This window comes from Sphingomonas sp. 35-24ZXX, from assembly GCF_000786215.1.
Lineage (GTDB): Bacteria > Pseudomonadota > Alphaproteobacteria > Sphingomonadales > Sphingomonadaceae > Blastomonas.
On record NZ_JROG01000003.1, the window covers coordinates 169,948 to 283,600 of the forward strand.

Below are 113,653 nucleotides of genomic sequence, written 5' to 3' on the forward strand. Positions count from 1 at the left end.
GCGCCCGCTGACCATCACCACGCCCAAGCCGCTGGTGCGGGTGGCGGGCAAGCCGCTGATCGATCATGTGCTCGATCATCTGGGGGATGCCGGCATGCGCCGGGTGATCGTCAACGTGCATTATCTGGCAGACTCGCTCGAGGCGCATCTCAATGCGCGCGAACATCCGTTCGAGGTGATGATCTCCGACGAGCGCGATCTGCTGCTCGAAACCGGCGGCGGGCTGGTCAAGGCGCTGCCGATGATCGACGAGGACCCGTTCTTCTGCCTGAACAGCGACAATGTGTGGCTGGAAAGCGCACGCTCCTGCTTCGACGAACTGCGCGCCGCGTGGGACGACAGCCGCATGGACGCGCTGCTGCTGGTCGTTCCGCACACCCGCGCCTGTAACTATCAGGGCGTCGGCGATTTCCACCTCGACCAGATGGGCAGGGTCAGCCGCCGCAGGGCGGGTCATGTGGCGCCCTATATCTATACCGGCATCCAGCTGCTCTCGCGTCGCCTGCTGGTTGATCCGCCTGAAGGTGCGTTTTCGACCAATGTGCTGTGGAACCGGGCGATCGAGGCCGACCGTCTGTTCGGCATCGCGCATCTGGGCCAGTGGTTCGATGTCGGTACGCCGGCTGCGATCAAGCCGACGGCCGAGGCGCTGCTGAATGATTGAGCACCGCCAGCCTGCGGTCTATGCCATCGGGGCGCAGCGCGGGTTTGCGGATGTTCTGGCGAGCGGGCTGTTGCGCCGGTTCGGCGCGGACCAGATGGGGCTCGCGCGGGTCACCCTGCTGATCCCCAACCACCGGGCGGGGCGTGCGATCACCGAGGCTCTGGTGCGCCATGCGGCCAATGGCCTGTTGCTGCCACGCATGGCACTGATCGGCGACATCGATCTCGACGAGAGCCTGGGCGCGCTGCTCGATCCTCTGGGTGATGGCGAGCCTGTCCCGCCCGCGATCGATCCGTTGCAGCGGCGTTTCCGTCTGGCCGCGATCATCGCGCGCGAGGGCGCCGGGCGGGCAGGGGCCGATGACCCTGCCGAGGCGCTGCGACTGGCCTGCGAATATGCGCGCGTTCTTGACCAGCTGCAGATCGAGGAAAAGGCGCTCGACGATCTCGACAGCATCGATGTCGAGGCGGACTTGGCCGAACATTGGGTGGCGGCGCGCGATCTGTTCATGCGCGTGGGCCAGGCCTGGGCGCGAGAGCTGGCAGAGGCGGGCAGGATCGACCCTGCCGACCGGCGCAACCGCCTTCTCGACAAGGCCGCGCAACGGTGGCGCGATCACCCTCCTGCCACGCCGGTGATCGCGGCGGGCATCACCACCGCAGCACCTGCGATTGCGCGATTGCTGCGCAGCATTTCCATGCTGCCGCAGGGCATGGTGGTGCTGCCGGGGCTCGACCTGGAGATGGACGAGGCCCTGTGGGAGGCGATCGGCTCGCCGATCACCACGCCGCCCGAACCGGGCGCGCCGCCAACCGAGAAGCCCGCGATCACCCACCCGCAATTTCACCTCAAGCAATTGCTCCACGCAATGACCGTCAGCCGGGCTGAGGTCGAGCCTTGGCAGGCGGAGCCGAAGACCGGGCTGGCCGCCGATCGGGCGCGATTGCTGCGCAGCATTTTTCTCCCCGCGCGGCTCAGCGATCGCTGGGTGACGCTGGAAGCGGCCGACCGGCGCACCAAGGGCATCCGCATCATCGAGGCGGAAAACCCCGATGAAGAGGCACAAGCGATCGCGCTGCTGGTGCGCCAGGCGCTCGACATTCCGGCGCGCCGGGTGGCGATTGTCACGCCCGACCGGACCCTGGCTGCGCGCGCCGTCGCGCACTTGCGCCGTTGGGATATCGAGGCGGACGACAGCGCAGGCGATCCGCTGCCGGTGACGCCGCCGGGCCGTTTCCTGCTGGCGGTTGCACAATGCCTTGCCGATGATTTCGCACCGGTGGCGCTGCTCGACCTGTTCAAGCATCCGCTGGCACAGGCGGGCGAGGGACGCTTGCGTTGGCTCGACGAGGTGCGCGACCTCGACCGGCGGCTGCGCGGGCCGCGGCCTGCACCGGGACTGGCCGGGATCGATTCCGCAATCGGCAACCGGCTGCTCAAGGCGTGGTGGAGTGATGCCAAGGCGCTGCTCGCACCGATTGCCGCATGGCCCCGTGATCCGCAGCCGCTTTCCGTCACAATGGCAGCGATTGCGGCGACCGCAGATGCCCTCAGCGGTCAGGCGGTATGGACGGGTCTTGCCGGACGATGCGCCTCCGATCTCGTACAGCAGCTGCTGGCACGCACGGACGCGCATGATCCGCTGGTCACGCCTGCCCAGGCAGTCAACATCCTCGCCCGGCTGATGCGTGAAAAGGCGGTGCGCCCGCCCTATGGCAAGCACCCGCGGGTCGCGATTTACGGCCTGCTCGAAGCGCGGCTGCAAAGCGCGGATCTGGTGATCTGTGCAGGGCTTAACGAGGGGGTGTGGCCGCAGATCCCCTCGCCCGATCCCTGGCTTGCGCCGATGGTGCGCAATGCGCTCGGCCTGCCGCCGCTGGAACTGCGCGTCGGTCTTGCGGCGCAGGATCTGGCGGGCGCGCTCGCCTCGAGCGAGGTGGTGCTGACGCGCGCCCGGCGCGATGGCAGCGCACCGACCGTGGCGTCGCGCTTCCTGCTGCGGCTGCAGGCGGTGGCGCCAGACCGGCATATGGAGGATACTGCCACGCTGGCGCTGGCCCGCAGGCTCGACCGCCGGTTGCCGCCGGTGCGGATCGAACGGCCCGCACCCCGGCCCACCCGCGAACAGCGCGCCGCGCGCCTGTCGGTCACCGAACTCGATCGGCTGCGCGCTGATCCATTCGCCTTCTACGCCCGGCGAATCCTCGCCTTGCCCTCGCTCGATCCGGTCGATGCCGAACCCAGCGCGGCGTGGCGCGGCATTCTAGTGCACGAGATCCTGGAATTGTGGCACCGCGATGATGCGCTCGATGCTGCCAAGCTCGTCCCGCGCGCCGAGCGGTTTCTGCAAGCCGCCAACGTCCATCCGTTGATCAAGGCCTTGTGGCGGCCCCGTCTGGTCGCCGCGCTCGACTGGATTGCGCAGCAGACGCACGCGGATGCCGCCACGGGCCGTGCAATGATCGATGCCGAACGCAGTGGCACCTTCCTGATCGATGGGGTCGAAATTCGCGGCAAGGCCGACCGGATCGACCGCATGCCCGATGGCAGCCTGGTGATCGTAGACTACAAGACCGGCACCCCGCCCAAGGCGCGGCAGGTCGAGGCCGGCTATGCGCTGCAACTCGGCCTGCTCGGCATGATGGCGGAGCGCGGCGGGTTCGTGGCCGAGGGTGACAGGCCCGCGATCAGCGGCAAGGCCGGCGGGTTCGAATACTGGTCGCTGACGCGCGGCAAGAGCGGCGAATTCGGCTATGTCGAAAGCCCGGTGGGGCGCAAGAACAGCACCCTCACCGCCGAGACGATGCTGCCGACCAGCGAGCACTTTCTGCGTGAGGCGCTGCAGACATGGATATTGGGTGATGCGCCGTTCGAGGCCAAGCTGGTGCCCGATCAGGCGATCTATACCGAATATGACCAGCTGATGCGGCTCGCCGAATGGTATGGTCGTCAGGGGAGCGGACGATGAGCGGCGGCAACCCCGGTCTGCATCCGTTGCACGGCGATCAGGCACTGGCGGTGTCGCCCGCCGATCAGGTGTGGCTCAGCGCTTCTGCCGGCACCGGCAAGACGCAGGTTCTGACCGCGCGCGTGTTCCGCCTGTTGCTGGAGCCCGGGGTCAATCCCGATGCCATCCTGTGCCTCACCTTCACCAAGGCAGGCGCGAGCGAGATGGCCAATCGCATCAATGCGCAGCTCGCGGCCTGGGTGCGAATGAGCGACACGGCTCTGGGGGCTGACCTTGCCAATATCGGTGCGCCGGTGGACGAGCACGCGCTGACCCGGGCCCGCCGCCTGTTCGCGCGTGTGCTCGATGCGCCGCAAGGCGGTCTGCGCATCCAGACGATTCACAGCTTCTGCCAGTCACTGCTCGCGAGCTTCCCCGAAGAGGCGGGGCTGGCCCCCGGTTTCCGTCCGATCGAGGACCGCGACCGGATTCAACTTGCGCGCGATACGCTCGGCGACATGTTGATCGAGGCCGCGCGGCAGGGCGACCGGCGGCTGTCCGACAATCTCGAAGCAATGAGCCTGAGGCTGGGGGCAGAAGCGACCGAGAGCTTTCTGATGCGCTGCGCCGCGCGCCCGGAATCGATGTACGCGCTGGTGGGTGACATCCGCCCTTACATCAACGCGGCGCTGGGCCTGAGCCGCGACGAGGATGGCCATGGGCTCGCCGAGATGTGCAGCGATGCGCTGTTCGACATTCCAAATCTGGAAGCGCTGCAGGACAGCAATGTCCGCTGGAACACCAAGACCGGGCTGGAAGTCGCGGCCAAGATCCAGGCTTGGCTGGACATGGACGATGCCGAGCGGTTGGCCAATCTCGATCTGGTCTGGCTGGCGGTTGCCAAGGGCGATGGCGATCCGCGGAAGTGGGCAAGTTTTTCGGCCAAGATAGACCCTGATTACGCCGAAAAGGCCGAGAGCCTCTACAGCGATCTCCAGGCGCTCAAGGACCATGCCGCGCTGATCGCGTTTTCCGGTGACTATGCCCGCGCGCTTGAGGTCGGCCGTGCCTTTGCGTGGAATTTTGCCGAAGCCAAGCGCCAGGCGGGGCTGCTCGATTTCGACGACCTGATCCGCGCGGCTGCCGATCTGCTGTCCGGGCGAACGATGGCGCAATGGATCGCGTTCAAGCTCGACCAGCGCTTCGACCATGTGCTGGTCGACGAGGCACAGGACACCAACCCCAGCCAATGGAACATCGTCCGCGGCCTGATCGACGACTATTTCAGCGGGCAGGGCAGCAAGGCGGATCGCTATCGCACGCTGTTTACCGTCGGGGACTTCAAGCAGGCGATCTTCGGTTTTCAGGGCACCAGCCCGCAATATTATGCCGCTGCGCGGATTCGTATCGGCCAGCAGGCAATGGATGCGGGCCAGCCATTCCTCGAGCTCAGCCTCGATCGCAGCTTCCGTTCAACCCAGCCGGTGCTCGACATGGTCGATGCGGTGCTGGACCAGTTGGGGCCAGCGAGTCTGGGCATCCTCGACGATGTCCTGCCGCGCCACGAAGGCCGCAAGGGAGCGGGGACCGTCGAACTATGGCGGCCGATCGGCGAAGGGCTGGAGGATCAGGACGAGAGCGGCGAGGGCGAGGATGCCGAGGAGTGGCTGTCGGGTGCGGATCGCCTGTTTGCCGAGCAACTGGCCGAACGGATCGCAGGATGGCTCGATCCGGAATCGCCGCACCGGCTTTGGCTCGATCGACGCGCGGATGGCAGTGCCGGCTGGGCAGGCGCAGGCGACATCATGGTGCTGCTGCGCCGCCGGGGTGATCTCGCGTCACTGATCGTCGCGCGGCTTTATGCGGCGGGCGTGCCCGTCGCGGGGATCGACCGGCTTCGGCTGGGCCAGCCGCTGGCGGTGCAGGATCTGATCGCTGCGATCCGCTTTGTCCTGCAACCGCTCGACGACCTCACCTGTGCCGCCTTGCTTGTCTCGCCTTTGGGTGGCTGGACGCAGGAGGAGCTGCTGCAATACGGCTTCAGGCCGGAAAAGCGCGCGCTCTGGCTGCATCTGCGCGACGTCGCCGAAACCGATGGCGATCTGCGCGCAAAGCTCGATCCGCTGTACGCGCTGCTCGGCATGGCCGATTACGGCACCGCCTATGATTTCCTCGAACAGGTGCTCACCGGCCCCATCCAGGGACGCGCAAGGCTGGTCGCGCGGCTCGGCGAGGAGGCGCTCGATCCGATCGCCGAACTGCTGTCGCTCGCGCAGAAATTCGTCGCCAGCCATGATGGCGGGCTGCAGGCGTTCCTGCACTGGTTCGACGCGGGAGACGAGGAGATCAAGCGCGAGCTGGCAGGCCAGTCCGACATGGTCCGCGTGATGACGGTGCACGGTTCCAAGGGGCTGCAGGCGCCGATCGTGATCCTGGCCGACGCCTGTGTCGATCCGACCCGCAAGGTCGATGCAAGCTTCGACTGGCCGATCGAGATCGTAGGCAGCGATGCTGCGATGACGCTGCCGGTTTACTCGCTGCGCAAGGCCGACCGTATCGGGCCGTTGGCACAGGCGCATGACGTCGCGCGCGCGGCGGACATGCAGGAGCATTGGCGGCTGCTCTATGTCGCGATGACTCGCGCCGCCGAGCGGCTGTATATCGGCGGCACACTGGGCAAGAGGGCCAAGGCACCGCCGGCTGAAAGCTGGTATGCCGCCATCGAGCGCAGCTTCGACGCGCTGGGCTGCGACTGGATCGACGAGGGTGAAGGGCCTTGCCGCAGGTTCGGGGCCGCAGCGGTGCCGCGTCCCAGGGCCGACGTTCCCATTGCGGACATGGCCACGCTGCCCGCGCCGATCCCCGATTGGGCGTTGACCCCGGCAGCGCCCGAGCAGCGCCCGCCGATACCGCTGGCGCCATCCTCGCTGGGCAAGGACGATGTCGCCAGCCCGCCGATTGCGGGCGCTGACATGGCGCGTGCGGCAGAGCGCGGCCTGATCATGCACAGCCTGTTCGAGCGGTTGCCCGCGCTGCCCAGCGAACAGCGCCGCGAGGCGGCGCGTCGCTGGCTCGAACGCCAGCGTGGTATTGCCGATGCAGCCGAAGCCGATGCGATCATCGATCCGGTCTGCACCGTCATTGACCATCCCGACTGGGCGGATGTGTTCCGCAGCGACGCGCTGGCTGAAGCCCCGATCGCGGCCGTCGTGGGCCCCAATGTGGTCTCCGGCACCGTCGATCGTCTGCTTGTCGAGGATACGCGGGTGCTGGTGGTGGATTTCAAGACCGGCCGCCGCCCACCGCGCGCGATCGAGCAGCTGCCAATGGCGCATGTCCGGCAGATGGCGGCCTATGTCGCGGCGCTGCGGCTGATCTTTCCCAGGCGTGCGGTGCGGGCAGGGCTGTTGTATACCGCGACACCGCAACTTTTCTGGCTGCCCGACGAACTGCTGGCAGCGGCAAAGCTGGATTGAATCGGCCCATATGAATAGTTGGGCCATCCCGGCTTGAGCCACACCGCCCCAGCGCTTACATGCAGGGTCAAGTTACGAACGAGGAGTTTTTTCCAATGGCAACCACTGCAATCAGCGACGCAAGCTTCGCTGCCGATGTCCTCAATTCCGACAAGCCCGTTCTGGTCGATTTCTGGGCCGAATGGTGCGGTCCGTGCAAGATGATCGGCCCGGCTCTCGAAGAGATCAGCGACGAGCTGGCCGGCAAGGTCACGATCGCCAAGATCAACATCGACGACAATCCCGATGCCCCCGCCAAGTACGGCGTGCGCGGCATTCCCACGATGATCCTGTTCGACAAGGGTCAGATCGTCGAGACCAAGGTCGGTGCTGCTCCCAAGAGCGCGCTGAAGAGCTGGCTCGAAGGCGCGCTTCCGGCTTGATGCCCTAAACGATGATCGCCGCTGCTGTGTCCCACATTGAGGGGCTGGCGGCGGCGAGCATGCCGGTGCGCCGGTCGCCCGGGCGATAGGGTGAGCCGTCGAGGCGCGCTGCCTTGCCGCCGGCTTCCTGGATGAACAGCACCCCCGCCGCATGATCCCAGGGCAGCGTGCGTTCAAACAACGTCACGTCATTCTGGCCCAGTACCAGCCGGGGATATTGCTCCGCCGCACAGCGCGGAATATCGACCAGGCGGAAACGCCCCTCGGCAGCTTCCGTCAGCGCCGAGCGCCGCGGCTCGGGGATGAACAGCGTCGAGATCGCCGCGACCGGCAAAGGCTCGCCGCTTTCTCGCGCCTGTACGCGCTTTCCGTCGATGAACGCGCCGCCGCCGCGGACCGCATGGCACATCCGCTCGGCCAGCGGATCGTACAGCCAGCCTGCCACCGTTTCGCCGGCCTCGACCAATGCGATGATGATGCCGAACGGCGGGTGGCCGTGCGCGAAATTGTGGGTGCCGTCGATCGGGTCGATGATCCAGGCGGTGCTGTCGTTGACCCGGTCGATCAGCGCGGGGTCAGCGGCCACCGCCTCCTCGCCGACGATACTGGCTTGCGGCAGGATCGCGGCCAGCCCCGCGCTCAGCCGGATCTCGCTTTCCCTGTCGGCAACGGTGACCAGATCGCCGGGCGTTTTCTCGTCGATCTGGTGGCTGGCCAGCGACTGATAATGGTGCAGCACCACTTCGGTGGCGACCGTGCGGATGAGGTCGGAGACCTTGTCGTGAAGAGGATGCGTCATGTCAGGGGTATCATCACATTCTTGGCATAGCCTGGCCGCGTAACCAGACGGTCGTACCAGGCCCGCAGATGCGGATAGTCAGGGCGCGGCATGGCGAGAGTAAACCACGTATGCGCGTAGGTGCCCATCGGAATATCCGCGATGCCGAAGCTGTCGCCGGTAATCCACGGCTGCTGCGCCAGCAGGACCTCGAGCACGGCCATCAACCGGCCTGTTGCTTCCGCCCCGCGCGCGATCACCGCCGGATCGTGAAGGTGTTCCGGCTGGCGCACCAGCATCAGGAAAACGTCGCGCTGCGCATCGGCAAAGGCGAACTGCCAGTCCATCCATTTGTCGGCGGCTGCGCGCAGCTTGAGGTCCTGGGGCCACAGATGCGGCGCATAGCGTGCGGCAAGATAGCGCAGGATCGCGTTCGATTCCCACAGCACCAGCCCCTCGTCCTCGATCGTGGGGATCAGCGCATTGGGGTTGAGCGCCAGATACGCCGCATCCATGCCGAACTTGCCGCCGACGTCGTGGCGCATATAGCCGAGCCCGATCTCATCAGCGAGCCAGACCACCTTCTTGACGTTGTGCGAATTGAGACGCCCCCAGATGGTCAGCATCGCGCTCAGCTCCGGTAGTCGGCGTTGATCGAGATATAGCCATGGGTCAGGTCGCAGGTCCATACCGTCGCGCGGCCATCACCTAGGCCGATATCCGCTTCGACGAGGATGTCCTGACCCTTGAGGTGCGCTGCGACCGGGGCTTCGTCATAGCCTTCGACCACGACGCCCTGGGCTGCGACCTCGACGCCGCCGAAGCGGATCGAGAGCAGGTCGCGCTCGGCGGGCTCGCCGGCCTTGCCGACCGCCATCACGACCCGCCCCCAATTGGCGTCTTCCCCGGCGATCGCCGTCTTCACCAAGGGCGAGTTGGCGATCGACAGTGCGATGCGATGCGCACTGTCGTCCGATGCCGCGCCGGTGACGCGAACCTCGATGAACTTGCTGGCACCCTCGCCATCGCGGACGACCAGATGCGCAAGCTGACGGCACAGATCGGCCAGTGCCGCGGCGAACGCATCCGCGCCTGGGCTGTCCATCGTCTCGAGCCGCGCATGGTCGGCCTGGCCGGTGGCGAAGGCGAGCACGGTGTCGCTGGTCGAGGTGTCGCTGTCGACCGTGATGCAGCTGAAGGTCCGGGTGTTGGCATCGCTCAGCATCTGCTGCAGCAGCCCCGGGGCGACATTGGCATCGGTGAAGATATAGCCGAGCATCGTTGCCATGTCGGGCGCGATCATGCCCGACCCCTTGATCACCCCGACAAGCTGCACTTTGGTTGCGCCGACCATCGCGCTGGTCGTGGCGGCCTTGGCGAAGGTGTCGGTGGTGCCGATCGCATCGGTCAATGCCCGCCAGCTACACGGCTCGGCGGTAAAGGCCGCCTCGAGCCCGGCGCGTGCCTTGTCCTGCGGCAGTGGCACGCCGATCACCCCGGTAGCCGAAACGAACACTTGCTGTGGGCCACAGCCGAGTTGCGTCGATGCGGTGTCGACCAGCATCTGCACCGCAGCGCGGCCCTTGCCGCCGGTAAACGCATTCGCATTGCCGGCGCTGACGATCAGCGCGCGCGCCTGGCCCTGGGGCAGGGCGCTGCGGCACCATTCGACTTCGGGTGACGGGCATTTGCTGGTGGTCGTGACACCAGCAACCGATGTGCCGGCCTTCAGTTCGACGAAGCTCAGGTCGCAGCGATCCCATTCCTTGTAGCGCGCGCGTGCCACGCGCGGCGTCACGCCGGCAATGGCGGGCAGTTCAGGGAAGGGACGAGCAAGCGGGGAAACAGGGTGAGCCATGATGCGATCCAGATCAGGGAAGACTGGATTGGGCCCTAATCGCAAACGGACACAGCGCAAAGGCCTTTGCCCGCGCAAGCGGCAAAAGCGGAGGTGTTTCGATCAATCAAGGAAAGTTGGTGCGGGCGGTGGGACTCGAACCCACACTCCTTGCGGAACCGGATTTTGAGTCCGGCGCGTCTACCATTCCACCACGCCCGCTTGCGAGCGGCAGCCTATAGCGCCTCAGATGTTTCCTGCAAGGCGCAAAAGAACCACCGCTCGCACTGCCGTCAGAGCTTCATGTCGCGGGCAATGGTCTTGGCCGTCGCATCGCCATAAGGCGGCAGAAAGCCTGCCAGCTTGGCGACATCGATCCTGGGCTGGCTGTAGATCGCCTTGGCGTGGCTGAACGTGCGGAAGCCGTCGACCCCATGATACGCGCCCATGCCCGACGGCCCGACACCGCCGAAGGGCAGGTCCTCCATCGCGACATGAAAGATCGTGTCGTTGAGCGTGACGCCGCCCGAAATCGTGCGGTCGGTGACCTTCCTGGCTTCGTCGCCATCCTCACCGAAATAATAGAGCGCGAGCGGGCGATCGCGGCCATTGACGTAGTCAATCGCCTCATCGACGGTCGAATAGGTCTTCACCGGCAGGATCGGGCCGAAGATCTCGTCCTGCATCACCTTCATGTCATCGGTGACATTGCGCAGGATGTGCAGCGGCATCTTGCGGCTGTTGGCCGACTTGAAGTCTTCGCCCGCCGGGTTGACCTCGATCACCTCGGCACCCTTGTCGCGGGCATCGTCGAGATAGCCGCTCAGCCGCTCGTGATGCCGTTCGTTGACCACGGCAGTGTAATCGTCATTGGCTAGCAGCGTCGGATAGAGCGTCGCGGCGGACTGCTTGATGCTGTCGATGATCTCGCGCTCGTCTTCGCGCGGCACATAGAGATAATCAGGCGCGATGCAGATCTGGCCGGCATTCATCATCTTGCCCATGGTGATGCGCTGCGCGGCCTTCGCCTTGTCGGCTCCGCGGCCGACGATCGCCGGCGACTTCCCGCCCAGCTCGAGCGTGATCGGAACGAGGTTCTTGGCCGCTGCGCGCATGATGTGATGGCCGACACTGGTCGCGCCGGTGAACAGCAGGTGGTTGAACGGAAGCTCCGAAAACGCCTGGCCGACCTCGGGCCCGCCGGTGAAGAACGCGACCTCGCTGCTGTCGAAATACTGCGGCCCGAGCGCTGCCAGCAGGTTCGATGTGGCTTCGGTATATTCGCTGTTCTTGATCATCACGCGGTTGCCGGCGGCCAGCGCGCCGATCGCAGGCGTGAGGCACAGCTGGATCGGGAAATTCCAAGGCGCTATGATGCCGACAACACCCAGCGGCTGATATTCGACCCGGGCTCGTGCCCCCAACAGGCCCAGCGGGAACTGGACCGGGCGCTTTTCCGCCTTGGCCCAGCCTTCCATGTGCTTGAGCGTGTGGCGGGCAGTGTTGAGTACACCGACGATGTCGGTCATCTTCGACTGTTCGGCGCTGCGATGGCCGAAATCCTCGCTCATCGCTGCCACCAGCGCGTCGGCATTGTCATGCACCAGCTTCATCAGACGGCGGATACGGTCCTTGCGGACCGACATCGGCACGGGCAGTTCCGCCAGAAAGGCTGATTTCTGCCTGTCCAGAACGTCGTTCAACTGGTCCGCCGTCAGCGGTGCGTCTGTCTTGGTCGCCATGCATCGTCTCCCGATTGTGTTTGTCGCGAGGGGTATCGCAATAGGTTGCGAATTGAAATGGCTTTCGCGCCGCGGCGGAAGCGGCGAGAACTCCGCTTATTTGGGCGGGGTCAGCTTGAGCAGGCGACCCTGCGATCCGCGCGCGCCATCCTCCAGCAGCCAGATCGCTCCATCGGGACCCTGTTCGACCTCGCGAATGCGGCCCTCCATGGTCCAGTTGTCTGCCTTCTCGGCCGTTTCGCCATCCAGCTTCACGCGCACCAGCGCCTGCCCGCTGAGCGCGCCGATGAATGCACTGTTCTTCCACGCGGGGAAGAGTGTGCCGTTGTAGATCATCAGGCTGCTTGGCGAGATCACCGGGGTCCAGAACACCTTGGGCGGCACGAAACCGTCTTCGGGCGAATGATCGGGAATGTCGCGACCGTCATAGTGATCGCCATTCGAGACCTTGGGATAGCCGTAATTGGCTCCGCGCTTGACCAGGTTCAGCTCGTCGCCGCCCTTGGGGCCCATCTCGCTGTTCCACAGATTGCCTGCACTGTCGAAGGCGATGCCCAGCGGATTGCGGTGTCCATAGGACCAGACCTGCGCCTTGATGCGGCCCTGGTCGTACATCGGGTTGTCCGAGGGAATGCCGCCGGTCGGGGTCAGGCGGACGATCTTGCCGAGGTTCTGCTCCAGATCCTGCGCCGGATCGAACTTCTGCCGCTCACCCGAAGAGATGTACATCATACCGTCCGGACCGAAGGCTATGCGGTGACCGTAATGGCCCTTGCCGCTGACCTTGGGCTCCTGCCGCCAGATGACCTGCATGTCCTTGAGGCTGGCTGCACCGTCGCTGGCGGTGACCAGCTTGGCGCGCGCAACCGCGGCCCCGCTTGTGTCGCCTTCGCCCTGCTCGGCAAAGCTCAGATAGACGTAGCCGTCATTGACGAAATCGGGCGACAGCACGACATCGCCCAGCCCACCCTGGCCGCCATAGGCAACTTCGGGCGTTCCGGTGACATCGACCATCGCGGCCTTGCCGTCGGCGCTCAACGTCACGAGCTTGAGCTTGCCCTTCTTTTCGGTCACCAGCGCGCGGCCATCGGGCAGGAAGGTCATCGCCCAGGGCTCGTCGAACTGGGTGACCACGGTGGTTTCGAAGGGCAGGGTATCGACGGGTGAAATTGCGGCAACCGCTTCGGTTTCCTCGCTGCCTGCGACCGCTTCGCCGCTGCTGTTGCACGCTATCAGGGCCAGCGGCAAGGCCGCGCTCAGGGTCAGTCGGTGCATCAGGTTCACTCCATTCTTCATGACTTCGATCATCGCGATCCGGCGGGAGATTGCAAACGATTCGAGTAGAGATCGATCATCGGGGGGCGGGCCTTGCGGTTGCAAGGGCCTTGCGGCAAAGACGCGTCATGACGTCTGTAAGTTCCTCCGCATCGACCGAAATTCACACTCTCGTGGCCGGGGTGGACGAGGCGGGCAGGGGGCCTCTGGCCGGGCCCGTGGTGGCCGCAGCCGTGATCCTGTGTCCCGATGGCATTGCGGGGCTGGCGGACAGCAAGACCTTGAGCTTTGCCAGGCGCGAGCGACTGGAGGCGGAAGTCCGCGCTCGCTGCCGCTTTGGCATCGGCATGGCCAGCGTCGAGGAGATCGATGCGATCAACATCCTTCAGGCGACCATGCTGGCGATGACCCGCGCGGTCGAGGCGCTGGGTCTGGAGCCCGGCGAGGTGCTGGTCGATGGCAACCGGCTGCCGCGCTGGCGCTACCGCGCGCAGGCGATCGTCAAGGGCGATGCGCTGCACCCGTGCATCTCTGCCGCTTCGATCCTCGCCAAGCAGGAGCGCGACCGCATCATGCGCGCGGCGGCGCAAGAGCACCCGCATTACGGCTGGGATCGCAACATGGGCTATGGCACCGCCGAGCACATGGCGGCATTGCGTCAGCATGGCGCAACGGCGCTCCATCGCCGCAGCTTTGCCCCAGTCGCCCAGGCGATGCAGCGTTAACCAAAGTTTTTTTGCAGGCGAGTCCTCGCGGCCACACCACCAGTGGTTGAGTCTCCTTCCGTTAACGAGACTCAACATGTGGATTTGGACTCATTGTGTTCCGCCGATCTGCGCGGCCGTTAACCATTTGAACACCCGGATTCCCTAGGGTTTTGGCCTTGACCGATGGTCGCCGAGGACTCATGCAGGGCCCAGTTCCAAGGGTTAGCGGGGGTGAATATGGTTCAGATCAGCGAGCGGCTGAGGCCGATGGCAAAGACTGCGAAGGTGCCTTCGCGCGCCAAGGTGGTGGCCAAGCCCGACCTGCCGCTTAACCAGATCCTGCGCGGTGACTGCATCGAGGAGATGCGCCGCCTGCCCACCGCGTCGGTCGACATGATTTTCGCCGACCCGCCCTATAACCTGCAGCTGGGCGGCGACCTTTTTCGTCCCGAAGGCGGCCGCGTCGATGCGGTCGACAACGACTGGGACAAGTTCGATACCTTCGCCGTCTATGACCGCTTCACCCGCGAATGGATGGCCGAGGCGCGCCGCATCCTCAAGCCCGATGGCTCGATGTGGGTGATCGGCAGCTATCACAATATCTTCCGCTGCGGCGCGACCCTGCAGGATCTGGGCTTCTGGATTTTGAACGACATCGTCTGGCGCAAGGCCAACCCGATGCCCAATTTCCGCGGCACGCGCTTCACCAACGCGCACGAGACGCTGATCTGGGCCTCGCGCGACGAGAAGTCGAAATACACGTTCAACTATCGTGCGATGAAGACGCTCAACGACGAGCTGCAGATGCGCTCCGACTGGGTGCTGCCGATCTGCGGCGGCCAGGAGCGGCTGAAGCGCGGGGGTACCAAGGCGCACCCGACGCAGAAGCCCGAAGCCTTGCTCTATCGCATCCTGCTGGCCTGCACCAATCCGGGCGATGTCGTGCTCGACCCGTTCTTCGGCACCGGCACCACCGGTGCGGTCGCCAAGCGGCTGGGCCGCAACTGGATCGGCTGCGAGCGTGATCCGATCTATTGCGAGGTCGCAGAAGAGCGCATCGCGGCTGCACTGCCGCTCGATGAATCGGGCTTGAAGACGATGCAGTCGCCCAAGAGCCAGCCGCGCGTCGCCTTCGGCACCTTGGTCGAGACCGGCTATATCGCGGTCGGCACCGTGGTTTACGACAAGGCGCGCAAGCACCGCGCCACGATCCGCGCCGATGGCTCCTTGCTCTCCGATGCGCACACCGGTTCGATCCACAAGGTCGGCGCGCTGTTGCAGAACGCGCCGTCGTGCAACGGCTGGACCTGGTGGCATCTCGAGACCGATGACGGCTTGAAGCCGCTCGACAGTCTGCGCCAGACCTATCTGCTCGCCACCGAACCGTGATGAGCGGCGCGCGCGTCTATGTGCGGCCCGTGGGTCTGGCGGAAAGCCCGCAGACCTTTGACGGCGCGACGATCCGGCTGGGGCACAGCCTCGTCTGGTGCCATTTGTTGGCGCTGGAAAGCTACGACGGCGGCAGGCTGGTCGCACGGAAGATCGTGCCCGTCGATCGCTTTGGCGATGCTTTGAACGCGCTGAGCACCGATCAGGCCGAGCGCGCGCAAGCGCAGTTCGCCAACCTCTCGCGGATGCATGCCTCACTGACGCTGGGAGAGCGCGTGCTGCGCTTCGACCAGCCGCAGGTGATGGGCATCTTGAACGTCACGCCGGACAGCTTTTCCGATGGCGGCAGGTTCACCGATGACCCGGCAGGGGTGCGCGATGCGGGCTTTGCCATGCTGACCGCTGGCGCATCTCTCATCGATATCGGCGGCGAATCCACCCGGCCCGACGCGCCGGTGGTGTGGGAGGGCGACGAAATCGCCCGCGTCGTGCCCGCGATCCAGGCGCTAGCGCACAGCGGCGCGATCCTCTCGGTCGATACCCGCAAGGCCGCCGTCATGGAGGCGGCGCTGGAGGCCGGCGCGCATATCGTCAACGATGTCTCGGCGCTGCTCTATGATAGCCGCGCGCTCGATGTCGTGGTGCGTTCGGGCTGCCCGGTGGTGCTGATGCATGCGCCGTCTCAGGGCGCCAACCCGCATGCGGGGGGCGGCTATGGCCATGTCGTGACGGATGTCTTCGACTGGCTCGAGGCACGCATTGCTGCGGTGGTTGCCGCAGGCGTGGCGCGCGAAAAGGTGATCGTCGATCCCGGGATCGGCTTCGGCAAGTCGCTCGCCGACAACCTCGCGCTGATCAACGCGCTGCCGCTGTTCCACGCGCTCGGCCAGCCGATCCTGTTCGGCGCGAGCCGCAAGCGGATGATCGGTGCGCTCTCCAACGAAGCCCCGGTCGATGCACGGCTCGGCGGGTCGGTCGCGCTGGCGATGAGCGCCATCGCCAGCGGCGCACAGATCGTCCGCGTCCATGACGTCCCCGAAACCGTCCAGGCCGCGCGCGTCTGGCGCGGCCTGCGCGATGCCGCCTTGACGGTGCCGGGGCTGGACTGACAGAGGGCTTGGGCATGACCAGCTTCGTCCTCTCCATCGCCATGCTGACCTCCATCGCGCTCGTCTTCGGCGCGATCGCCCTGTTCCGCCGCGGCCAACGCAAACAGCCGGCGCTGATGCTGGTGCTCGCGGTGGTGATGATCGCGAACGTCGTGATCTGGTCGATCCCGACAAAGAGCGGGCAATCGCTGGTGGAGGCTGAAGCGCCGGAGTGATTCCCAACCACCTCCGCTCATCCCTGAAATAAGTGCATGGCAGGCTCTGAGCCGCGGGCTTTAGCCCGCGAAGTCGAAGGACCCGCGCCCACGCAGGCCGTCTTGCGGGGCCTTGGACAGGCTCAGGCTGAGCGGACATTGGTGGTCCATCACCGAGGTTCGCCACAAAAAAACCCCGGACATCGCTGCCCGGGGCTTCTTCATTCACTTAGCTCACTATCAGCTCACTTCACGTCGAACCGGTCGGCGTTCATCACCTTGACCCAGGCGCTGATGAAGTCCTGCACGAACTTCAGCTCGTTGCCGCGTTCGGCATAGACTTCGGATACCGCGCGCAGCTGCGAGTTGGAGCCGAAGACTAGGTCGGTGCGGGTGGCGTGCCAGCGGGTTTCGCCGGTGGCGCGGTCCCAGCCGATGAACTCCTCGTCGCCGCTCTCGTCGACGGTCTTCCAGGCCGTGCGCATGTCGAGCAGGTTGACGAAGAAGTCGTTGGTCAGCAGGCCCGGACGGTCGGTGAGCACACCCTTGCTGCTGTTGCCGGCATTGGCACCCAGCACGCGCAGCCCCGCCACCAGCACCGCCATTTGCGGGATCGACAGGCCGAGCAGATGAGCGCGGTCGAGCATGATCTCCTCGGTCTTCACCGTCTGCCGCGTGGCGAGATAGTTGCGGAAGGCATCGGCGCGCGGTTCGAGCGGCTCGAAGCTTTCGACATCGGTCTGTTCGGCGCTCGCATCGCCGCGACCACCCAGGAACGGCACCGAGACGTCGAAGCCCGCATCCCGCGCCGCCTTTTCAACCGCCGCGCTGCCTGCCAGCACGATCGCATCGGCTACCGACAGGGGACCACGCAGCTCCTCGATCTTCGCCAGCACCGTCGCCAGTTCCGCGGGATCGTTGACCGCCCAGTCCTTTTGCGGGGCCAGGCGGACACGCGCGCCATTCGCGCCGCCGCGGTGATCGCTGCGGCGATAGGTCGAGGCAGACGCCCAGGCCGCCTTGATCAGCGCCGACATCGGCAGGCCACTCGCCAGGATCGCCGTCTTGAAGGCTTCGACCGCCGCATCCGAGGGCATGGTCCCGGGGGGAACAGGGTCCTGCCAGATCAGGTCTTCGGCAGGGACTTCGGGGCCGAGATAGCGGACCTTGGGCCCCATGTCGCGATGGGTCAGCTTGAACCAGGCGCGGGCAAAGGCATCGTCGAGCGCCGCCTGATCGTCGCGGAAGCGTTCGGAGATCTTGCGATATTCCGGGTCCATCTTCAGCGCCATGTCGGCGGTGGTCATCATCGTGGGCACCTTCTTGGAAGGATCGCGCGCGTCGGGCGCCATGTCTTCCGGGTCGGGGTTGATCGGCTGCCACTGATGCGCACCCGCCGGGCTGCGAACGAGCTCATAGTCATACTTGAACAGCAGGCGGAAATAGTCGCCGCCCCATTGCGTGGGGTTGGGCGTCCATGCGCCTTCGATGCCCGACGTAGTGATGTGGCCGCGCTCGATCTGTTCGGCATCGGTCGCCCAGCCAAAGCCCATCAGCTGCATCGCTTCGGATTCGGGCGCGCCGCTCAGCTGATCGGCGGGGACGGCACCATGCGCCTTGCCGAAGGCGTGGCCGCCTGCGGTCAGCGCGACGGTTTCCTCGTCGTTCATCGCCATGCGCTCGAAGGTCAGGCGCATGTCGCGCGCGGACTGCAGCGGATCGGGCACGCCGCCCGGACCTTCGGGGTTGACGTAGATCAGCCCCATCTGGATCGCGGCGAGCGGGCTTTCGAGCTCCCAGCCCTTGTCGGGCTGGATGCGGGTTTCAGCACCCGTATCGACCCAGGCTTCCTCGGTTCCCCAATAGACATCGCGCTCGGGCTCGAACACGTCGGCGCGGCCGCCGCCAAAACCGAACACCGGGCCGCCCATCGATTCGATCGCGACATTGCCGGTGAGGATGTAAAGATCGGCCCAGCTGATGTGCTTGCCGTACTTCTGCTTGATCGGCCACAACAGGCGACGCGCCTTGTCGAGATTGCCGTTGTCGGGCCAGCTGTTGAGCGGGGCAAAGCGCTGCTGCCCGCTGCTCGATCCGCCGCGGCCATCGGCGGTGCGATAGGTGCCGGCAGAGTGCCACGCCATGCGGATGAAGAACGGGCCGTAGTGCCCATAGTCGGCGGGCCACCAGGGCTGCGAGTCGGTCATCAGCGCGGTGAGGTCTGCCTTCAATGCGGCATAATCGAGCTTCTTGAAACTTTCCGCATAATCGAAATCGGGGCCCATCGGGTCGGGCGAGGTGCCGTTCTGCGTCAGGATGTCGAGCTGCAGCGCATCGGGCCACCAATCGCGGTTGGTGCGTCCCAGCAGTGCGCGGACGCCGCCATCCTTGCCGGAAAACGGGCAGTTGCCGCCCATGCCTGTTGTCTTCATGTCCATGGTTCATCTCTCTCAGACTTCTTCAATGAAGCTAACATAGGATTGTTCCAGGACAGACAGAAACGATCAAAGCCTGTTGTTCTGATCGCTTTTGACGATCAGTTTGTGCGCGTTCGCTTCAAATCATGTGCGTTTTTCGATGACTGGCAGGCGGCCGATGCACCGCATCGGAGACGCAATCCCGCAGCGCGCGCCGAATCACGGGAATTCGGGTTAGGCGGCGGCCTTGGCTTCGACGGCGAGCAGGCGGATCGGTTCGCCCACCGGATCGCCTTCGGCATAGACCGAAATCCGGACCTCGGCGGATAGCAGGGTCAACGCGCGGACCATCCGGTCGGAGCTGAAATCGCGGAACAGGCCTCTGAGCAGCCGGGACAGATCGGGCTGGCTGATTCCGGTGAGTTCTGCCGCCTGCGCCTGGGTCAGGCCGCGACGCTTGATCAGGTCGTGCAGATGCATGGCGAGCCCGGCTTTCAGAGCCATCGCATTGGCATCGGCATCCCCGAGATCGGCGTAGATGTTTCCGGTGCCGCGTTCGGCTTGGATATCGTCCTGGGCGGGCGAAGGCGCGATCTGATCTGACATGGTCAAAGAACCTTTACTGCAGTCGCCATACATGAGGCTTGCCGAGCCTGTCTCTGACCAGCTCGATCTCGTGCCTTGGGGTCTCGACCCCCTTGTGCGACTTCTTCTGAAATACATGAAGCACATAGAGTGCCTCAGGAAAGCGGATCGTGAAGATCACCCGATAGGCGTTGCCGTCATAGTGGATCGCCACTTCCTGGACCGAGATGCCGGGAAACCCCTTCAGCGGTTTGACATCGCTGTGCATCCTGCCGTGCGCTGCCATCGTGAGCGCAAAGCTTGCAATGTCTCTTACGTCATCGGGCAGCTCCTTCATCGGCTTGCGGCACGGGGGGATGATCTCGATCTTCCTGACGGCCCAAGGGGTGGCTTCATATGGTGGTTTTACCATAAACGCGCAAGTCCTAATTTGTCTTTAAAGGGCGTGACGCTCAGAGCGCTTCGGGCTGGCTCTGCGGGTCTTCGCCCTCGGTCTGGCGGAGCGACACCTGCCAGAGGCTGGTCACATGGGCGGGGTCGGAAGGGCCCTTGCGGACCAGCGCCTTGCCAGCGGCATCCGCCTCCAGCCCGACCGCTTCGGCTGCGACAGCGGTGAAGACATAGTCGCTGCCCGGATGATCGCCGTTGGCGATTTCCAGCATGCGCGTGCGGAAGGCGTCGTCGATCAGGATCGTGTCCGGTTCGGCCAGCGGCTCGATCCGCGCCGCGTAGCGCAGCGGCAGCCCCATCGGGATATCGATCAGGTAGTTTTCATTCTCGCGCCTGCGGTTGGCAGTGTGGAACAGGATCGGCCCGGCAGAACCGCCGAAACGGATCGAAATGCTTTTGTCGACGAATTCATTTGCGCTCGAAATGAACTGCATCGCCATGTCGATCAGCCGGAAGGGGTTCTTGTCGACCAGCAGAATCGAATCACCGCCGGAGAGTTCATAGAAATAGATGTGAGTCGCCACCGTCTGGGCCCAGTGCTCCAGTCTTCCGATCAGCAGGGGGTAGTTGTCCGAATCCATGATTTCGCTGAATTTGCAGACATCACCCTTGAGGACGAAAAAAGACTTGAGGGGCTCCGCCCATGGCAGATCGTCGCCGATCATGTTGCGGGCCTCGAAATTGCGATCGTAGCGGCTGCCCGAGCGGTCGAGGATGAACTGATCCAGGCTGGGATGGATCAGGAAGAACTCTTCGGTGGGCGGAATATCCGCGCCATCCTCGAATGTGACCTGAAAGGGCTTGCGGAAGTGCTGGTGCGGCAGGAACTCGCGCAGACGGCGCTTGATGACGCCGAGCAGCCCGATCCTGAACAGCACCGACATCGGCGCGTGATCGAGCAGACCGGCCTTTCGTTCGATCTTCCGGCTGGCAAGATAGTCGGCGTTGATATCGTCGATGTCCTGCGCGGTCAGCGCATTCCTGGGGATCATCCGTGCCAGCGTGTCCATGTCCGGAATCGGGAAGAAGGGCCGCATCTCGCTGAGCAGCGCGTTCACCACGGTCTCGGTCGCGCCGGCGATGGCGTTGTGCAGCTCCAGGTCGTTGCGCTCTTCCGGCCTGATGTTGGCGATCGCCTGACCGATCAGCATCAGATCGCGGGGCCGGTACACCGTGTGGCGCAGGATGAAGTCGAACGTCGCCTGGGGCGATCGCATCACCCGGTGCTTCATCTGGCAGTTCTTCGATCCGACGAACCGGGCCATCGGGTCCTTGGCCCTGGGTTCGACCAGCTCGGCTGCGGGCATCAGTTCGATATTCTTCTCGAAGATCCGTTTATAGTCCTGGTAGTTGTAGATGATCTGCAGCGTCAGACCGTGAATCTTCTGCAGGCGATTGTCGAATTTGCCCATCTCCAGAAAGGCTTCGTGCCGGATCGTGCAGTATACCTTCACATGGCGGCTGGCGTCGTTGAGCTCCAGCGCCGCGCTGACCAGGGTGCATTGCGCCATCGCCCACAGGCGGTTGCTGCCGATGCTGTAGAACGAGGTGCCGAAGCTGTTTTGGTCGTCAGGGTCGATGTCGCCGTGATAGTCCTTGAGCAGCGGCTGGAAATATTCTTCGACATTGTCGATGAACAGATTGATCGGGCGGTTGATGGCGTTGAAATAGGCGCTCAGGGCCCCGGTATTCTGGGTGATCCGCATCTGTTCGCGGGGCGGCCGGTTCATCATGAAAACGAAGAATTCGCAGGTCGACATATACACATTGGGGTTGCACAGCGCATCGTCGAGCAGCTTGTCGCAGCCGATCTCGCCGCGTTTGAGCGGCGTACCCGACGCCATGGCATGGTGCTTGACGCAGGCCGACTGGATGGCGATCCGCCACAGTGTCCGCCAATAGTCGGGGTCGTCGTTGAGCGCATCGACCCTGTCTTCCGACCAGTTGGGAAACTGGTCGCTGGGCTTGTCGATCAGCTGGCCGCCCGCGCCGCGCAGGATCGTGCCGGTGCGTTCCAGCACTTCGGCACATTTGGCCAGCAACAGCAGGGTCTTGCCGAAACCGCGGGGGGCCGAAATGACAAAGAACTCGCCGCGGGTATCGTCGAGAAACCGCTGGATCGCCGTGGTTTCATGAATGAGTTCCTGACGATAAGTCTCGAACTTCATGTCAGCGACAGTATCGGCCTGGAATCGCCATGCTTTATGCTGGGGGCTTGGACTGGACATGGGCACACGCTCCTGTTGAACAGGGGCATCTGCAAATATTGTCATCGAGCCTGCAAATACAGACCTGTCCGAAACGGAGCAGATTGCTGCGCGCATGATTGACGCGCCACCGGATGTGGTGCGCGCCTTGATGATGGTGCTGAAAGTTAAATGGTCGGGGAGAGAGGATTCGAACCTCCGGCCCCTGCCTCCCGAAGACAGTGCTCTACCAGGCTGAGCTACTCCCCGACCCAGACTTCATGGTGCCTTGCGGCGCCTGGGAGGCAGGGGCGTGCCTATAGCCACGGTGTCGGCACCATGCAAGCGGCCTTTTGACCTTTTGTTGCGGGCCCGCTGTGGCAGGCCTTCTGTCGCCATGCTAGGCAGCAGCACATGGACCCGGCATTGCAGAGTCGCGCGCCACAGGCGGCCGCACACGATCACTTCGAAGCGCAGTATCTCGATCTGATGCGTCGGATCTGGACCCATGGGCACGAACGCTCGGACCGCACCGGCGTGGGCACACGCTCGCTGTTCGGGGCGAACATGCGCTTCGATCTGGGTGGCAACGCGATTCCCTTGCTCACCACCAAGCGAGTCTACTGGAAGGCCGCAGCGCGAGAGATGCTGTGGTTCCTCACCGGCGATACCAACATCCGCGCGCTGGTGGCGCAGGGCGTGCATATCTGGACCGATTGGCCGCTCGAAAGCTATCGCCGTGCCACCGGCGATGCCATCGACCGGGATGCGTTCGAGGCGCGAATCGTCGCGGATGCCGATTTCGCGGCGCGCTGGGGTGATCTGGGCCCGGTCTACGGCAAGCAATGGGTCGACTGGCCCGTTTACGAGCCGGTGGGCGAGGGCCTTTTTCGCCAGCGGGACAAGGGGATCAACCAGATTGCCGAACTGGTCGACAGCCTGCGGAACAATCCCGGCTCGCGGCGGCATATCTTCGAGGGCTGGAACGTCGCCGAACTGGACCGGATGGCGCTGCCGCCGTGTCACAAGACCTATCAGTTCTTCGTCGCCGACCGAAAGCTGACCGGGCTGCTCTATCAGCGCTCGTGCGACCTCGCGCTGGGCGTACCGTTCAACATCTTTTCGGCCGCGCTGATCATCCGGATGCTGGCGCAGCAATGCGATCTGGAGCCGGGCGAGCTGATCTGGAATGGCGGGGACGTACACCTTTATTTGAACCACGCCGAGCTTGTCGAAACGCAGCTGGCCCGCACGCCCTCGGGTTCGCCCAAGCTGCATATCCTGCGCCGCCCGGACAGCATTTTCGATTATGCGATCGAGGATTTCGAGGTGCGCGATTATGCCCCGCAAGCCCACATTTCCGCCCCCGTCGCGGTGTGAAGGGCAGCACTATTGACCTATCACGAATCTTGAAATAATATGTCTCGACAGTGCAATTAGTCGAAAGGCCATGAAGAGCCTCACCCGGCGGTTTTGCACGCCTGACCGAGAGGATTTTTGATGGCCGATGGTCCTGCACGATCGAACCTGCAGCCGCTTGCGCTGCACGTTCCAGAGCCGCGCTCGCGGCCCGGCGATCCGGTTGATTTCAGTGATGTCATCGTCCCTGCCGCCGGCAGCCTGGCGCGTCCGGATGAAGCGGTGTCACCGCATGACATGCGCGAACTCGCTTTCGGCCTGGTTCGCGTTCTAGACGACGATCATCAGGCCGTCGGCCCGTGGGATCCGCGCCTTTCCGACGAAACGCTGCTCAAGATCCTGCGCACCATGGCGCTCACCCGCGCGTTCGACGAGCGGTTGTACCGCGCGCAACGTCAGGGCAAGACCAGCTTCTACATGAAGTGCACCGGCGAGGAGGCGACCTCGGTCGCCGCTGCCGCCGCGATGCAGGGCGACGACATGGTCTTCCCCAGCTATCGCCAGCAGGGCATCCTGATGTGGCGCGGCTATCCGCTGACCGAGATGGTCAACCAGATCTATTCGAACCGCGGCGACAAGCTGAAGGGTCGTCAGCTGCCGATCATGTACTCGGTGCCGGAGCTCGGCTTTTTCACCATCTCGGGCAATCTCGCGACGCAATACCCGCAGGCCGTGGGCTGGGCGATGGCGAGCGCGATCAAGGGCGATACCCGCATTGCCAGCTGCTGGTGCGGCGAAGGCTCGACAGCCGAAGGCGACTTCCACAGCGCCATGACCTTTGCCTCGGTCTACAACGCGCCGACGATCCTCAACGTCGTCAACAACCAGTGGGCGATCTCGAGCTTCTCGGGCTTTGCCGGGGCCGAGCGCACCACCTTTGCGGCGCGTGCGATCGGCTATGGCATTGCCGGGATTCGCGTCGACGGCAATGATGCGCTCGCGGTCTACGCCGCGACGCAATGGGCGGCCGAGCGCGCGCGCGCCAACAAGGGGCCGACGCTGATCGAGCATTTCACCTATCGCGCTGAAGGGCACAGCACCTCCGACGATCCTTCCGCTTATCGCAGCGCGCAGGAAAGCAGCGAATGGCCGCTGGGTGATCCGATCCATCGCCTCAAGAGCCATGTCATCGCGCGCGGCATCTGGGACGAGGAGCGGCACGCCGCAATGGACCTGGAACTGGCGGAAATGGTGAAGGCCGCAACCAAGGAGGCCGAAAAGAACGGCGTCCTCGGCCACGGCATGCACCAGCCGTTCGAGACGATGTTCGAGGACGTGTTCGAGGAACTGCCCTGGCATCTGCAGGAGCAGATGGCGCAGGCGCTGGAAGAAAGGGCCGCGAAATGGCCGAAGTGATTGCGCAACCCGCCGCGGACGACGCAGCGGACGACACCGCCACCAAGACGATGAACATGATCGAGGCGATCAACAGCGCCATGGACGTCATGATGGAGCGCGACCCCGATGTCGTCGTGATGGGCGAGGATGTCGGCTATTTCGGCGGCGTCTTCCGCTGCACGGCTGGCTTGCAGAAGAAATACGGCAAGACGCGCGTGTTCGATACGCCGATCAGCGAATGCGGCATCGTCGGTGTCGCGGTGGGCATGGGGGCCTATGGGCTGCGTCCGGTGCCCGAAATCCAGTTTGCCGACTATATCTATCCGGGAATCGATCAGCTGATTTCGGAGGCAGCGCGGCTGCGCTACCGCTCGGCGGGCGAATTCATCGCACCGATCACCGTGCGCTCGCCTTTTGGCGGCGGCATCTTCGGCGGCCAGACGCACAGCCAGAGCCCTGAAAGCCTGTTCACGCATGTCGCAGGACTCAAGACGGTGATCCCCTCGACACCGTATGACGCCAAGGGCCTGCTGATCTCGGCGATCGAGGACAATGACCCGGTCATCTTCTTCGAGCCCAAGCGCATCTATAATGGCCCGTTCAGCGGCTATTACGACCGTCCCGTCGAGCCCTGGTCGAAGCATGCGGCATCCAATGTGCCGACCGGCCATTATCGCATCCCGCTGGGCAAGGCGAATATCGTCCGTGCCGGAGAGGCGCTCACCATCCTGGCCTATGGCACCATGGTGCATGTCGCGCAGGCAGTGGTCGAAGCCAACGGTATCGATGCCGAGGTGATCGACCTGCGTACCTTGCTGCCGCTCGACATCGAGACGATCGAGGCGTCGGTCAAGAAGACCGGGCGCTGCCTGATCGTCCATGAAGCGACCCGCACCAGCGGCTTTGGCGCGGAGCTGTCGGCCCTGGTGCAGGAGCGCTGCTTCTATCATCTCGAAGCCCCGGTCGAGCGCGTCACCGGCTTCGACACGCCCTATCCGCACAGCCTGGAATGGGCGTATTTCCCTGGCCCGATCCGCATCGGACGCGCCATTGCCAAGATCATGAAGGACTGACCCGCCATGGCAACTTTTACCTTCAATCTGCCCGATATCGGCGAGGGCATTGCCGAAGCGGAAATCGTGGCCTGGCACGTCAAGGTCGGTGACCGGATCGAGGAAGATGGCCGTATTGCCGACATGATGACCGACAAGGCAACGGTCGAGATGGAATCGCCGGTGTCGGGCGTGATCCGCAAGATCGCCGGCGCTGAAGGCGATGTGATCGCGATCGGATCGATGCTGGTCGAGATCGAAACCGAAGGCGAAGGCGAAGGCAGCGGTGCCAGCGATGCGCCTGCAACCGCCGCCGCTCCCGAGCCCGAAGTGATTGAGGCGGAAACGCCCAAGGCACCCCCCGTGGAAGTCGCCGTGCCAGCAGCTGCGCCTGCGCCTGCTCAGGTAGCGCCCAAGGCTGCTCCCGCTCCAGCGGTGGTCGAGGCTGATGCTGCCAAAGTGCTCGCATCGCCCGTGGTGCGCCAGCGCGCGCGCGATCTGGGCATCGACCTTGCCAAGGTGCGTCCGGCCGAAGGCGCGCGCATCCGGCATGCCGATCTCGACGCCTATCTGAATTACGGCGGTACGCGCGCAGGACCTGGCCGTGCGGCGGACGAGGACATCCGAGTCATCGGCATGCGCAAGCGCATCGCGCAGAACATGGCCGAATCCAAGCGCCACATCCCGCACTTCACCTATGTCGAGGAAATCGACGTGACGAAGATGGAGGATATGCGCACCGAGATGAACGCGGGGCGCGGTGACCGGCCCAAGCTGACCGCACTGCCGATCCTGATCGCAGCGATCTGCAAGACCTTGCGCGACTATCCGATGCTCAATGCGCGCTATGATGACGAGGCCAATGTCGTCACCCGCTTCGGTGCCGTGCACCTGGGCATCGCAACGCAGACCGATGCGGGCCTGATGGTGCCGGTGCTGCGCGGAGCGGAGTCCTTGAGCGTCTGGGACATGGCGAGCGAAATCGCCCGGCTGGCCGATGCGGCGCGCAGCGGCAAGGCGAAGAGCGAGGAGCTTTCCGGCTCGACGCTGACACTGACCTCGCTGGGTCCGCTCGGCGGCATTGCGACCACGCCGGTCATCAATCGGCCCGAGGTTGCGATCATCGGCCCCAACAAGATCGTCGAGCGCCCGATGGTGGTCGATGGCGCGATTGTCATCCGCAAGATGATGAACCTGTCGATCTCGTGCGATCACCGCGTCGTCGACGGCTATGATGCGGCCAGCTTTGTCCAGGCACTCAAGCGCCGGATCGAAATGCCGATCTATATCTTTGCGGATTGAGTATCTCCTCTCCCGTAGGCGGGAGGGGGAGAGGGGCATAGCGCCTTTGGGGCTACCTGACGATCGCCCGGAAGGTGACCCGGCGCGTCTCGCCTTGCATCAGCCGGTCGCCGACCCGCCAGCGCAGATGCGTGACGTCCTCGGGATTGGCGGGACGCCAGCTGTTGGTGCCCATCGGCACCCTCAGTGAGGCGAGCGGACCCCAGCTCCGGCCGCCATCGATCGAGACCAGTTCGCTGCCATCGACCGTCTCGTCGAGTCGGACGGTGCGGGGCAGGGGGTTGGTCACGGTGAAGCCCTGCACCGGGCGCTTGCCGGTGTTGCGATATTCCACGACATAGATCAGGCGTTCGCCCGAGCTGACCTGGCGGGCAGGCTCCAGCCGCACCCGGCGCGCGCCCGACCCTTGCGGATCGATGCGCTCGACAAAAATGGAAGATTTGGTCCGGACGTCGTCCGATGCCATCGCCGCGACGGATGTCAGCGTGGCGGATAGCGCGATAGCGGTGCGCAGCAGCATTTCTTACCCCGATTTGCCCCCGCCGGCTTTGTCCGGCTGCCTGATCGGTACGCAGCAGGCCCGAACATATGGTTAACGCGCATCACCAAAACGGGATTCGCGCCCGCGAATCGATGCCGCTGGATTGTGGGCGGCAAAGCGTGCAGATATAGCCTAAGCAGCCCGAATTTGCGGGCCAAGGGCCTGATTTCTGCATGTCTTTACCCCCTTCAGATCGCACGGTTACCGATGAATTGAGGCGCGATCGCCTGCTCGCAGCGCTGGCGTTGATCGCGGGCGTGGCGCTGTTCCTGGCCTTTCCCTTCGCGATGCGCGCGGGGGCAGAGTTCTTTCTGCCGCTGGCGGTCGCCATCGTGCTGTCGATTGCCCTGGTGCCGGCGCTCGAGTGGATGGAGCGGCGCGGGCTGCCATCGATGGCGGCGGCCTTTCTGTGCCTCGTCCTGTTCCTGACCATCGCCAATGGCGCGCTGGCGGTGATCGTGGTCCCGGCGACCGACTGGTTCCTGCTGCTGCCCGACCGAATCCCCAAGATCATGGAGAATCTGGCGCCGCTCATCGATCTGTATTCCGATCTGCAGCGATTCGTTGACGACACCACCCGGCTGGTGTCCGGATCGATGGTCAAGGCGCAGGCCGCCGCGACCAGTTCGCCCGAATCTTTGGTCGACCTGTTTGCGACCGCTGCGCCCGGCGTGGCGCTACAGATGGCCTTTGTCATCCTGCTGATCTTCTTCTTCCTCGCCGGATGGACCAAGCTGCGCGAAAACGCGATCAGCAGCCGGGGCAGCTTCACAGGGGCCATGGCGACCGCCAGGGTCATCCAGAACGTCGTTTCGGCGACATCGGCCTATCTGACCACCATCACGGTCATCAACCTGCTGCTGGGCATCTCCGTGGGCGTGGTGGTGTGGATGCTGGGCATGGAATCGCCTGCCATGTGGGGCGGGATCGTCGCACTGCTTAATTTCATTCCCTATCTGGGGCCGGTCATGGCGGCCGTGCTGCTGGCGCTGGGCGGGTTGATGAGCTTTGGCGACCTGTGGACCGCGCTGATTCCCGCCAGCGTGCAGGTGGTATTCCACCTCGTCGAGGCCAACCTGATCACGCCGGCGGTGCTGGGGCGCAGGCTGACCATGAACCCGCTGCTGATTCTCGTGTCGCTCAGCTACTGGGCCTGGGTCTGGGGGACCACCGGCGCGCTGCTGGCAGTGCCGCTGCTGATCATCATCCAGACCGTCGTTGCGGCCGCTGGAAAGCCGGATATCGCGGGTTTCCTGTTCGAATCGGGAACGCTCACGCGCCAGCCGCGCGATGGCGAAACCCCGCCTACAGAGCCACTTTCACCGCTCGGCAGGAAAAATTGAAACAGCTGTTGACAGCCACGCAGGTCAATTCTATCAGCCGCGCTCCAACACGATGCGGGTGTAGCTCAGTTGGTTAGAGCGCCGGCCTGTCACGCCGGAGGTCGCGGGTTCGAGCCCCGTCACTCGCGCCATTTGGCCCGGATTTAACTCCGGTAAAATGGTCACCTGCACGTGTTGGAAACTTCCCGATAAATTGCCGCTCAGGCGCCCTGACCGGTCAGCGCGACCGGTGCCGTGAAGCTGGCTCAGGCGCGCCAGCGCCCGGTCTCCATCCAGATCATCAGTGGGCGCATCGGCGCGATCCAGACAATGCCCGCGACGCAGTAGATCACCGATTGCACCGCGATGTGCCAGTTGCCGATCACCTTCGAGAAGCTCGCGACGATAACCGCCCAGATCGTGATGATCGCCAATATGGCAAAAATGCCCACGGGCTTGCGCATGGTCGGCTTCATGGAAAGGTTCTTTCGTTGATCGGCAGCAAGACCTGCTGCTCGGTAATGACCGCGTCGAGCGGCATGTCATGGTCGTCGATCGGCACGGCGTCGGCCTGCTGGACCGTCCAGCCCAGCCCGATGCGCCGGGTGGCGGGATGCGCCGCGCACCAGCTATCGTAATGGCCTCCGCCCTGGCCCAGTCGGTTGAGGCCGGAATCGAAAGCGACCAGCGGCATGAACAGCGCGTCAGGAATGATCTCGGGCATCGCGGCATGGGGTTGCGGCCCCCAGGGTCCCTTGACCAGAGTCTCGGCCGATCCGGTCCACAGCCGAAAGGTCATCGGCCCGGCATGCTCACGGGTCCAGGGCAGGGCGATCATCTTGCCGATGTCCAGCATGTGCATCGCATAGCGTTCGGTCGGAACCTCGCCCGGTACGGAGAGATACAGGCCGACGACCTCGGCCGGTTCGATGAGCGGGAGAATGGCGCGCGGCGGACGTCCAAAGATCAGTGCGCGGTGTGTCGCCGGAAGGGCTTGCCAGTGCGTCAGGCGCGCAGCCCGCATCGCACGGCGCAGTTCACGCTTCTGGCTGGTCACGGCGTTCAAGGGGTGCCCGTTCTCGTCTGGATGCTGATGGCCGCCTGAGCGCATCAGGCTGAAGGGTGGAACCGCCTTGGCCGTTTGCTGGAATATCCTCTGACGCCAGTAACGTCAGGTGGGCGCCGTGTACCGTTGGCCGGAGCCAGGGCAGGGACAGCTCCCTTGGAAGATGTATCGCCTCAGGGATGTTCTCTGCAGCTCGTACCAGGCAGTCCCGATACCAATCTAGGGCCGTTGCCCCTGCTTCTCAAGCCCTGCAGCCAGATTCTCGATCCGCTGGGCCAGACGTTCGATCGCGCGGGCGGCCAGTTCGGTGTCATTGTCATGCGACAGCAGATCGCCCTGGCCCTTGGGAGGATCTGCGGCGGCTGCCTGTGTGGTGAGCTGCTCTGCCGCGCGATCCTGCGCCTCTGCAAGTTCATCGGCCAGCAGGAGCCCGGCAAACAGCAAGGCGCGTGTCTCGGTCAATCCGCCCGAGGAACCGGCCTTGCGCGCTGCGGAATCGAGCATCGAGCCCAGCCGTGCAAGATGCTGCTCTTCGCCGGGCTGGCAGGTGACGCTGTAGATGCGGCCTGCAATGGAAAGACGCATGTCGGGCATCGCGGTCAGCCCGCCCTGGCCAGCAGGGAGTCGATCCCCGCGAGCGCCTCTGCTGCGGCTATCTTGAGCTGTTCGTGGCGGGCCTGAAGGTCGCCATCATTACCGGCCTGCGCCGCCGGAGGTGCAGCGGGGAGGCTCGCTTGTGCTGTTTCCAGCCGCGTCAAAGCTCGCTCCATTTGTCCGATAGCAAGAATAAGTCGTTCATTTGCCATGGAATGAACTTATCAGCAATTGCGACAAAAGCAATGATCTGGCACGCGCACCGTTCCGCAGAACTTGACGCGGTGCACCATGGACACCAAAGGGTGACGCGCAAGCCGACTCGACCGGCACAGATTGCGGTTGTCCAATCACTTTCCGCGCTGGCGTCACGGCTCTGATCAGGGATCAGTTGGGAGTTTCAAAGGGCGATGTCCGTTCAGTTTCAAGATCTCGCCACGGCCGTCCGCGCGCTGTCGATGGATGCAGTGCAGGCGGCCAATAGCGGCCATCCCGGGATGCCGATGGGCATGGCCGATGTCGCCACGGTGCTGTTTGGCGAATATCTGAAGTTCGATGCCTCCGCGCCGCATTGGGCGGATCGCGATCGCTTCGTACTGTCGGCAGGCCATGGATCGATGCTGATCTATTCGCTGCTGCACCTGACCGGCTATGCGCGTCCGACCATCGAGGACATCCGCAATTTCCGCCAGCTGCACAGCCCGTGCGCCGGGCACCCCGAGAATTTCGAGCTGCCGGGAATCGAGTGCACCACCGGTCCGCTGGGCCAGGGCCTCGCGATGGCGGTGGGCATGGCGATGGCCGAACGCCATCTCAATGCCGAATTCGGCGACGATCTGGTCAATCACCGCACCTGGGTGATCGCCGGCGACGGTTGTCTGATGGAAGGCATCAACCACGAGGCGGTTGGCCTGGCCGGACATCTCAAGCTGGGTCATCTCAATGTACTGTGGGACGACAACCGCATCACCATCGATGGTGCGACCGACCTTTCGACCAGCGAGGATGTCCGCGCGCGTCATGCCGCTGCGGGATGGCATGTCGTCGATTGCGATGGCCATGATCCCGAATCGATCCGCGCTGCGCTCGACGCCGCGATGGCCGATCCGCGTCCTTCATTGATCGCCTGCGCCACCATCATCGGCAAGGGTGCCCCCAACAAGCAGGGCACATCCGCGACGCATGGCTCGCCGCTGGGCGCCGCCGAAGTCGATGCCGCCCGCGCGACGTTGGGCTGGCAGCATTCGCCCTTCACCATTCCCGACGATATTCGCGAGGCCTGGGCCGTGTTCGGCCGTCGTGGTGCCGCCGAGCACGCTGCATGGGCAGAGCGACTGAGCGCATCGGGCAAGGCAGCGGAATTCAACCGCCGCATGGCCGGCGAACTGCCTGCAGGCTTCGGCCTGTCACAGCATATCGCCAGCCTGCTCGCCGAGCCGCAGAAGGTCGCCACCCGCAAGGCATCCGAACTGGCGCTGGAAGCGATCAATCCGCGCCTGCCTGAAACCGTGGGCGGCTCTGCCGACCTGACGGGATCGAACAACACCAAGACCGCAGGGCTCGGCGTGTTCAACGCCACCAACTATGGCGGTCGCTACGTCAATTATGGCATCCGCGAATTCGGCATGGCTGCCGCGATGAACGGCATGGCGCTGCACGGCGGCGTTATCCCTTATGGCGGAACCTTCCTGGTGTTCGCAGATTACTGCCGCGCCGCGATTCGCCTGTCCGCGCTCCAGCGCCAGCGGGTGATCTATGTGATGACGCATGACAGCATTGGCCTGGGCGAAGATGGCCCGACCCATCAGCCGGTCGAGCATGTCATGAGCCTGCGGATGATGCCCAATCTGCTGACCTTCCGTCCGGGCGACGCGGTCGAAACCGCAGAATGCTGGGAGCTGGCGCTGCAGGCCTCGTCGACGCCGTCGGTGCTCGCGCTGACTCGTCAGAATCTGCCGCAGTTCCGCCGGTCTGAGGCCGACGGCAACCAGTGCGCCCGCGGCGCCTATCGCATCAAGACCGCCGGCAACAAGCGCCAGGTGGTGCTGATCGGCACCGGTTCGGAAGTGTCGCTGGCCTTGACCGTGGCCGACGCTCTGGAGGCCGCCGGAATCGGTGCCGACGTCGTGTCGATGCCGTGCTGGTCGCTGTTCGATGCGCAGCCCGAAAGCTATCGCGCCGATCTGCTGCCCGCCGATGTCCTCAAGGTTTCGATGGAAGCCGGCGTGACGTTCGGTTGGGAACGCTATGTCGGCAGCACCGGCCTGGCCTTCGGTATCGACAGCTTTGGCGCATCGGCACCGGCCGACGCCCTGTTCGACCATTTCGGCCTGACCGCCGACAAGATCACGCCCGCCGTGCGCACCGCGCTGGGGCAGGGCTGACCCTCATCCGATAAGATTGAAAGCAGGAGAATTCCCATGGCAGTCAAGGTTGCAATCAATGGTTTTGGCCGCATCGGCCGTCTGGTCGCGCGTGCGATCCTGGAACGCACCGACCATGACCTGGAGCTGGTCGCGATCAACGACCTGGGCGATGCCAAGGCCAATGCGCTGCTGTTCAAGCGCGACAGCGTCCACGGCGCGTTCCCCGGCACCGTCGTCGCCGAAGGCGACTCGATGGTTGTCAACGGCAAGGCGATCAAGGTGACCGCTGAGCGCGACCCCGCCAAGCTGCCGCACGCGGCCATGGGCGTCGATATCGCGCTGGAGTGCACCGGCTTCTTCGCCGACAAGGACAAGGCCAGCGCGCATCTGACCGCAGGTGCCAAGCGGGTGCTGATTTCGGCGCCGGCCACAGGCGCGGACAAGACGATCGTGTTCGGCGTCAACCATGACGTGCTGACCGCCGACGATCTGGTCGTGTCGAACGCCAGCTGCACCACCAACTGCCTCGCGCCGATGGCCAAGGTGCTGAATGATCTCGTCGGCATCGAACGCGGCCTGATGACCACGGTGCACAGCTACACCAACGACCAGAAGATCCTCGACCAGATCCACGGCGACATGCGCCGCGCGCGCGCCGCCGCGATGTCGATGATCCCGACCACCACCGGTGCTGCCCGCGCGGTCGGCCTGGTGCTGCCCGAACTGAAGGGCAAGCTTGACGGTTCGGCGATCCGCGTTCCGACCCCCAATGTCAGCCTGGTGGACCTCACCTTCACTCCGGGCCGCGACACCACGGTCGAAGAGATCAACGCTGCGCTCAAGGCCGCGTCGGAAGGCGCGCTGAAGGGCGTTCTCGCTTATACCGACGAGCCGCTGGTTTCGATCGACTTCAACCACGATCCGGCCAGCTCGACCATCGACAGCCTGGAAACCGCGGTGATCGACGGCAAGCTGGTCCGCGTGATCAGCTGGTACGACAACGAATGGGGCTTCTCCAATCGCATGGTCGATACCGCAGGCGTGATGGCCGGCCTGCTCTGATCAACGACAAGACAACAGGAGAGGCTGCCCGCATGTTCAAGACCCTCGATGATCTGATCGCTGATCGTCATGGCGTGGCAGGCAAGCCTGTCCTGGTGCGCGAAGACCTGAACGTTCCGATCCACGAAGGCCGGGTATCCGACGATACCCGGCTGCGGGCCGCGATGCCCACGCTGGCGGAATTGGCTGATCATGGTGCCAAGGTTCTGGTGCTCGCGCATTTCGGCCGCCCCAAGGGCAAGGTCGTTCCCGAATTCACGCTGCGTCCGATCGCCGAGGCCCTGGGCGAGGTGATGGGCCGACATGTCGGCTTCCTGGCATCGCCTGACCGGCACGCCATCGATGTGCTCGAACCCGGCAGCATCACCGTGCTGGAAAACAGCCGTTTCTTCCCGGGCGAGGAAAAGAACGATCCGGTGCTCGCCAAGCAGATGGCGGCGCTGGGCGATTTTTACGTCAACGACGCCTTTTCGGCCGCGCACCGCGCGCATGTGACCACCGAAGGCCTCGCGCATCTGCTGCCGGCCTTTGCCGGTCGCGCCATGGAGGCCGAGCTCAAGGCGCTGGAAGCGGCGCTGGGCAACCCCGAGCATCCGGTGGCGGCGGTCGTCGGCGGCGCAAAGGTTTCGACCAAGCTCGACGTGCTGACTCACCTGGTCGGCAAGGTCGATCATCTGATCATCGGCGGCGGCATGGCCAATACTTTCCTCGCGGCGCGTGGCGTGGATGTCGGCAAGTCGCTGTGCGAACATGATCTCGCCGATACCGCCAACGCCATTCTGGAAGCGGCCGACAAGGCAAATTGCACCGTGCACCTGCCGTATGACGTCGTGGTGGCCAAGGAATTCGGCGCCAATGTGCCGTGCCGTACCGCCAATGTGCACGAGGTTGCCGCAGACGAGATGATCCTGGATGTCGGTGCATCCGCGGTCGAGGCCCTGTCCGATGTGCTCAAGACCTGCCGTACCCTCGTGTGGAACGGTCCGCTTGGCGCATTTGAATATCCGCCGTTCGACACCGCCACCGTTGCGCTGGCGCGGACCGCTGCAGCGCTGACCCGCGAAGGGACGCTGGTCTCGGTCGCGGGCGGCGGCGATACCGTGGCGGCGCTCAACCATGCCGGTGTTGCCGGTGATTTCTCTTTCGTTTCAACCGCGGGCGGTGCTTTCCTCGAATGGATGGAAGGCAAGGAGCTGCCCGGCGTAAAGGCGCTCCACGTCTGAGCCGCGCCACGATCCGATATAACCATAAGCCTGCAAACTTCAGGGAAGAACGACCATGACCGACACCGCAACATTCGACCAGATGCTCGCCAAGATCGAAACCGGGCAGGGCTTTATCGCCGCGCTCGACCAGAGCGGCGGCTCAACGCCCAAGGCGCTCAAGGGCTATGGTATCGAAGATGGCGCCTGGGCCGATGACGAGGAAATGTTCGCACTGATCCACGGCATGCGCAGCCGCATCGTGACCTCGCCCTGCTTCAATGGCGACAAGGTGATTGGCGCGATCCTGTTCGAGCGCACCATGGACGGCGAAGCCGGTGGCAAGAGTGTGCCCGCGCTGCTGTGGGAACGCGGCGTTGTCCCCTTCCTGAAGGTCGACAAGGGCCTGGAAGACGAGGCCGACGGCGTGCAGCTGATGAAGCCGATCGGCGGCCTGGGCGAATTGCTGGGTCGCGCCAAGGCGCTTGGCGTGTTCGGCACCAAGATGCGTTCGGTGATCAACTCGGCTTCGGAAACCGGCATTGCCGCCATCGTGAAGCAGCAGTTCGAGGTGGCCGGCGAAATCCTCGATCATGGGCTGATCCCGATCATCGAGCCCGAAGTGAACATCAAGAGCGAGACCCGCGGGCAGTGCGACGAAATCCTGCTCGCTGAACTGAAGAAAGCGCTCGATGCGCTGCCCGAAGGCCGCCGCGTGATGCTCAAGCTGTCGCTGCCTGCCAAGGCCGGTCTGTTTGCCGATCTCGTCGCGCACCCTGCGTGCATCCGCGTCGTGGCGCTTTCGGGCGGTTTCAGCCGTGCCGAAGCCTGCGTCGAGCTCGCCAAGAACAGCGGGATCATCGCCAGCTTCTCGCGCGCGTTGCTCAACGATCTCAAGCACCAGATGAGCGACGAGGAATTCGACGCCTCGCTGGGCGGCGCGATCGACGAAATCCATAGCGCTTCGGTCGCCTGATCCGATGCTTGGCTGCCAGCTCTACCTGATCTCCCCGCTCGAAGTGGGCGGGGATTTCCCTGATCGGCTGCGTGCCGCGCTGGAGGCGGGGCCGGTGGCGGCGTTCCAGTTTCGCGTCAAGGATGTCGACCAGCATGAGGCGGCCAGGCTTGCCGCGCCGCTGCTCGACATCTGCCGCGAGCATGACTGTGCGTTCATCGTCAACGACAGCATAGCGCTGGCCAAGCGCCTGGGCGCAGACGGCGTGCATCTGGGGCAGGGTGATGGCGATCCGCGCGAGGCACGCGAAGAGCTTGGCAAGGATGCGCAGATCGGCGTGACCTGCCACAACAGCCGCCATCTCGCGTTGGAAGCGGGCGAAATGGGCGCGGATTATGTGGCGTTTGGCGCGTTCTTCCCCAGCAGCACCAAGGACGCGAAATTCAAGGCCGATCCGGAGATTCTGGAATGGTGGTCATCGATGATGGAACCGCCCTGCGTCGCCATCGGCGGTATCACGGTCGAGAATGCAGCTTCGATCATTGCGACGGGGACCGATTTCATCGCGGTTTCGGGCGGTGTGTGGAACCACCCGGAGGGCCCCGCGTCAGCCGTGCGACAGTTCCTTGCGCTCATGGCTGACGGCCAGGGCGCAGACGCGGGCTGAGCTTTCCAGCCGGGCAAGATAGCTGACGAAATCGGCTTCAAAGGCTTCGACATCGGGTATGGCATCGCCGCGGCCCGCATGGGCGGAGGCGATCTCGTTACGGGCGCGGCCGAAAATTCCGGCGGCGGGCGTCTTGATGCTGAACAATGGCATGGCGGTCTGATCCAATCCCCGGCTGCCTCATAGCAGTTTTTGGGGTGTTTTTAACCTACAATCTTCAGACTCTGGCATATAGGAAGAAAGCGTCACGCAGCGCGGACGTCGACCAGCGATCGAAATCGGTCGATCGATGCCATCTGTGCCATGCCCGCGATCGGACTGCCGGGTCCAAAGCTCTTGCCATGCCCGCGCCTTGCGCCTAGAGGGCCTCACCATTCCCTGAAATCCATTGGAAACGAGCCTCGCATGAAGATCAGCGGTGTCGATATTCGCCCCGGCAACATTCTGGAACATGAAGGTGGCATCTGGAAGGTTGCCAAGATCCAGCACACCCAGCCCGGCAAGGGCGGCGCGTTCATGCAGGTCGAGATGAAAAATCTCGAAGATGGCCGCAAGACCAACATCCGCTATCGCAGCGCCGATACGGTGGAGAAGGTCCGTCTGGACACCAAGGACTTCCAGTTCCTGTTCGCCGATGGCGACGACTATGTGTTCATGGACCAGGAAACCTACGACCAGATCACCATTGCCGCCAAGCTGCTGGGTGACGAGGCTGCCTTCCTGCAGGACGGCATGCAGGTGACGCTCGAAATGTACGACGAGCGCCCGATTTCGGTGCAGCTGCCGGACCAGATCGAAGCGACGATCGTCGAGGCCGATGCCGTGGTGAAGGGCCAGACCGCCTCGTCGAGCTACAAGCCTGCGATCCTCGACAATGGCGTGCGCGTCATGGTTCCGCCGCACATCAGCAGCGGCACGCGGATCGTCGTCGATGTTTACGCCAAGGAATATGTCCGCAAGGCGGATTGATCGGACCCTATCGTTATGCCCGCCATCTCAGCCATCATCCGTGTCATGGAAAGCGCCGCGCGCAAGGCCGGAGGCCGTCTGCGCCGCGACTTTGGCGAGGTGGAGCATCTCCAGGTCTCCAAGAAGGGCCCGGCGGACTTCGTCTCCAAGGCCGATCAGCGTGCCGAGCGCATCCTGTATGACGAGCTTTCCAAGGCGCGTCCCGGCTGGGGTTTCCTGCTCGAAGAAGGCGGCGACATTCCCGCCGAACCCGGCAAGCCGCGCTTTGTCATCGATCCGCTGGACGGCACCAGCAACTTTCTGCACGGCATTCCGCACTTCGCGATCTCGATTGCGGTGCAGGAGCCTTCGCTCGATGGCAAGGGCTGGGGCGATATCAGCGCCGCGCTGATCTATCAGCCGGTGACCGATGAAAGCTACTGGGCCGAAAAGTCGCGCGGTGCGTGGCTGCACGACCGCCGCTTGCGCGTTTCGGGCCGCCGCAACCTGTCGGAAGCGCTGATCGCCACCGGCATTCCTTTTCTGGGTCATGGCGACATGGCGGAATGGACTCGCATCTTCGGCGCGATCGCGCCCGAAGTTGCGGGCATCCGCCGCTTTGGTGCAGCTTCGCTCGATATGGCATGGCTCGCTGCCGGCAAGTTCGACGGCTTCTGGGAAAGCGGCCTCAAGCCGTGGGATGTGGCCGCCGGCATTCTGCTGGTGCGCGAAGCCGGCGGGTTCGTCACCGATTATCGGGGTGGCAGCCAGCCGATCGAGCGCCAGCAGGTCATCGCCGGCAACGATGCGCTGCACTCGCGTCTGCACAAGCTGCTGGTCGGCGCGCTGCGCTGACCCCCTGTGCTGCGTATTGGCGCGGCATTGTCCGGGCTCACTCGGTCACATAGCGCCGATACTGCTGCATCTGGTCGAGCCAGACGCTGAGGTTCTCGTTGAACACCGCCTGCGGTACGCCGCCCTTGTCAGTATCGACATCCATCACCAGCACCGGATCGTTCTCGTTGTCGCGATAGGCCCGCACGAAGCGCTTGGTCGCGTTCCATTCGTTCAGCTTGTCGAGGCTGAAGCCCTTGCGATCGTTGAATCCGAAATAGAACTGCACCGTGGCGCAATTGGTCTTGTCGTCGTCGCAGTTCATCAGCGCGACCAGAAACGGCATGTCGTCAAAGGCGCTGCGGATATACGGATTGCCATCGCCCTGCTTGAGCTCGCTTGGCAGGCCGCGCGCCTGCAGGACGGCTGCGATGGTATCGGGCCGCGCGGCGGAGACGTTCTGGGCGTGAGCGGGAAGGGCGGTGAGGCCTGCCACAAGCGCTGCGATGCCGATGATGTGCGACTTGATTGCTGACATAATCCCTCTGTCCCTCCTGGCCCTGGTGTGATCTTCGCGTTGCTGCTGCGCTAACCCGATGGCCTGCGTCAAATTGTGCCCAAAAGCACAGATTTGCGCAACTTTTTGTGTCTTTGAGAATGCGTTGCATTGCCGCAAAAAAGGGGGCGTTGCGGCTTGCGATAGCGTGTGGGCTGGCCTAAAGACCGCTCCAAGCAACACGCACAAGCGGGATACGCACATGGCCGAATATCTGCCGATTTTGCTGTTCCTTGCGGTCGCACTGCTCCTGTCGGTGGCATTTGTCTTCCTGCCGATCGGGGTGTCGCGGCTCACCGGAGCACACAAACCCACCGTCGCCAAGCTGAGCGAATATGAATGCGGCTTTCCCGCGTTCGAGGATTCGCGCAGCCAGTTCGACGTGCGGTTCTACCTCGTGGCCATTTTGTTCATCATCTTCGATCTGGAAGCCGCGTTCCTGTTCCCCTGGGCAGTATCGCTGGAGCAGATCGGCTGGGCGGGCTGGGCAACAATGATGGTGTTCCTGTTCGAACTGATCATCGGCCTGGTCTACGCATGGAAAGTGGGAGCGCTCGATTGGGAGTAGAATCTAACCCCGCCGCAGGCCTTGCAACGTCGCCTGCCGGAGCCCTCGTGCCCGGCACGGGAACGCTGCCGGATGTCGGCTTTCTCAACGACATCAACGCGGAAGTCGCCGACAAGGGCTTTCTGGTCACCTCGACCGAAGAGCTGTTCCAATGGGCGCGCACCGGTTCGTTGTGGTGGATGACCTTTGGCCTGGCCTGCTGTGCGGTCGAGATGATCCACGTCAGCATGCCACGCTATGACATGGAGCGCTTCGGCGTTGCGCCGCGCGCTTCGCCGCGCCAGTCGGACGTGATGATCGTCGCAGGCACGCTGTGCAATAAGATGGCCCCGGCGCTTCGCCGCGTCTATGACCAGATGTCCGAACCGAAATATGTGATTTCGATGGGCAGCTGCGCCAATGGCGGTGGCTATTATCATTACAGCTATTCGGTGGTGCGCGGTTGCGACCGCATCGTTCCGGTGGACATCTATGTCCCCGGATGCCCGCCGACCGCCGAGGCTCTGCTCTACGGCGTGATGCAGTTGCAGCGCAAGATCCGCCGGGTCGGCACGATCGAGCGCTAAACGAAGTGAAGTGAAGGCTTGGCTGTGGAGGCTGGCCGGTTAAGGGACGCACATGGGACATTCGGCACCACGTTATGCCGTTCTTGATGGCCTGGGCGACGCTGTCGCCGCGACGCTGGGCGACCGGCTGCTGGCCACGCGCTTCGCGCAGGGCGAATATTGCTTCACTGTCCGCCGCGAGGCGGTGGCAGAGGCGCTCGACCTGCTGCGCGACCGGCATGACTATCAGCAACTCATGGAAATGGCCGGGGTCGACTATCCCGATCGCGCAGAGCGGTTCGAGGTCGTCTATTGCCTGCTGAGCCTGACCAGGAATCACCGCATTCGCGTGGCCTGCGCCACGGATGAGGCCACTCCGGTCCCGACCGTGACTCACATCTGGCCGGTGGCCGGCTGGCTCGAGCGCGAAGTGTACGACATGTACGGCGTGATTTTTGCCGGAAACCCGGACCTTCGCCGCATTCTCACCGACTATGGCTTCCGCGGCCATCCCTTCCGCAAGGATTTCCCGCTCACCGGCTATAGCGAGATGCGCTATTCCGAGGAGCAGGGCCGGGTGGTGTACGAGCCGGTGAAGCTCGCACAGGACTTCCGCAACTTCGATTTCACCTCGCCCTGGGAAGGCGCGGATTACGTTCTGCCGGGCGACGAGAAATCGCTGGGCGGGCCGCCGCATGCCGATATTCCCAAGACGACCGAAAAGCCGTCTGACACTGGGGCAGGCAAGGATGCCAACAAGGAGGCGGCCAAGACCAGCCCCGAGGCTCCGGCTGAAAAGCCTGCCGACAAGGCTGATAACAAGGGGGGCAAGGCATGACCGCCGACGCACTTCACGACATGACCGCCAGCGATCTGGTCGAACAGGATTCGACCTCGGGCGATCTGGAAATCCAGAACTACACGATCAACTTCGGGCCCCAGCACCCGGCAGCGCATGGCGTGCTGCGCATGGTGATGGAACTCGACGGTGAAATCGTCGAGCGGATCGACTGCCACGTCGGGCTGCTCCACCGCGGCACCGAAAAGCTGATCGAGTACAAGACGTACCTGCAGGCACTGCCGTATTTCGACCGGCTCGATTACTGCTCGCCGCTGGCGATGGAATACAGCTATGTGCTGGCGATCGAGAAGCTGCTGAACCTCGAGGTTCCGCTGCGTGCGCAGTATCTGCGCGTGCTGTTCGCGGAGCTGACCCGCATCTGCAACCACATGCTGAACCTGGGTGCGCATGTGATGGACGTCGGCGCGATGACGCCGAACCTGTGGCTGTTCGAGATTCGCGAAGATTGCCTCAACTTCTTCGAGCGTGCCTCGGGTGCGCGCATGCACAGCGCGTGGTTCCGTCCCGGCGGCGTGCATCAGGACGTGCCGCTCAAGCTGCTGACCGACCTGGCCGACTGGCTCGATACGTTCCCCAAGCTGTTCGAAGACGCGATGAGCCTGGTGGTCGACAACCGCATTTTCAAGCAGCGCAATGTCGATATCGCCATTGTCTCGAAGGACGATGCAGTACGCTGGGGCTTTTCCGGCCCGATGATCCGGGGCAGCGGCATCCCCTGGGATCTGCGCAAGTCGCAGCCTTATGATGTCTATGACCGGATGGAATTCGACGTTCCCGTCGGCACCCGCGGCGATTGCTACGATCGCTTCATGGTGCGCGTCGAGGAAGTGCGTCAGTCCGCCCGCATCATGCGCCAGTGCCTGAACGAGATGCCCGAAGGACCGATCGCGTCGGCCGACCGCAAGATCGTGCCGCCCAAGCGCGGTGAGATGAAGCAGTCGATGGAAGCGCTGATCCATCACTTCAAGCTCTACACCGAAGGCTTCCACGTTCCGGCTGGCGAAGTCTATGTCGCCACCGAAAGCCCCAAGGGCGAGTTCGGCGTCTATCTGGTCGCAGACGGCACCAACAAGCCGTACCGCTGCAAGATCCGCCCGACCGCGTTCTCGCACCTGCAGGCGATGGATTTCATGTCGCGCGGCCACATGCTGTCCGACGCGACCGCCATCCTCGGGGCAATCGACGTGGTGTTCGGGGAGTGCGACCGGTGAGCGTGCACCTCTCCGTCGCCGAAGCGATGATTGCGCATTACAACGCGCAGGATGCGGACGCGTATGTCGCGCTGATGACCGACGATGCCTGCGAAGCGGGCTATCGCGGCGTGGTGCTGCGCGAGGGCAGGGAAGGCGTGCGCGCCGGACTGAAGGCGATGTTCGCGGAATTCCCTCAGAATCGCGCCGACATCCTTTCGGGTCATGTGTTGGGCGACAAGGTCGTGCTGCACGAGAAGGTTTCGCGCTCGCCGGACGCCGAACCGTTCGAAGTGATGTCGATTTACAGTTTTGAAGGCGACAAGGTGTCGCGCGTGGAGTTTATCCGCTGATGGCTGATGCAGCCCCCATTCCCGACGAAACCGAAACCCGCGCCCGCTGGGGTGCCTTCGTGTTCACCGACGACAATCTCGCCAAGGCGAAGACGATCATCGCGCGCTATCCCGAAGGGCGTCAGCGCAGCGCGGTGATGCCGCTGCTCGATCTCGCGCAGCGCCAGGTGGGCGCGGAAACGCAGACCCAGGGCTGGCTGCCGGTTCCGGTGATCGAATATGTCGCTGTGATGCTCGATATGCCCTATATCCGGGCTTACGAGGTCGCGAGCTTCTACACGATGTACAATCTCGCGCCGGTGGGCCGCTTCCATGTTCAGGTCTGCGGCACCACGCCGTGCCTGCTGCGCGGCAGCGACAATGTCATGGCGGCCTGCGCCAACAAGGGCCTCGTCAAGGGCAAGACCACGCCCGATGGCCTGTTCACGCTGACCGAGGTCGAGTGCATGGGCAACTGTGCCAGCGCACCGATGGTTCAGATCAACGACGACAATTTCGAAGATCTGGATTACGACAGCACGACGCGCATTCTGGAAGCGCTGGCGGCGGGCGAGAGCCCCAAGCCGGGGACGCAGATCCCGGGACGTCACACCAGCGAGCCCGAGGGCGGGCCGACCACGCTCAAGGCGATGGTCGATGCCAACCACGATTATCGCGGGGAATGGTGATGAATGCGCCAGTCCGCAAAGGTGTGCCCATCATCGGCATCATCTTTCTGGCGCTGGCGGTGTTCAAGTTTGTTAATGGGGATGGCTGGGTTGTCTGGGCTATCCTCGGCTTTTTGTTCGGCGGTTTCGGCATTTTCAGCCGGGACCGATCGGGAGGAAACAGGTCGTGAGTCTCGCTGACAAGGATCGCATTTTTACCAACGTTTACGGGTTCCAGCCCTGGAATCTGAAAGCGGCGCAGGCGCGTGGTGACTGGGACAACACCAAGGACCTCATCGCCTGGGGCCAGGACAAGCTGATCGAGGAAGTCAAAGCCTCGGGGCTTCGCGGACGCGGCGGTGCGGGCTTCCCGACCGGCATGAAGTGGAGCTTCATGCCCAAGGAATCGAAGGACGGCCGTCCCAGCTTCCTGGTGATCAACGCCGACGAATCCGAGCCGGGCAGCTGCAAGGACCGCGAGATCCTGCGTCACGATCCGCACAAGCTGATCGAAGGCGCGCTGATCGCCGGTTTCGCAATGCGCGCACGGGCGGCATATATCTATGTCCGCGGCGAATATATCCGCGAGGCCGAGGTGCTACAGGCAGCGGTTGACGAAGCCTATGCCGCAGGCCTGATCGGCAAGAACGCCGCCAAGTCCGGCTATGATTTCGACGTCTTCGTCCACCGCGGCGCGGGCGCCTACATTTGCGGTGAAGAAACCGCGATGATCGAAAGCCTGGAAGGCAAGAAGGGCCAGCCCCGGCTCAAACCGCCGTTTCCGGCAGGTGCGGGCCTCTATGGCTGCCCGACGACGGTGAACAACGTCGAATCGATCGCTGTCGTCCCCACCATCCTGCGGCGCGGCGCAAGCTGGTTCGCCAGCTTCGGGCGCGAGAACAACAAGGGCACCAAGCTTTTCCAGATCAGCGGCCATGTCGACAAGCCCTGCGTGGTCGAGGAAGCGATGAGCATCTCGTTCCGCGAACTGATCGAAAAGCATTGCGGCGGCATTCGCGGCGGCTGGGACAATCTGTTGGCAGTGATCCCCGGCGGCTCGTCTGTGCCTTTGGTGCCGGCGGCGCAGATCATCGATGCGCCGATGGATTTCGACGGCCTCAAGGAGGTCGGATCGGGCCTCGGCACCGCTGCTGTCATCGTCATGGACAAGTCGACCGACATCGTTCAGGCGATCAGCCGCTTGAGCTATTTCTACAAGCATGAAAGTTGCGGCCAGTGCACGCCGTGCCGCGAGGGCACCGGCTGGATGTGGCGCGTCATGGAGCGCATGCGCACCGGCGATGCCGACATCAGCGAAATCGATACATTGTACGAAGTCACCAAGCAGGTTGAAGGGCACACCATCTGCGCCCTGGGCGATGCTGCGGCCTGGCCGATCCAGGGCCTGATCAAGCATTTCCGCCCCGAGATGGAGCGCCGTATCGTCGAGAAACAGGGTTCGGTTTCGTTGATGGAGGCTGCAGAATGAGGACGATTGCCAAGACGACTCTGGCCGCAATGGCCATGGTATCGATGACCGCTCCGGCCCTGGCGTCAGGCGCCGGCTGGTGGAATGTCCCCGACGATGCGATCAAGGCGTCGCTCAAGCGCATGTCTGTTGGCGGCGCAGACCGGATGCGGGCGTTCGCGCTGTGCTCGGTCAAGCGCAACACCAAGATTGTCGAAGCTTTGCTCGATACGCGCCAGGAGAGCCTGGAAGAGCGCGCGGCTTCGCGTCGTCTGACGCAGGCGAGCTTCGATTGCATGCCGTCCGGCGATTTCACGCTCGGCGGCCTGTCGGTGCGTGGCAGCCTGGCCGAAGCGATGTTCTGGACGAACTACTCAGCAGCGAATGTCGAAGCTCTGGCCGTGCGCTCCGATGAAGCGGGCGAGAAGGAACGTTTCGCCGATTGCGCCGCCGATGGCAGCCTGGAAGAGGTCCGCACGCTGATCGGCACCGCACCCAAGAGCAGCGATGAAGGTGCCGCCCTGTCGGCCCTGATGCCCCGCCTGCGCGAGTGCATTGCCAAGACCAGCTTCAGCTCGATGGACAATGCGTCCGCGCGCTCGCTGATGGCCGAAGCGCTGTACCGCGCCGCCAAGCGCGCCAAGGCGGGCTGAGGCATCGTGTCGCGGTTCCTGGCATTGATGGGCGCAACGGCGCTGCTGGCATCGCCCGCTTCTGCGGATGATAGCAAATCGGCAACGGTGCCCAAGCAGGCGGTGCTCGCCGACTATGCTGCGTGCGTGCTGGCGCAGTATCCGGAAAAGACCCGGCAGCTGCTGGCGACCGAAATCGACAGCCCGGCCGAATATGCGATCGCCAAATCCCTGATGGCCAACCAGAGCCAGTGCACCAACGGACGGATGTTCATTTCGATGAAGGCCGGCGAGGCACGTGGTGCGCTGGCAGAAGCGGTGCTGAAATCCGACGCGGCCCTGGTTCAAAGTGCGCAGCAGCTGATGCCAGAGGCTGCCGTGCGTCCCACCGAAACTGCGGGGCGGAAGTTCGTGATGGCCTATTCGCGGTGTCTGGTTACAGCCGCGCCCGACAAGGCTCGCAGCCTGATCCTGACGGGTTACGGATCGGCGGAGGAAAGCTCGGCCATGACGTCTTTCGATGCGGCACTGAAGGACTGCATGCCCCTGGGCTTTGCCTACCAGATCAACATCCGCGACGTGCGCAATCACGTCGCCACTGCATTGTATGACCGGGCGATCGCTGCGTCCGGCGGCGGAGACAAGAATGCCTAAGCTTACTGTAGACGGGATCGAGGTCGAAGTCCCCCAGGGCGCGACCGTGCTCCAGGCGTGCGAAGCCGCCGGCAAGGAGATTCCGCGTTTCTGCTACCACGAACGGCTGAGCATCGCCGGCAACTGCCGCATGTGCCTGGTCGAGGTGAAGCCCGGACCGCCCAAGCCGCAGGCGAGCTGCGCGCTGCCTGCCATGGACAATCAGGACGTCCGCACCAACAGCGACATGGTGAAGAAGGCGCGCGAAGGCGTGATGGAATTCCTGCTGATCAACCATCCGCTCGATTGCCCGATCTGCGATCAGGGCGGCGAATGCGATCTGCAGGACCAGTCGGTCGCTTATGGTCGTGGCGGCTCGCGCTATGACGAGAACAAGCGCGCGGTCACCGAAAAGTACATGGGTCCGATCATCAAGACGGTGATGACCCGCTGCATCCATTGCACCCGCTGCGTGCGCTTTGCCGAGGAAGTTGCCGGAACCGAGCAGATCGGCGCGGTCGGTCGCGGCGAGAACATGCAGATCACCAGCTATCTCGAAAAGGCGGTATCGTCCGAGCTTTCGGGCAATGTCATCGATCTGTGCCCGGTCGGCGCGCTGACCTCGCGGCCTTATGCTTATGAAGCGCGGCCCTGGGAGCTCAAGAAGACGCTGGGCATCGACGTGATGGACGCGGTCGGCACCAACATCCGTTTCGACAGCCGGGGCAGGGAAGTGCTGCGCGTGCTGCCGCGCGTCAACGACGACGTCAACGAGGAATGGGCGCACGACAAGACCCGCTATGCGGTCGACGGCCTGATGCGCCGCCGGCTCGACCGGCCCTATGTTCGCCGTGACGGCAAGCTGGTGCCTGCAAGCTGGGGCGAAGCGTTCGAAGCGATCGCCGCTGTCAACGCCGGATCGAGCGTGGCGGCGGTTGCTGGCGATCTGCTCGATTGCGAAACGATGTTCGCCGCGCGCGAACTGCTCGCGAAAATGGGCTCGACGCTGATCGAAGGCCGTCAGACCGGCCTGAAATACGATGTCTCCAGCCTCGCTGCGGTCAATTTCAACTCAACGCTGAACGGCATCGAGACCGCCGACGCGATCCTGCTGGTGGGCACCAACCCGCGCTGGGAAGCGCCGCTCGTCAACACCCGCATCCGCAAGGCGATCAAGCACGGCGCCAAGGTCTACGCCATCGGCGCCGAGATCGATCTGACCTACAAGGTCGAATGGCTGGGCAACGACATGGCGCTGCTGGGCAACCTGCCCGCTGCGGTTGCCGATGCGTTCAAGGGTGCCAAGCGGCCTGCGCTCATTCTGGGTGGCGGTGCGCTGGCGGTCGAGGGTGCGCATGGCGCAGCGCTCGCGCTGGCCGACACGTTCAACATGGTCCGCGACACCGAAGACGGCGCGTGGAACGGCTTCAACGTCCTGCACATGGCGGCATCGCGCATGGGCGGACTGATGCTCGGCTGGGCGCAGTCCGGTGGCATTGCCGACCTGGTCGCCGCCAAGCCGAAACTGCTGTTCGCGCTTGGTGCGGACGAGGTCGATTTCACCCAGTTCGAAGGCAGCTTCAAGGTGTTCGTCGGCCATCATGGCGACAAGGGCGCGGCGGCTGCCGACGTGATCTTGCCGTCGGCGGCTTATGCCGAAAAGAACGGCACTTATGTCAATGTCGAGGGCCGGGTGCAGATGAGCGACAAGGCCGTGTTCGCGCCGGGCGATGCCCGCGAGGACTGGTCGATCCTGCGTGCGCTGTCCGAAGTGCTGGGCCACAAGCTGCCGTTCGACAGCTTTGCCGAATGCCGCGCCGCGATGATCGCTTCGGTTCCCGCACTGGGTGTCGAGGGCCTCGCCAGCTATGACTGGTCACCGCCCAAGCTAGCAGCGAACCCCACGGGTCCGGTCGGCTATCCGATCAAGGACTTCTATCTGACCAACGCCATCGCCCGCGCCTCTGCGACGATGCAGCGCTGCTCGGCTGAACTGCTGCACGGCGAAGAAATTCTGGAGGCCGCAGAATGACCGAGTTTTTCCAATCCTCGCTCGGCATGGGCTGGGGCTGGTTCGTCGCCAACCTCATCCTGATCCTGCTGATCGCGCTGCCGGTGATGCTGTCGGTGGCGATCGTGATCTATTTCGACCGCAAGATCTGGGCCGCCATGGCGCTGCGCCGCGGTCCCAACGTCGTCGGCCCGTTCGGCATCCTGCAGAGCTTTGCCGATGCGGCCAAGGTGTTCCTGCAGGAAACGATCATTCCTTCGGGCGCCAACAAGGGCCTGTTCCTGCTTGCGCCGATCATCACCTTCACGGTGGCGCTGCTCTCTTGGGCGGTGATCCCGTTCGATCAGGACATGGTGCTGGCGGACATTAACGTCGGCCTGCTCTACATCCTCGCGATCAGCTCGCTGGGCGTCTACGGTGTCGTCATCGCGGGCTGGGCGTCGAACTCGAAATACCCGTTCTTCTCGGCGCTGCGTGCGGCTGCGCAGATGATCTCGTATGAAGTCTCGATCGGCTTCATCATCATTTCGGTGGTGCTGTGGACCGGCAGCTTCAACTTGAACGACATCGTCGAGGCGCAGCGCGGACATGGCCTGGGCTTCGTCAACTGGTATGGCTTCAACCTGCTGCTGTTCCCGATGGCAGTGATGTTCCTGATCTCGTCGCTGGCGGAAACCGCCCGCGCGCCGTTCGACCTGACCGAGGCGGAGAGCGAGCTGGTCGCAGGCTATCAGACCGAATATTCGTCGATGGCCTTCGCGCTGTTCTGGCTGGGCGAATATGCCAACGTGCTGCTGATGTGCACGCTCAATGCGGTGCTGTTCTGGGGTGGCTGGCTGCCGCCGGTGGACTGGGCCCCGCTCTATGCGATCCCCGGGATCTTCTGGCTGATCCTCAAGATTTCGGCGTTCTTCTTCATCTTCAGCTGGGTCAAGGCAACGGTTCCGCGCTACCGCTATGACCAGCTGATGCGGCTGGGCTGGAAGGTGTTCCTGCCGATTTCGCTGCTGTGGATTTTCCTGGTGTCGGGTTACCTGATGCTCACCAGATACGGGATCTGATAGACATGTTGCAAACCCTCAAGGCGTTCACGCTCTTCGAGTTCGTGAAGGCGCACGCGCTGACCTTGAAGTATTTCTTCAAGCCCAAGGCGACGATCAACTATCCGTTCGAGAAGAACCCGCTGAGCCCGCGTTTCCGCGGCGAACATGCGCTGCGGCGTTATCCCAACGGGGAAGAGCGCTGCATCGCGTGCAAGCTGTGCGAGGCCGTGTGCCCCGCGCAGGCGATCACCATCGAGGCCGAACCGCGCGAGGACGGCAGCCGCCGCACGACGCGCTACGACATCGACATGACCAAGTGCATCTATTGCGGATTCTGTCAGGAAGCCTGCCCGGTCGACGCCATCGTCGAGGGGCCGAACTTCGAATATGCGACGGAAACCCGCGAAGAGCTGATCTACGACAAGGGCAAGCTGCTAGAGAATGGCGACAAATGGGAACGAGCCATTGCCGCCAACCTTGAAGCCGATGCCCCTTATCGTTAAGGCGCACTCGAATTCGATTCACGCATGGCTCGTGACCCGCTGGGAGAGGCGGGGCAGGGGCCGGACACCAGACCTGCTCGATTGGGCGCATCGGGGGCTGTAAAGCTTTGATCCAGATATTTGCCTTTTACCTGTTCGCCTCGGTGGTGATCGCCAGTGGCGCGTTCACCATCCTGGCCCGGAACCCGGTGCACTCGGTGCTCTGGCTCATCCTCGCGTTCTTCAACGCGGCAGGGCTGATGGTGCTGATCGGCGCAGAGTTCATCGCGATGCTGCTGGTGATCGTCTACGTCGGCGCGGTCGCAGTGCTGTTCCTGTTCGTCGTCATGATGCTCGACATCGATTTTGCCGAACTGCGCGGCGGCTTCATGAAGAACCTGCCGTTGGGCCTCGCGCTCGCGGCGGTGTTCCTCGCCGAGCTGGTGTTCGGCATCGGCGCCTATCAGGCGGGCAACATCGCGCTTGGCGAGCATGCGCTGAACCCGGCGCGGATGGGCGCGAGCAACATTCAGGCGGTGGGCGAGCTGCTCTACACGCGCTACATCTTCCTGTTCGAAAGCGCCGGCATCGTGCTGCTGGTGGCCATGGTCGGCGCAATCGTGCTGACGCATCGCAAGCGCGCCGGCGTCCGCCCGCAGAACATCGCCTCGCAGGTGCGTCGCCGCCCTGAAGAGGCGACGCGCAACACGCAGCCCGCCGTCGGACAAGGGGTCGAACTGTGATCGGTATCGAGCATTATCTCGTGGTCAGCTCCATCCTGTTCGTGATGGGCGTGTTGGGCATCTTTCTCAATCGCAAGAACGTGATCATCATCCTGATGGCCATCGAACTCATCCTGCTGGCGGTGAACATCAACCTTGTCGCATTCAGCGTTTTCCTGGGCGACATGGTCGGACAGATTTTCGCGATGTTCGTGCTGACCGTTGCAGCGGGCGAAGCCGCCGTCGGGCTTGCGATCCTCGTCATCTACTTCCGCGGCCGCGGCACGATCGCGGTTGACGATATAAACCAGATGAAGGGTTGAAGCACATGACCATTACCCTCATCGTGTTTCTGCCGCTTCTGGCAGCGATCATTGCAGGCCTGGGCAACCGGATCATCGGCAATGTCCCTGCCAAGCTGGTGACCACTGCCGCGCTGTTCGCAGCCTGCGGCCTCAGCTGGCCGATATTCATCGGTTTCCTCAATGGTTCGAGCACAGAATATGTCGTGCCGGTCCTCTCGTGGCTGCGCTCGGGTGATCTGCAGTTCGACTGGGCTCTGCGCGTCGATACGCTGACCGCGGTGATGCTGGTCGTCGTGACCTCGGTCTCGGCGCTCGTCCATCTGTACAGCTGGGGCTATATGGACGAGGATCCGGATCAGCCGCGCTTCTTTGCCTATCTGTCGCTCTTCACCTTTGCCATGCTGATGCTTGTGACCGCCGATAACCTCGTCCAGATGTTCTTCGGCTGGGAAGGTGTGGGCCTCGCCTCGTACCTGCTGATCGGCTTCTGGTTCCGAAAGCCCAGTGCCAATGCGGCCGCGATCAAGGCGTTCGTCGTCAACCGCGTCGGTGACCTGGGCTTCATGATGGGCATTTTCGGCACCTTCTTGGTGTTCGGTACCGTCTCGATCCCCGCGATCCTGGAAGCAGCTCCCGGCATGCAGGGTGCGACGATCGGCTTCCTCGGCAACCGCTTCGACCTGATGACCGTGCTGTGCCTGCTGCTGTTCATCGGCGCGATGGGCAAGTCGGCGCAGCTCGGCCTGCACACCTGGCTTCCCGATGCCATGGAAGGCCCGACCCCGGTGTCGGCGCTGATCCATGCCGCGACGATGGTGACAGCCGGCGTGTTCATGGTGTGCCGCCTGTCGCCGATGTTCGAAGCAAGCCCGACTGCACTGACCGTTGTGACCGTTGTGGGCGCGTGCACCGCGCTGTTCGCGGCCACCGTCGGCCTGGTGCAGACCGACATCAAGCGTGTCATCGCCTATTCGACCTGCTCGCAGCTGGGCTACATGTTTTTTGCTGCCGGCGTTGGTGCCTATGGCGCGGCGATGTTCCACCTGTTCACGCACGCCTTCTTCAAGGCCCTGCTGTTCCTGGGTGCAGGCTCGGTGATCCATGCAATGCATCACGAACAGGACATGCGCTATTACGGCGGCCTGCGGAAGCACATCCCGCTGACCTTCTGGGCGATGATGGCGGGTACGCTCGCGATCACCGGCGTTGGTATCGTCGGCGTCGCTGGCTTTGCCGGCTTCTATTCGAAGGACGGCATCATCGAGGCGGCGTTTGCCAGCGGCACGCAGGTCGGCCAGTTCGCCTTCACCATCGGTGTGTTCGCAGCGCTGCTGACCAGCTTCTACAGCTGGCGCCTGATCTTCCTGACGTTCTTCGGTACGCCGCGTTGGATCCAGTCCGAGCATATCCAGCACAGCGTCCACAAAACGCCCGAGCAGGCTGGCGCGGATACCACCGGCGGCTATCACCCGCACGAAAGTCCTTTGCCGATGCTGATCCCGCTGGGCGTTCTGACCATCGGTGCAGTCGCAGCCGGTTTCGTGTTCCACCACGCGTTCATCGATGCCGAGCATGGGGCGGCGTTCTGGAACGGCAGCCTTTTCTTCAACGCGCACCTGATGCACGAAATGCACGAGGTTCCGCTATGGGTGAAGCTGGCGTCGACCGTTGCGATGCTGATCGGCCTGCTGACCGCGATCCTGATGTATCTGGTGAACAAGAGCCTGCCGGCCAAGGTCGCAGGCGCGCTGTCGCCGCTCTACAAGTTCTTCCTCAACAAGTGGTACTTCGACGAGCTGTACAACCACATCTTCGTCAAGCCTTCCATGGCGCTCGGCCGCTTCTTCTGGAAGGTCGGTGACGAAGGGACGATCAATCGTTTTGGTCCCGATGGTGCCGCAGTCCTGGTCGCCTCGGGCAGCCGCATGGCGGTGAAGCTGCAATCTGGTTTCCTTTATAGTTACGCTCTGGTGATGCTGCTTGGCCTTGTGGCCGCACTCACCTGGCTGATGGTGCGCTGACATGAACGATCTGGGCTTTCCTATCCTGTCGCTGATGCTCGCCATCCCGATGGCGGCTGCCATTGCGTGCCTGTTCGTCAGCGCCAACGCCGCGCGCTGGCTCGCGTTGATCGCCACTCTGGCCGATCTGGCGCTGGGCATCGTGCTGTGGATGAACTTCGACATCGGCGGTGCGCAGTGGCAGTTTGTCGAGCGTGCCGCATTGTTCGACCGCTTCAGCTGGGCGCTGGGCATCGATGGCATCGCGCTGATGCTGATCATGCTCTCGGTCTTCCTGATGCCGATCTGCATCGGCGCGAGCTGGGAAGCGATCCAGACCCGCGTCGGCGAATACATGGCCGCGTTCCTGCTGATGGAAGTGCTGATGATCGGCGTCTTCGCCGCGCAGGACATCTTCCTGTTCTACATCTTCTTCGAGGCAGGCCTGATCCCGATGTACCTGATCATCGGCATCTGGGGCGGTGCGAACCGCATCTACGCGTCGTACAAGTTCTTCCTCTACACCCTGCTCGGATCGGTGCTGATGCTGATCGCGATGTTCTGGATGGTGAACGAGGCGGGCACGTCCGACATTCCCACGCTGATGGCCTATGACTTCCCGGTCGAGGCGCAGGCCTGGCTGTGGCTGGCATTCTTCGCAAGCTTCGCGGTCAAGATGCCGATGTGGCCGGTGCACACCTGGCTGCCCGACGCGCACGTGCAGGCACCCACCGCAGGGTCGGTTATCCTGGCAGGCGTGCTGCTCAAGATGGGTGGCTATGGCTTCATCCGCTTCTCGCTGCCGATGTTCCCCGTCGCCTCGGTCGACTACATCTGGCTGGTATTCGCGCTGTCGATGGTCGCGGTGGTCTACACCTCGCTGATCGCGCTGGTGCAGAGTGACATGAAGAAGCTGATCGCCTATTCGTCGGTCGCGCATATGGCGATCGTCACCGTGGGCCTGTTCGCGTTCAACCGCCAGGGGCTCGAAGGTGCGCTGATCGTCATGCTCAGCCACGGTCTGGTCTCGGGCGCCTTGTTCCTGTGCGTCGGCGTGATCTACGACCGGCTGCACACCCGCGAGATCGATCGCTACGGCGGTCTGTCGATCAACATGCCGCGCTATGCGCTGCTGTTCCTGCTGTTCACTATGGCCTCGATCGGCCTGCCGGGCACCAGCGGCTTTGTCGGCGAGTTCCTTTCGCTGGTCGGCGTCTACGAGGTATCGAGCTGGGTCGCGATCGTGTCGACCACCGGCATCATCCTCGGCGCGGCGTACATGCTCTATCTCTATCGCCGCGTCGCCTATGGCGTGATCAAGTCTGATGACGTCGCGGCGATGCCCGATCTCAACAAGCGCGAGATCGCGCTGCTGCTGCCCATCGCGCTCGTCGTGCTGTGGATGGGCGTCTATCCCGAAAGCTTCCTGGCGCCGATGCGCAAGGATGTGGGCGCGCTTGAAGCGCGGCTCGCCTCGGTCAAGCCGACAGGCGATGCTCAGGTGAAGATGGGTGCGGTTCCTGCGCTCGTCCCCGCTGCCCATGCTGAAAAAGGCCATCATTGATGAATTACGCGCTCTGGTTCCAGCTGGCCTCGCCCGAGATCGTCCTCAGCGTCTCCAGCCTCGTCCTGCTGCTGATCGCGGCCTGGGGCGGCGTGCAGTCGTCGCGTCTGGTCAGCATCCTGACCGTCACCGCGCTGTTCGGCGCGCTGGCGCTGGCGCTCAACTTCCTGTTTGACCCGGCCTTCTCCGAAGGTGCCGATGCTTTCTACGGCCAGTACCGGATGGATCAGTTCGCTTCATTGTCGAAGGTGCTGGTGTTCCTCTCGGCAATCGGCTGCATCATCGTGGCGCCCAAGTTCTTTGCGCGCGGCAACATGATGCGCCCCGAATATCCGATCCTGATCCTGTTCGCGACGATCGGCATGGGGCTGATGGTCTCGGCTGTCGACCTGCTGACGCTGTACATCGGCCTCGAGATGCAGAGCCTGGCCGCTTATGTGCTGGCAAGCTTCCTGCGCACCGACGATCGTTCGGCCGAGGCGGGTCTCAAGTATTTCGTGCTGGGCGCGCTGGCGAGCGGAATCCTGCTGTTCGGCATGTCGCTGCTTTACGGATTTACCGGAACGACCAGCTTCATCGGCATCCAGACCGCGTTCACCGACGGAGTTTCGACCGGCGCGCTGTTCGGCATCGTGTTCGTGCTCTCGGGTCTCGCGTTCAAGATCAGCGCCGTGCCGTTCCACATGTGGACGCCCGACGTTTATGAGGGCGCGCCGACCCCGGTGACAACCTTCTTCGCCACTGCGCCCAAGGTGGCCGCGCTGGCGCTGACGATGCGCGTTGCGATCGAAGCGTTCGGCGGCCAGCAGGACGTGTGGCAGCAGATCGTGATCTTCGTGGCGCTGGCCTCGATCATATTGGGCGCTGCGGGCGCCATCGGGCAGACCAACATCAAGCGGCTGCTCGCCTATTCGTCGATCAACAACGTTGGCTTCATGCTGATTGGCCTGGCATGCGGCACGCCCGAGGCGGCATCGGCGATGCTCACCTATCTGGTGATCTATGTCGCGATGACGCTGGGCAGCTTTGTCTGTGTGCTCGATCTCAACGATCGCGATGGTCAGCCGGTCGAGGACATTGGCAAGCTGGCCGGTCTGTCGCGCACCCGCCCTGGTCTCGCTGCCGCGCTGGCCGTTTTCATGTTCAGCCTGGCCGGCATTCCGCCGCTGTTCGGCTTCTGGGGCAAGTTCGTGGTGTTTGACGCAGCCGTGGCTGCCGGTCTGATCCCGCTCGCCGCAATCGGTATCGCGGCTTCGGTGATCGGCGCGTTCTATTATCTCAAGGTCATCAAGGTCATGTACTTCGATGAACCTGCCGATGCGATCGCCGCCAGCGATTCACCGGCGCGCATGGTGCTGGTCGCGATGACCGCGCTGTTCGTGTCGCCGCTGGGCTATTTCGCGACGCTGGCGCTCAGCCCTGTCACGGCGGGTGCCGCCAAGGCACTGTTCTGGGCAGCCTGATCGAAACGGTCGCGCTGACGGCCTCCACCAATGCCGATATGCTGGCGCGCGCCGATGCGGGCGCGCCAGAGGGCCTCTGGCTGCGTGCCGAGCAGCAGAGCGGGGGCAGGGGGCGGCTGGGGCGGCAGTGGCTGAGCCCGATCGGCAATCTCTATTGCAGTACCATCGTTCGGCTGCGGGCTGACGATCCGCCGGCGCATCTGCTGGCCTTTGTCGCCGGTCTTGCGGTGCATGACGCGGTGCTGGCTATCCTGCCGGAATGTGGTGCGCGGCTGAAATGGCCCAACGATGTTCACATCGATGGCGCAAAGCTCGCAGGCATACTGCTGGAGCGACGGCGCGATGTCGTCGTGGTGGGCATCGGCGTCAACGTGGCGCTCGCACCGGAGGTGCCGGGGCGTACGGTGACCTGCCTGCGCGATCAGGGCGCGATGGCGCAGATCGATGCAGCCGGGGTGCTCGAACTGCTTGCCGACCGGTTCGCCGCGCGATTGTTCCAGTGGCGCGCATCGCCCCCTGCAACGCTGCTTGAAGTCTGGTGCGCCGCCGCGCATAAGCCGGGCGAAGCGATGATCGTCCAGCGCGGGCCTGTCGACCGGATTGACGGCGTGTTCGATGGACTGTCGGCCGATGGCGCGCTGCGACTGCGCCTGGCGGACGGTGGTATGGAGATCGTCAGTGCGGGGGATGTCCATCTTGTCGCGTGATGCGGGTTTTTCGTTTGTAGAGGGTGTTCAACATGCTGCTTGCCATTGATGTCGGCAACACCAATGCCGTGTTTGCCTTGTTCAACGGACGGACGATCAAGACGCGCTGGCGGATCTCGACCGATTCCCGGCGGACCGCCGACGAATATGCGGTGTGGCTGAACCAGCTGCTCGCGCTGGAAGGCTTCGTCCGGCAGGATATCGCCAATGTGATCATCTCCACGGTGGTGCCGCGCGCGCTGCACAATCTGCAGGTGCTCTCGCGCAAGTATTTCAGCGTCGAACCGCTGATCGCCGGGGTGGAGCCTGCTGACTGGCGGATGCAGATCGATGTGGATGAACCCAAGTCGCTGGGTGCCGATCGTGCGGTCAACAGCATCGCGGCGCATGCGCTGCACCCCGGTGATCTGATCGTCATCGACTTTGGCACCGCAACCACCTATGACGTCGTCGATTATACCGGCGCCTACAAGGGCGGCATCATCGCGCCGGGGATCAACCTGTCGCTTGACGCGTTGGTCAATGCCGCTGCGAAACTGCCCCGCATCGCGATCGAGATCCCGGGCAATGATGGCTCGGTGATCGGTCGCAATACCGAAGACCAGATGCAGATCGGCGTGTTCTGGGGCTATGTGGCCATGATGGAAGGTCTGGTTGCGCGGATGCGCGCCGAGATCGGCCGTCCTGCGAAGGTTATTGCTACCGGGGGGCTGGCGGTGCTGTTCGATCAGCACACGACGATATTTGACGCGGTCGAACCCGACCTGACATTGCAGGGTTTGGCCATGATTGCCGAAAGGGCATTTTGATTACATGAAACCCGGAAAAGAACTGTTGTTCCTGGCCCTTGGCGGGTCGGGCGAAATCGGCATGAATGCCAACCTGTACGGCTGTGACGGCAAGTGGGTCATGGTCGATCTGGGCATGACGTTCAGCGATCCCGCCTATCCGGGGGTGGAACTGGTCTTTCCCGATCTCGAGTTCATCGAGGAACGCGCCGACGACCTGCTCGGCATTGTGCTGACGCACGGGCATGAAGACCATATCGGCGCCTTGCCCTATCTTGCGGCGGACCTTGGCGTGCCGCTGTTTGCGACGCCGTTCACCGCCGATCTGATCCGCCGCAAGCTCGAAGAGCAGGGCCTGGTCAAGGACGTCACGCTGAATGTCATCGAGAATGACGGCAGCCTGCAGCTTGGTCCGTTCGGCTTCCGCTATCTGCCGCTGGCGCACTCGATCGCGGAAGGCAACGCGCTGCTGATCGACACGCCTTACGGCCGCATTTTCCACACCGGCGACTGGAAGCTCGACGATCAGCCGCTGATCGGTGTGCCGTCGACGCCCGAGACGCTCACGGCGCTGGGCGACGAGGGCATCCTAGCTTTGGTGTGCGATTCGACCAATGTGTTCAATCCTGAAAGTTCGGGGTCCGAAGGCGACGTGCGCGATGCACTGATCGCTGCGGTGAAGCCGCTCAAGGGCAGGGCGATGATCACCACCTTCGCCTCCAACGTCGCCCGGCTGCACACGCTGGGCGAGGTCGCACGCGCGACCAATCGTCAGCTGTGCGTGGCCGGACGCTCGCTCGATCGGATCATTGCGGTTGCCAAGGCCAATGGCTATCTGCTCGATCTGCCCGAGCTTGTCGATTTCGACACCGCGATGGGCCTGCCCAGGCGTGAGGTTCTGGTTGTCGCCACCGGTGGCCAGGGCGAGCCGCGCGCAGCGCTGGCGCGCGTCGCCGAAGGAAACCACCAGATCAAGCTGGAAAAGGGCGATACCGTCCTGTTTTCCTCTAAGGTCATCCCGGGCAACGAGATTGCGATCGGGCGGATTCAGAACCGTCTGGCCGCCGATGGCATCCAGATGATCACCGATCGCCAGGCCGACATCCACGTGTCGGGCCATCCGGGCCGTCCGGAACTGGCCGAAATGTACCGCTGGATCAGGCCCAAGGTGCTGGTGCCGGTGCATGGCGAAATGCGTCACATGAGCGAGCAGGCCCGTTTCGGGCTGGAGCAGGGCATTCCGCACGCCGTGGTCCAGAAGAATGGCGACCTCGTGCGGCTGGCGCCCGGCAAGGCTGGAATCATCAGCCAGGAGCGCTCGGGACGGCTGGTGCTCGACGGCGATGTCATCCTGCCTGCGGACGGCATGACGATGGGCGAACGGCGCAAGCTGGCGGTCAATGGCCAGGTCAGCGTGGCCGTGGCGCTGGATGCGCGCGGGCGGCTGGCGGGCGAACCCGTCGTGCGGCCTCTGGGCCTCCCGGTGGAAGACGATCTTGATGCCTTTATCGCCGAAACCGTGCAGGATGTCCGTGATGCGGTCGCCAAGCCCGGCAATGCCAAGGCCAAGGGCAAGAACGGCCGTCAGAGCAGCCGCGAGGATGACGTGCAGGAAGCGATCCGCCTGGCCGTCCGCCGCGCCGCGACTCGCTGGACAGGCAAGAAGCCGGTCGTCACGGTCTTGATGATCGAGGCGGGTTGACCCATGTTGCGGTCATGACAGGACGAAACGCATGAGCTGGACGAGTATCGCGGCAATCTATCTGCTGTTCTGGGTGATCACGGCGTTTGTCGTGATGCCCTTCGGCGTTCGCACGGCTGACGAGCTCGGCATTGAGAAAGTGCGCGGGCAGGCCGACAGCGCGCCGGCCAACTTCAAGCCGTTGCGCGTGATCGCGATCACCACGGCCATCTCGGCGGTGGTGTTCGGCATGTTCTATGCCAACTATCTCAACGGCTGGATTGCGCCTTCGGATGTCAACATCTTCGGCAAGCCGCCTGGGGTGGAATGATCGTCGGCGAGGCAAAGCGTGCCCTGCAGGATTAGCATGCGACTTTTGCAGGGATTCGTGTTACCACCGCTTTATCGCGTGATTTGAACTTCAAGCCAGCGCGCGACTGAGAGACCTGCGGCATGCCGCTCCACGCTCTTGCTTGTTCAGCAATACGAGCGTCTATTTTGCCTAATCTCAATCAAATGTTCGAAAATCTTCACATCGCCCATCTGCGCGCGCTGCATGCGCCTGGAGCGGATGAGCGCGATGAGCAGCGCCAGCATGCCCGGCTTCAGGCCGCGTTGCTGCACGCGCATGTCTATCCCCAGCCGGGCAGCTTTCTGCCGGGCTGATGCCATCTGGACCGTCGGCAGGTTGCAAGACCGCGCCGGTCCTCGTCTTCCCTAGCAATGGCCGGAGCCGGGCGTTGCAGGGGTCGCAATCGAACTTCCGGCTCCAACTCCGTAGGTGGAACAATCCGTGTTTCGTGCGGCCACCTGCGTACTACTCTTAAGGAAATGACTATGCCGATTGGCACCGTAAAGTTTTTCAACGCCGACAAGGGCTATGGCTTCATCCAGCCCGATGACGGCGGCAACGACGCGTTTGTGCACATCAGCGCCGTCGAAGCGTCGGGCATGCGCACGCTCGATCGCGACCAGCGCGTGAACTTCGAGCTGGAACAGGATCGTCGCGGCAAGATGGCGGCTGTCCGCCTGTCTGCTGCAGCCTGAGGCTGACGACTGGATTGCGGGGCGGCACAGGCTGTCGCTCCGCAGCCATTCCGGTCAATTGTTTACATCGTTTTAATCTCTGCGCGCTACCTCTGCCCCAAACAGAAGGGGTTGTAGGGTGCTTGAGAGACTTTTGCGCGATCACGCCTTGATGCGTGAGAGAGGCAGGACGTTGCTCGGGCTGCTCGATCAGCCTGAACCGCCGCCTTCGGATGTGCTCGCCGACGCGCGCTGGCAGCTCAGCAGCCACATCATGCAGCACCTCGCGCTCGAAGATCGCCATCTCTACACCAAATTGCTGCAGGACGATCGCCCGCACGTGCAAGAGGCGGGTCGCAGGTTTCAGGCCGAACTGGCAGAGCTGTTCGGCTGCTTTGCCGAAAGCGCACAGCAATGGACGCCCGAGCGGATAGCAGGCGACTGGGACACGTTCCGGTCGATGGCCCGCACCCGTCTCGTCAAGATGTACGCGCGGATCGATCGCGAGGAGGCCGAGCTGTTCCCCCTCGTCTATGATGCCGCGATCGATGTGTCTGCGCATGGCCTTCCGTCGCATAACTGGACCCGCGATGCGTTCTCGATCAAGGATGCGATCGTCAACGGGTCGGGCCGCACCGGCTGACCGGCGACACCTGGCGCAGATAACGCGCCGCGACAGGTTTTCCCGCCGCCGCTAATCGTCTAAGCGCTGCGCCATGTCTGATCCGAATCCCGATATTCTGCCCGCAGGTCTGTCCGATCTGCTGCCCCCGCGTGCCGAACAGGCCGCCTGGCTAACCCGCAACGCGATGCAGGTCTTCGCTGCGCATGGCTATGACCGGGTGTCGCCGCCGCTCGTCGAATACGAACGGTCGCTCGCGCTGCGGATGCAGGGCACGGGGCGGCAGCATCTGTTCCGGATGGTGGATCCATCATCGATGCGGACGCTGGCGATCCGGTCGGATATCACCGTGCAGGTCGGCCGCGTGGCGACCACCTTGATGGCAACCGCGCCGCGCCCGCTGCGGTTGAGCTATGCCGGGCAGGTGCTCCGCATCGCATCGGATCAGCTCAATCCCGAACGCGAACGGTTGCAGATCGGTGCGGAGCTGATCGGTCACGACAATGTCGCCGCCGCGCAGGAGGTCGTGCGGATCGCGATCGAGGCGCTGGTCCAGGCGGGTGCCACGGGCATCACCGTCGATCTCACTCTTCCGGATCTGGTCGATACGCTGGCCTCCACCGCCTTTCCGCTGCCTGCAGGCATGATCGGCGCGGTGCGGCGCGAGCTCGACATGAAGGATGCAGGCGGTCTGACGGCGCTTGGCGCAGATGCCTATCTGCCGCTGCTCTACGCGATGGGACCGTTCGACGAGGCAATCGACTCGCTCGCTGCGATCGATGCCGGGGGCGTGCTCGCGAGCCGCATCCGGGCGCTGCGCGATATCGTTGCAGGCCTTCCCGACGATGTCGCGGTGACGCTCGATCCCACCGAGCGCCATGGCTTCGAGTACCAGAGCTGGTTCGGCTTCTCGCTCTATGCCGATGGCTGCGCCGGTGCGCTGGGTCGCGGCGGGACCTATGCCATCCCCGATGGCAAGGGCGGGCAGGAGGTCGCGACCGGTTTCTCGCTCTATCCCGATGCCCTGCTCGATCTGGGCGGCGTGGGCGAAGGGCAGGGGGCTGGCAAGCTGTTCCTGCCGATTGGCCATGATCGCGACAGCGCCGCGCGGCTGCGCGCGATCGGCTGGCGCACACTGGCGGCGATCACGCCGAACGATGACGCTGCAGCGCTGGGCTGCACCCACCGGCTGGTCGGACAGGATACCGTCCCGCTCTGAGCCTGATGGGCTGGGTCAGCTGCCTGCCAGAAAGGCCTGCACCAGCCGCGTCTGATCATTGCCGTCCTGGCCGAGCTCGCGGTTGATCGTCATGTGCGAAACATCGTCCAGCGCTTCGAGCTGCACCGCTGCCCCTGCCTCGCGCAGACCGCTGGCCAGCGCCATAGATTGCGCGGCAGCATCTTCGCGCCTTGCAACATGCAGGATCAGCCAGCGTGACGCATTGGGCGCGGCGGCATGCCGGGCCGGGGACAGCCTTGCCTGGCGCGCGGGGTCGGTTCCGAACGCCGGTTCGTAAATCCGGCTCGTCAGCAAGCCGCCCTGCTGCATCTGCCGGGGCACGTCATATCCGGCGCCATCGAGCAGAATCACGCCAGCGAGCCCGGCCATGTCGGCCTTGAGCCATGCGGGGTCGGTTCCGACCAGTGCGGCCAGATGGGCCCCGGCGCTGTGGCCCATCACGATGATCCGGTCAGGATCGATCCCCAACGCCCCGGCATCCCGGGTCAGCTTGACAATCGCCGCTGCGACGTCGGCCGCCTGCTGTTCCACCGGTGCCTGGGGCAGCAGCCGGTAGCCGATCGAGGCAAAGGCCCAGCCCTGTTCGTTGAAGAAATCGGGCTTCTGCTGGACCATGTCCTTGCTGCCGTTGCGCCAGCCTCCGCCGTGAATATAGACCAGCAGCGGATAGCCTCGCGCGGGACGAGCGGCACCGGGCGTGTAAAGGTCGATCTTCTGCACAGGGTCGGTGCCATATGCGATCGGCTGCGCTCTTGCGGTGGTTCCGGCATCGGTATCGGTCTGGCGCATCCGCTGGGCCATGGCTTGCGCCATCTGCGCCTTGCATTGGCCGGACAAGGCGTCGCGCTTCTCGCGCAAACACTCGCGGATCGCGCTGCGGTTCATCCCGCAAAGCTGAACGACTTCGCGGCGACACTCGCGCGACAGCATCCGCTCGCGCCCGCCTGCCTGCTGCGCTGCGACCGATGTCGCGACCGCGCCCGCCAGCAGGATGGTGATCAGGCCTCTTGCATGCATGGTTCTGTCCCTCCAGCCCTTGCCTCGCGGCAGAATGCCGGTCCGCGCCGGTCGGCGTCCATTCTCGAAGTGCATTAAATTGTATCAGAGCCGGGCGGTACGGGCTGGACGCCGCCGCCTCGCGTCACTAGGACGGCCCGGCTTTGCGCGCGGCCATTCCGTGCGCTTTCCATCGAACAAAGGTGTGGTTTCGTGGCCAATGTAACCGTGATCGGTGCCCAATGGGGCGATGAAGGCAAAGGCAAGATTGTCGACTGGCTGGCGGAGCGCGCCGATGCGGTGATCCGCTTCCAGGGCGGGCACAATGCCGGGCATACGCTGGTGATCGGCGAAAAGGTGTTCAAGCTTTCGCTGCTGCCATCGGGCATTGTCCGCGGCACGTTCAGCGTCATCGGCAATGGCGTGGTGCTCGATCCTTGGGCGCTGCGCGATGAGGTCGAGAAGCTGCGCGGCCAGGGCGTCGAGATCACCCCGGACAATCTGGCGATCGCCGACAACTGCCCGCTGATCCTGCCCTTCCACCGCGATCTTGATGCGCTGCGCGAGGATGCGAGCGGCCAGGGCAAGATCGGCACCACCCGTCGCGGTATCGGCCCGGCGTATGAGGACAAGGTGGGACGCCGCGCGATCCGCGTGTGCGATCTGGCGCATCTCGATTCGCTCGATCCGCAGCTTGACCGGCTGTGCGCGCACCATGACGCACTGCGCGCAGGCTTCGGCGAACCGCCGATTGACCGCGCGCAGCTGCTGGCCGAGCTCGCCGAAATCGCGCCGTTCGTGCTGCAGTTCGCGCAGCCGGTGTGGAAGCGTCTGGGCGAGATTCGGCGCGCGGGCGCGCGAATGCTGTTCGAAGGCGCGCAGGGCGTGCTGCTCGACGTCGATCACGGCACCTACCCGTTTGTCACCTCGTCGAACACCATCACCGGCTCCGCCTCGGGCGGCAGCGGCCTGGGACCGCAGGCCAGCGGCTTCGTATTGGGCATCGTCAAGGCCTACACCACGCGTGTCGGGTCCGGCCCGTTCCCGACCGAGCTTGAGGACGAGATCGGTCAGCGTCTTGGCGAGCGCGGTCATGAATTCGGCACCGTCACCGGGCGCAAGCGCCGCTGTGGCTGGTTCGATGCGACCCTGGTGCGGCAAAGCTGTGCGGTCGCCGGCGTCACCGGCATCGCGCTGACCAAGCTCGACGTGCTCGACGGGTTCGACAAGCTCAAGATCTGCACCGGCTACCGCCTCAACGGCAAGGTGCTCGACTATTTCCCCGCGCACGCTGGCGATCAGGCCGCGGTCCAGCCGATCTACGAAGAAATGGACGGCTGGCACGAATCGACCGCGGGCGCGCGCAGCTGGGTTGACCTGCCTGCGCAGGCCATCAAGTATATCCGCCGGGTCGAGGAGCTGATTCAGTGCCCGGTGGCACTGGTGTCCACTTCGCCCGAACGTGAAGATACCATCCTGGTCCGCGATCCGTTCGCGGACTGAGGAGCGCGCTGCAGGGGGGAGTGTCGATGTCCGAAGACGGGCCAATGCCATTTGGGGACTGGCCCGTGTCGCAGGCAGCGGCACTGACGATCGTTGCGGATTCGCAAGACACCGCGCGCCTGATCGAGGCCGCGGGATGGACGGTCACGGCGGCAAGCGACGCGGCCGCAGGCGCGCGGATCTTTGCCGCCGATTGGCGTATGGCAGTTCCTGCACATACCGGTCTGGATGCCTTGGCGGCAGACTGCGGGCTGCTGGTTCTGGTCAGTCTGGAGACGATCGATGCTGCCGATGCGATTCTCCATGGCCGCGATGCCCGCTGCGTGTTCGATGCAGCGCCCCGGACGATGGCAGCCGAGCTCGCCGATCTTGCCGCGCTGGTGACTGGGCGAAGCGCATCCGACCCCAACAGCGGTGAGCGCGCCCGATTGCAGGCCATGGCGGCAGAGCTCGCGCGACTGGCCGAACAGCTGGGGTCGTTGTCGTCGGGGATGGACGCCGACGATATGAGCGAAGGGCTGGCGGAACATGCGCAGGATTACAGGGCCGAAGAGCCCGCAGACCGGGCGCCGGCGATCCCGCCCAGCCCGCAACGGATCCGCCATCTCATCAGCATGCGGCGGCTGCGCGACCGGTTTTTCAGCCCGGACCTTTTTGCCGATCCGGCCTGGGATATCCTGCTTGATCTCTCCGCATCGCGGCTCGAAGGGCGGTCGGTCTCGGTTTCCAGCCTGTGCATCGCGGCTGCGGTTCCGCCGACGACCGCGCTGCGCTGGATCCGGATGATGACCGATCAGGGGTTGCTGGAGCGGCGCGCCGACAGTGCCGATGCGCGCCGGATGTTCGTCGATATCGCCGATGCCGCGTTCGACCAGGTTTCGGGCTGGTTTGCGCTGGTCGATTCGCGTGGAGGATTGGGCGTTTGACCCGATCAGGGCACGATCCCTTGGCAGACCGCCCGGTTCTGCCTAACTTGCAGCCATGACAAGCCCGTTCACCGAACTGAACGACCGCGCGCGCGACGTTTTCCGCATCGTGGTGGAAAGCTATCTGGATACCGGCATGCCGGTGGGGTCGCGCACCATTTCCAAATCCGCGACGGTCAACCTGTCGCCGGCATCGATCCGCAATGTGATGCAGGACCTGGAGGAACTGGGGCTGCTTGCCGCGCCGCACACCAGCGCGGGCCGGATGCCAACCGAGCAGGGCTTGCGGCTGTTCGTCGACGGCATGATGCAGGTCGCGGAGCCTTCGCTGGAAGAGCGTGCGGCGATCGAGAAGCAGCTCGAAAGTGCAGGGCCGATCGAGGCGGCACTGGCCGCAACCACCCAGGCGCTGTCCGGTCTATCGGCCTGTGCGGGCATTGTCATGGTGCCGCAGCGCGAGCCGGTGCTGCGCCAGATGAATTTCGTTCGCCTTTCCGATACCCAGGTTCTGGCGGTTCTGGTCGGCCATGATGGCAGCATCGAAAACCGCGTGCTGCAGATCGATCGGCGGGTCACCGAATCCATGCTGGTGCAGGCAGGCAATTTCATCACCGCGCGGCTTTCCGGGCGCAGCCTGTCCCAGGCGCTGGCGATGCTCGAGGCAGAGATCAGCGCCGAGCGCGCGGCGCTGGATATCGCCAGTTCCGATCTCGTGCGGCGCGGGCTGGCCTTGTGGTCGCGCGATGGATCGGACCGGCCCGTGCTGATCGTGCGCGGGCAGGCCAATCTGCTCGACAACGACGCCGTCGCCGATCTGGAACGCGTTCGGCGGCTGCTGGATGAGCTTGAAGCGATGCAGGACATTGCCCATCTTCTCGACAGCGCGCGCGAAGCGGCCTCGGCCCGGATCTTCATCGGTGCGGAAAACAAATTGTTTTCGCTTTCCGGGTCATCCGTGATAGCGGCGCCCTATCGTGACGGCGAAGGCCGTGTTGTGGGCGTGGTCGGGGTGATTGGTCCCACCCGCCTCAACTATGCGCGTATTGTGCCCATGGTGGACTTTACCGCACAGAGCCTGACCCGATTGTTGAAATGAGCAGGAACACCGTGATCCACGACGAAACCGAGACGCAAAAGACCGCCACCACCGAGGCCGAAGCCGGACAGACGCTCGATGCCGAAGCCGCTGCCGAACTGGAAGGCGTGCCCGACAGCCTGAAAGAGCAGGGCGATGACCAGACCGGGCTGGAAGAGCGCATCGCATCGCTCGAGGCTCAGCTGGCCGAAGCCCGGCAGGACGTCCTCTACGCCCGCGCCGACACGCAGAATGTGCGTCGCCGGCTCGAGAAGGACGCGCAGGACGCCCGCGCCTATGCCGCAACCGGCTTTGCCCGCGACATTCTTTCGGTGTCGGACAATCTTGCGCGTGCGCTGCAGCTGATCCCCGAGGATCTGCGCGAGGACGAGAAGTGGAAGGGCCTGGTCGTCGGTCTCGAAGCGACCGGACGCGAACTCGACAATGTTTTTTCCAAGCACAGCATTTCGCGGATCGCCGCGATCGGTCTGCCGCTCGACCCGAACCAGCATCAGGCGATGATCGAGCTGCCCAGCGACGAGGCCGAGCCCGGCACCGTGGTGCAGGAACTGCAGGCCGGTTACATGATCAAGGATCGTCTGCTGCGCCCCGCTCTGGTGGCGGTGGCCAAGAAGCCCGATTGAGCCTGCCGGGCTAGACCGGAAACGGCAATATCTGTCGATAGGTCGCGAGCGGCGGTGCCCCTGGCACCCCGCCGCCCTGTCGGATCAGAAAGGCATGGCGGACAAGCTCTGCCTGTTGTTCCAGCCCGTATTTGCCAAAGCGCTGGCCGGGCTTGATCGCATAGTCATAGCGGCAGAACGGATGGCGTTTCAGCGGCAGGAAGATGCCCTGCTGATACTGCCAGACATGCACCATTTCGTGGATGAAAAGCCCCTGGCGCGACAGGCTGGCGCAGCTGAAATCATCGCAATAGGCGGTGCCGCCGGGATGAAAATGGATATGCCCCATCGGTGCCATGATGGTGCGGCGCGGCTGAAAGAAAATCCACTTCTTCAGCCGGATCCGCACCTTGTCATAGGCGATGGTGTTCCCGAATACCGACCGCGCCAGATCGATTTCCGGCGCGGCCAGCGGCCTGTCGATCGGCGCACGGCCCATTAATGCGCCATGCCATCTTCGGGTTTGATCGCGTTTAGCTTGGCATCGACCGCAATCTTGTCGCCGTTCGAGAACGAGAAGACGAACTGCGCCTTGCCGGCCTTCTTGGCCCCTTCATCGACGCCCCAGACCATCACGTGCTTGCCGCCGGGAGCAAACTCCACCTTGCCGCGCTTGGGCACCGCGACTGCGGTGATCGGCTTCATCATCGACATGCCGTTTTCTTCGACCGTCTCGTGCATTTCCAGCCGCAGGATGCTGGGCGACGTGATCGAGCGCAGCACGGTATCTTCGGGCCCGCCGCGAATCGTGAAATAGAGAACGGACGGATTGTCGGTGACCGGAGACAGCTGGACATTGGCCTTTTCGACCAGCAGCTGCGCGGGCGGCTGACATGCGGCGAGCAGCGCGAGCGCAACGCCCATCACCACCAGATAGACTGAACGCACCATCGGGATTTCCTCCTTCTTGCCATGTGCCGAATTTGGCCAGTCGGGCCTTGGAGGTGATGTAGATACTGCGATGCCTTGTGCCAAGCGAAAGCAACCCTATATCCGCCGACGGGGACGGAATTGCCGGATGCTTGGGGGCATGACGGCGGTTCGTATTCTTTCATCTGCATATCGAAAGTTACGTGGGAAAAGCATTATGGCAAAAGTAATCGGTATCGACCTTGGCACCACCAACAGCTGCGTGTCGGTGATGGACGGCGACAAGCCGAAGGTTATCGAAAATTCCGAAGGCGCGCGCACCACGCCGTCGATCGTCGCGTTCACCAAGGATGGTGAGCGGCTGGTCGGCCAGCCGGCCAAGCGCCAGGCGGTGACCAATCCTGAAAACACCGTGTTCGCGGTCAAGCGTCTGATCGGCCGTCGTTTCGACGATCCGCTGACCAAGAAGGACATGGAACTCGTCCCTTACAACATCGTCAAGGGCGGCAATGGCGACGCGTGGGTGAGCGCTGGCGGCAAGGATTATTCGCCATCGGAAATCAGCGCGTTCACGCTGCAGAAGATGAAGGAAACCGCCGAGAGCTATCTGGGCGAGACCGTCACGCAGGCCGTCATCACGGTGCCGGCGTACTTCAACGACGCCCAGCGTCAGGCGACCAAGGATGCAGGCCGCATCGCTGGTCTGGAAGTGCTGCGCATCATCAACGAGCCGACCGCAGCGGCGCTGGCTTATGGCCTCGACAAGAACGACGGCAAGACCATCGCGGTCTATGACCTTGGCGGCGGCACGTTCGACATCTCGGTCCTCGAGATCGGCGACGGCGTGTTCGAGGTGAAGGCGACCAACGGCGACACCTTCCTGGGTGGCGAGGATTTCGACTCCAAGCTGGTCGAATATCTGGCTGAAGACTTCAAGAAGGCCGAGGGCATCGACCTCACCAAGGACAAGCTGGCACTGCAGCGTCTGAAGGAAGCGGCTGAAAAGGCGAAGATCGAGCTGTCTTCGGCGCAGACCACCGAAGTCAACCTGCCGTTCATCACCGCCGACCAGAACGGCCCCAAGCACCTGGTCAAGACGATCAGCCGCTCGGATCTGGAAAAGCTGGTCGCCGACCTGATCAAGCGCACGCTCGACCCGTGCAAGAAGGCGCTGGAAGATGCGGGCCTCAAGGCCTCGGACATCGACGACGTCGTGCTCGTCGGCGGCATGACCCGCATGCCGCGGGTGCGCGAAGTGGTGAAGGAATTCTTCGGCAAGGAGCCGCACACCGGCGTCAACCCCGATGAAGTCGTCGCCATGGGTGCGGCCATTCAGGCAGGCGTGCTGCAGGGCGACGTCAAGGACGTGCTGCTGCTCGACGTGACCCCGTTGTCGCTGGGCATCGAGACGCTGGGCGGCGTGTTCACCCGCATGATCGACCGCAACACCACGATCCCGACCAAGAAGTCGCAGACCTATTCGACCGCTGACGACAATCAGCAGGCCGTGACGATCCGCGTTTTCCAGGGCGAGCGTGAAATGGCGGCGGACAACAAGCTGCTGGGCCAGTTCGATCTGGTCGGCATTCCGCCCGCACCGCGCGGCGTGCCGCAGATCGAGGTCACCTTTGACATCGACGCCAACGGCATCGTCAACGTGTCTGCCAAGGACAAGGGCACCGGCAAGGAGCAGGTGATCCGCATCCAGGCATCGGGCGGCCTCAGCGACGCCGACATCGACCAGATGGTCAAGGATGCCGAGCGTTTCGCCGAGGAAGACAAGAAGCGCCGTGAGGCGGCCGAGGCGAAGAACAACGCCGAAAGCCTGCTGCACAGCACCGAAAAGCAGCTCGAAGAGCATGGCGACAAGGTCGATGCCGCGGTCAAGGGCGAGATCGAGACCGCGATTGCGGAACTAAAGACCGCGATCGAAGGCGGCGAGCCCGATGCCATGAAGACCAAGACCGAAGCGCTGGCCCAGGCCGCGATGAAGCTGGGTCAGGCGATCTACGAAAAGGAACAGGCTGCGGCAGCCTCTCCGGCGGCGGATGCTGCTCCGGCTGAGGACAATGTCGTCGACGCCGAGTTCTCGGAAGTTGACGGCGACGCGAAAAACTGATTGCCGGATTGATGACCGACGGTTTGGCCGGGCGGGATTGCGGGGCAGGGGTGGCGTCAGCCATGCCCGCCGCGCCGTCCCGCCCGGTCGCTGCATGATGAATCGCGACCCATGACCATGACCATAGCCAAAGATTATTACGAGCGGCTTGGCGTCTCGCGCACTGCCGACGACGCCGCGCTCAAGTCCGCCTATCGCAAGCTTGCGATGCAGTGGCACCCGGATCGCAACCCCGGCGATGCCGAGGCCGAGGCTCGCTTCAAGGCGATCAGCCAGGCCTATGATTGCCTGAAGGACCCCCAGAAGCGCGCAGCCTATGACCGGTTCGGGCCCGAGGCCTATGAAAACGGCATGTCGGGCGGTGGCGGCGGACGGGGCGGGCCTGAAGGCTTTTCCGATCTGGGCGACATCTTCGATACCATCTTTGGTGGCGGCTTTGGCGGCGGCGGCGCACGGCGTGGCCCGGCGCGCGGGGCCGACCTGCGCTACGACATGGAAATCTCGCTGGAAGAGGCCTATCACGGCAAGGCCAGCGAAATCACGATCGATGTCGCAGCGACCTGCGATACCTGCGATGGCAGCGGGGCGGAGCCCGGCACCAAGGTGCGCACCTGCAACCTGTGCGGCGGCAGCGGCAAGATGCGCGCGCAGCAGGGCTTTTTCGTCGTCGAGCGGACCTGTCCCAACTGCCATGGCTCGGGCCAGGTGATCGAAAACCCCTGTCGCTCGTGTCGTGGCGAAGGCCGGGTCGACAAGCAGCAGACGCTGTCGGTCGATATTCCGCCGGGTGTCGACAACGGCACGCGCATTCGCCTCACCGGCAAGGGCGAGGCTGGCCCCAAGGGCTCGCCGCCGGGCGACCTCTACATCTTCATCCATGTCTCGCGGCATCGCATCTTCGAACGCGACGGCACCACCCTGATCACGCGCTGCCCGATCAGCATCACCACGGCGGCGCTGGGCGGCGAGCTGGAAATTCCGGGGCTGGATGGCAAGCGCCATCGCATCACCATTCCCGCCGGCATCCAGTCGGGCAAGCAGCTGCGCCAGCGCGGTGCGGGCATGCCCGTGCTGCAGGGACGCGGTACCGGAGACATGGTCATCCAGATCGATGTCGAGACGCCCACCAAGCTGTCGGCGCGGCAAAAGGAACTGCTGCGCGAATTCCAGGCGACAGAAACCGGTCAGGAAAGCCCGGAAAGCACCGGCTTCTTCGCGAAACTCAAGGAAATGTGGGACGGGATCGGCGAATAGGGGGCACCTTGCCCCCTATCGGGTCCGCATGATCAGATATCCTGGGCGAGCCGTCCGTAGAGCTCGGGCCTGCGGTCACGGAAAAAGCCCATGCCCGCACGGTGCCTGCGCGCGCGCACAAGATCGAGCGTCGCCACCAGCACGCCGGTCTCTTCGGCGCCATATTCCAGCACCAGATCGCCCCATTCGTTGGTGATGAAGCTGTGGCCGTAGAATTCTTGCCCGCCTTCGCTGCCGATCCGGTTGCTGGCGATCACCGGCATGCAGTTCGACACCGCATGGCCCTGCATCGCGCGGCGCCACATGCGGCTGGTATCGAGATCGGCATCATAGGGTTCTGATCCGATCGCGGTCGGATAGAACAGCAGCTCTGCCCCCATCAGCGCCATCGCGCGGGCAGTTTCGGGATACCATTGATCCCAGCAGATGCCGACGCCAATGCGCGTGCCGCATACGTCCCACACCTTGAAGCCGGTGTTGCCGGGGCGGAAATAGTATTTCTCCTCATAGCCCGGCCCGTCCGGAATATGGCTTTTGCGATAGACGCCCAGGATTTCGCCGTCAGGGTTGATCATCGCCAGCGAGTTGTAATGATGCGGCCCATCACGCTCGAAGAAGCTGGTCGGGATCGCGACCTTCAGCTGCCGTGCGAGCTTGGCCATCGCCCGCACCGAAGGATGCTCTGACGTGGGGTGCGCGGTTGCAAACAGCGCCTCGTCCTCGGTCTGGCAGAAATAGGGGCCTTCGAACAGCTCGGGCGGCAGGATGATCTGCGCGCCCCTGTCAGCTGCGAACGCGACGAGATCCGTCACCGCCTCGATATTCTCGGGCGTGCTTGCGCCCAGGGGAAGCTGCAAGGCGGCAACGGTGATCTCGGTCATGGGACGAAATTACTTCTTCTTGAACAACAGGGTCATGCGGTCGGATTCGCCGATCGCGGCATATTTGTCGCGATCGACATCCTTGAGCGCATAGTTGGGCGGCAGCGTCCAGACGCCGCCGGGATAGTCCGCGCTGTCCTTCGGGTTGGCGTTGATCTCGCTCTTGCCGGCCAGCACGAACCCGTGCTTTTCGAACATCGCGATGACATCGGCTTCCTTGAGATAGCCCTTGGAACCATCGACATAATCCGCGGGCGCACCGGCCTTGGCGCGGTGCTGTTCGACGCCGATCATGCCGCCCGGCTTGAGCATGGCGTGCATCGCGTCAAGCTCGCTGCCCAGGATGCCCCAGCGGTTCATGTTGTGCAGCATACGGAAAATGAGGATGCGGTCGACCTTGCCGGCAAGCTCTGCCGGCACCGCGTTGGTGACATGGGCGTGGATCTTGTCGGCAGCGATGCCGGTCGCCTTGGCCGCGCGTTCGGGATAGGCGGTGGGGAATGCCGCCATCTGCGCCTTGCGCTGCTCGTTGAAGGACGCTGCCACCGGCGATACGCCGAGCGCCACATATTTGCCGCTGGTCACGGTCAGCGGTGCCAGGATCTTGGTGTACCAGCCTGCATCCGCGGCATATTCGGCGACCACCATGTTCGGCGCGACCTGAAAGAATTCCAGCGTTTCCTTGGGGTGGCGATACTTGTCGCGCGCCTTGTCTTCTCCGCGCAGATCGGCGGTGACAGCCGCATCGATCGCAGCAGACGCGCTAGCGCTTTCGGCGGCGACAGCCGGCATCGCAGCGAGCATCGGCAGAGCAGTGCCTGCAATCAGGGCAGGAATGATCAGGTGGCGCATGGGTGGCAATCCTCAGTGTGTTGTGGTGCGGCAGATATAGGAAGCTTGATGGGTGCGGCTATACCCGGCCCGAGAAAACCGATCAATCGAACTGCGGCATCTGTTGGCTGGCGCAATGGAAGCTGCCACCGCCGGCCAGCACCGCGTCCGCGCGCAGGCCTATGGTGCGCCGATTGGGGAAGCATGCCGCGATCGCGTCGACCGCGGGGCCGTCCGATGCGCCGCCATAGACCGGCACCACCACCAGATGGCTGGTGATTGCGAAGTTCATATGGCTGGCGGGCTGGACCTTCACCTCGCCTTCGGCATCGGTCCGTTCGACCAGGCCGGGCGAGGGGATGGGAATGACTTTCAGCCCGAAGGCTTCGGCGCGCTGGCGGGCATCGGCATAGATCGCCGCATTGGGGTCGTCATGGCCTGCTGCCACCGGCAGCGCCAGCGTGCCCGGAGCCACGAAGCGCGCCAGATTATCGACATGCCCGTCGGTATGATCGTTGATCAGGCCGTCGCCCAGCCACAGCAGCCGTTCGATCCCCAGGTCGCGGTGGAGCCGTGCCTCGATTTCCTGCCGCGACAGATGCGGGTTGCGGTTGGGGTTGAGCAGGCACTGTTCGGTGGTAACGCCAAGACCGGTGCCGTCGACATCGATCGCGCCGCCTTCGAGCACCCAGTCCGCCCTGGCTGACGGCAGCGCGGCTTCGTCGGCCAGCGTAGCGCCGATCTCGGTGTCGCCGGGCATCACATATTTGCCGCCCCAGCCGTTGAAGCCGAACAGCTGTGCTTTCGCCCCGCTGCCTGCTTCGCGGACCACCAGCGGCCCGGTGTCGCGCAGCCAGATGTCGCCATAGCGGTGGACGCGGATATCGACCGCATCGCCGGTAAGGCCGCGCGCCAGCCTGGCATGGTCCTCGTCGGGACAGACCAGCCGGGCCGGTTGACCGCTTTCGGCCACGGCGCGGGCAAAGGCTGCGATCTCGCTCTGGGCAGGGGCCAGAAAGCCCTGCCATTCATCGGCAAGATGCGGAAAGCCGATCCACAGCCATTGCTGCGGGCTCCATTCGGGCGGCATCATCTGCGTCATCGGATCAGCTCGCTCCATGCAGATCACTGGCCGGCACGGCTCTGGTCGCGAATGGCGCGGAACTCATCGCCCTCGACCCAGTTCGGCCAGCTCTGCGACATCGCAAGGCTTCGCCCGACACGGTAGTAGAGCGACAAATCCGCGATCACGCCAGACCAGTCCCAGTCCGGGTTGAACTCGTCCTTGGGGCCATGATAGCGATTGACGGTATAGTCCTTGGCAGCCGCTTGGCCGGCCGCCTTGCCACCCACCACCAGATCATCGCCGCCATCGATATACAGCATCGGCACGCCCTGCTTGGCGAGGCTGAAATGGTCGGACCGGTAGTAATAGCCGTTCTGCGGCGTCGCGTCGGCCTCTGCCACGCGGCCCTCGGTGGTCAGCGCTGCAGCGAGGAAATCATCGAGCTGCGACTTGCCCTTGCCGACCACGGTCACGTTCTTCGATCGGCCTGCCATCATGAACGCATCCATGTTGATGCCGCCCACCGTCTGTGCCAGCGGATAGATGGGGTTCTGGCCATAATAGGCCGAGCCGAGCAGCCCCGATTCCTCTGCGGTTACCGCCAGGAAGACAATGCTGCGGTCGGGTGCCCCGGCTTTGGCGAACGTTTCGGCCAGCGCCACCAGAGCCGCGGTGCCGGTGGCATTGTCGACCGCCCCGTTGCAGATGTCGTCGCCATCCGCTGCGGGCTTGCACCGGCCCAGGTGATCCCAGTGCGCCGTGTAGAGCACATATTCGTCGGGGCGCCTGGCCCCCGGCAGAATGCCGATGATGTTGTTCGAGATGGTCGTCTCGATCGCGTTGGCAAACGACACCGATGCCTTGACGCCCAGCGGCACGGGCTTGAAGCCCTTGCGCTTGGCAGCGGCGCTGAGCGTCGTCAGATCCTGCCCGGCGCTGGCCAGCAGCTTTGCCGCGGCTTCCTTCTGGATCCAGCCATTGGCCTTGGTCTGGCTGGCGCCCTTGTCGGCGCTCTGCGCGAAGAATTGCGGGCCGGTCCAGCTCGATTCGACCACGCCCCAGCCATAGGCGGCGGGCACGGTATCATGCACGATCAGCGCGGCGGCCGCACCTTGCCGGGCGGCTTCCTCATATTTGTAGGTCCAGCGGCCATAATAGGTCATCGCCTTGCCGCCGAATTCGCCACTGAGATCGGGGCTGTCATAATCGGGATCGTTGACCAGGATGATCACGGTCTTCCCGCGCACGTCGATCCCGGCATAATCGTTCCAGCCCTTTTCCGGCGCGTTGATGCCATAGCCGACGAAGACGACGTCGCTATCGACGATGTCGATCGCCTCGGCCTCGCGATAGGTGCCTATCACCATGTCCTTGCCATATTCGAACGACAGGGGCGTCTTGCCGCCGGTAATGGCAAGCGGGCTGTTTTTTCCCGCCTCGATGCTGACCAGCGGCACCTTCTGCAACCAGCTGTCGCCATTGCCGGGCTTCAGCCCCGCCTTGGCAAACCTTTCCGTCAGCAACGCGATGGTCTTCTGTTCACCGACGCTGCCGGGCGCCCGGCCTTCAAACTCGTCGGATGACAGCATCCGCGTGACGTCACGCATCGTATCTTGCGATACCGATGGCGACGCGACGTCAGGGATATCGAGCGACTGCGCCTGCTGTGCGTGGACAGGGTTGGCGGCCATCAGTGCAAGCGGTGCCGCTGCAATTTGGAACAGGGTCTTGAGGGTCATGGGCGCTCTTTTCGCAGAAATGGGGAATGGGCGAGCAAAGGCGCTGCCTTGCGCGCGTGTTTGCCATTCCCGTGTCACGCAGGCAAGCGCGGTGGTTTCCGGCACCGCGACGCATGCTTGTGAAATGCAACGAAATTCCTTAACGCGGGTATGGAAATTAACATGTGTCAATGACCGGCGACGCCGCGGTTACGCCATTTCGCTTCGGCAAGTCTCCGGGTTCAAGAGGGTCAGGCCTGCATTTCATGGCGTTTGATAGCTCCGCAGACGCCGCGCCAGAGGCTGGAACGCCGCTGGACGATGAAGCGTTCAAGGCTCAGCTCGCGTCGCTGATCCCGCACCTGCGCGCCTATGGCCGTTCGCTCAGTGGCAATCGGGATGTTGCCGATGATCTCGTCCAGGACACGATGCTCAAGGCCTGGGCGGCGCGCGCACGGTTTTCCGCGGGAACCAACATGCGGGCGTGGACCTTCATCATTCTGCGCAACTCGTTCCTGTCGCAGCGCAGGCGTGCGCGCTTCACCACCGAATGGGATGATGTCGTTGCCGATCGCATCCTGTCGATGCCGGCCGGACAGGGCGACCAACTACACCTTGCTGATGTCCAGCGGGCGCTGATGCAGCTCCCCGAAAGCCAGCGCGAGGCGCTGATCCTCGTCGGCGCGGGCGGATTTTCCTATGAGGAAGCCGCCGATATCTGCGGCGTGGCACTGGGCACGATCAAGAGCCGGGTCGCGCGCGGGCGGTCGGCGCTGTCCGCGCTGATCGAGGATACCGTGGCCAGCGAAGGGCGCGGCGAGCGCACCGCCGACCCGATGGCTGCAATCATGGCGGATGTCGACAGGGTCAGCGGCGGCCTGCCTGGCCGGGTGGACGACGACGACTGAGCCTCAGCCCGCAGCGATGATTGCCTATCCACCAGTCGGGGGCTAGCACCGCAGCGATGATTGCCCAGACAGCCCTTGCCGAAGCCGCGCAGCGCGCCCGGACCCATGCCCCGTTCCTGGCATCCGCGATGGACCGCAATCCCGGGCTTATCGAGAGACTCGATGCCGAGGGGCTGGATGCCACGCTTGTATGGCTGGCTCAGGCTTTCAGCGATGCGAGTGTGAGCGAGGCGCTGCGGCGACGGAAGAACGGCCTGTCGCTCGTGCTGGCCGTGGCCGATCTGGCAGGCGTACTGACAGTCGACGCTGTCACGCGGCACCTGTCCGATTTTGCTGATCAGGCGCTGGATGCAGCGATCGCCGATGTGTTTGCGCGGCGGACCCCCGATGCTCCGGTGCAGGGGTTTGCGGTCATCGCGCTCGGCAAGCATGGCGGGCAGGAGCTCAACTACTCGTCGGATATCGACCCGATCTTCATCTACGACCCCGAAACCCTGCCGTGCCGGCCGCGCGAGGACCCCGCCGATGCCGCGCAACGGATCGCGCGGCAGCTGATCGACATGATGAGCCAGCGCGATGGCCATGGCTATGTCTTCCGCATGGACTTGCGGCTGCGCCCGGCCGCCGAGGTCACGCCGCTGGCGATTCCCGTCGATGCCGCGCTGTCGCATTATGAATCGCAGGCACTGACCTGGGAGCAGGCCGCCTTCATCCGGTCGCGCGCCGCAGCCGGCGATCGCACGCTTGGCCAGTATTTCATGGATGCGCTTCGCCCCTTCATCTGGCGGCGGTCGCTCGATTTCGGGACGATCGACGAGATCGCCTCGCTGACCCGGCAGATTCGCGACCATTACAACAAGGGGCAGCTGCTGGGCCCGGGCTTCGATCTCAAGCGCGGGCGCGGCGGCATTCGCGAGGTCGAATTCTTCACCCAGGCGCATCAGCTGATCCATGGCGGGCGCGATCCCGCGTTGCGCCTGCGTTCGACGCTGGATGCGCTGGCGGCGCTGGCAGGGCAGGGGATCGTGCCCAGCGACGAAGCCGAACTGCTGGCGCAGCATTATCGTTCGCTGCGCACTTTCGAGCACCGGCTGCAGATGATCGACGACCAGCAGACTCACAGCCTGCCGCTCGACCAGGCGGCGATGGACAATGTCGCGCAGTTGCATGGCCTGCCCGGTGGTGCGGCGATGATCACAGAGCTTCGCACGGTGACCGGCGATGTCGCAGCAATCTATGATGGCCTGATCGCCTCTCAAAAGGCGAGCGAGGATGACGCCGCGATCACGTTGAGCAACGATCCCGAATTGCTGACCGAGGCGCTGGCCGGAGCCGGCTTGGCCGAGCCCGAGACGCTGGCATCGCGGGTCCAAGCGTGGCGCGGCGGCGCGGTGCGGGCGCTGCGCAGCGCGGCTGGGCGCAAGGCCTTCGAAGAAGTGCTGCCAGCTCTGCTGGCGGCCTTTGCCGATGCGCCCGATCAGACTGCAGCGCTCAATCGCTTCGACGATGTGCTGCGCCAGCTGCCCAGCACGGTGAACGTGTTCCGTCTGTTGCAGGCGCGGCCTGCGCTGATGCAGACCCTGGTCGATGTCTTGAGCCATGCGCCGACCCTTGCCGAATCCCTCGCGCGGCGCGGCGACCTGCTCGATGGGCTGATCGACGCCAGTGCCTTCGATCTGGTCGGCAGCGTCGAGGCGATCGTTCGGCGGTTGTCGCGTGAGGAGCCGGGCGATGATTATCAGCAGCGGCTCGATGCGGTGCGGGTACGGGTGGGCGAAATGCGGTTCGCGCTCGGCGTCCAGCTGATCGAGGGGCGGCACGATCCGGTGGATATTGCCGGGGGCTATGCGCGCGTCGCCGAGGCGGCCATCATCCGCCTGGCAGATTGCGCGATCCGCGAATTTGTCGATGTCCATGGACAGATGCCCGATAGCGAGCCCGTCATCCTGGCACTGGGCAGGCTGGGCGGCGGCGCGCTCACCCATGCGTCGGATCTCGATCTGATCTTCCTGTTCAGCGGCGAGATCGGCGGCGAGTCCGACGGTCGTCGTCCATTGGGAAGCACGCAATATTATAACCGGCTGGCGCAGCGCATTATTGCCGCACTAACGGTGCCCACCGCGGCAGGGGCCTTGTACGAGGTCGATACCCGGCTGCGGCCCAATGGCGCGCAGGGGCTGCTCGCCGTATCCTTTGCCAGCTTCGAGGAATATCAGCGCAGCCAGGCCTGGACCTGGGAACATATGGCCTTGTGCCGGGCGCGTGTCGTCTATGGCTCCGATGCCAGTCGACAACGGCTGGAGGGGATCATTGGCGACGTGTTGCACGCCCCGCGCGACAACGCCCAGACCTTTGCCGACGCGCTCAAGATGCGCAGCGACATGGCCGCGCACAAGAAGCCGCTCGGGCCGCTCGATGTGAAGCTGTTGCCCGGCGGGCTGGTCGATATCGAGTTCATCGTGCACGCCTTGCAGCTCACCCGTCACACCGGTTTCCATCCCGACCTGCGCGAGGCACTTGCCGCATTGACCCAGGCCGGGTTGGTCGACCCGACACTCGGCGAGGCGCATGACTTGATGGCCCGGCTGCTGATCACGCTGCGGCTTGTGGCGCCCGATTGCGCGGTGCCGCCGCCCGCCAGTCAGGCGCTGATCGCCAGGGCCTGCGGTCTGGCCGATTGGGATTCGCTGCTGGCTGCGGTGGAAACATCGCGCACCAGTGTTCAAATCGCCTGGCAGCACCTATTTGGGGCCGAACCGCCCGCAGAGTGAGAAGGACAAGACGATGACCGATATTGGCGACAGCATTCCCCCGATGGCGCTGACCCGGCCCGATGGCAGCAGCGTGTCGGCTGCCGACTATGAAGGGACCGCCTGGGTGCTGTATTTCTATCCCAAGGACGACACCACCGGCTGCACCAAGGAAGCGCAGGAGTTCAGCGCGCAGATGGCAGCGTTCGAGGCTGCGGGCGTGCAGGTGCTGGGCGTGTCGAAGGACCCGCCCAAGAAGCACGTCAAGTTCATCGAGAAATACGCCCTGACCGTGCCGCTGGCAAGCGATGCCGAAACCGACGGACTCGCAGAGGCGATGGGCGTTTGGATTGAAAAGTCGATGTACGGCAAGAAGTACATGGGCATGGATCGTTCGACCTTCCTCATCGGCAAGGATGGCAAGGTGGTCCGCGTGTGGCGCAAGGTGAAGGTCGCAGGGCATGTCGATGAGGTGCTGGCCGCCGCCCAGGCGCTTTGAGCACCCATACGTCGCAAGACGTATGAAAACGGGCTCGCTGCGAATCGCAGCGGGCCTTTTTCATGCGCGATGACGGAAATATGCAATCGAACTGCCGCTCAAAGGGTTAACACGAGCGCGCAAATGGCCTCGGTTCGACCCTGATTCTGGCCCTGCCGACAAGGGTCTGAGCGCAAAAATGGCCAAAAATCGGCCTATTTGATCGTCGATAAAACGACTCAACGCGTCAGCCAGCCGGTTTAACGCTCCCTCGCCCCATGTGGGTTGCAGCGCACAAACATTTACCTCTACTCACAATGCTACGAAGTCGGAGGGAAGGGGTTCCAACGATTTTTGTGTTTTTCTACCCCGCCTCGCATGAGGCTGCGGGAAAGAAGGACAGCCGCCATGGCCCAACGGCCAGACGCGCTGCCCGGTAAAAAGGTGCTGAATATTCATGGTCGCAACCAGAATTATCGCTACGGTCCTTACCACCACCTCAGCCAGTCTGCTGTGCGCTGCATCACCCGCTCTTGCTGAAAGCAGCTCCACCGATGTCGCAGCGGTTGTTCCCTCGGCAGCAGCCGACAGCAGCCTGACCGGACAAGACACCGAATTCCGCGCCCTGTTCTCCGATTGGAAGTCCCTCGAAAAGCGCGATACCGGCCGGGTTTCGATCCCCTCGCGCAAGCCCGTCGACAGCTTCAAGCTCACCAGCCAGTATGGCTTCCGCGCTGATCCTTTCGCCGGACGCCGCGCCCGCCACAAGGGCGTCGACATGGCAGGTCCGATCGGTACCCCCATTTATGCCACTGCTGACGGTATTGTCGGCCGGGCCCAGTGGGTTGGCGGATATGGCCAGTATGTCGAACTCAACCACGGCGGCGAAATCCAGACCCGCTACGGTCACCTCTCGCAGATCCTGGTGCAGCCCAACCAGCGCGTCACCAAGGGCCAGGTCATCGGCCTGATGGGTTCGACCGGCCGCTCGACCGGCAGCCACCTCCACTACGAAGTCCGCATTGCCGGAAATTCGGTCAACCCGATGCCCTTCATCTCGTCGCGCGATTATCTGCTGGCGATCAAGGACGGCAGCCGGGTCGCCCAGGGTGGCCCCGCCGAATAATCCTTCTCCATTCCTTCAACGGATCACATCAAGCGCCGTATTTCCGGCGCTTTTTGTTTGTGCGTCGCTTAAATCTGGCGAAATCCCGTTGCTTTAATCGCGCGATTAAACAATGATGATGGCTACGACGGGAATCGTCCTGACACATGCCGAACGGCAGGCGGGCGGGTTCTTCGAGAGCAGGAGGGAATGTTGCTATGCATCCATCGATCCACGCCCGGTCTCAGGGTGACAAGCCAGCGGTGATCATGGCAGGCACCGGCCAGCAGATCAGCTACGCTCAACTTGATCGCCGTTCCAGCCAGATCTCGCAATATCTGCGCGAGCAGGGCATCGGCATTGGTGATACCGTGGCTCTGTGCCTGGAAAATCGCGCCGAATATTTCGACATCGTCTGGGGCGCGCAGCGCGCGGGGCTGATCTTCGTTGCGATCTCCAACCGGCTGACCGCCGACGAGATCGGCTATATCCTTCAGGATAGCGGCGCAAAGCTGCTGTTTACGTCCGACTATCTGACGCCGCACCTCGATGGCATCCGCAGTGCCTGTCCGGCGACTCTGATCGTCAGCCTGGACGATGCCGCGACCCTGGCCGAGATCGATGCGATGCCCGATACGCCGATCGCCGATGAGCGCGCCGGATCGGACATGCTCTATTCGTCAGGTACGACAGGGCGACCAAAGGGCGTGCGCCTGCCATTGCCCGAGGACGGCAATATCGCCGCCAGCAACACGCTGGTTGCGTTGGCGCAGGGTGCGTTCGGCTTTGGCCCCGACAGCGTCTATCTGTCGCCCGCACCGCTGTATCACGCCGCGCCGCTGCGCTGGTGCATGACCGTGCACAAGCTGGGAGGCACCGTGATCGCGATGGAAAAGTTCGATCCGGAGGCCGCACTGGCGCTGATCGAAAAGTACAAGGTCAATGTCAGCCAGTGGGTGCCCACCCACTTCACTCGGATGCTCAAGCTGCCCGAAGAGGTTCGCACGCGCTACGACGTCTCCAGCCTGAAATCCGCCGTTCACGCCGCCGCGCCATGTCCGGTGCCGGTCAAGAAAGCGATGATCGACTGGTGGGGGCCGGTGCTGAAGGAATATTATGCCGGCACCGAAGGCAATGGCTTCACGTTCATCTCGAGCGAGGACTGGCTGACCCATCAGGGTTCGGTCGGCCGTGCATTGCTGGGCACGATCCGTATCTGCGACGAAAGCGGCGAGGAGGTGGCTGCACGCTCCGAAGGCACTGTGTATTTCGAGGGCGGCGGCAAGTTCGAATATCACAACGATGCCGGCAAGACGCGCGAGGCGACGCATCCGCAAGGCTGGACGACGCTCGGCGATGTCGGCTGGGTGGATGAGGACGGCTTCCTGTATCTCACCGATCGCAAGAGCTTCATGATCATCTCGGGCGGGGTCAACATCTACCCGCAGGAGATCGAGAACCTGCTGGTCAGCCATCCCAAGGTTGCCGACGCGGCGGTGATCGGTGCTCCTTGCCCCGACATGGGCGAACGCGTAGTGGCGATCGTCCAGCCACTCGATCTGTCGCATGCCGGCGAGGATCTGGCGGCCGAGCTGTCGACGTATCTGCGCGCCTCGCTTTCGGGCGTGAAGGTGCCGCGTCAGATCGACTTCCGCGACGACCTGCCGCGCCATCCGACGGGCAAGCTCTACAAGCGGCTGCTGCGTGACGAATATTGGGCTGCAGCAAAAGCCGCCGAAGCGATGGCAGGAGCCTGAGCCATGGCCACCATAGCCCCCGCCACCCTGCCACCCGAAGTTTCGGCAAAGATCGTCAACCCCGCCGCTTACGGCGAGTGGAACGGCATCAAGGAAACCTTCCGCTGGGCGCGCGACAACATGCCCGTGGCCCTGGTCGAGTCCGAAGGCTATATGCCGTTCTGGGCGATCACGCGGCATGAAGACATCATGACGGTGAGCAAGGACAATCAGCGGTTCCTCAACGCGCCCAAATCGGTGGTGCTGGGCCCGGTGGCGGTGCAGATGCTCACCCATATGATTACCGGTGGTAGCCCCCATCTGGTGCGTTCGCTGGTGACGATGGATGCTCCCGAGCACATGGACTATCGCAAGCTCACGCAAAGCTGGTTCATGCCCAAGAGCCTTGCCAGCATCGAGGACAAGATCCGCGGCATCGCGCGTAGCTCGATCGATGCGATGATCGCCACGGGAGGCACATGCGACTTCGTCCATCAGGTGTCGGCGCTGTATCCGCTGCATGTGGTCATGCAGATTCTCGGCGTGCCGCATGAAGACGAACCGCTGATGCTCAAGCTGACGCAGGAAATGTTCGGCGGCGAGGATCCGGATCTCAACCGCGCCCGCTCGGTCGAGCTGACGCCCGAGCAGGTCACGCAGTTCGTGATCGATGCCGTACGCGACTTCGAAGGCTATTTCATGCAGCTCGCGGCCGATCGTCGCGCCAACCCGCGCGACGATGTGGCGACGGTGATTGCCAATGCGGTGATCGACGGTGAACCGATCAGCGACCGCAATGCGGCCGGCTATTACATCATCGTCGCGGCGGCAGGCCACGATACCACGTCCGCTTCGACCGCGGGCGCGATGTGGGCGCTGGCCAACGATCCCGAACAGTTTGCCCGGATCAAGGCCGACCGCAGCCTGCTGCCGGGGCTGATCGAGGAGGCGATCCGCTGGACGACGCCGGTGCAGCATTTCATGCGGACTGCGGCGGAAGATTGCGAGATCGGCGGTCAGCGCATCGCCAAGGACGACTGGCTGATGCTGTGCTATGTCTCGGGCAATCATGATGAGCGGGTGTTTCCCGATCCCGACCGGTTCGATGCATCGCGTGGCCCCAATCGCCATGTCGCCTTTGGCGCGGGCGTCCATCAGTGCCTGGGTCTGCATCTGGCACGGATGGAAATGCGCATCCTGTTCGATGAACTGCTCGATCGGATCGAGAGCGTCGAGCTGGCCGGGGCGCCCAAGCGGGCCAGCAGCACCTTTGTCGGCGGACCCAAGACGCTGCCGATCCGCTTTGTGGCACGATGAATAGATAGTGGCGCGCGGCGGGCCCCGGATGTAGCCTGCGCACCACGCCCCATATGACATAAGCCCACGCCGCCAAGGTATCGGGCACGCTTCACAGGAAAGGAATGTTCCGATGGTTCAGCAGTACAGCGTTCTCATCAACGGCCAGCTGGAAAAGCCCGGCAAGTGGCTCGACGTCGTCAACCCGGCGAACGAGCAGGTGATCGGCCAGGTGCCCGATTGCGGCAAGGAAGAGCTGGACCGGGCGGTGGCCGCCGCGCGCGCCGCGTTCAAGACCTGGTCGAAGACCCCGATCGACGATCGCCGGGCGGTGATCATGAAGATTTCGTCGGCGATCAAGGAAAACGCCGATGAGCTGATGCGGCTGCTGACCAGCGAACAGGGCAAGCCGCATGCGCAGGCGACCGGCGAAATCTATGGCGCTGCCGGCATGGCAGCAGCCCAGTCGACACTGAGCCTGGAAGACGAGATCAACGAAGACAGCGAAACCCGCCTGTCGCGCACCCGCCGCGTGCCGGTGGGCGTGGTCGGCGGTATCGTGCCGTGGAACTTCCCGGTGATGATGGCGGTCCAGAAGATCGTGCCCGCGCTGCTTTCGGGTTGCACGATGGTGCTCAAGCCCTCGCCGTTCACCCCGCTGGCTACGCTGCGCATCGTCGAGCTGATCGCCGATCAGGTGCCTGCAGGGGTGCTCAACGTCATCACCGGTGGGGACGACCTGGGCCCGCTGATAACCGCGCACCCCGATATCGACAAGATCACCTTCACCGGCTCGACTGCCACCGGCAAGCGCGTGATGGAAACCGCCTCGAAGGACTTGAAGCGCATCACGCTGGAACTCGGCGGCAACGATGCCTCGATCGTGCTTCCCGACGCGGATGTGAAAAAGGTGGCCGAACAGCTGTTCTGGTCGAGCTTCACAAACGCGGGCCAGATCTGCGTCGCGGCTAAGCGCATCTATATCCACGAGGATATCTATGACGAGCTGTCGGCGGCGATTGCCGAATATGCCCGCCACGTGAAGGTGGGTGATGGTGCGGAACAGGGTACCGCCGTCGGTCCGATCCAGAACAAGAAGCAGTACGAGCGCGTGCTCGAGCTGATCAAGGACGCCAAGGACAACGGCTACAAGTTCCTGGTCGGCGGCGATCACGATCCTTCGATCCCCGGCTATTACGTGCCGATCACCATTCTTGACAATCCGCCCGAGGATGCGCGCATCGTTGCAGAAGAGCAGTTCGGCCCGGTGATGCCGCTGATGAAGTTTGCAACCGTCGACGAGGCCATCGCGCGCGCCAATGCTTCCGAGTATGGGTTGGCCGGCGCGGTGTGGACCAGCAATCCCGAAGAGGGCGTTCGCGTGGCCGAACAGCTGGAAACCGGCACCGTATGGGTGAACGAATTCCTCCACCTCTCGCCGTTCGCACCCTTTGCCGGGCACAAGCAGTCCGGCTTTGGCGCTGAATATGGCAAGGAAGGCCTGCTGGAATTCACCTATCCGCAGGTCATTACCGTCAAGCGCGAAAAGGCGGTGGCCTGATCGAGAAACCTCCCCGGGCCCGTCTCGGGGAGGATTCTTCTTTCCGTTGACGTCAGCCGCAACGCGGTTTAACCGTTCGATTAAATCCATGGCGGAGTCGCGCGGCTAGCGCGGTTTGTCCCGCTATCTGCAAGGAGAGAATTCATGGCCCATGCTTATATCGTCGATGCGGTCCGTACCGCAGGAGGTCGTCGTGGCGGCCGTCTGGCGGGTGTTCATCCGGTCGATCTGGGTGCAGCCGTGTTCGACGCCATTGCGAGCCGCAACGACTTCGATACCAAGGCAATCGACGATGTCATCACCGGCTGCGTTGGCCAGGGCGGCGAGCAGACGATGGATCTGGGCCGCAATGCCGTGCTTGCCTCGAAGCTGCCCGACAGCATTCCTGCGGTGACCATCGATCGTCAGTGCGGATCTTCGCAGCAGGCGATGCAGTTTGCCGCGCAGGCAGTGATGAGCGGCACGCAGGATATTGTGCTCGCCAGCGGCATCGAGAGCATGACCCGCGTTCCGATGGGGACGCCGGCGGTGCTGTTCATGAAGGCCGGCCTTGGCAACTACAAGTCGGCACGGCTCGAACAGGCGTTTCCCGGTGTGATGTTCAGCCAGTTCGATGGCGCGGAAATGATCGTCAAGAAGCACGGCCAGACCAAGGAACAGCTCGACAGCTATTCGCTGGAAAGCCACCGCCGTGCCGCTGCCGCCACTCAGGCTGGAGCCTTCGATAACGAGATCGTTCCGGTCGAGATCGAGACCCCCGAGGGCAAGGAATGGCACAAGGTCGATGAAGGCATTCGCTTCGATGCCACGCTCGAGGGTATTGCCGGCGTCAAGCGGATTACCGAAACCGGGCTGCTGTCGGCCGCCAATGCGAGCCAGATCTGTGATGGTGCCTCTGCGGTGCTGATCGTGTCGGAGCAGGCGCTGAAGGACCATGGCCTGACGCCGCGCGCGCGGATCCATCACGTCTCGGTGACCGCAGGCGATCCGGTGATCATGCTGGAAGAGCCGCTGTTTGCGACCGAACGTGCGCTCAAGCGTGCGGGCATGAAGATCGATGATATCGACCTTTATGAAGTGAACGAGGCGTTCGCACCCGTACCGCTGGCGTGGATGTCGTATCTGGGGGCCAGCCATGACCGCCTGAACGTGCATGGTGGCGCGATCGCCCTGGGTCATCCGCTCGGCGCATCGGGCACCAAGCTGATGGCGACCTTGCTCAACGCGCTCGAGACGCGCGGTGGCAAATACGGTCTGCAGACGATGTGCGAAGGCGGTGGCCAGGCCAACGTCACCATCATCGAGCGGCTGAGCTGAGCCCGGACAATTCTTCCCGGACTGGGGAAGGGGACCGCAGAGCGGTGAAGGGGTAGCGGTTCGGCGCGGTGTCGCAGATGCCGCGCGATCTCGCTGATCCTCTGTCGGTCGAGCGGAATGCCACCTCCCCGGTTCGGACACGACTGAGATTCGATTACATTTCCAGGAGATACATTATGATTCTCGATTCCTCTGTTTCCGCCGTCGTCACCGGCGGCGCATCCGGTCTTGGCGCAGCGACCGCCCGCGCGCTGGCCGCCAAGGGCGTCAAGGTCGCGATTTTCGACCTGCAGGAAGAAAAGGGCACTGCGCTCGCCAATGAAATCGGCGGCGTGTTCTGCGAAGTGAACGTGACCGACGATGCCAGCGTCGATGCGGGCTTTGCCAAGGCCCGTGCCGCGATCGGCCAGGAGCGCATTCTGGTGTGCTGCGCAGGGACCGGCAACGCGATCAAGACCGCCAGCCGTTCGAAGGAAGACGGCAGCATCAAGCACTTCCCGCTCGATGCCTTCAACTGGATCATCCAGATCAACCTCGTCGGCACCTTCCGCTGCATCGCCAAGTCGGCAGCCGGCATGATGACGCTGGAACCGATGGCAGACGGCGAGCGCGGCGCGATCGTCAACACCGCATCGGTTGCGGCTGAAGACGGCCAGATCGGTCAGGCAGCCTATTCGGCGTCCAAGGGCGGTGTCGTCGGCATGACCCTGCCGATCGCGCGCGACCTTTCCAGCGAAGGCATTCGCGTCAACACCATCCTGCCGGGCATCTTCAACACCCCGCTGCTCGCCGCTGCGCCGCAGCCGGTGAAGGACGCTCTGGGCGCGTCGGTGCCGTTCCCCAAGCGTCTGGGCAATCCGGAAGAATATGCACAGCTCGCCATGACCATGATCGAATGCGGCTATTTCAACGGTGAGGATGTCCGCCTCGATGGCGGCATCCGCATGGCACCGCGCTGATGTGACACAGACCCCGTCCGGCCGTCCGGGCGGGGTCAATTCTTTTCGGGATTGCACCATGGATTACACGACCATCCGCTACGGCGTCGCTGACGGCATTGCCACGATCACGCTCGACCGGCCCGAAAAGATGAATGCCTTTACCAACACGATGTGCGCCGAGATGATCGACTCCTTCGATCGTATCGATGCCGATGACGACGTTCGCGCGGTGATCGTGACCGGCGAGGGCAGGGCGTTCTGCGCAGGCGCCGATCTGACGCCTGATAGCGGCGGCGGTCCCTTTTCCAGCGACGATCCCGTCACCGACCTGTCCGACCCGCGCGTGCGCGATGGTGGCGGGCTGCTGACCCTTCGCATCTTCCAGTGCCAGAAGCCCGTCATCGGCGCGATCAACGGTGCCGCCGTCGGCATCGGCGTGACCATGCAGCTGCCGATGGACATGCGGCTGGCCTCCACCAGCGCGCGCTTCGGTTTCGTCTTCGCGCGGCGCGGCATCGTGCCCGAGGCAGCATCGTCGTGGTTCCTGCCGCGCCTGGTCGGCCAGCAGCAGGCGCTGGAATGGTGCATGACCGGGCGGGTGTTCGGGGCCGATGAGGCACTGGCGGGTGGGCTGGTGCGATCTGTCCATGCGCCCGAGGACCTGCTGCCTGCAGCGACGGCCCTCGCGCGGGAAATCATCGACAACACCGCGCCTGTCGCGGTGGCACTGACCCGTGCCATGCTCTGGCGCATTCCGTCCCAGCCGCATCCGATGCATGCGCATCGCATCGATAGCCGGGCGATCTATACCCGTTCGCGATCAGGCGATGCGGCTGAGGGCATCGCAAGCTTCCTTGAAAAACGGACTGCGACTTATCCCGACCGGGTTGCATCGGACATGCCGGAATTCTATCCGTGGTGGGATGAACCCGGCTATGAATGAACCCGCGCCGCAAGGCGAACCCAATGCCCGCGATCAGTTGATCGAAGCTGCCAGCCTGATCATGCGGGATGGCGACACCGTGGATCTCTCGTTGAGCGAACTTTCCCTGCGCTCGGGGCTCAACAGTGCATTGGTGAAATACTATTTCGGCAACAAGCAGGGCTTGATGCTCGCATTGCTCGAACGCGACATGCGCAACATCGTCAACAGCCTCGATGCGCTGCTCGCCAAGGACCTGGCACCCGACGAGAAGCTGCGCGTGCACATTCGCGCGGTGATCAGTACCTATTTTCGCTTCCCCTATCTCAATCGGCTGCTGATGCGCCTGGTGCGCGATGCCGCGCCAGAGGTCTCGCGCAAGATCGCCGATGATTATCTGCGTCCGATCTCCAACGCCTACACCCGGCTGATCGATGAGGGCGTGCAAAAGGGGCTGTTTCGCCCGATCGATCCCCAGCTGTTCTATTTCACGGTCACTGGTGCTGCCGACCGTTTCTTTTCCGCGCGCCTGGTGCTGCACCATTGCTTCGGTTTGAGCGAACTTACCGAACAGATGCGCGATGATTACGCTGATCATACGCTCGACATCATCATGCCCGGGCTGTTGAGGAGCGCGCGGGGCGATTGACACCGGTTAACCGTGAAGCTGCGCTGAGACGTTCGTTACATACGATCACGTTACGGTAATAAACTTACAACACGGCGCAATATTCTCTAGGGGTGGGGACATGTCTACTCCCGCACCCCGATTCCCTGTCTCCGATGTCGACGCCGAAACCGCAGCAGGGCCGACCAAGGCTGGCATTTCCGCTGCCGATGAACAGGCCTTTGTTGCAGCCAGCGCGCGCCTCACAGCTGCGCTGGAACAGGCTGCTGCCGGACGCACGCACGACGAGATCGCGATCGCCCGCCAACGTTTGCGGGAATTGGCCGTGAAATTGCGGGATGCGGGCTATTGGCGCAGCGACAAGCAGGGGCTGCGCGCCACTGTCTCGCTTCTGTGGCAGGCGGATCGCTATGTTAACGATCTGGCTCTTCGTAATAACGAGAAAGACTGACCGCGCACCGGTAGATCAATTTACAATATCATCTTCAACCCTGCCGGGTCGCAAACGGTAGCAGGTGTGAAGCGGCGGGTCGGCAGCGGCTTTGAGGCAAGTTACGCGCCGACCCGTCATATGCATTACCCCGACGTTACCGTTTTATGACATAGCGAGTGTCAAAATGTAACGTTGGTTCTATTTTCGCCGTGCTATTTTGCCGGCGTCCAGGTCTGGGCCTGGCAGAACATCGCGATACAGCCTTCCACGCTCAGGGTTCCCCCCTTGCCCGGCGTGACGATCGAGCGGTAGGTCTTGCCGCTCTCGGGGTCATAGATCTTCCCCCGCCATTTGTTGCCGTCCGCCACGAACCCGCTGAGGATCGGCAGGCCGACCAGCTTGCGTTTCTGCAGGGCAGGGTCGGGATTGTTGACGTCGGTGGTCACGCCGTTCTTCGGCTGCTCGATAAACCGGGTGATCCGTCCACACATGTTGGTGCCACAAGGTGCGATGGTAACGACCGCGCGTTTGCCCTTGGTGTACCATTGGCCCTGGATCGGTGCCGATGCCACCGCTGGCACGGCAGAAGCCAGCAAGCCTGCAGCCAGAATTGTGGCGGATGCCAGCAAGCGCATATTGTTCTCCATCGTTGTTGCGACTAGCCTGCCTGCGAGCCTGCGCAAGACGGGCAACCAGCCGCCGGGTCGCGCTGGTGATAACGCGGGGAAGGATGAGCATGAAGCGGAATTTTGCAGGCTTGGTATCGTTGGCCGCACTCGCGATCGCCAGTCCATTGGCAGCCAGGGATATCGCTGTCCCGGCAGGCGCGGGCGCGCAGGAACGATTGCAGGAAGCGCTGATCGTGGCGCAGCCAGGCGATGTCGTGGTGCTTGGCGACGGGCGGTTCGAGCTCACCGATGGATTGTCGCTCGATGTTGCCGGCGTCACGGTCAAGGGCGCCGGGCCTGACCGATCGATCCTGAGCTTTGCAGGTCAACTGGCGGCGGGCGAGGGGCTACTGGTCACTTCGGACAATGTCGTGCTGCGCGATTTCGCGGTCGAGGACAGCAAGGGCGATGCGATCAAGTCCAAGGGCGCCGACCATATCGTCTACTACAACATTCGCGTCGAATGGACAGCTGGGCCCAAGGAGACCAACGGTGCCTATGGCATCTATCCGGTCGAATCGGAAAACGTGCTGATCGACTCCGTGCTCGTGATCGGCGCATCCGACGCCGGGATCTACGTCGGCCAGTCGCGCAACATCATCGTGCGTGATTCGGTGGCCCGCTTCAACGTTGCGGGGATCGAGATCGAGAACAGCTTCAACGCCGACGTGCACGACAATGTCGCGACCAAGAATACTGGCGGAATACTGGTGTTCGATCTGCCCAACCTGCCGCAACAGGGCGGCCACAACGTGCGCGTGTTCGACAATCTGGTGGTCGAGAACGACACGCCGAATTTCGCGCCCAAGGGCAATATCGTCGCCAGCGTTCCGGCGGGGACCGGCGTGATGGTGATGGCCAACCGCGATATCGAGATTTTCGACAATGTGTTCGAGGGCAACGGGTCTTCGAACATCATGATCATCGGCTATCGGCAGGCGTTCGAGGATGCCAAGTACCAGCCGATGGTCCGCAACGTCCGCATCAGCGACAACGCGCATGGCAAGACCGGCTTTGCCCCGAAATTTGCCGGTGGCGAGATGCTGGCGGCGGCCTTTGGCGGGAGCGTTCCACCGATCATCTGGGATGGCGTCGGCGGCGCGGAGGCGAGCATCGTTTCCAGCGACGAGGTGCCGGTGCTGAACCTTGGCATGACCCGCTCCGACCAGTCTGTGGAAACCGCGCAGCCCTCGCTTGCCAAGCTGACCGGTGACGCTGCGCCCAAGCTCCCCAAGATCGTGATGCCGGCCGCCATGGAGGCTGCGATCCGGTGACGCCATGGCATCGCCTTGGCGTGACAGCCGTGGCGGCGCTGCTGCTAGGCGCGCTGCCGCCGACTGGCGGGGTCAACGACAGCGCGGTGACCGACACCGCGCTGCCGAGGAAACTGTCCGATTTCGGCTTCTTTGCAGGTCCGGGGGCCACCAAACCGGCAGCAGGCTTGGTCGCCTACAGCCTCAGGACGCCGTTGTTTTCGGACTATGCCGAAAAGCAGCGGTTCGTGTACGTGCCGGCTGATGCAAGGATCGCGGCGGACGCTGCCGGACGTCTCGCCTTTCCGGTCGGCAGTGCGCTGATCAAGACCTTCGGCTATGGCAGCGGCAGCGCCTTTCGTCCGATCGAGACCCGGGTCCTGCTCCGCCGCGCCAGCGGTTGGGAGGCATTGCCTTATGTCTGGAATGCGGACCTCAGCGATGCCGATCTCAAGGTCGCAGGGACCAGGCTGCCGGTGTCCGTGGGCCGGCCCGATGGGCGAGTGGCCCAGATCAGCTATGCGGTCCCCAACAAGAACCAGTGCAAGGAATGCCATTCGGCAGGTGGCGCTGTGGTGCCGATCGGACCGGTGGCGGCCAACATGGACATGGCGCCTGCCGCCGCCAAGGCGTTGCGCGCGCGGATCGACTGGGCTGGTGCAGCGATCAATAGCGATGGGCCTGTTTGGAATAATCCCGCCTCCGGGACGCTGGATGCCCGGGCACGCGCCTATCTGATGGTCAACTGCGCCCATTGCCACAACCCGCAAGGGTCGGCGAGCAACTCGGGGCTGTTCCTGAATTATGCCGCAGCGGCAGATCGCACCGCCACCGGCATCTACAAGCGCCCGGTTGCGGCGGGCCGGGGCAGTGGCGGCCATGACTTTGCGATTGCACCGGGCAAGCCCGAAGCCTCGATCATGATCCACCGCATGGGCTCGACCGAGCCCGGGGTCGCGATGCCCGAGGTCGGCAGATCACTTGTCCATGAAGAGGGCGTGGCGTTGATCAGCGAATGGATTTCATCGCTTCGAGCCGATTAGGGATTGCGCCTGCCATGGCCTGCGTTAGTTCGGGGGCGATTGGCTAGCGAGGGGCGTTGACGATGAGTGATTGGACCATTGGCGTGATCGGCGGGTCAGGCCTGTATGCAATCGACGGGCTGGAGGATGCACAGTCGATCCGGATCGACAGCCCCTTTGGCGAAGCATCCGATGATGTCGTCATCGGCACGCTGCATGGCCACCGGTTCGCCTTTCTTCCGCGCCACGGCAAGGGCCACCGGCTGAGCCCGACCGACGTCAATGCGCGCGCCAATATCGATGTGCTCAAGCGCGCGGGCTGCACCGACATTCTGGCGATCTCCGCCATCGGATCGTTGCGCGAGGAACTGCCGCCGGGGAGCTTCGTGCTGGTCGACCAGTTCATCGACCGCACTGTCGGCCGCACCAGCAGCTTCTTCGGCACCGGCATGGTAGCGCATGTCTCGATGGCCGAGCCGGTCTGTCCCAGATTGGCGGGACTGGCGGCGCAGGCCGCGCGCGCGGCAGGTGCTCCGGTGCACGAGGGTGGCACCTATCTGGCGATGGAAGGACCCCAGTTTTCCAGCCGTGCCGAAAGCCATATGTACCGCGCCTGGGGCTGCGATGTGATCGGCATGACCGCGATGCCCGAGGCCAAGCTCGCCCGCGAGGCCGAGCTTCCCTACGCTCTGGTCGGCATGGTCACCGATTACGATTGCTGGCGCGAGGGCGAGGCGCATGTCGAGGTGGGGGCGATCATCGCGCAGATGAACAGCAATTCGGCCAAGGCCCGGCAGATGGTGCTGGAACTGGCCAGGACACTGCCTGAAAAGCGCGAACCCAGCCCGATCGACACCTGTCTCGACTTCGCCCTGATCACGGCACCCGAGGTGCGCGATGCGGGGCTGCTGGCACGGCTCGATGCGGTGGCGGGCCGCGCGCTGCGTCCCGCCTCGCGCTGAAGGATCAGCTCCCCGCGTTTCGCACGGTACTGCCTTCGGCGAGCGCCCAGCGGGTGATCGCGGCTATTCCGGTTGTCCCGCCGCGAACTGCCAGCCGCGCCGGAAGCGAGATCGACAGCCCGTGCATCGATCGTGCCCAGCGCGGCAGCAGATCGACTCCGGCCTGCATCGTCATGTGGTGGAAGGGGGCCAGCCTGGGCGTTGACGGGGGCTGGTTCATCAGCAGATCGGCAATTTCGCGGGTCCGCGCATCGACGCGCAGGCGCGGGCGCGCGCGCTGTACGATCCTCTGGGCCTCACGATAGGTGAAGGGCACCGGATCGGCACCCAGCAAGCGCCCGATCTGCGCCATTTCCGCAAAATAGCGGTCGCGGTCACGCAATGTCATATGCGGCTTGCGATAGCGGATATAGCTGTCGAGGAAGCACAGGCTCTCGGTCACGTGGACCCAGGCCAGCGCCTCGGGATCGTTGGCATGATAGGGCGTGCCATCGGGCAGCGTGCCCCTGACGTGATCGTGGATGCGCCTGATCCGCGCAATTTCGCTCAGCGCCTGGTTGCGGTCACCGTAGGTCGTGCGGGCCAGGAAGGCGGCGGTGCGCCGCAGGCGGCCGCGCATGTCCTGCCGGAACACCGAATGATCCCAGACGCCCGCGAGCACCTTCGGCTCCAGCATCTGCATCAGCAACGAAGCGATGCCGCCGGTCATCATCGACGTCACGTCGCCATGCACCTGCCAGCAGACCGAGCCGGGGCCGAACAATCCGGTGTCCTCACGCGAGATCTCGATCGGCTGGCCGCCCGGCTCCGCAAAGATGCGGCGGATTTCGCTTCCGATGGAATCGCGTATGGTCGCCATCGGTCCAATATGGGGCATGGATCCGCTTTTGCAAATGGTGCTCCGGATCTGGTGTGCGCGGACGAAAGCCCCGATTTTACTCGGTTTCCAGTGTCTGGCGGGGCTATTGGTAACGCTTTGCTAATCGCCCGTGACTATAGGTTCCCGGATGTTCGGGCAGAAGAATTCAGACTTGGGAACGGGCGACGCACCTCTTGCTGGTCTGCTGTCCGCACGTTCGCTGCTGGCCATCTCCTCTTTGTGGCCGGTCGTGATGGGCGTGCGGTCGGTGGCGATGCTGCTCACGGCGGCAGCCACAGGCTTTTCCAGCGCTTTGCTCACCGTGCCGTTCATGGTCGCCGCAACCGTCTCGGTGCTGATCGACCTTTGGATCTATATCCCGGCGCGGAGCGACTGGGCCCGCCAGGCCTTGGGCACGCGCTTCCCTAACCTGCTGTCGTCGACTGTCTGCGCGTCGTCCGTATGCTTTGCGTTCGCGCTGGTGAGCCTGGTGTCCGACATGTCGAACACCAGCGTGCTCGTGGGCCTGATGGCCCTGCTCGGCGCCTTGCTGCCGACGGTCGCCGTGCTGGTACCGCACCGGATGCTGATGTTCATGGTCAGCCTCGCGACCGGGCTGGGGGTGCTGCTGGCCAGCTGGAACCTGCACTTCGCGGTAGGAACCCTGGTCTTTCTACCTGCGATGCTGCTGGTGGCGATCGTCCGGAGCCAGGATGACCGCGACGAGGAAGCCGCGCTCGATCAGCAGAAGCTGAACAACGACCGGGCACGCTGCATGCTGTCCGACTATGAAAAGTCAGGCCGCGGCTGGTTCTGGGAAACCGACCGGCATGGCCGGATCGTCTATATCAGCGCCGAGGCTGTGACCGCGATCGAAGCCGATCCCGGCACGATCATCGGCCAGCCGCTGAGCTCGGTGATCTGCTCGCCGGGCGCCGAAGGCGGCGGCAGCGAGCGCACCTTCAATTTCCATTTTTCCGCGCGCACGGCGTTCAGCGATCTGGCCGTTCGGGTCGCGCAGTCGCAGGAAGAGCGCGCCTGGTCGCTGTCCGGCGCACCATTCTATAACGAACTGGGCCAGTTCGTCGGGTTCCGCGGCCACGGCACCGACCTGACCGAGGTCCGGCGTTCGCACGAGGCAGTCACCCAGCTCGCCCGTTATGACAATCTCACCGGCCTTGCCAACCGCCTGTACATCAAGGAACTGTTCGAAAAGGCGTTGATCGGGCACCGCGGCGAGCCCAGCCCTTGCGCGCTGTTCCTGCTTGATCTCGACCGCTTCAAGCAGGTCAACGATACCCTGGGTCACCCGATCGGCGATGCCCTGCTCAAGCAGGTGTCCGAGCGGCTGAAGCGCACCATCGGCGAGAGCGGCGAAGTCGGCCGGCTGGGCGGGGACGAATTCCAGGTGGTTCTGCCCGGCATCATCAGCGAGGATCGGCTCGCCGATATCGCCCGTTCGGTGATCGTCAACCTCAGCCATCCCTATATGGTCGAAGGCAACCAGATTGTCATCGGCGCATCGGTGGGCATTGCCATCGCCGACGGCCGCCACCATCCCGGCGCGGAAACGCTGATCCGCAACGCCGACCTTGCGCTGTATTCAGCCAAGGAGAATGGTCGGGGGATCTGGAAATTCTACAGCGAGGACATGCACAAGGTCGCGCATGAACGCCGCGCTCTGGAAGGCGAATTGCGCGCCGCGTTGCAGGCTGGCGGAATGAGCGTCGCATATCAGCCGGTGATCAACGTGGCCAGCGAGACGATCAGCGGCTTCGAGGCTCTGGCGCGCTGGAACCATCCGGTGCGCGGTCCGATCAGTCCGGCGGCGTTCGTGCCGATCGCCGAGGAATCGGGCCTGATCATGCAACTGGGCGAGTGGGTGCTGCGGACCGCCTGTGCCGATGCGGCCGCCTGGCCGCGCCAGGTGCGGGTCGCGGTGAACGTGTCGCCGATCCAGTTCGCAGACCCTGCGTTTCCTTCGATCGTGCTCAACGCGCTGGCGCAGAGCGGGCTGGAGCCCGAACGGCTCGAGCTGGAAATCACCGAAAGCGTGTTCCTCGACGACAAGCTCGATGCAACCCGGATATTCGAACGACTCAAGGGCATTGGCGTCCGCCTGGCGCTCGACGATTTCGGCACCGGCTATTCGGCGCTCGGCTATCTGCGCAGCGCGCCGTTCGACAAGATCAAGATCGACCAGAGCTTCGTGCGCGGGGCTGCGCAGTCGGGTAGCGCCAACAGCGCCATCATCCGCTCGATCGTGTCGCTGGCCGAAGCGCTGAACATGGAGACCACCGCCGAGGGCGCGGAGACCGTCGACGAGCTGGAGCTGATCCGGTCGCTGGGGTGCAGCCACGTCCAGGGCTACATCTACGGCAAACCCGTGGGCCTGGCCGAAGCGATCGAGCGCATGGCGGGGATCGACAGCCATGTCGAACCGATCGGCCACAAGCACAGCCGCGAGACGCGATACAAGGTGCTGCGGACCATCGGGATCTACCACGACGGCTTCTGCTATCCTGCCAAGATCAAGAACATTTCTCCGGGCGGTGCGCTGATCGAGGGGCTGTGGGACGTGCCGCCGGGGACCGAGTTCGAAGTGGCGCTGGGCGCCAATCTGAAGGTGCGTGCGATCGCTCGCTGGTCGATCGAGGATCGCTCGGGGCTGCAGTTCGAAATGCCGATCAGCCTTGAACGCTTCCGCCAGTCCAGCCCGCCGCAGATCCCCACCGGTTTCCCCGAGCAAATGCGCGCCTGACCGCGTGACAGCATCTGCAAGGGCGGATAAGAGATAGGCTCTGTCTCTGCCCGGAGGTCCCGCATGATCCGCTCGATTGCCCCCGCCCTGTTGCTGTTGACCCCCCTGACCCTGGCGGCATGCTCGCCAGCTGGCGATACGTCCGAGGCGCCGTTGCCAAAGGGCGCCTGGCAGCTTGCGGCGGACCAGTCTCAAGTCGCCTTTGTGTCGGTCAAGGCTGGCAATGTCGGTGAAGCCCACAGCTTCAAGACCGTGGCCGGGTCGGTCGAGCCCGATGGCACGGTAGCGCTCGCCATCGACCTCGCCAGCGTCGAAACCAATGTCGATATCCGCAACGAGCGGATGCGCGACATGCTGTTCGAAGTGGTCAGCTTTCCGCAGGCCAAGCTTTCCGCCAAGATCGACCCTGCCGCGATCAGTGCGCTCAAGCCCGGCGAACGCAAGGCGATGACCGTGCCGGTCACGCTCGATCTGCACGGCACCACCAACAGCATCGAGGCGCGGTTGATGGTCACCCGTCTGGCCGGTGACAGCGTGCTGGTCGAAACCAGCGCGCCGCTGATCGTCGATGCAGCTGCCGTGGGGTTGGGCGATGGCGTCGAAAAGCTGCGCGCGGTCGCCAACCTTCCGGCGATCAGCACGGCGGTGCCCGTCACCGCGTCTTTGGTGTTCAAGCCGAAGGCCTGAAGGCGCATTGCAGCGCTTGCACCGGACAATAAACTGACATAGCTTGTGTCAAAAGGTGCTGCGGCACCGACGACGCAGGAGGAAAAAGGCTTGTCCGGATCAAGGCCGTTTGCGCTTGTCGCGCTTGCGCTGGCCGTTGCGGCGGCGGTGCCCTATTCTCAACGCGCTCCGCTACCGAGCACCACGGCACCGGCCGGTACAGCGGAGGCGACACCTGCACCTGCGCAAGCGCCCAATTTCGTGGTGTTGCTGGCCGACGATCTCGCGCTGATGGACCTCGGGATCTACGGAGGGGAAGCGCGGACACCGCATATTGACGCGCTGGCGCGGCGCGGGCGAATGTTCACCCGGCACTATACCTCGCCTTTGTGTTCGCCTTCGCGAGCGATGCTGCTGACCGGGCTCGACAACCATCGCACCGGCGTGTCGACCATTCCTGAGGTGATCCCTCAGGAGCATGTCGGCAAGAAGGGCTATTCGCTGCGCTTCGAGCCCGGCGTCACCACCATCTCCACGCGGCTGCGGCAGCGTGGCTATCGCACCTATATGACCGGCAAGTGGCATCTGGGCCGGGGGAAGGGCGATCTGCCCAATTCGCACGGGTTCGACCGCTCGTTCGTGCTCGACGCCTCGGGGGCGGACAACTGGGAGCAGAAATCCTATATTCCCTATTATGCCACGGCGCCGTGGTTCGAAGATGGCAAGCCGGCGACTTTGCCCAAGGATTTCTATTCCTCGCGCTTCCTGGTCGACCGGATGATCGACTACATCGATGCGGGCGATCGGCATCAGCCGTTCTTTGCCTATATCGGGTTCCAGGCGGTCCACATTCCGGTCCAGGCGCCCAAGGCGTTCACGCAGAAATATGCCGACACCTATCGTGAGGGCTGGGCAGCGATGCGCAAGGCGCGCTGGCAGCGGGCGAAAGCGATCGGGCTGATCCCGCAAGGCGCGCCACTGGCCGATCCGCCCCAGGGTCTGCGGCGCTGGGAGAGCCTGTCGGGGGAAGAGCAGGCGCTGTTCGCGCGGCACATGGCGATCAACGCCGGCATGATCGAGGCAATGGACCATCATATCGGCCGGCTTGTCGCGCATCTCAAGCGCACCGGTCAGTATGACAACACGGTCTTCGTGTTCACGTCCGACAACGGACCGGAGCCGAGCAATCCGATGGCAACCACGCGCACCATGGACTGGTGGACATGGGCCAACGGTTACAGTGTGTCGGCCGACAACTGGGGTGAGAAGGGGACCTATGCTTTCATAGGTCCCGAATTTGCCAATGCTGCGGCGTCGCCTGGCGCGATGTTCAAATTCTACACCAGCGAAGGCGGTCTGCATGTTCCGATGGTGATGGCGGGGCCCGGCGTTACGCCCGCAGCGCCGAGCGGCGCCATGACGACAGTCAGCGACATTGCACCGACCCTGCTCGCGCTGGCGGGCGAAACGGCTGATGGGACGGCGTTCGACGGCCTGTCGCTGATGCCGGTGCTGACCGGAGCCAGCGACACGGTCCGTTCGGCCGAGGTCGCGACGGGCTTCGAGGTGTCCGGCAATGCCGCGCTGTTCAAGGGCAGCTACAAGCTGGTTCGCAATCTGGCGCCTTATGGCGACGGCGTCTGGCGCCTGTTCGATATTGCCAGCGATCCGGGGGAGACCCGCGATCTGAGCAAGGAGCAGCCGGCAAAATTCCGCGAGCTGATGGCCGATTATCGTCTCTATGCAAAGCGCAACGGCGTGCTCGAGATGCCCGAAGGCTATGATTCCACGCGGCAGATCGCGTCCAACACGCTCCGCAAATTGGTGGCCCGATATGCCGCGGCGCTGGCGGTGGCGAGCGCGGTTCTGGTCGTGGGATCATACGCCCTGCTGCGCTGGATCAGACGCCGCCGCCGCCGCTCTGCAGCTTGACCGGCGGACATTATTGACATAGCCTGTGTCAATAAAAGAGGTGGAGAGAAGCATGCACGCTGTCGAACTGCTGGGAGCGCCGGGCTCGCCGTATACCCGCAAGATGCTGGCACTGCTGCGCTACCGGGCGATCCCCTATCGGATGATCTGGGGCAGCCATATGCAACCCCCGCAGGGCTATCCGGTGCCCAAGGTCAAGCTGCTCCCGACCTTCTATTTCGGTGAGGGCGATGCGCGCGAGGCGGTGGTCGATTCCACCCCGATCATCCGCCGATTGGAAACCGAATATGCAGGGCGCTCGGTGCTGCCGGAAGATGAGCTGCTCGGATTTCTCGATCTGCTGATCGAGGATTTTGCCGACGAGTGGATGACCAAGGCGATGTTCCACTATCGCTGGCACTATTCCGAGGATGCGGCCAATGCTGGGCCGCTGCTCATCTTCTGGCAAAGCCCGACCTATCCCGATGATGTGGCTCAGCAGATGGCCGACGGCTTTGCCAGGCGCCAGATCGACCGGCTGTATGTCGTCGGATCGACTGATGTCACCGCGCCGATCATCGAGGCAAGCTACACCCGCCTGGTGGGCATCCTCGACCGTATGGTGTCGCGGACGGGCTTCATGCTGGGGACGCGGCCGTCGGCGGCCGATTTTGCCATCTATGCGCAGCTCACCCAGCTGGGCATCGTCGACCCTACGCCGGCACGGATCATGGCCGGGGCCGCGCCCCGGTTGCGCGCCTGGCTTGACCGGGTTGAGGATCTCTCAGGCCTGCCGGACGGAACATGGCTGGCAGCCGATGCGCTGGCCGGCCATCTGGCAGAGCTGCTGGCCGAGATCGGCCGTGTCTATGTGCCCTTCCTGCTCGCCAATGCACGCGCTGCTGCGGCCGGGCAGAGCGATTTCGAGACCGAGATCGACGGCAAGAGGTGGACGCAGCCGGTGTTTCCCTATCAGGCCAAGTGCCTGATGACGTTGCGGTCGGCGCGTGAGGCGCTGTCGGGTGATGCACGCGTGGCGCTGGACGCGCTGCTCGATGGCAGCGGTTGCGAGGCGATGTTCGCCGACGAGGTGGCGGCATGATCCGCAAGGTCCTTCTCGCGCTGCTGGTGGTGGCGATCGCAGGCGGAACCTGGGCCTGGTTCAACAAGAGCACGGTTCTGCTGTTTGCAGCATCGCGTTTTGGCAAGCACGAGGTGGGTCCCCAGCGCGAGGTGGCTTGGCAGCGGGGCCCCGATACGCCCAGTGTTCCCGCCGACAAGCGGCCGCCCAATATCGTGTTCATCCTGGCCGATGATCTGGGGATCAACGATATCTCGACCTTTGGCGGCGGCGTCGCGGGCGGCCGGGTGCCCACCCCCAATATCGATCGGCTGGCCGCCGAAGGCGCGCTGTATTCCAATGCCTATGCCGGGACCGCGAGCTGCGCGCCGTCACGCGCGATGATCCTCACCGGGCGCTATCCCACGCGCACCGGGTTCGAATTCACGCCCACCCCCGACGGCATGGGCCGCATCGTCTCGGCGCTGTCGGCGGAGATGAATTCGGGGCTGCCACCGCTGACCTACAAGGAAGCCGCAGTGGAAGGCGCGCCCGATTTCGACGGCCAGGGCCTTCCCGGCAGCGAACGCACGATCGCCGAAATCTTGAAGCCTGCAGGCTATCACAGCGTGCATATCGGCAAGTGGCACCTGGGCGACGGCCCCGAGTTCAGCGCCAATGCGCAGGGTTTCGACGAAAGCCTGCTGATGGCAAGCGCGCTGCATTTGCCCGAGGATGATCCCAACGTCGTCAACGCCAAGCTCGATTTCGACCCCATCGACAAGTTCCTGTGGGCGCGGATGCAATATGCGACCAGCTACAATGGCGGCGAGTGGTTCAAGCCGCGCGGCTATCTGGCCGACTACTGGACCGACGAGGCGATCAAGGTGATCGAGGCCAACCGCAACCGCCCGTTCTTCCTCTATCTGGCACACTGGAACGTGCACACGCCGTTGCAGGCGACCAAGGCGGATTACGAGGCCGTGGGCGATATCAAGCCGCATCGCCTGCGGGTCTATGCCGCCATGGTTCGCGCGCTCGACCGCAGCGTGGGCCGTATCATGGCGTCACTCAAGCAGCAGGGTCTCGACGACAACACCATCATCGTCTTTTCCAGCGATAATGGCGGGGCGGGCTATATCGGCCTGCCTGAGGTCAATGACCCCTATCGCGGCTGGAAGCTGACCCTGTTCGAAGGCGGCATTCGCGTGCCGATGTTCGTGCGCTGGCCGGCTCGGGTGAAGCCGGGGAGCAAGATCGATACGCCTGTCGCGCATATCGACCTGATGCCCACCTTCGCCAAGGCGGGCGGTGCCCCGCTTCCTGCGGGACTCGAGATTGATGGCGTCGATCTGCTGGGCGAGGACCCGGCCAATCCGGTGGGCAGGCGAGCCGATGACGCGATCTACTGGCAGAGCGCCTATTACCGCGTCGTGCGACAGGGGGACTGGAAGCTTCAGGTCACCGAGCGACCGCGCAAGACGTGGCTGTTCAACCTCAAGAGTGACCCCACCGAAAAGCGCGATCTTGCCGCCAGCAATCCGGCCAAGGTGGCGCAACTCAAGGCGCTGCTCGACAAGCACCAGCGCGGCGCACGCAAGCCGCTGTATCCGCACACCATCGAGGCGCCGGTGGCGGTCGACAAGCCTTTGGGCGTGAAGTTCAGGAAGGGCGATCCCTATATCTACTGGCCCAACTGATGGCCCAGCTGTTTCCTCAGCCTGAACGCGCGGTCGGACCCACGCCATCGTCGCGCTTTCTGGCGCTCTGCGGCGTTCTGGCGGTCATTCCGGGCAGCATTCACGTGTTCCTGCCCGATGGCGGTGCCGGCGTGATTGCGGGGATCGATCTGGCCGCAGGTGGTGAGCGCATCGTCAGCGTGTTCGCCTGGGCGGGCGCAACGCAGATCGCCTGGGGGCTGATGATGCTGGCGGCGGCGCTGCGCTACCGCGCGCTGGTGCCGCTGGCGCTGCTGCTTCTGCTGCTGGAACGAATGCTGCACGCGCTCAACTTCTGGGTGCTCAAGTCGGGCACGCACCACCCGCCGGAAAGCTATGCCGTGCTGGTGGCACTGCCCGTCATTGCGCTGTTCCTGCTGCTGGCGTTGCGGCGTCGCGGATGATGCGGAAGCCGATATGGTTGGATGAAAAGTCGTTTTCCTGCGGCTGGCGCGCCGCCGGGCGGTAGCGTGCGCAGAAATTGGCAGCGCACAGCCAGCTGCCGCCCTTGATGATCATGTGGGTGTCGTCGACGGGGCTGTCGGTCCACTCCCAGACATTGCCGATCAGATCGTGCACTCCATTACGATCAGCGGGAAAACAGGCTGCAGGCGCGGTTCCGGAAAATCCGTCCGCGCCGGTATCCTTGACCGGGAATACACCCTGCCAGTGGTTGGCGCGTGGCTGGCCGGCATCGTCGATCGCGCCGGAGAAGCGGTTGGCAGGATCGGGCAGCCCGCTGCTGGCGGCATATTCCCACTCTTCCTCGGTCGGCAGCCGCCCGCCAGCCCAGCGGGCATAGGCACGGGCATCGGCGAGCGTCACATGGACGACAGGATGCCGGCCCTTGCCGACAATCGATGAGCCCGGGCCCTCCGGCGTGCGCCAGGTGGCGCCCTTGCGCAGCACCCAGCGTCCGTTCTGCCCCGAAGCATCGCGCACGAACAGCGCCGAGCCTGCCGCCGGATCCGTGCTCGCCACCGCCTTTTCTGCCGCCGTGACATGGCCGGTCGCCTGGACGAAGGCGGCGAACTGGTCGTTGGTCACCTCGTGGCTCAGGATTGCAAAGCCTTCGACCCGCAACCGCATCGACGGGCTTTCTTCCGGGTAGAGCGGATCGGCGCCTTTCAGATACGAACCTGCGGGGAGGCTAACGAACCGCTCGGGCGCAAAAGCATCAGCGGGACATTCGCGTACGGTCGCGGCGGCCTGGGCATCGGCTTGCGGATCCGCCGAGCAGCCCGCCAGTGCCATGGCGCAGATCAGCCACGGCAGCGCGCGCGGCAAGGTCAGTCCACCAGCCTGGCAATGGTCAGCTTGACCACGTCTTCGGCCTCGTCGACGGTCAGGTTCTGGTCCTGCCGCAACCGCCGCCATGTCTGGAAGCCAGCGCACATCTCGATCGCGGAAAACAGCGTCGCATCCTTGCGAAAGGCTTCGGGCAGAACGCCTTCGAGCCCCGTGCGCTCCAGATGCAGGAATCGCTGATAGTTGAGCATCAGATATTCCGAGCTGAACCGGCGGATGCTGGCCGCGATCTTGAGCGGCATGATCCGGTCGTAGATGATCGCACGGCGTTCGAGCAACTGGTCTAGCTGGGCGCGCCAGCCTTCACCGGTAAACGGTTGCTGGATGATCGGCATGATCTCCGCTTCCATCCGCTCGGTCATCTCGCTGTAAAGGCTATCCATTTCCTCGAAATGGCGGAAAACCGTGCGCGCACTGACCCCGGCGCGCTCTGCGATTTCGGCGGCGCTGGGCTCCATCTTTCCGCCCAGAATGATGTCGAGCATGGCATCGACGATGGCTTGTCGGCTGCGTTGGCTGCGTTGCTTGCGCCCATCGGGGTGGCGCGCAGGGGGGGTGTCAATCATGTAACACGGCTTATCGACAAGCGCCGTCTCTGTCACCCCTTGCCGCCAATTTGGGTGAGAATCGGTTGCAACCACGGCATGTTCATCGCCTCGGTCGACAGCACGGTTTCGATGTTCAGCTGTCCGTCGAGTCCGGCGCTGCGATGCACCGCAATCTCGCGCCATTCGTCGGACATCGACATGCGCACCATGTCGCCGCGCTTGGGATAGACACCGATGGCGACCTCGTCCCACAGCTCGCCGACCTGGCCCAGCGAGAGGAAGGTGACATCAGCAGCGAACATCGCAACCCCGCCGAACTTGGGCAACAGCTGGGAGACCGCACGGCCGTAGATCATGTAAGCCTCACGCCCGGTCAGATCGGTCTCGCGACCGTCCTCATAAACCGCCTTGTCCTTGAACTTGAGCAGGTTGATCATGAAGATCGGCCCGTCGGGGCCAGGCTGCATCAGCCCCGCCATGGTCTCCGGATTGCCGGGGAAAACCTCGTTGAGCACGGTAAACGGCTGCGGCATCGCGGATATCCTCTCCTGTTAGCTTGGAGAGAAGGCTATATATTGACATAGATGGTGTCAATATATTCCGGAGGCAAAATGAGTGCTCAGAGGCGCAGCCCCATGTCAGCCGATATGATCGCGGATCACCTGCAAAAAGGCTTCGCCATAGGCCTCGAGCTTGCGGGTGCCGACCCCGGAGATGCGCGACAGCGCCTCCATCGTTTCCGGGCTGCGCTCGGTCATTTCGCGCAATGTGCTGTCGTGGAAGATCACATAAGGCGGCACGCCGGCCTGCTGCGCCAGATCGCGGCGGCAGGCGCGCAGGGCCTCGAACAGCGGGTTGCTGACCGGATTGGACGTATCGCCGCCGCGTTTGCCCTTGCGGGTGCGCTTGGGCGGCAGGACCAGCGGCAGCTGCACCTCGTCACGCAGGATCGCGCGCGCCTGCGGCCCTAGCATCAGCCCGCCATGTTCGTTGGTGCCGAGCGCATCGCGGATCAGCAGCGCCCGGGCCACGGGTTTGATCAGCAGCGCCTCGTCATCGTTGATGATGCCGAACACCGACAGCCGGTCATGCCCACGCTGTTGCACCTTGTCGTTGGTCTGGCCGCGCAGCACCGCTTCGAGATGGCCGATGCCAAAGCTCTGCCCGGTCCGGTAGACGGCCGACAGCAGTTTGCGCGCGGTCTGGGTCGCGTCGATACTGGCAGGCGGGCTCAGGCAATTGTCGCAATTGCCGCACTGTTCGGGTGGATCCTCGCCGAAGTGACGCAGCAGCACGGCGCGCCTGCAGCCGCCGGTTTCGACAAGTGCGCCGAGCGCGGAGATGCGGGTACGCTCGCCCGCCTGGCGTTCGGGTTCGATCTCGGCAATCCGCATCCGGGCACGGGCAAAATCGTCCGCCGCCCAGAACAGATGGGCTTCGGCCGGTTCGCCATCGCGTCCGGCGCGGCCTGATTCCTGATAATAGCCCTCGATCGACTTGGGCAGCCCGGCGTGCACAACAAAGCGCACGTCGGGCTTGTCGATGCCCATGCCGAACGCGACGGTCGCGCACATCACCATGTCTTCGCTGGCGATGAACGCGTCCTGGTTGGCGCGGCGCTCATCGGGCGGCATGCCGGCATGATAGGCGCGAACCTCGCGGCGGCCATCCCGGCTTAATTGCTCTGCCAGCTTCTCGGTGGCGGCCCGGGTCTGGGCGTAGACGATGCCGGGGCCGGGGTTGGCGCTGACAAGATCGCCGATCTGCCGGGTCAGCCCGTCGCGCGGGTGGACCACATAACGGATGTTGGGCCGGTCAAAGCCGGCGATGATCATGCCATCGGGGGTGATCCCGAGCTGCTTGAGAATGTCCTCGCGGGTATGGGCATCCGCCGTGGCGGTGAGCGCCAGGCGCGGGCAATCGGCAAAGCTGTCGAGCAACGGCCGCAGCAAGCGGTAATCGGGGCGGAAATCATGCCCCCATTCGGACACGCAATGCGCCTCGTCGATGGCGAACAGCGCGATCGGGGCGCGGCCCAGCAGGTTGCGGAACCCTTCCGAACTCGCGCGTTCCGGGGCGACATAGAGCAGGTCGAGTTCGCCCGCGCGAAACCGGTCCTGCGTCTGTTGCCAGTCGGAATCGACCGATGTCAGGCTGGCGGCGCGGATGCCCAAAGCCTGCGCCGCGCGCAGCTGATCGTGCATCAGCGCGATCAGCGGGGAGATGACGACGCAGCATCCCTCGAGCGCGACCGCGGGCAGCTGATAGCATAATGACTTGCCCGCGCCGGTGGGCATGATCGCCAGCGTGTTCTGCCTGGCGAGCACGCGGCTCACCACCTGCTGCTGGACGCCGCGAAAGGCCGAAAAGCCGAAGGTTTCTTGCAGGACGTCGAGCGGATCGCGATTCATCCGCCCGCTCTTATGGGGGCGGGCTGGTGCAGGGAAGGGAAAAAGGCCTGGCGCGCTCGCGCCGATCAGGCAGCGTTGTCGATGCCCAGCTCAGTCAGCTTGCGGTACAAGGTCGAACGGCCGATCCCAAGCCTGCGGGCAACCTCGGTCATCCGGCCTCTGTAGTGCCCGATGGCGAGGCGGATGACATCGGCCTCGATTTCCTCGAGCGGGCGCAGATTGCCGTCTTCGGCATAGAGCGTGATGCCGATGCCGTCGTGGCTGGCCGTTGCCCGGCGCGGTTCCTCCTCACCCAGCATGTGGGTGAGCTGCGGGAACTCGGCCGTGGTCAGCGCATCGCCGTCGCAGAAGATCGCGGCACGGAAAAGGGCGTTCTGCAGCTGACGGACATTGCCCGGCCAGTCATAGCTGGAGAGCAGCTGCAGCGCTTCGTCAGTGATTCCCAGCCCGCGCAGGCCCGGCTGCTCGGCGATGCGCGCCAGGAAATGTCGGACGAGCGCGGGGATGTCGCTGGTGCGGTCGCGCAAGGCGGGAATCGTGATGTGCACCGGCGCGATCGCGAAATACAGGTCCTCGCGGAAGGTGCCCGCTTCGACCATGGGCTTGAGCGGCATGTTGCTGGCACAGATGAAGCGGACATCGCAGCGGAAGCTGTGCCGCGCACCGAGGGGCCGGATTTCGCCCGCGCGGATCGCGTCTGCCAGCTTGGCCTGCGATTCGAGCGGCACCTGGTCGATTTCGTCGATGAAGATCGTGCCGCCCTCGACCCGCTGGATTACGCCCACATGCCGGTCGAACGCGCCGGGAAAGGCACCGCGTTCATGGCCGAACAGCTGCGATTCGATCTGCCCGCTGGAGGCGCCGGCACAGGTGACGAGCCGCAGCGCGAGCTTCGAGCGCGGGCTCGAGGCGTGAATGGCACGCGCGATCATTTCCTTGCCGGTGCCGGTTTCGCCTTCGATCAGCACCGGCGAATGCGTGCGCGCCGATTTGGCGGCGATGGCAAGCGCCGCGCGGAACCGCGGCGACGATCCGATCATCTCGTCGAAGTCGAGCGGGGCAGCGATTTTTTCGGTGAGCGGCCGCAGTTCCGCTGCATCATCGGTGCGCGCTGCGGCGTTAAGCGCGGCGACCAACCGGTCGGGCGCGATCGGCTTGATCAAATAATCGGTGGCACCAGCGCGCATCGCTTCGACCGCGAGCAAGGGCGAGGTGCTGGTGGTCAGCATCAGGATCGGCAACGCGGGGCGGCGCGCCTTGAGCTCCGCGATCAGTTCGGCGGCGTCATCCCCCGGCACCCATTGGTCGAGGATGATCGCGTCGAGCATCATCCCTTCCTGCGTGCCCAGCATGGCAATCGCGGTTTCCGAATCGTGCGCGAACACCGTGCGCCAGCCAGCCTTCGCGGCCAGCGCAGCGACCAGACGGCACTGTGCCGGTTCGTTATCGATCAGCATCACCCGGCGGGTCTGCTGGTCAGCGTCTGTTCGTTCCTTTGCCATCAGCATCAGTGCGTAGCGACATGTGGTAAAAACCCCATTAAAGTTGTGCTTGCATCCCCCCTAGCGATTTGCAGCTTGCGGGATTGAGCGACACCCGGCATTCGGTTAAGGCGAACCGAAATCAATTTCGGCACCAATTGCAATGGGGAAGGCTCTGACCATGGCCAACGACACGTCCAGCAACAATATCGAATATGCCCGCCAGACCTATGAAGGCTTCATGGGCCTGCTCAAGACCGGTTCCATCATCGCGGCGCTGGTAACAGCGTTCGTCGTCGTCCTCATCGCCAGCTGACCGGCGGCGGCATGAAGATCGCGGTCCTCAAGGAGCAGGCATCGGGCGAGCGGCGCGTTTCGGCGAGCCCTGAAACAGTCAAGAAGTTCATCACTTTGGGTGCTGAGGTCGCGGTGGAAACCGGGGCAGGCGAGTTTGCATCGGTTTCCGATGCCGATTTCGCAGCCGCGGGCGCCACGGTCGGCTCGCGCGCCGATGTGGTGGGCGACGCGGACATCATCTTTGGTGTCCAGGGCCCTGATCCTGACAGTCTCGCGGGCGCCAAACCCGGTGCGATGATCGCAGCGTCGCTCAATCCGTTTGGCGAACGCGCCCGGATCGATGCCTATGCGGCCGCCGGTTTTCAGGCCCTCGCGCTCGAGTTCATGCCGCGCATCACCCGCGCGCAGTCGATGGACATCCTGTCGTCGCAATCGAACCTTGCTGGCTACAAGGCCGTGCTCGACGGTGCGGCCGAATATGGCAAGGCCTTCCCGATGATGATGACCGCGGCGGGCACCGTCTCTGCCGCCAAGGTCTTCGTGATGGGGGTGGGCGTTGCCGGCCTGCAGGCAATCGCCACCGCGCGCCGCCTGGGCGCGCAGGTCTCTGCAACCGACGTGCGTTCGGCCACCAAGGAACAGATCCAGTCGCTGGGTGCCAAGCCGATCTTCGTCGAGAATGTTGCGGGGATCGAGGGTGAAGGCGCAGGCGGCTATGCCACCGAAATGTCGGACGAGTACAAGGCGGCGCAGGCCGAATTGGTCTCGGCGCATATCGCCAAGCAGGACATCGTCATCACCACCGCGCTGATCCCCGGACGCCCCGCACCGCGGCTCGTTTCCGATGCGCAGGTGGCCAGCATGAAGCCCGGCAGCGTGCTCGTTGACCTCGCGGTCGAACAGGGCGGCAATGTCGAAGGCGCGGTCGCGGGCGAGGTCGTTGTTCGCCACGGCGTCAAGATCGTCGGCCACCGCAACGTGCCTTCGCGCCTCGCGACCGACGCATCTGCGCTGTTTGCGCGCAACCTCTACAACTTCTTCTCGGCCTTCTGGGACAAGGAAACCAAGGCACCGGTCTTCCCCGACGACGACGAAATCGTCCAGGGCGTCCGCGTGACCATGGGTGGCAAGGTTGTGAGCGAAAGGCTGCTCGCCAGCTGATCCTCAGCGGTTGAACATTTGACCGGCTTGGCCCGGACCTTTCCCGCGCGATCGCATGGCCGATCCGCCGGGACGAATGGAGAATATGAAGATGGATTTCATCTCGATCCTCTCGATCTTCGTGATGGCCTGTTTCGTGGGCTATTACGTCGTCTGGTCGGTGACGCCCGCGCTGCACACGCCGCTGATGGCGGTGACCAATGCGATTTCGTCGGTGATTATTGTCGGCGCGCTGATCGCCAGCGCCGAGGCCGGTTCTGCCGTTGCCAAATATCTGGGTCTGCTGGCGGTCGTGTTTGCCAGCGTCAACATTTTCGGCGGCTTTGCCGTCACCGAGCGCATGCTTGCGATGTACAAGAAGAAGGAGCGCAAGTGATGGCTCTGGGGGCAGCAATGAACATGACTCGTCGTCCACTGACCTTCGCCGCAGCCGCCGTCAGCGCGCTGACGGCTATGCCCGCGTTCGCATCGGGCGGCGATGCCGCGCCGGTGAGCCCGTGGGTGTCGCTGGCCTATCTGGTCGCAGGCGTGTTCTTCATCCTGGCATTGCGCGGGCTTTCCAGCCCCGAAACCAGCCGCGATGGCAACCGCTTCGGCATGATCGGCATGGGGATCGCGGTCATCACGACGCTGATCACGCATGACATCGCCAATATCGTCGAGATCATCGCCGCCATCGCGATCGGCGGTGTTGCCGGCTTCGTCATCGCGCGCAAGATCAAGATGACCGACATGCCGCAGCTGGTCGCAGCATTCCACTCGCTCGTCGGTCTGGCCGCCGTGCTGGTGGCGCTTGCGGCGTGGCTGAACCCCGAAGCGTTCGGGATTCTTGATGCTGCGGGCCAGATCCTCGCGGTCAGCCGCGTCGAAATGGGCCTGGGTGTCGCGATCGGTGCGATCACCTTCTCGGGTTCGGTCATCGCGTTCCTGAAATTGAACGGCAATATGTCGGGCTCGCCGATCATGCTGCCGGGCCGCCATGTCATCAACCTGGGCGTGCTGGCCGCGATCCTGGGCATGATCGCCGTCTACACCGTGTCCGCCGATGGCGGTCCGGGCGAAGGCTATCTTTTCCTGCTGATCACCCTGCTGTCGTTCATCATCGGCTTCCTGCTGATCATCCCCATCGGCGGCGCAGACATGCCCGTCGTCGTCTCGATGCTCAACAGCTATTCGGGCTGGGCGGCCGCAGCGATGGGCTTCACCCTGTCGAACACCGCGATGATCATCACCGGCGCGCTGGTGGGCTCGTCGGGCGCGATCCTCTCGTACATCATGTGCAAGGCGATGAACCGCAGCTTCATTTCGGTGATCGCGGGCGGCTTTGGCGCGGATGCGGGTGGCGGTGGCGGCGCGGGCGCAGCCAAGGTCGACCGTCCCTGGAAGCGCGGCAGCGCCGAAGACGCAGCCTATATGATGAAGCAGGCCGAAAGCGTGATCATCGTCCCCGGTTACGGCATGGCGGTGGCGCAGGCGCAGCACGCACTGCGCGAAATGGGCGATCTGCTCAAGAAGGAAGGCGTCAGCGTCAAGTACGCGATCCATCCGGTCGCAGGCCGCATGCCAGGGCACATGAACGTGCTGCTCGCCGAGGCCAACGTGCCCTATGACGAGGTGTTCGAACTCGAGGACATCAACAGCGAATTCGCGCAGACCGATGTCGCCTTCATCATCGGCGCCAACGACGTGGTCAATCCGGCAGCCAAGACCGACAAGTCCTCGCCGATCTACGGCATGCCGGTGTTCGATGTCGACAAGGCCAAGACGGTGTTCTTCATCAAGCGCTCGATGGGCGGCGTGGGCTATGCGGGGGTCGACAATGATGTCTTCTACATGGACCAGACGATGATGCTGCTGGCCGACGCAAAGAAGATGGTCGAGGATATCTGCAAGAACCTGGGGCACTAAGCCGCATGCGCAAGATCGGCCTGATCGGCGGGATGAGCTGGGTTTCCACCGAAACCTATTACCGCCTGATCAACAAGGAAGTGCAGAAGCGCGCCGGATCGCTGTGCAGCGGTCCGATCGCGATCGAGAGCCTCAACTTCTGCGATCTGGCGCAGATCCGCACGCCCGAGGGCTGGGATCATGCGGCGGAAAAGCTGATCACCGCGGCGCGGTCGCTCGATCAGTCGGGCGCGACTGCCATCCTGATCTGCGCCAATTCGATGCACAAGGTCTATGATCGGGTGCAGGCGTCGGTCTCGGTGCCGATCATCCACATCGCCGATTGCGTCGGCGAGAAGATGCAGGCCGATGGTATCAAGCGCGCCGCGATCATCGGTACGCGCAACGTGATGCTCGAGAGCTTCTACCGCCAGCGACTTGTGCGCCATGGTATCGGGCTGCTGGCCCCCAGCATGGAACGCGTCGAGGAGATCGACCGGATCATCTATGACGAGCTGATGGAAGGCCGGGTGGTCCGCGAATCGGAGCGTACGATGAAGACCTTCCTCACCAACATCGCCAAGGAAGACGTCCAGGCGGTGGTGCTGGGCTGTACCGAGCTGGAAATGATCATCGACACCAAGGCCAACGTGCTGCCGATTTATGATGGCACGGCAATCCATGCGCATGCCGCGGTGAACTGGATCATGGGCGAGGCTTGAGTCTGACGCTGGCTTGCGCCTAAAGCGCGAAGGCCTGTGCCGGATGGCGGCTAGGCCATCGGAGTCGCCAGAAACAATGTACCCCCGCGCACCTTATGCCTGCGATCCGTCGAACTCGCGCGGGCGGCAATATGCCGAAAGCGGGGCGCCAACGCGCGGTCCGCGTGGTGCGTTTCAGCGCGACCGCGATCGCATCATCCATTCGATCAGCTTTCGCCGGTTGCGGCACAAGACGCAGGTGTTCGTCGCGCCCGATGGCGATCATTATCGCGTCCGGTTGACCCACAGTCTGGAGGTCGCGCAGATCGGACGCACCATCGCGCGCGCGCTGGGGCTCGACGAGGACCTGACCGAGGCTTTGTGCCTGGCGCATGATATCGGCCATCCGCCCTTCGGCCATGCCGGCGAAGACGCGCTGCTGGAAGCGATGGCGGGGCAGGGCGGTTTTGATCACAACGCACACACATTGCGCGCGCTGCACGTGCTCGAATCGCCTTATCCCATGTGGCAGGGGCTGAACCTCAGCTGGGAGGTGCTGGAAGGGCTGGCCAAGCATAACGGGCCCGTGATTGAGGCGCCCTGGGCGCTGGCGCAGATCGATGCGGCCTTCGACCTTGATCTGCCGCATTTCTCGTCATTGGAAGCGCAGGTCGCAGCGGTCGCCGACGACATCGCCTATGACAATCACGACATCGATGACGGGCTTCGTGCGGGTTTCCTGTCGTTCGATGACCTGCTGTCTCTGGGCAGTGCGGCGCGGCAGTGGGACGCCATTCGAGCACGTTTCCCTGGCGTGGCGGAAGACCGGTTGCGGTCGGAATTCGTGCGCGACCAGATCGGCCTGATGGTCAATGACGTCATAGCGTCGACGCAGCAGCGAATCGCTGACCTCAAGATCGGCAACAGCGACGATGTGCGCGCAGCAGGGCAGATGATCGCGGGCTTTTCCGATGCGATGGCCGCGCAGGAGCGCGAGCTCAAGGCGTTCATGTATGATCGCCTTTACC

At 63.8% G+C, this 113,653-nt stretch carries 109 protein-coding genes, 3 tRNA genes and 1 other RNA gene (2 of these 113 running past the window's edge); 80 read left to right on the forward strand and 33 right to left on the reverse strand.

Translation table 11 applies throughout. The annotated features are described in order from the left end of the window. From LI72_RS03500 to trxA, 4 genes are all read left to right on the forward strand, one after another. Positions 1-664 carry the 3' portion of a nucleotidyltransferase family protein gene (locus tag LI72_RS03500; protein WP_156139540.1) on the forward strand. It extends 32 nt beyond the left edge of the window, so 664 of the gene's 696 nt are visible here — the last part of the coding sequence; the start codon falls outside the window, past its left edge; it ends in the stop codon at positions 662-664. Then, positions 657-3,632: a PD-(D/E)XK nuclease family protein gene (locus tag LI72_RS03505; protein ID WP_033924502.1), complete on the forward strand. Its 2,976-nt coding sequence runs from the start codon at positions 657-659 to the stop codon at positions 3,630-3,632. Before LI72_RS03500 ends, LI72_RS03505 begins: the two co-directional genes overlap by 8 nt. Then, entirely contained in the window at positions 3,629-7,087 is a 3,459-nt protein-coding gene (gene addA, locus LI72_RS03510; RefSeq protein WP_033924503.1) for a double-strand break repair helicase AddA, read from the forward strand. The genes LI72_RS03505 and addA overlap by 4 nt, the downstream gene beginning before the upstream one ends. A gap of 95 nt (positions 7,088-7,182) precedes the next feature. Further along, a complete protein-coding gene (gene trxA, locus LI72_RS03515; protein WP_033924504.1) occupies positions 7,183-7,509 on the forward strand; it encodes a thioredoxin in 327 nt (108 codons plus the stop codon). Between the two features lie 4 nt (positions 7,510-7,513). Here trxA and LI72_RS03520 read toward each other — a convergent pair whose 3' ends face one another. From LI72_RS03520 to LI72_RS03545, 6 genes are all read right to left on the reverse strand, one after another. Further along, on the reverse strand, positions 7,514-8,308 hold the full coding sequence (locus LI72_RS03520) for an inositol monophosphatase family protein (protein ID WP_033924505.1): 795 nt from the start codon (positions 8,306-8,308) through the stop codon (positions 7,514-7,516). Then, positions 8,305-8,913 (reverse strand): glutathione S-transferase family protein, encoded by a 609-nt coding sequence (locus LI72_RS03525; RefSeq protein ID WP_033924506.1) that lies wholly within the window; start codon positions 8,911-8,913, stop codon positions 8,305-8,307. The genes LI72_RS03520 and LI72_RS03525 overlap by 4 nt, the downstream gene beginning before the upstream one ends. 5 nt (positions 8,914-8,918) lie before the next feature. Beyond that, positions 8,919-10,145 carry a bifunctional glutamate N-acetyltransferase/amino-acid acetyltransferase ArgJ gene (argJ, locus tag LI72_RS03530; protein WP_033924507.1) on the reverse strand — a complete coding sequence of 409 codons (1,227 nt, stop codon included), beginning with the start codon at positions 10,143-10,145 and terminating at the stop codon, positions 8,919-8,921. Positions 10,146-10,262: 117 nt separating this feature from the next. Beyond that, positions 10,263-10,346: transfer RNA gene (locus LI72_RS03535), tRNA-Leu, on the reverse strand. 71 nt (positions 10,347-10,417) lie between these two features. After that, complete coding sequence (locus LI72_RS03540) at positions 10,418-11,866, reverse strand: coniferyl aldehyde dehydrogenase (protein WP_033924508.1); 1,449 nt, start codon at positions 11,864-11,866, stop codon at positions 10,418-10,420. Between the two features lie 96 nt (positions 11,867-11,962). Then, entirely contained in the window at positions 11,963-13,162 is a 1,200-nt protein-coding gene (locus tag LI72_RS03545) for a PQQ-dependent sugar dehydrogenase (RefSeq protein ID WP_231562351.1), read from the reverse strand. A 107-nt stretch (positions 13,163-13,269) separates the two neighbouring features. Between LI72_RS03545 and LI72_RS03550 the strand changes: the two genes are divergently transcribed. From LI72_RS03550 to LI72_RS03565, 4 genes are all read left to right on the forward strand, one after another. Beyond that, the gene (locus LI72_RS03550) at positions 13,270-13,866 is read left to right on the forward strand and encodes a ribonuclease HII (protein WP_033924509.1); all 597 of its coding nucleotides are present in this window, start codon (positions 13,270-13,272) and stop codon (positions 13,864-13,866) included. A gap of 249 nt (positions 13,867-14,115) precedes the next feature. Further along, positions 14,116-15,237 carry a site-specific DNA-methyltransferase gene (locus LI72_RS03555; RefSeq protein WP_052129619.1) on the forward strand — a complete coding sequence of 374 codons (1,122 nt, stop codon included), beginning with the start codon at positions 14,116-14,118 and terminating at the stop codon, positions 15,235-15,237. Beyond that, entirely contained in the window at positions 15,237-16,346 is a 1,110-nt protein-coding gene (folP, locus tag LI72_RS03560) for a dihydropteroate synthase (RefSeq protein ID WP_033924510.1), read from the forward strand. Before LI72_RS03555 ends, folP begins: the two co-directional genes overlap by 1 nt. A gap of 14 nt (positions 16,347-16,360) precedes the next feature. After that, positions 16,361-16,561 carry a hypothetical protein gene (locus tag LI72_RS03565; RefSeq protein WP_033924511.1) on the forward strand — a complete coding sequence of 67 codons (201 nt, stop codon included), beginning with the start codon at positions 16,361-16,363 and terminating at the stop codon, positions 16,559-16,561. A 224-nt stretch (positions 16,562-16,785) separates the two neighbouring features. Here the strand turns inward: LI72_RS03565 and katG are convergent, their stop codons facing one another. The 5 genes from katG to LI72_RS03590 form a co-directional block, all read right to left on the reverse strand. Next, entirely contained in the window at positions 16,786-18,978 is a 2,193-nt protein-coding gene (gene katG, locus LI72_RS03570; protein ID WP_033924512.1) for a catalase/peroxidase HPI, read from the reverse strand. A 213-nt stretch (positions 18,979-19,191) separates the two neighbouring features. Next, on the reverse strand, positions 19,192-19,563 hold the full coding sequence (locus LI72_RS03575) for a helix-turn-helix domain-containing protein (protein ID WP_081984599.1): 372 nt from the start codon (positions 19,561-19,563) through the stop codon (positions 19,192-19,194). A gap of 13 nt (positions 19,564-19,576) precedes the next feature. Next, on the reverse strand, positions 19,577-19,879 hold the full coding sequence (locus LI72_RS03580; RefSeq protein ID WP_052129620.1) for a type II toxin-antitoxin system RelE/ParE family toxin: 303 nt from the start codon (positions 19,877-19,879) through the stop codon (positions 19,577-19,579). Between the two features lie 115 nt (positions 19,880-19,994). Further along, on the reverse strand, positions 19,995-22,160 hold the full coding sequence (locus tag LI72_RS03585) for a hypothetical protein (RefSeq protein WP_033924513.1): 2,166 nt from the start codon (positions 22,158-22,160) through the stop codon (positions 19,995-19,997). A 211-nt stretch (positions 22,161-22,371) separates the two neighbouring features. Continuing rightward, positions 22,372-22,448 (reverse strand) — tRNA-Pro (locus LI72_RS03590). Between the two features lie 144 nt (positions 22,449-22,592). Between LI72_RS03590 and LI72_RS03595 the strand changes: the two genes are divergently transcribed. The 4 genes from LI72_RS03595 (at position 22,593) to LI72_RS03610 (ending at position 27,289) form a co-directional block, all read left to right on the forward strand. Further along, positions 22,593-23,558: a thymidylate synthase gene (locus LI72_RS03595; protein WP_033924514.1), complete on the forward strand. Its 966-nt coding sequence runs from the start codon at positions 22,593-22,595 to the stop codon at positions 23,556-23,558. Between the two features lie 120 nt (positions 23,559-23,678). Then, positions 23,679-24,953, forward strand: coding sequence for a 3-methyl-2-oxobutanoate dehydrogenase (2-methylpropanoyl-transferring) subunit alpha (locus LI72_RS03600; RefSeq protein ID WP_033924515.1), 1,275 nt, complete (start codon positions 23,679-23,681; stop codon positions 24,951-24,953). A gap of 50 nt (positions 24,954-25,003) precedes the next feature. After that, complete coding sequence (locus LI72_RS03605; RefSeq protein WP_033925252.1) at positions 25,004-26,008, forward strand: alpha-ketoacid dehydrogenase subunit beta; 1,005 nt, start codon at positions 25,004-25,006, stop codon at positions 26,006-26,008. A gap of 6 nt (positions 26,009-26,014) precedes the next feature. Continuing rightward, complete coding sequence (locus LI72_RS03610; protein WP_033924516.1) at positions 26,015-27,289, forward strand: dihydrolipoamide acetyltransferase family protein; 1,275 nt, start codon at positions 26,015-26,017, stop codon at positions 27,287-27,289. A 52-nt stretch (positions 27,290-27,341) separates the two neighbouring features. Here LI72_RS03610 and LI72_RS03615 read toward each other — a convergent pair whose 3' ends face one another. Continuing rightward, entirely contained in the window at positions 27,342-27,809 is a 468-nt protein-coding gene (locus LI72_RS03615; protein WP_052129482.1) for a DUF11 domain-containing protein, read from the reverse strand. A gap of 194 nt (positions 27,810-28,003) precedes the next feature. On the opposite strand from LI72_RS03615, the gene LI72_RS03620 reads away from it, so the two are divergent. Together LI72_RS03620 and LI72_RS03625 are read left to right on the forward strand one after the other, a co-directional pair. Beyond that, on the forward strand, positions 28,004-29,173 hold the full coding sequence (locus LI72_RS03620) for an AI-2E family transporter (protein ID WP_033924517.1): 1,170 nt from the start codon (positions 28,004-28,006) through the stop codon (positions 29,171-29,173). Positions 29,174-29,227: 54 nt separating this feature from the next. Next, positions 29,228-29,304: transfer RNA gene (locus LI72_RS03625), tRNA-Asp, on the forward strand. A gap of 114 nt (positions 29,305-29,418) precedes the next feature. Here the strand turns inward: LI72_RS03625 and LI72_RS03630 are convergent. The 5 genes from LI72_RS03630 to LI72_RS03645 all read right to left on the reverse strand — a co-directional run bounded on the left by LI72_RS03630 (position 29,419) and on the right by LI72_RS03645 (position 31,024). Continuing rightward, entirely contained in the window at positions 29,419-29,628 is a 210-nt protein-coding gene (locus tag LI72_RS03630; RefSeq protein ID WP_033924518.1) for a DUF2842 domain-containing protein, read from the reverse strand. Then, on the reverse strand, positions 29,625-30,209 hold the full coding sequence (locus LI72_RS03635) for a 5-formyltetrahydrofolate cyclo-ligase (protein WP_052129483.1): 585 nt from the start codon (positions 30,207-30,209) through the stop codon (positions 29,625-29,627). Before LI72_RS03635 ends, LI72_RS03630 begins: the two co-directional genes overlap by 4 nt. 64 nt (positions 30,210-30,273) lie before the next feature. Further along, positions 30,274-30,430: non-coding RNA, 6S RNA (ssrS, locus tag LI72_RS19490), on the reverse strand. A gap of 7 nt (positions 30,431-30,437) precedes the next feature. Further along, positions 30,438-30,803 carry a cell division protein ZapA gene (gene zapA, locus LI72_RS03640; RefSeq protein ID WP_231562352.1) on the reverse strand — a complete coding sequence of 122 codons (366 nt, stop codon included), beginning with the start codon at positions 30,801-30,803 and terminating at the stop codon, positions 30,438-30,440. 14 nt (positions 30,804-30,817) lie between these two features. Then, positions 30,818-31,024 carry a hypothetical protein gene (locus LI72_RS03645; protein WP_033924521.1) on the reverse strand — a complete coding sequence of 69 codons (207 nt, stop codon included), beginning with the start codon at positions 31,022-31,024 and terminating at the stop codon, positions 30,818-30,820. 198 nt (positions 31,025-31,222) lie between these two features. On the opposite strand from LI72_RS03645, the gene tkt reads away from it, so the two are divergent. Genes tkt through thiE form a run of 5 tightly spaced genes read left to right on the forward strand, consistent with a single transcriptional unit; the run spans position 31,223 to position 37,064 of the window. Beyond that, the gene (gene tkt / locus LI72_RS03650; protein WP_033924522.1) at positions 31,223-33,196 is read left to right on the forward strand and encodes a transketolase; all 1,974 of its coding nucleotides are present in this window, start codon (positions 31,223-31,225) and stop codon (positions 33,194-33,196) included. A 36-nt stretch (positions 33,197-33,232) separates the two neighbouring features. Then, complete coding sequence (gap, locus tag LI72_RS03655; RefSeq protein ID WP_033924523.1) at positions 33,233-34,240, forward strand: type I glyceraldehyde-3-phosphate dehydrogenase; 1,008 nt, start codon at positions 33,233-33,235, stop codon at positions 34,238-34,240. Between the two features lie 32 nt (positions 34,241-34,272). Further along, complete coding sequence (locus LI72_RS03660; RefSeq protein WP_033924524.1) at positions 34,273-35,463, forward strand: phosphoglycerate kinase; 1,191 nt, start codon at positions 34,273-34,275, stop codon at positions 35,461-35,463. 55 nt (positions 35,464-35,518) lie between these two features. Next, positions 35,519-36,418 carry a fructose bisphosphate aldolase gene (locus tag LI72_RS03665; protein WP_033924525.1) on the forward strand — a complete coding sequence of 300 codons (900 nt, stop codon included), beginning with the start codon at positions 35,519-35,521 and terminating at the stop codon, positions 36,416-36,418. Positions 36,419-36,422: 4 nt separating this feature from the next. Then, positions 36,423-37,064 (forward strand): thiamine phosphate synthase, encoded by a 642-nt coding sequence (thiE, locus tag LI72_RS03670; protein WP_033924526.1) that lies wholly within the window; start codon positions 36,423-36,425, stop codon positions 37,062-37,064. Here thiE and LI72_RS03675 read toward each other — a convergent pair. Then, positions 37,005-37,217: a hypothetical protein gene (locus LI72_RS03675; protein ID WP_033924527.1), complete on the reverse strand. Its 213-nt coding sequence runs from the start codon at positions 37,215-37,217 to the stop codon at positions 37,005-37,007. The genes thiE and LI72_RS03675 overlap by 60 nt on opposite strands. A gap of 252 nt (positions 37,218-37,469) precedes the next feature. On the opposite strand from LI72_RS03675, the gene efp reads away from it, so the two are divergent. Continuing rightward, entirely contained in the window at positions 37,470-38,033 is a 564-nt protein-coding gene (gene efp, locus LI72_RS03680; RefSeq protein WP_033924528.1) for an elongation factor P, read from the forward strand. 15 nt (positions 38,034-38,048) lie between these two features. Further along, positions 38,049-38,867, forward strand: a complete 819-nt coding sequence (locus LI72_RS03685) for an inositol monophosphatase family protein (protein ID WP_033924529.1) — start codon at positions 38,049-38,051, stop codon at positions 38,865-38,867. 37 nt (positions 38,868-38,904) lie between these two features. On the opposite strand, the gene LI72_RS03690 is transcribed toward LI72_RS03685, so the two are convergent. After that, positions 38,905-39,384, reverse strand: a complete 480-nt coding sequence (locus LI72_RS03690; protein ID WP_033924530.1) for a YbjN domain-containing protein — start codon at positions 39,382-39,384, stop codon at positions 38,905-38,907. 220 nt (positions 39,385-39,604) lie between these two features. On the opposite strand from LI72_RS03690, the gene ndhC reads away from it, so the two are divergent. The 26 genes from ndhC to LI72_RS03810 all read left to right on the forward strand — a co-directional run bounded on the left by ndhC (position 39,605) and on the right by LI72_RS03810 (position 61,933). Further along, a complete protein-coding gene (gene ndhC, locus LI72_RS03695) occupies positions 39,605-39,970 on the forward strand; it encodes an NADH-quinone oxidoreductase subunit A (RefSeq protein WP_033924531.1) in 366 nt (121 codons plus the stop codon). Next, positions 39,961-40,536: a NuoB/complex I 20 kDa subunit family protein gene (locus LI72_RS03700; RefSeq protein WP_081984607.1), complete on the forward strand. Its 576-nt coding sequence runs from the start codon at positions 39,961-39,963 to the stop codon at positions 40,534-40,536. Before ndhC ends, LI72_RS03700 begins: the two co-directional genes overlap by 10 nt. Before the next feature lie 52 nt (positions 40,537-40,588). After that, positions 40,589-41,353 carry an NADH-quinone oxidoreductase subunit C gene (locus LI72_RS03705; protein WP_033924532.1) on the forward strand — a complete coding sequence of 255 codons (765 nt, stop codon included), beginning with the start codon at positions 40,589-40,591 and terminating at the stop codon, positions 41,351-41,353. 20 nt (positions 41,354-41,373) lie between these two features. Continuing rightward, positions 41,374-42,588 (forward strand): NADH-quinone oxidoreductase subunit D, encoded by a 1,215-nt coding sequence (locus LI72_RS03710; RefSeq protein ID WP_052129621.1) that lies wholly within the window; start codon positions 41,374-41,376, stop codon positions 42,586-42,588. Positions 42,589-42,614: 26 nt separating this feature from the next. Beyond that, a complete protein-coding gene (locus LI72_RS03715) occupies positions 42,615-42,920 on the forward strand; it encodes a nuclear transport factor 2 family protein (protein WP_033925255.1) in 306 nt (101 codons plus the stop codon). Beyond that, positions 42,920-43,588, forward strand: coding sequence for an NADH-quinone oxidoreductase subunit NuoE (gene nuoE, locus LI72_RS03720; RefSeq protein ID WP_033924533.1), 669 nt, complete (start codon positions 42,920-42,922; stop codon positions 43,586-43,588). Before LI72_RS03715 ends, nuoE begins: the two co-directional genes overlap by 1 nt. Then, on the forward strand, positions 43,588-43,758 hold the full coding sequence (locus LI72_RS20260; protein WP_197051805.1) for a hypothetical protein: 171 nt from the start codon (positions 43,588-43,590) through the stop codon (positions 43,756-43,758). The genes nuoE and LI72_RS20260 overlap by 1 nt, the downstream gene beginning before the upstream one ends. Then, a complete protein-coding gene (nuoF, locus tag LI72_RS03725; RefSeq protein ID WP_033924534.1) occupies positions 43,755-45,056 on the forward strand; it encodes an NADH-quinone oxidoreductase subunit NuoF in 1,302 nt (433 codons plus the stop codon). Before LI72_RS20260 ends, nuoF begins: the two co-directional genes overlap by 4 nt. Then, positions 45,053-45,688, forward strand: a complete 636-nt coding sequence (locus tag LI72_RS03730) for a hypothetical protein (protein ID WP_156139473.1) — start codon at positions 45,053-45,055, stop codon at positions 45,686-45,688. The genes nuoF and LI72_RS03730 overlap by 4 nt, the downstream gene beginning before the upstream one ends. 6 nt (positions 45,689-45,694) lie before the next feature. Continuing rightward, a complete protein-coding gene (locus LI72_RS03735) occupies positions 45,695-46,321 on the forward strand; it encodes a hypothetical protein (protein ID WP_156139474.1) in 627 nt (208 codons plus the stop codon). After that, positions 46,314-48,332, forward strand: coding sequence for an NADH-quinone oxidoreductase subunit NuoG (gene nuoG / locus LI72_RS03740; RefSeq protein WP_033924537.1), 2,019 nt, complete (start codon positions 46,314-46,316; stop codon positions 48,330-48,332). The genes LI72_RS03735 and nuoG overlap by 8 nt, the downstream gene beginning before the upstream one ends. Next, complete coding sequence (gene nuoH, locus LI72_RS03745) at positions 48,329-49,372, forward strand: NADH-quinone oxidoreductase subunit NuoH (RefSeq protein ID WP_033924538.1); 1,044 nt, start codon at positions 48,329-48,331, stop codon at positions 49,370-49,372. The genes nuoG and nuoH overlap by 4 nt, the downstream gene beginning before the upstream one ends. 5 nt (positions 49,373-49,377) lie before the next feature. Further along, a complete protein-coding gene (gene nuoI / locus LI72_RS03750; protein ID WP_033924539.1) occupies positions 49,378-49,857 on the forward strand; it encodes an NADH-quinone oxidoreductase subunit NuoI in 480 nt (159 codons plus the stop codon). A 107-nt stretch (positions 49,858-49,964) separates the two neighbouring features. Next, positions 49,965-50,579: an NADH-quinone oxidoreductase subunit J gene (locus LI72_RS03755; protein ID WP_033924540.1), complete on the forward strand. Its 615-nt coding sequence runs from the start codon at positions 49,965-49,967 to the stop codon at positions 50,577-50,579. After that, a complete protein-coding gene (gene nuoK, locus LI72_RS03760; RefSeq protein ID WP_033924541.1) occupies positions 50,576-50,881 on the forward strand; it encodes an NADH-quinone oxidoreductase subunit NuoK in 306 nt (101 codons plus the stop codon). Before LI72_RS03755 ends, nuoK begins: the two co-directional genes overlap by 4 nt. Before the next feature lie 5 nt (positions 50,882-50,886). Beyond that, entirely contained in the window at positions 50,887-52,884 is a 1,998-nt protein-coding gene (nuoL, locus tag LI72_RS03765; protein WP_033924542.1) for an NADH-quinone oxidoreductase subunit L, read from the forward strand. Position 52,885: 1 nt separating this feature from the next. Further along, on the forward strand, positions 52,886-54,427 hold the full coding sequence (locus LI72_RS03770) for an NADH-quinone oxidoreductase subunit M (protein ID WP_033924543.1): 1,542 nt from the start codon (positions 52,886-52,888) through the stop codon (positions 54,425-54,427). Further along, positions 54,427-55,890: an NADH-quinone oxidoreductase subunit NuoN gene (gene nuoN / locus LI72_RS03775; RefSeq protein ID WP_033924544.1), complete on the forward strand. Its 1,464-nt coding sequence runs from the start codon at positions 54,427-54,429 to the stop codon at positions 55,888-55,890. Before LI72_RS03770 ends, nuoN begins: the two co-directional genes overlap by 1 nt. A gap of 14 nt (positions 55,891-55,904) precedes the next feature. Next, positions 55,905-56,597 carry a biotin--[acetyl-CoA-carboxylase] ligase gene (locus LI72_RS03780; protein ID WP_331378137.1) on the forward strand — a complete coding sequence of 231 codons (693 nt, stop codon included), beginning with the start codon at positions 55,905-55,907 and terminating at the stop codon, positions 56,595-56,597. Positions 56,598-56,629: 32 nt separating this feature from the next. Then, positions 56,630-57,406 carry a type III pantothenate kinase gene (locus LI72_RS03785; RefSeq protein ID WP_033925256.1) on the forward strand — a complete coding sequence of 259 codons (777 nt, stop codon included), beginning with the start codon at positions 56,630-56,632 and terminating at the stop codon, positions 57,404-57,406. A gap of 4 nt (positions 57,407-57,410) precedes the next feature. Next, positions 57,411-59,087, forward strand: a complete 1,677-nt coding sequence (locus LI72_RS03790) for a ribonuclease J (RefSeq protein ID WP_033924546.1) — start codon at positions 57,411-57,413, stop codon at positions 59,085-59,087. 31 nt (positions 59,088-59,118) lie between these two features. Continuing rightward, positions 59,119-59,397 (forward strand): DUF1467 family protein, encoded by a 279-nt coding sequence (locus tag LI72_RS03795; RefSeq protein WP_033924547.1) that lies wholly within the window; start codon positions 59,119-59,121, stop codon positions 59,395-59,397. Between the two features lie 185 nt (positions 59,398-59,582). Continuing rightward, positions 59,583-59,732 carry a hypothetical protein gene (locus LI72_RS20265; protein ID WP_197051807.1) on the forward strand — a complete coding sequence of 50 codons (150 nt, stop codon included), beginning with the start codon at positions 59,583-59,585 and terminating at the stop codon, positions 59,730-59,732. Positions 59,733-59,903: 171 nt separating this feature from the next. After that, positions 59,904-60,113, forward strand: coding sequence for a cold-shock protein (locus LI72_RS03800; RefSeq protein ID WP_017671033.1), 210 nt, complete (start codon positions 59,904-59,906; stop codon positions 60,111-60,113). A gap of 118 nt (positions 60,114-60,231) precedes the next feature. Continuing rightward, positions 60,232-60,735, forward strand: a complete 504-nt coding sequence (locus LI72_RS03805) for a hemerythrin domain-containing protein (RefSeq protein WP_269429424.1) — start codon at positions 60,232-60,234, stop codon at positions 60,733-60,735. Between the two features lie 73 nt (positions 60,736-60,808). Then, complete coding sequence (locus LI72_RS03810; RefSeq protein WP_033924548.1) at positions 60,809-61,933, forward strand: ATP phosphoribosyltransferase regulatory subunit; 1,125 nt, start codon at positions 60,809-60,811, stop codon at positions 61,931-61,933. A gap of 15 nt (positions 61,934-61,948) precedes the next feature. On the opposite strand, the gene LI72_RS03815 is transcribed toward LI72_RS03810, so the two are convergent. Further along, positions 61,949-62,971 (reverse strand): alpha/beta hydrolase, encoded by a 1,023-nt coding sequence (locus LI72_RS03815; protein WP_081984613.1) that lies wholly within the window; start codon positions 62,969-62,971, stop codon positions 61,949-61,951. A gap of 192 nt (positions 62,972-63,163) precedes the next feature. Here LI72_RS03815 and LI72_RS03820 point away from each other — a divergent pair, with 192 nt between their 5' ends. The 4 genes from LI72_RS03820 to grpE all read left to right on the forward strand — a co-directional run bounded on the left by LI72_RS03820 (position 63,164) and on the right by grpE (position 67,098). Continuing rightward, positions 63,164-64,453, forward strand: a complete 1,290-nt coding sequence (locus LI72_RS03820) for an adenylosuccinate synthase (protein WP_033924549.1) — start codon at positions 63,164-63,166, stop codon at positions 64,451-64,453. Positions 64,454-64,518: 65 nt separating this feature from the next. After that, the gene (locus LI72_RS18915) at positions 64,519-65,379 is read left to right on the forward strand and encodes a MarR family winged helix-turn-helix transcriptional regulator (RefSeq protein WP_052129485.1); all 861 of its coding nucleotides are present in this window, start codon (positions 64,519-64,521) and stop codon (positions 65,377-65,379) included. 55 nt (positions 65,380-65,434) lie between these two features. Next, the gene (gene hrcA, locus LI72_RS03830; protein ID WP_033924550.1) at positions 65,435-66,475 is read left to right on the forward strand and encodes a heat-inducible transcriptional repressor HrcA; all 1,041 of its coding nucleotides are present in this window, start codon (positions 65,435-65,437) and stop codon (positions 66,473-66,475) included. Then, positions 66,472-67,098, forward strand: coding sequence for a nucleotide exchange factor GrpE (gene grpE / locus LI72_RS03835; protein WP_033924551.1), 627 nt, complete (start codon positions 66,472-66,474; stop codon positions 67,096-67,098). The genes hrcA and grpE overlap by 4 nt, the downstream gene beginning before the upstream one ends. Before the next feature lie 10 nt (positions 67,099-67,108). Here the strand turns inward: grpE and LI72_RS03840 are convergent, their stop codons facing one another. Together LI72_RS03840 and LI72_RS03845 are read right to left on the reverse strand one after the other, a co-directional pair. Next, on the reverse strand, positions 67,109-67,576 hold the full coding sequence (locus tag LI72_RS03840) for a hypothetical protein (RefSeq protein WP_033924552.1): 468 nt from the start codon (positions 67,574-67,576) through the stop codon (positions 67,109-67,111). Continuing rightward, positions 67,576-68,028: a copper chaperone PCu(A)C gene (locus tag LI72_RS03845; protein ID WP_033924553.1), complete on the reverse strand. Its 453-nt coding sequence runs from the start codon at positions 68,026-68,028 to the stop codon at positions 67,576-67,578. Before LI72_RS03845 ends, LI72_RS03840 begins: the two co-directional genes overlap by 1 nt. A 196-nt stretch (positions 68,029-68,224) precedes the next feature. Here LI72_RS03845 and dnaK point away from each other — a divergent pair, with 196 nt between their 5' ends. Both dnaK and dnaJ read left to right on the forward strand, forming a co-directional pair. After that, on the forward strand, positions 68,225-70,126 hold the full coding sequence (gene dnaK, locus LI72_RS03850) for a molecular chaperone DnaK (RefSeq protein WP_033924554.1): 1,902 nt from the start codon (positions 68,225-68,227) through the stop codon (positions 70,124-70,126). A 117-nt stretch (positions 70,127-70,243) separates the two neighbouring features. Beyond that, positions 70,244-71,380: a molecular chaperone DnaJ gene (dnaJ, locus tag LI72_RS03855; protein ID WP_033925260.1), complete on the forward strand. Its 1,137-nt coding sequence runs from the start codon at positions 70,244-70,246 to the stop codon at positions 71,378-71,380. Between the two features lie 32 nt (positions 71,381-71,412). Here dnaJ and aguB read toward each other — a convergent pair whose 3' ends face one another. The 4 genes from aguB to LI72_RS03875 form a co-directional block, all read right to left on the reverse strand. Next, a complete protein-coding gene (aguB, locus tag LI72_RS03860; protein ID WP_033924555.1) occupies positions 71,413-72,261 on the reverse strand; it encodes an N-carbamoylputrescine amidase in 849 nt (282 codons plus the stop codon). 9 nt (positions 72,262-72,270) lie between these two features. Then, positions 72,271-73,113: a class I SAM-dependent methyltransferase gene (locus LI72_RS03865; RefSeq protein ID WP_033924556.1), complete on the reverse strand. Its 843-nt coding sequence runs from the start codon at positions 73,111-73,113 to the stop codon at positions 72,271-72,273. 82 nt (positions 73,114-73,195) lie between these two features. Next, complete coding sequence (locus LI72_RS03870) at positions 73,196-74,194, reverse strand: agmatine deiminase family protein (protein ID WP_033925261.1); 999 nt, start codon at positions 74,192-74,194, stop codon at positions 73,196-73,198. Positions 74,195-74,217: 23 nt separating this feature from the next. Next, complete coding sequence (locus tag LI72_RS03875) at positions 74,218-75,897, reverse strand: M28 family metallopeptidase (RefSeq protein ID WP_033924557.1); 1,680 nt, start codon at positions 75,895-75,897, stop codon at positions 74,218-74,220. Between the two features lie 245 nt (positions 75,898-76,142). Between LI72_RS03875 and LI72_RS03880 the strand changes: the two genes are divergently transcribed. The 12 genes from LI72_RS03880 to LI72_RS03935 all read left to right on the forward strand — a co-directional run bounded on the left by LI72_RS03880 (position 76,143) and on the right by LI72_RS03935 (position 89,969). Next, entirely contained in the window at positions 76,143-76,784 is a 642-nt protein-coding gene (locus LI72_RS03880) for a sigma-70 family RNA polymerase sigma factor (RefSeq protein ID WP_052129487.1), read from the forward strand. Positions 76,785-76,840: 56 nt separating this feature from the next. Beyond that, positions 76,841-79,555 carry a bifunctional [glutamine synthetase] adenylyltransferase/[glutamine synthetase]-adenylyl-L-tyrosine phosphorylase gene (locus LI72_RS03885; protein WP_052129488.1) on the forward strand — a complete coding sequence of 905 codons (2,715 nt, stop codon included), beginning with the start codon at positions 76,841-76,843 and terminating at the stop codon, positions 79,553-79,555. Positions 79,556-79,568: 13 nt separating this feature from the next. Then, positions 79,569-80,033 (forward strand): peroxiredoxin, encoded by a 465-nt coding sequence (locus LI72_RS03890; protein ID WP_033925264.1) that lies wholly within the window; start codon positions 79,569-79,571, stop codon positions 80,031-80,033. Between the two features lie 436 nt (positions 80,034-80,469). Then, complete coding sequence (locus tag LI72_RS03895; protein WP_033924558.1) at positions 80,470-81,138, forward strand: M23 family metallopeptidase; 669 nt, start codon at positions 80,470-80,472, stop codon at positions 81,136-81,138. A gap of 197 nt (positions 81,139-81,335) precedes the next feature. Continuing rightward, positions 81,336-82,874 (forward strand): acyl-CoA synthetase, encoded by a 1,539-nt coding sequence (locus tag LI72_RS03900; protein ID WP_033924559.1) that lies wholly within the window; start codon positions 81,336-81,338, stop codon positions 82,872-82,874. Positions 82,875-82,877: 3 nt separating this feature from the next. Continuing rightward, entirely contained in the window at positions 82,878-84,170 is a 1,293-nt protein-coding gene (locus LI72_RS03905) for a cytochrome P450 (protein WP_033924560.1), read from the forward strand. Positions 84,171-84,282: 112 nt separating this feature from the next. Beyond that, entirely contained in the window at positions 84,283-85,710 is a 1,428-nt protein-coding gene (locus LI72_RS03910; protein WP_033924561.1) for an aldehyde dehydrogenase family protein, read from the forward strand. A gap of 144 nt (positions 85,711-85,854) precedes the next feature. Then, entirely contained in the window at positions 85,855-87,027 is a 1,173-nt protein-coding gene (locus tag LI72_RS03915) for an acetyl-CoA C-acetyltransferase (protein WP_033924562.1), read from the forward strand. 176 nt (positions 87,028-87,203) lie between these two features. Then, the gene (locus tag LI72_RS03920; protein WP_033924563.1) at positions 87,204-87,986 is read left to right on the forward strand and encodes an SDR family NAD(P)-dependent oxidoreductase; all 783 of its coding nucleotides are present in this window, start codon (positions 87,204-87,206) and stop codon (positions 87,984-87,986) included. 58 nt (positions 87,987-88,044) lie between these two features. After that, positions 88,045-88,911, forward strand: a complete 867-nt coding sequence (locus LI72_RS03925; RefSeq protein ID WP_033924564.1) for a crotonase/enoyl-CoA hydratase family protein — start codon at positions 88,045-88,047, stop codon at positions 88,909-88,911. Next, on the forward strand, positions 88,904-89,539 hold the full coding sequence (locus LI72_RS03930; protein ID WP_033924565.1) for a TetR family transcriptional regulator C-terminal domain-containing protein: 636 nt from the start codon (positions 88,904-88,906) through the stop codon (positions 89,537-89,539). Before LI72_RS03925 ends, LI72_RS03930 begins: the two co-directional genes overlap by 8 nt. A gap of 100 nt (positions 89,540-89,639) precedes the next feature. Then, complete coding sequence (locus LI72_RS03935) at positions 89,640-89,969, forward strand: hypothetical protein (RefSeq protein WP_033924566.1); 330 nt, start codon at positions 89,640-89,642, stop codon at positions 89,967-89,969. A gap of 194 nt (positions 89,970-90,163) precedes the next feature. Here LI72_RS03935 and LI72_RS03940 read toward each other — a convergent pair whose 3' ends face one another. Further along, positions 90,164-90,586: a DUF2147 domain-containing protein gene (locus LI72_RS03940; RefSeq protein WP_231562354.1), complete on the reverse strand. Its 423-nt coding sequence runs from the start codon at positions 90,584-90,586 to the stop codon at positions 90,164-90,166. 101 nt (positions 90,587-90,687) lie between these two features. On the opposite strand from LI72_RS03940, the gene LI72_RS03945 reads away from it, so the two are divergent. The 3 genes from LI72_RS03945 to LI72_RS03955 all read left to right on the forward strand — a co-directional run bounded on the left by LI72_RS03945 (position 90,688) and on the right by LI72_RS03955 (position 93,856). Beyond that, positions 90,688-91,893 (forward strand): parallel beta-helix domain-containing protein, encoded by a 1,206-nt coding sequence (locus LI72_RS03945; protein WP_033925265.1) that lies wholly within the window; start codon positions 90,688-90,690, stop codon positions 91,891-91,893. Further along, positions 91,890-92,915, forward strand: a complete 1,026-nt coding sequence (locus tag LI72_RS03950; RefSeq protein ID WP_033924568.1) for an SO2930 family diheme c-type cytochrome — start codon at positions 91,890-91,892, stop codon at positions 92,913-92,915. The genes LI72_RS03945 and LI72_RS03950 overlap by 4 nt, the downstream gene beginning before the upstream one ends. 62 nt (positions 92,916-92,977) lie before the next feature. After that, positions 92,978-93,856, forward strand: a complete 879-nt coding sequence (locus tag LI72_RS03955; protein ID WP_033924569.1) for an S-methyl-5'-thioadenosine phosphorylase — start codon at positions 92,978-92,980, stop codon at positions 93,854-93,856. A 4-nt stretch (positions 93,857-93,860) separates the two neighbouring features. On the opposite strand, the gene LI72_RS03960 is transcribed toward LI72_RS03955, so the two are convergent. Then, complete coding sequence (locus tag LI72_RS03960; RefSeq protein ID WP_081984615.1) at positions 93,861-94,715, reverse strand: oxygenase MpaB family protein; 855 nt, start codon at positions 94,713-94,715, stop codon at positions 93,861-93,863. Between the two features lie 130 nt (positions 94,716-94,845). On the opposite strand from LI72_RS03960, the gene LI72_RS03965 reads away from it, so the two are divergent. From LI72_RS03965 to LI72_RS03990, 6 genes are all read left to right on the forward strand, one after another. Continuing rightward, the gene (locus tag LI72_RS03965; RefSeq protein WP_231562355.1) at positions 94,846-97,476 is read left to right on the forward strand and encodes an EAL domain-containing protein; all 2,631 of its coding nucleotides are present in this window, start codon (positions 94,846-94,848) and stop codon (positions 97,474-97,476) included. Between the two features lie 63 nt (positions 97,477-97,539). Then, entirely contained in the window at positions 97,540-98,163 is a 624-nt protein-coding gene (locus LI72_RS03970) for a YceI family protein (protein WP_033924571.1), read from the forward strand. Positions 98,164-98,253: 90 nt separating this feature from the next. Continuing rightward, a complete protein-coding gene (locus LI72_RS03975) occupies positions 98,254-100,074 on the forward strand; it encodes an arylsulfatase (protein ID WP_081984735.1) in 1,821 nt (606 codons plus the stop codon). 52 nt (positions 100,075-100,126) lie between these two features. Continuing rightward, a complete protein-coding gene (locus LI72_RS03980; RefSeq protein ID WP_033924572.1) occupies positions 100,127-101,155 on the forward strand; it encodes a glutathione S-transferase N-terminal domain-containing protein in 1,029 nt (342 codons plus the stop codon). Then, positions 101,152-102,813: a sulfatase gene (locus LI72_RS03985; RefSeq protein WP_197051809.1), complete on the forward strand. Its 1,662-nt coding sequence runs from the start codon at positions 101,152-101,154 to the stop codon at positions 102,811-102,813. Before LI72_RS03980 ends, LI72_RS03985 begins: the two co-directional genes overlap by 4 nt. Then, positions 102,813-103,235, forward strand: coding sequence for a hypothetical protein (locus LI72_RS03990; RefSeq protein ID WP_033924573.1), 423 nt, complete (start codon positions 102,813-102,815; stop codon positions 103,233-103,235). Before LI72_RS03985 ends, LI72_RS03990 begins: the two co-directional genes overlap by 1 nt. On the opposite strand, the gene LI72_RS03995 is transcribed toward LI72_RS03990, so the two are convergent. The 5 genes from LI72_RS03995 to LI72_RS04015 all read right to left on the reverse strand — a co-directional run bounded on the left by LI72_RS03995 (position 103,192) and on the right by LI72_RS04015 (position 108,606). Next, positions 103,192-104,118 carry an SUMF1/EgtB/PvdO family nonheme iron enzyme gene (locus tag LI72_RS03995; RefSeq protein WP_231562356.1) on the reverse strand — a complete coding sequence of 309 codons (927 nt, stop codon included), beginning with the start codon at positions 104,116-104,118 and terminating at the stop codon, positions 103,192-103,194. The two genes, LI72_RS03990 and LI72_RS03995, sit on opposite strands and share 44 nt — an antisense overlap. 2 nt (positions 104,119-104,120) lie before the next feature. Beyond that, positions 104,121-104,705, reverse strand: a complete 585-nt coding sequence (locus tag LI72_RS04000; protein ID WP_033924574.1) for a TetR/AcrR family transcriptional regulator — start codon at positions 104,703-104,705, stop codon at positions 104,121-104,123. Between the two features lie 32 nt (positions 104,706-104,737). Next, positions 104,738-105,220 carry a hypothetical protein gene (locus LI72_RS04005; protein WP_033924575.1) on the reverse strand — a complete coding sequence of 161 codons (483 nt, stop codon included), beginning with the start codon at positions 105,218-105,220 and terminating at the stop codon, positions 104,738-104,740. Between the two features lie 105 nt (positions 105,221-105,325). After that, positions 105,326-107,098, reverse strand: coding sequence for a DNA helicase RecQ (gene recQ / locus LI72_RS04010; protein WP_033924576.1), 1,773 nt, complete (start codon positions 107,096-107,098; stop codon positions 105,326-105,328). 65 nt (positions 107,099-107,163) lie between these two features. Next, entirely contained in the window at positions 107,164-108,606 is a 1,443-nt protein-coding gene (locus tag LI72_RS04015) for a sigma-54-dependent transcriptional regulator (protein WP_231562357.1), read from the reverse strand. A gap of 154 nt (positions 108,607-108,760) precedes the next feature. Between LI72_RS04015 and LI72_RS04020 the strand changes: the two genes are divergently transcribed. The 6 genes from LI72_RS04020 to LI72_RS04045 all read left to right on the forward strand — a co-directional run. Next, complete coding sequence (locus tag LI72_RS04020) at positions 108,761-108,895, forward strand: aa3-type cytochrome c oxidase subunit IV (protein WP_033925271.1); 135 nt, start codon at positions 108,761-108,763, stop codon at positions 108,893-108,895. An 11-nt stretch (positions 108,896-108,906) separates the two neighbouring features. Further along, on the forward strand, positions 108,907-110,037 hold the full coding sequence (locus tag LI72_RS04025; RefSeq protein WP_033924577.1) for an NAD(P) transhydrogenase subunit alpha: 1,131 nt from the start codon (positions 108,907-108,909) through the stop codon (positions 110,035-110,037). 91 nt (positions 110,038-110,128) lie between these two features. Further along, on the forward strand, positions 110,129-110,413 hold the full coding sequence (locus LI72_RS04030) for an NAD(P) transhydrogenase subunit alpha (protein ID WP_026091457.1): 285 nt from the start codon (positions 110,129-110,131) through the stop codon (positions 110,411-110,413). 77 nt (positions 110,414-110,490) lie between these two features. After that, the gene (locus LI72_RS04035; RefSeq protein WP_033925272.1) at positions 110,491-111,945 is read left to right on the forward strand and encodes an NAD(P)(+) transhydrogenase (Re/Si-specific) subunit beta; all 1,455 of its coding nucleotides are present in this window, start codon (positions 110,491-110,493) and stop codon (positions 111,943-111,945) included. A 5-nt stretch (positions 111,946-111,950) separates the two neighbouring features. Then, positions 111,951-112,646 (forward strand): aspartate/glutamate racemase family protein, encoded by a 696-nt coding sequence (locus tag LI72_RS04040; protein WP_033924578.1) that lies wholly within the window; start codon positions 111,951-111,953, stop codon positions 112,644-112,646. A gap of 76 nt (positions 112,647-112,722) precedes the next feature. Then, on the forward strand, positions 112,723-113,653 hold the 5' portion of the coding sequence (locus LI72_RS04045) for a deoxyguanosinetriphosphate triphosphohydrolase (protein WP_033924579.1). It continues 239 nt past the right edge of the window; 931 of the gene's 1,170 nt are visible here — the first part of the coding sequence; it begins with the start codon at positions 112,723-112,725; its stop codon lies beyond the right edge, outside the window.

Bases quoted from the DNA above. Each gene is read 5' to 3' on its own strand.
- LI72_RS03925 (WP_033924564.1), top strand. From the start codon at position 88,045: ATGGATTACACGACCATCCGCTACGGCGTCGCTGACGGCATTGCCACG.
- LI72_RS03630 (WP_033924518.1), bottom strand. From the start codon at position 29,628: ATGAAGCCGACCATGCGCAAGCCCGTGGGCATTTTTGCCATATTGGCG.
- gap (WP_033924523.1), top strand. From the start codon at position 33,233: ATGGCAGTCAAGGTTGCAATCAATGGTTTTGGCCGCATCGGCCGTCTG.
- nuoH (WP_033924538.1), top strand. From the start codon at position 48,329: ATGACCGAGTTTTTCCAATCCTCGCTCGGCATGGGCTGGGGCTGGTTC.
- LI72_RS03935 (WP_033924566.1), top strand. From the start codon at position 89,640: ATGTCTACTCCCGCACCCCGATTCCCTGTCTCCGATGTCGACGCCGAA.
- LI72_RS04020 (WP_033925271.1), top strand. From the start codon at position 108,761: ATGGCCAACGACACGTCCAGCAACAATATCGAATATGCCCGCCAGACC.
- LI72_RS03865 (WP_033924556.1), bottom strand. From the start codon at position 73,113: ATGCGCCACCTGATCATTCCTGCCCTGATTGCAGGCACTGCTCTGCCG.
- LI72_RS03605 (WP_033925252.1), top strand. From the start codon at position 25,004: ATGAACATGATCGAGGCGATCAACAGCGCCATGGACGTCATGATGGAG.
- LI72_RS04040 (WP_033924578.1), top strand. From the start codon at position 111,951: ATGCGCAAGATCGGCCTGATCGGCGGGATGAGCTGGGTTTCCACCGAA.
- LI72_RS03585 (WP_033924513.1), bottom strand. From the start codon at position 22,160: ATGAAGTTCGAGACTTATCGTCAGGAACTCATTCATGAAACCACGGCG.
- LI72_RS03615 (WP_052129482.1), bottom strand. From the start codon at position 27,809: ATGCTGCTGCGCACCGCTATCGCGCTATCCGCCACGCTGACATCCGTC.
- LI72_RS03970 (WP_033924571.1), top strand. From the start codon at position 97,540: ATGATCCGCTCGATTGCCCCCGCCCTGTTGCTGTTGACCCCCCTGACC.
- LI72_RS03505 (WP_033924502.1), top strand. From the start codon at position 657: ATGATTGAGCACCGCCAGCCTGCGGTCTATGCCATCGGGGCGCAGCGC.
- LI72_RS03990 (WP_033924573.1), top strand. From the start codon at position 102,813: ATGGCCCAGCTGTTTCCTCAGCCTGAACGCGCGGTCGGACCCACGCCA.
- nuoE (WP_033924533.1), top strand. From the start codon at position 42,920: ATGGCTGATGCAGCCCCCATTCCCGACGAAACCGAAACCCGCGCCCGC.
- LI72_RS03665 (WP_033924525.1), top strand. From the start codon at position 35,519: ATGACCGACACCGCAACATTCGACCAGATGCTCGCCAAGATCGAAACC.
- LI72_RS03955 (WP_033924569.1), top strand. From the start codon at position 92,978: ATGAGTGATTGGACCATTGGCGTGATCGGCGGGTCAGGCCTGTATGCA.
- LI72_RS03810 (WP_033924548.1), top strand. From the start codon at position 60,809: ATGTCTGATCCGAATCCCGATATTCTGCCCGCAGGTCTGTCCGATCTG.
- LI72_RS03770 (WP_033924543.1), top strand. From the start codon at position 52,886: ATGAACGATCTGGGCTTTCCTATCCTGTCGCTGATGCTCGCCATCCCG.
- LI72_RS03550 (WP_033924509.1), top strand. From the start codon at position 13,270: ATGACGTCTGTAAGTTCCTCCGCATCGACCGAAATTCACACTCTCGTG.
- LI72_RS03660 (WP_033924524.1), top strand. From the start codon at position 34,273: ATGTTCAAGACCCTCGATGATCTGATCGCTGATCGTCATGGCGTGGCA.
- LI72_RS03980 (WP_033924572.1), top strand. From the start codon at position 100,127: ATGCACGCTGTCGAACTGCTGGGAGCGCCGGGCTCGCCGTATACCCGC.
- LI72_RS03845 (WP_033924553.1), bottom strand. From the start codon at position 68,028: ATGGTGCGTTCAGTCTATCTGGTGGTGATGGGCGTTGCGCTCGCGCTG.
- katG (WP_033924512.1), bottom strand. From the start codon at position 18,978: ATGGACATGAAGACAACAGGCATGGGCGGCAACTGCCCGTTTTCCGGC.
- efp (WP_033924528.1), top strand. From the start codon at position 37,470: ATGAAGATCAGCGGTGTCGATATTCGCCCCGGCAACATTCTGGAACAT.
- LI72_RS03645 (WP_033924521.1), bottom strand. From the start codon at position 31,024: ATGGCAAATGAACGACTTATTCTTGCTATCGGACAAATGGAGCGAGCT.
- LI72_RS03910 (WP_033924561.1), top strand. From the start codon at position 84,283: ATGGTTCAGCAGTACAGCGTTCTCATCAACGGCCAGCTGGAAAAGCCC.
- LI72_RS03730 (WP_156139473.1), top strand. From the start codon at position 45,053: ATGAGGACGATTGCCAAGACGACTCTGGCCGCAATGGCCATGGTATCG.
- LI72_RS03575 (WP_081984599.1), bottom strand. From the start codon at position 19,563: ATGTCAGATCAGATCGCGCCTTCGCCCGCCCAGGACGATATCCAAGCC.
- LI72_RS03675 (WP_033924527.1), bottom strand. From the start codon at position 37,217: ATGCCATTGTTCAGCATCAAGACGCCCGCCGCCGGAATTTTCGGCCGC.
- LI72_RS20260 (WP_197051805.1), top strand. From the start codon at position 43,588: ATGAATGCGCCAGTCCGCAAAGGTGTGCCCATCATCGGCATCATCTTT.
- LI72_RS03790 (WP_033924546.1), top strand. From the start codon at position 57,411: ATGAAACCCGGAAAAGAACTGTTGTTCCTGGCCCTTGGCGGGTCGGGC.
- LI72_RS03945 (WP_033925265.1), top strand. From the start codon at position 90,688: ATGAAGCGGAATTTTGCAGGCTTGGTATCGTTGGCCGCACTCGCGATC.
- LI72_RS03875 (WP_033924557.1), bottom strand. From the start codon at position 75,897: ATGACCCTCAAGACCCTGTTCCAAATTGCAGCGGCACCGCTTGCACTG.
- LI72_RS03870 (WP_033925261.1), bottom strand. From the start codon at position 74,194: ATGACGCAGATGATGCCGCCCGAATGGAGCCCGCAGCAATGGCTGTGG.
- LI72_RS03985 (WP_197051809.1), top strand. From the start codon at position 101,152: ATGATCCGCAAGGTCCTTCTCGCGCTGCTGGTGGTGGCGATCGCAGGC.
- LI72_RS03620 (WP_033924517.1), top strand. From the start codon at position 28,004: ATGTCTTTACCCCCTTCAGATCGCACGGTTACCGATGAATTGAGGCGC.
- addA (WP_033924503.1), top strand. From the start codon at position 3,629: ATGAGCGGCGGCAACCCCGGTCTGCATCCGTTGCACGGCGATCAGGCA.
- LI72_RS03580 (WP_052129620.1), bottom strand. From the start codon at position 19,879: ATGAAGGAGCTGCCCGATGACGTAAGAGACATTGCAAGCTTTGCGCTC.
- LI72_RS04035 (WP_033925272.1), top strand. From the start codon at position 110,491: ATGCCCGCGTTCGCATCGGGCGGCGATGCCGCGCCGGTGAGCCCGTGG.
- LI72_RS03555 (WP_052129619.1), top strand. From the start codon at position 14,116: ATGGCAAAGACTGCGAAGGTGCCTTCGCGCGCCAAGGTGGTGGCCAAG.
- nuoI (WP_033924539.1), top strand. From the start codon at position 49,378: ATGTTGCAAACCCTCAAGGCGTTCACGCTCTTCGAGTTCGTGAAGGCG.
- grpE (WP_033924551.1), top strand. From the start codon at position 66,472: ATGAGCAGGAACACCGTGATCCACGACGAAACCGAGACGCAAAAGACC.
- nuoG (WP_033924537.1), top strand. From the start codon at position 46,314: ATGCCTAAGCTTACTGTAGACGGGATCGAGGTCGAAGTCCCCCAGGGC.
- dnaK (WP_033924554.1), top strand. From the start codon at position 68,225: ATGGCAAAAGTAATCGGTATCGACCTTGGCACCACCAACAGCTGCGTG.
- LI72_RS03545 (WP_231562351.1), bottom strand. From the start codon at position 13,162: ATGAAGAATGGAGTGAACCTGATGCACCGACTGACCCTGAGCGCGGCC.
- LI72_RS04025 (WP_033924577.1), top strand. From the start codon at position 108,907: ATGAAGATCGCGGTCCTCAAGGAGCAGGCATCGGGCGAGCGGCGCGTT.
- LI72_RS03900 (WP_033924559.1), top strand. From the start codon at position 81,336: ATGCATCCATCGATCCACGCCCGGTCTCAGGGTGACAAGCCAGCGGTG.
- LI72_RS03565 (WP_033924511.1), top strand. From the start codon at position 16,361: ATGACCAGCTTCGTCCTCTCCATCGCCATGCTGACCTCCATCGCGCTC.
- thiE (WP_033924526.1), top strand. From the start codon at position 36,423: ATGCTTGGCTGCCAGCTCTACCTGATCTCCCCGCTCGAAGTGGGCGGG.
- hrcA (WP_033924550.1), top strand. From the start codon at position 65,435: ATGACAAGCCCGTTCACCGAACTGAACGACCGCGCGCGCGACGTTTTC.
- LI72_RS03960 (WP_081984615.1), bottom strand. From the start codon at position 94,715: ATGGCGACCATACGCGATTCCATCGGAAGCGAAATCCGCCGCATCTTT.
- dnaJ (WP_033925260.1), top strand. From the start codon at position 70,244: ATGACCATAGCCAAAGATTATTACGAGCGGCTTGGCGTCTCGCGCACT.
- nuoN (WP_033924544.1), top strand. From the start codon at position 54,427: ATGAATTACGCGCTCTGGTTCCAGCTGGCCTCGCCCGAGATCGTCCTC.
- LI72_RS03840 (WP_033924552.1), bottom strand. From the start codon at position 67,576: ATGGGCCGTGCGCCGATCGACAGGCCGCTGGCCGCGCCGGAAATCGAT.
- LI72_RS20265 (WP_197051807.1), top strand. From the start codon at position 59,583: ATGTTCGAAAATCTTCACATCGCCCATCTGCGCGCGCTGCATGCGCCT.
- LI72_RS03785 (WP_033925256.1), top strand. From the start codon at position 56,630: ATGCTGCTTGCCATTGATGTCGGCAACACCAATGCCGTGTTTGCCTTG.
- LI72_RS04015 (WP_231562357.1), bottom strand. From the start codon at position 108,606: ATGCTGATGGCAAAGGAACGAACAGACGCTGACCAGCAGACCCGCCGG.
- tkt (WP_033924522.1), top strand. From the start codon at position 31,223: ATGTCCGTTCAGTTTCAAGATCTCGCCACGGCCGTCCGCGCGCTGTCG.
- LI72_RS03930 (WP_033924565.1), top strand. From the start codon at position 88,904: ATGAATGAACCCGCGCCGCAAGGCGAACCCAATGCCCGCGATCAGTTG.
- LI72_RS03795 (WP_033924547.1), top strand. From the start codon at position 59,119: ATGAGCTGGACGAGTATCGCGGCAATCTATCTGCTGTTCTGGGTGATC.
- LI72_RS04000 (WP_033924574.1), bottom strand. From the start codon at position 104,705: ATGATTGACACCCCCCCTGCGCGCCACCCCGATGGGCGCAAGCAACGC.
- LI72_RS03595 (WP_033924514.1), top strand. From the start codon at position 22,593: ATGGACCCGGCATTGCAGAGTCGCGCGCCACAGGCGGCCGCACACGAT.
- ndhC (WP_033924531.1), top strand. From the start codon at position 39,605: ATGGCCGAATATCTGCCGATTTTGCTGTTCCTTGCGGTCGCACTGCTC.
- trxA (WP_033924504.1), top strand. From the start codon at position 7,183: ATGGCAACCACTGCAATCAGCGACGCAAGCTTCGCTGCCGATGTCCTC.
- LI72_RS03600 (WP_033924515.1), top strand. From the start codon at position 23,679: ATGGCCGATGGTCCTGCACGATCGAACCTGCAGCCGCTTGCGCTGCAC.
- LI72_RS03685 (WP_033924529.1), top strand. From the start codon at position 38,049: ATGCCCGCCATCTCAGCCATCATCCGTGTCATGGAAAGCGCCGCGCGC.
- LI72_RS03610 (WP_033924516.1), top strand. From the start codon at position 26,015: ATGGCAACTTTTACCTTCAATCTGCCCGATATCGGCGAGGGCATTGCC.
- argJ (WP_033924507.1), bottom strand. From the start codon at position 10,145: ATGGCTCACCCTGTTTCCCCGCTTGCTCGTCCCTTCCCTGAACTGCCC.
- LI72_RS03540 (WP_033924508.1), bottom strand. From the start codon at position 11,866: ATGGCGACCAAGACAGACGCACCGCTGACGGCGGACCAGTTGAACGAC.
- LI72_RS04005 (WP_033924575.1), bottom strand. From the start codon at position 105,220: ATGCCGCAGCCGTTTACCGTGCTCAACGAGGTTTTCCCCGGCAATCCG.
- LI72_RS03690 (WP_033924530.1), bottom strand. From the start codon at position 39,384: ATGTCAGCAATCAAGTCGCACATCATCGGCATCGCAGCGCTTGTGGCA.
- LI72_RS03890 (WP_033925264.1), top strand. From the start codon at position 79,569: ATGACCGATATTGGCGACAGCATTCCCCCGATGGCGCTGACCCGGCCC.
- folP (WP_033924510.1), top strand. From the start codon at position 15,237: ATGAGCGGCGCGCGCGTCTATGTGCGGCCCGTGGGTCTGGCGGAAAGC.
- LI72_RS03705 (WP_033924532.1), top strand. From the start codon at position 40,589: ATGGGACATTCGGCACCACGTTATGCCGTTCTTGATGGCCTGGGCGAC.
- LI72_RS03880 (WP_052129487.1), top strand. From the start codon at position 76,143: ATGGCGTTTGATAGCTCCGCAGACGCCGCGCCAGAGGCTGGAACGCCG.
- LI72_RS03920 (WP_033924563.1), top strand. From the start codon at position 87,204: ATGATTCTCGATTCCTCTGTTTCCGCCGTCGTCACCGGCGGCGCATCC.
- LI72_RS03715 (WP_033925255.1), top strand. From the start codon at position 42,615: ATGATTGCGCATTACAACGCGCAGGATGCGGACGCGTATGTCGCGCTG.
- LI72_RS03800 (WP_017671033.1), top strand. From the start codon at position 59,904: ATGCCGATTGGCACCGTAAAGTTTTTCAACGCCGACAAGGGCTATGGC.
- LI72_RS03905 (WP_033924560.1), top strand. From the start codon at position 82,878: ATGGCCACCATAGCCCCCGCCACCCTGCCACCCGAAGTTTCGGCAAAG.
- recQ (WP_033924576.1), bottom strand. From the start codon at position 107,098: ATGAATCGCGATCCGCTCGACGTCCTGCAAGAAACCTTCGGCTTTTCG.
- LI72_RS04030 (WP_026091457.1), top strand. From the start codon at position 110,129: ATGGATTTCATCTCGATCCTCTCGATCTTCGTGATGGCCTGTTTCGTG.
- nuoL (WP_033924542.1), top strand. From the start codon at position 50,887: ATGACCATTACCCTCATCGTGTTTCTGCCGCTTCTGGCAGCGATCATT.
- LI72_RS03525 (WP_033924506.1), bottom strand. From the start codon at position 8,913: ATGCTGACCATCTGGGGGCGTCTCAATTCGCACAACGTCAAGAAGGTG.
- LI72_RS03815 (WP_081984613.1), bottom strand. From the start codon at position 62,971: ATGCATGCAAGAGGCCTGATCACCATCCTGCTGGCGGGCGCGGTCGCG.
- zapA (WP_231562352.1), bottom strand. From the start codon at position 30,803: ATGCGTCTTTCCATTGCAGGCCGCATCTACAGCGTCACCTGCCAGCCC.
- LI72_RS03710 (WP_052129621.1), top strand. From the start codon at position 41,374: ATGACCGCCAGCGATCTGGTCGAACAGGATTCGACCTCGGGCGATCTG.
- LI72_RS03940 (WP_231562354.1), bottom strand. From the start codon at position 90,586: ATGCGCTTGCTGGCATCCGCCACAATTCTGGCTGCAGGCTTGCTGGCT.
- aguB (WP_033924555.1), bottom strand. From the start codon at position 72,261: ATGACCGAGATCACCGTTGCCGCCTTGCAGCTTCCCCTGGGCGCAAGC.
- LI72_RS03895 (WP_033924558.1), top strand. From the start codon at position 80,470: ATGGTCGCAACCAGAATTATCGCTACGGTCCTTACCACCACCTCAGCC.
- LI72_RS03520 (WP_033924505.1), bottom strand. From the start codon at position 8,308: ATGACGCATCCTCTTCACGACAAGGTCTCCGACCTCATCCGCACGGTC.
- LI72_RS03885 (WP_052129488.1), top strand. From the start codon at position 76,841: ATGATTGCCCAGACAGCCCTTGCCGAAGCCGCGCAGCGCGCCCGGACC.
- LI72_RS03915 (WP_033924562.1), top strand. From the start codon at position 85,855: ATGGCCCATGCTTATATCGTCGATGCGGTCCGTACCGCAGGAGGTCGT.